We start from the raw sequence: 113,639 nt of genomic DNA on the forward strand, positions 1-113,639 counted from the left end.
CCGGCTGCGAAGAAGCCGCCGCCCCAAAAGGCTGCGCGTGCGCCTGCGGCGCCGGTTCCGCTCGCGCCGCCGCCGGCCTCGACCGCCGCTCCCGCGCCTGCGGATAACGAGTAGATCGGCATTCCAAATGCTGGGTTGCCCGGCTAATGCTTGGGCATGCCACTCCATCTGATCAAGCTCGCCGTCGGCTGCGACTCCGTCAAGGAATTGAAGGAGTGGGTGGCCGAACGGATGCAGACCGCCAAGAAGAAGGGTCTGCCGCAACATCACATCCACATCACGCGCATGGTGCCCAAGCGCGACGCCGAGATCCTCGCCGGCGGCTCGCTCTACTGGGTGATCAAGGGCGAGATCGCCGCGCGCGAAAAGATCATCGGCATCGAGCCGTTCCGCGACAAGGACGGCATCGGGCGCTGCCGGATCGTGATGCAGCCGAAAGTGATCTCGGTCTCGCCGCGGCCGATGCGCCCGTTCCAGGGCTGGCGCTATCTGACCGACGATTCCGTGCCGGCCGATCTCGGCAAGTCAGCGGCCGGCTCGATTGCGGCGATGCCGGAGCCGATGCGGCGCGAGCTGCGTGACCTCGGACTGCTCTAAACAGCCATATTGTCGATCAGCCGGGTGGTGCCGAGCTTGGCTGCGACCAGGATCCGCAAGGGGCCGTCCTTGCGCGAGGTGACCGGTGCCAGCGTCTCGGCATGGCGGACCTCGTAATAGTCGAGCACCAAGCCGGCCGCCTTGACCATGTCCGCACCGCCGGCCATGGCCGGCGCGATCGAATCGCCGGCACGGATGCGCCCGGCGCTCTCTCTCATGGCGTGGTAGAGGACAATGGCGGTCTGGCGCTCCTCGGGCGAGAGGTAGACGTTGCGCGAGGACATCGCGAGTCCGTCGCGCTCGCGCACGGTGCGGGAGCCGATCACCTTGACACCGAGGTCGAGGTCGCGCGCCATCTGCGTCACCACGCGCAATTGCTGGAAATCCTTTTCGCCGAAGATCGCGACATCCGGCCGGACTTGCGTGAACAGCTTGCCGACGACCGTGGCGACACCGCCGAAGAAGTGCGGGCGGAAGCGGTCCTCGAGGCCGGCGAGCGCCGGCCCCTCCGGCGCGATGCGGGTGGCAAACCCCTCCGGATACATGGCCGCGACGCCCGGGTGCCAGACGATATCGACGTCCTCGGCCGCGAGCTTGGCGATGTCGGCCTTCCAGGTGCGCGGATAGGCGCCGAAATCCTCGGTCGGAGCGAACTGGGTCGGGTTGACGAAGATCGACACCACGACGCGGCTGGCGCGCCGCTTGGCGAGGCGAACCAGCGACACATGCCCGTCATGGAGTGCCCCCATGGTCGGGACCAGTGCGATCGTGGCCTTTCGCTTGCGGAGATTGTCGACGGCGCGTCGCAGGGCGGGGACCGTGCGGGCGATCAATGGGCTTGCTGACATTGGGACTCGACGATTGGGAAGCGGCGCAGGTGCGGGGCGTCGCGCCCGGCGGCTAACCTTAACAAGCGGAGATCGTGGACGCCATGCATCCGGATGCGGCACAGCATCCCGCGCAAGGCGGCGTAGAACGTCGCGACATTGTGGGCTGGATCACAGACGAAAGACGGCGCCGCGACACATCGTGAGAACGGCGCGTTGCAATTTGCATTTCCTGTCACGCATTTCACTTGACCGCTGACGCGGTCAACTCGAAGATATTCGCAAGGGGTGTTGAGGATCGCCATGCTTGTGCAGGCTAGCCAAGGCCAATCCGGCTCGGCGCACGTGGTCGTGCTCGGCAACGAGAAGGGCGGCTCCGGCAAATCGACCACGGCCTTGCACATCGCCGTTGCACTTCTGAAGGCCGGCCAGCGCGTCGCCACCATCGACCTCGATTGTCGCCAGCAGAGCTTCACGCGCTACATCGGCAACCGGTCCGCCTGGGCGCAACGTACCAAGCTCGACCTCGAGCTTCCGGTGCATCGCTGCATCAAGCTCGGCGAGACCATGCAGATTGCCGAGAACGAGAATTCCGAGTTCCAGCAGTTCATGGAAGCCGTCTCCGCGGTCGAGAGCAGCTTCGACTTCATCGTCATCGATACGCCCGGCACCGACAGCTATCTGATGCGGCTCGCGCATTCGATGGCCGACACCCTGGTCACGCCGATCAACGACAGCTTCCTCGATTTCGACGTGCTCGGCACCGTCGATCCCGCGACTTACGCAGTGACGGGCGAGAGCCACTACGCCGAGATGGTGCGTGACGTCAGGCGCAAGCGACGCCAGCTCGACGGCGCGACCACCGACTGGATCGTCGTGCGCAATCGCCTGTCCATGCTCGGCTCGCGCAACAAGCAGCTCGTCGCCGAGGGCCTGAAGGATTTGTCGCTGCGGCTCGGCTTCCGCTACGTCGACGGCTTCGCCGAGCGCGTCGTGTACCGCGAATTCTTCCCACGCGGCCTGACCGCCCTGGACGATATCGACGAGGCCACGCTCGGCATGCGGCCCAATCTCGGCCATCTCACTGCGCGGGAGGAGGTGACGAGCCTGCTCCGCCAGCTCAAGCTCCCGCTCGACGAGCGCGGCCGCCGCCGCGCGGCTAACCGGGCCGAGTGGTTCAGCCAGGTCGACAAGCCGCTCGAGGTCCACGATATCCTCGGCGCCTGACCTCGCGGTATAGCGCTACTCCCGGCCGATCCGGGCCTTCGGCTGGCGCGGGAACCGGGACTGCGCCGCGCGCGTTTTCACCCTGCATTTACCGCGAGTCGAACCCGATCAAGACCGGTTGCGTCGAATAGGGACCTGCACCCTCACGTAGCGGTATGAGAATGGGGTGCTCACCGAACGAGTGCAACGCACAATGAAAGGGCTGCCGATTCACAACATTTAGCCTTCCTGTCACGCTGCTGTGACATATATTAGGGAATAGGCGACAAGGGGACGAAGAGCCCCGGAGAACACGATTTTCAACAGGGATTCAGGCCGCTTAGGCCTGAGGCTGAGGACGAAAATGAAGCGTGGAATTGCCGTTCTGGTTTCGGTCAGTGCCCTCTGCGGCATCGCCTATTTCACGGCGAGCAAGTGGGCGATCAAGCACGAGACCATCACATTCTACGATGCCTCGCGCGATAACCGTCCGGTGCCTGTTTCCATCGCGGTGCGCCGCGACAAGGAAATGCAGGCCAATGCCGGCATGATCAAGCTGCCCGTCGCGGTGATCAATCACGGCAACACCGTCAAGAACACCGAATACGGCTTCCTCGCCAACATCTTCGCTGCGCGCGGCTACATGGTCATGAGCCCGCAGCACGATCTGCCGACTGATCCTCCGATGGTCACCAAGCCCGGCGAGCTCTATGTTGGCCGGCTGCCGCAGATCCTGCGCGGCGTCGCCAACATCCATCTCGCCGTGCACGAGATGAAGAAGGTTCAGCCCAACGCCGATTACGACAAGGTTACGATGGTCGGCCATTCCATGGGCGGCGACATCACCATGTACTTCGCCAAGCAGTATCCGGATGAGGTCAAGAAGGTCGTCACCCTCGACAATCTGCGCGTGCCCTTCGTTACCGCGGGCAAGTTCAAGATCCTGTCGTTCCGCTCCCAGGATCCGCAGTTCAAGGCCGACGCCGGCGTGATTCCAACCGACGAGGAATGCGAGCAGGCAGGCATTCAGGTCGTGAAGACCGAGTTCCAGCACAACGACATGCGCGATACCGGTCCGGATGTGGCGAAAAGCTCGATCCAGAGCATGCTCGACAAGTTCCTGAGCGCGACCGACAGCGAGATCGCACCGGTCGACACGCAGTCCGCCCCGCCCAAGATCCTGGAGCCGGGCCCGGTCGCCCTGATGGCTCCTGCCAAGAGCTGACGTCCAAGAGCTTACCGAGCTGACGTCGTCGCAAGGCTGCACCAATCGTCGAAGCCTCCGCCGGCGCCCGCCCGCGGAGGCTTTGCGCATTGACCGGGCCGCATGCGCTGACCACATTAGCTGCTGACGCAAGGTGTAGCTGCGATGTCGGGCGAACCCATCAAACCGCGCGGCCGCGATGCCGTCTCGGCGCGAGCAGACGGCGTGCTGCCGCAAGCGCAAACCTCGACCTCGGAAGACATCGCCGCGTTCGTTGCCAAGGCGCGGACCCTCTCGCCGCATGCCCCGGGCGCAAGGGGGCGGCTGATCTTCGCGCTGGATGCGACCATGAGCCGGCAGCCGACCTGGGACTTGGCCTGCGCGCTCCAGGCCGACATGTTTCGCGAGACCGCAGCGCTCGGCAGTCTCGACATCCGGCTGGTCTATTATCGCGGCCTCAACGAGTGCCGAGCCACGGCTTGGATTTCCGACAGCGCCAGGCTGGCGACGCTGATGAGCAAGATCGATTGCCGCGGCGGCGATACCCAGATCGGCAAGGTCCTGAGCGAGGCCAGGCGCGAGGCAGTCGCATCCGGCGTGCGGGCCGTGGTCTTCGTCGGCGATGCCATGGAGGAAGACAGCGACGAGCTCTGCGCCAAGGCCGGCGAGCTCGGCATGCTCAAGGTGCCCGTATTCGTCTTTCAGGAGGGCCATGACGCGGTCGCCGAACAGGCCTTCCGCGAGATGGCGCGGCTGACTGGCGGTGCCTGGTGCCGGTTCGATCCCGGTGCGGCAGCGCAGCTGCGCGAGCTGTTGCGGGCAGCTGCGGCCTATGCCGCGGGTGGACGTGAGGCGCTGTTGAAGCTGGCTGGAAGCGTGAGTGGCGCGGCGAAGCTGATCAGCCAGATGAAATAGGGCCCGGCCGGTGCGGCTTGCGGCGCTGGGCGCCATGCTTTTTGACAACAGCACGACTATATTCCGGCCATGACCCTGATCGCCGGCGCTGTCGCCGTTATCACGCTGTACCTGCTGCTCCAGATGTTCCGCTCCGCCAATCCAGCGGTGCTGGCGCGCACCCTCAAGTTCGGCGGCGGCGTGCTGGCGCTGGTGGTTGCGGCCTTCACCGGCTTGCGCGGCGAGCTGGCGGTTGCGATCCCGCTCGGAATTTTCGGCGCGGGCCTGCTCGGCTGGACACCACTCGCGAATGCCGGCTTCGGCAATGTCGGCGGGCTGTTCGGCGGCGGTGCGACGCGCCCGTCCGGGCAGGCCTCGCGGGTGCGCTCGCAATTCCTGGACATGCGGCTCGACCACGATTCCGGCCAGCTTTCTGGCCAGATCGTTGCGGGGCCTCATGCCGGGCGCAATCTCGACGAATTCGATCTCGCCGGCTTGCTCGCGATGGTCCCGACGTTCGACGCCGAGAGCGTGGCCCTACTTGAAAGCTATCTGGACCGCCGGTTTCCCGCTTGGCGTCAGAACGCGCAGGGCGATACGGCAGGGCGGCAGCGCCGCACGGCGGCGAGCAGCAAAATGACGGCGGAGGAAGCCTATCAGATCCTTGGCTTGCAGCCGGGAGCGGGGCGCGACGACATCAGCCGGGCCCACAAATCCCTGATGAAGAAACTCCATCCCGACCAGGGGGGCTCGACGTATCTCGCTGCCCGGGTAAACGAGGCCAAGGATACTCTGCTTCGCACGCATAACGGCTAACTCCGGCACCAACGCTACAAACGCCCGTACCGCGTGAGCTCCGTTCGCTCTGTCTGCCGTCGCCCGCCCTTGTCGGCGTGGTCGATCCCCTTGAGCAAAGTTTTAACCGTAAATCCTTGACGAGAGGTTGTCGTGGAACAGCCTTGTCCGGAACAGCCTGCGCATCACCGCCTCACCAAAACGAAAATGCCCGCGCAAGGCGCGGGCATTTGGTCTGGAGCGGAGAAGGAAATCAGTTGCGAACGGTGATGCAGGAGATCTCGGCACGTTTCAAGGTGCGGCAGACGGCTTCGGCCTGATCGCGCTCGAGCCCGGCGAAGCGGGCGCGGTAAAGCTTGCGATTATCCTTGGCGACGACGGGCTCGGTGAACGGGTCCGCCTTGCTGAGCAGGCCGCGGGCCGAGTTGCGGGCCGCGTCGATGCGCTGCTGAGCTTCGTTCTCGCTCTCGAGCGCACCGACCTGGACGATCCAGCCGCTGTGGATGACGGCGGGCTTGGTGGTGGCGCTCATCTGGATCGGCTGCGGCGCCGGGTCGGCCGAGGCGAGCTTGGGTGCGGCGGGAGCCGGTGCGGCGGCGGTTGGGGCCGGCAGCACGCCAAGGATGCCGTTGCCGGTACCGAAGCCCGCCGGCTGCCGCGGCAGTTCGGTGCGGGCCATCTCGGCCTTCGGCGCTTCGGGCTGGCTCACCGCCTCCGGCTTGTTGATGAGATCTGCCCTGGCGACGACGGCACCGGAGGTTTCCGCGACGTCGGAGCGGTGCGGGACGGTGCTGGTGACCGGCGGCGCAACGACCTGGACACCACCTTGGGCCGGAGCCGCGGAGGCGACCTTCACGGCGCCGGCCTTGACCTGAACGGTCTTGACCCGAACCGGCTTCATCGGCTCGGACGAGCCGGGGATGATGGAGAGCGGCTGGCTCGAGATCACGCCATTGGTGAGCGGCGCCGGTTCCACCTTGGACTCCGTCGGCCGAGCTTCGGGTTTGGAGTGAGCGGGAGGCATCGCCGCAGTCGCTGCGGCCAGCGTCGACAGACGCGCGGCGAGGCGCGAAGGGGCGGCTTCAGGAGCAGGGGCCGCCGCGGCCTGGACCGGCAGGGCGGGCCGTGCCGGCATATCCGAGGCATCGGCGACATCGGTGTTGGCTTCAGTGCCGTTGCGCTCCGTAACCGCAGCGACGGTGCGGACGGTCGCACCCTTGTCGAGGTTCTCCGCGAGCAGGTTGCGCATGATGGCGTCGCGCGAGCCACCGCTGCGGCCGCCGAGCACCACGCCGATCAGGTGGCGGTTGCCGCGGCGGATCGAGCTGACGAGGTTGAAGCCGGAGGCGCGGGTGTAGCCCGTCTTGATGCCGTCCACGCCTTCGACACTGCCGAGCAGGCGATTGTGGTTGCGGATCGACTGTCCGCGCCAATTGAACGTCGAGGTCGCGAAATAGCGATAGTAGCGGGGGAAGCGCTCCTGAATGGCGCGACCCAGCGTGGCCTGGTCGCGCGCGGTCGTGACCTGCTCGTCGTTGGGCAGGCCGTTGGCATTGCGGTAAACCGTCCTGGACATGCCGAGCGAGCGCGCCTTGCGCGTCATCATCCGGGCGAAGTCGTCCTCGTCACCGGCGATCGCTTCCGCGATTACCACGGCTGCGTCGTTGGCCGAACGGGTGACGAGGCCCTTGATCGCGTCCTCGACGCGAATGGTCTGGCCGGCACGCAGATTCAGCTTGGTCGGATCCTGGTCGGCGGCGTGCTTGGACACCGGCATCTCGGTGTCGAGCTTCATCTTGCCGGATTCGAGGCGCTCGAACAGCAGATAGAGCGTCATGATCTTGGTCAGCGAGGCCGGGTGGCGGATCGCGTCAGGGCTCGTCGCCTGGAGCACTGCGCCGGAATTGCCGTCGATGATGATGGACGCGAATTTCGAGCTGGAGCTCTCGGACACGTCGTGCTGCACCCGGTGGTGCGCATAATGTCGACGATGGCGCCGCGCCTCGGCCGCGTCGACGGTGAAGATGACTGCGGTGGTGACCGTAAGAAGCCCGAAAACGCCAACCCGCGCCCAGCGCGAGGCAGACAAGTTTTTACGAAGCATGGAACCCCGTCCCCGTTTCTGACTTGATCACCGGCTCGTGAGGCGAAATTGTGCCCGACGGACCCGGGATCATTACCTGCTCAGGCTGTCCCTCCGCTGGTTGTTGGCCGCGGGGGACGTTGGACCCGAGCCGCTGTTCTGGCTAAGGTGATGTTCTCAAACGGCTTTTGGCCGCTCGCGGAAGTGACCACGTCCAGGGAATCAAAGTAGGGTGGCCCGGTTTCCAAAAGCTTAAGGAACCCTTGCGGGAAACCCCGGGAATCTCTGCGATTTGCGCCGGATTTGTGCGTCGCACAAGATTCTTGACTTTGTTGTGCGTTGCACTAATTTTGGGCGGAGTCAGAGCCAGGGAAAAGGATTCCGAAATGTTCAAGGTTGAAGACTTCCAGAGCTACGGGAAAGAGCAGTTCGAGCAGTGCGTTGCCTCCGCGACCTCGGTGCAGCACGGCCTCCAGGCGATCGCCAGCGCCTATGGCGACTACACGAAGAAGTCGTTCGAAGACACCAAGTCCTTCGTCGAGAAGCTTTCCGGCGTGAAGTCGCTGGACAAGGCGATGGAAGCGCAGACCGATTTTGCCCGTTCCGCCTACGAAACCTTCGTCGCGGAATCGCAGAAGATTGCCGGCCTCTACAGCGACCTCGCCAAGCAGGCGTTCAAGCCGGTCGAGACCATCGTGTCGAAGTTCACCCCGGCCGCGAACTGACGCACTGGTACGAGCCTGAAAGCAAAAGCCCGGCCGAGTTGGCCGGGCTTTTCATTTGCGGATGTTTGATCGGACTACTTCGCGACGCGCAGCTTGGAAATCTGCGTCAGGATGTTCTTGAACGCGTCCGAAGTTTGAGAGGAACTCGTGATCATTTGGAAGTTCCCGTCGGTTGCGCATTTCTCCAGTACCTGAGATTTCGCGTCGGCATTGTTGATGTTGACCTGAATTGTAAAGATCGTGATCGGGTTTGCCTTGTCCGCCTTGATATTGTCGCAGAGGATCGCCTGGCGGGCGTCGATCGCGGACTGCGAGGTGCTCCAGCGGTTCTGGGTATTCAAGCCGTCAGACAGCAGCACGATATAATCCTTGTAAACGTAGTTGCTGGCCTTGGCCGGTGCCGCAATCGGCGGGTTGGTCGTGCTGAGGGATTGCCAACCCCAGGCAAGACCAATGGCCTGGTTGGTGTTGCCGCTCGGCGACATCGACGTGATCTGATCCTTGAGCGTCTGCCACTGATTGCTCATCGGGAACACGGTGGCCGGAAGGCAACCCGACCACTGCTCGGCATAGAACTGCGAGGAGGGGCTCCCGCTGCCCGAACCGGGTGCGGAGTTCTTCGTGTCGTAATCCTGATCGCGGTCGTTCACGCAGCCGGTCCAGGTGTTGTGACCCGGTGCTGCCGCAGCCGTTGCTGTGGTACCGTCGCCGCGCCAGAGATGGCAGATCTTGCCCGAGCCGCTCCCTGTGCAGGTGCAACTCGTGCTCGATCCGCAGCTTGCGCTCGCCCCTGTGGCAGTAGTGTAGCAGCCGTTGTAGTAGATGCCGGACTTGCCTGAGATCTTGCTGCCATTGTCTCTGCTCGGGCAGATGTAACCGGCATAGGTGCCGGTCGACGGTATCTTGCTGGTGGTGTTGGCGCCGCTCAACGTGGCCGGCCGGTCCATACAGACAAAGCCGTGGGTAGAGTACGAAAAGGGGCAGTTCGATCCGCCGATGGCCGAATTGAAGGCGCTGGACTTGTTGTTGACGAGGATCGGAGGCTCGGCCTCCCATTCAGTCCAGTTGATCCATGAGGCATTGACATTGGTCGTGCCGACGTTGACGTCTTTCGAGAATGGAATGATCGAGATGTAAACGTCGCCCGTCTGCTTGTTGTAGTTGGACAAGGTGGTGATCATGTCCTTGGCCGCGGCTTGCATGGCCGTCATTTTGCCGTTCTGGGCCATCGATCCCGTGTTATCCAGGACCATTGCCACCCGCATGCGCGTATTTCCCCACGCCGCAGTCGAACTGCCATTGTATCCAAGCGTCGGAAAGCCCGCGATCTTCATGAAATCGGTCGGCATGGCGCCCGATCCGGTGACCACGACGTTCGAAATTCCATTGGAATCCTTCGGGGTGTAGGTGGCATGGATGTCTGCGGTCGAGACCAAACCGGGGCGACCCGTATAGAGACCGCTAAAATAGGATTTTGCCTTGGCCTCAACTTCGGACTCCGAGATGATGCCGTTGGTGAGGTCTTTGGAGACCATCAATGCTGCGGAATCGAGCGCAGACTGCAGCGAGGTGCGTGCGTGGACGGCCCGGCTGTAGTCCAGCGCGGCGCCGACAAAACCCAGCACTGGAACGAGCGCAATGGCGAAGATCACTGCGATATTGCCTTGCTTGGCCGCTGCGAAACGGGCGAGTTGTCGACCAAGGCGGCTGACGAGGGGCAGACCAGACATGACGATCCCGAAATCTGTGTTTTGCCCGATTTCGCCCCATGCCATTGAATGGCAGGTAAATTGGACCGTAGAAAAACGGAGCGTTTTGCGGAAAACCGTCGCGGCCGGGTTAACGGCCGGGTTCCTGGTCAACACGTTCTAAACGTGCCGAGCGGAAATTTTTGTCAAATCGCTCCGGATTGATTAACCTGATCAGGATCGCCCCGACCGGGAATCGGGACTGCTGCGACCGCATGGGCTGAACCCCGGCGTGCTTGCGGCGGGCCGGGGGCAGGGCCATATTGCTGGCGAGCGATCCGGCCTCGACCGCATTTGCCGGGAGCGGCGATCCAAGGCGGTGCGCCTGCGCCAGGCTCCGAAGGGCGGGGTCGCGCGGTGACCGCCATTCGCTTCCGTGGGGAATTTGAACGCCTGTGCCATGCTGCAATTGACTTCCAGCCTCGATCTGTCCGCGCCAGCCGCTGCCGACGCGCCTCGCATGAGCAATGACGACAACCGTTCGGGTACTCCCTCGGGTCCGAGCACGTCGGTCATCACCAAGGTCAAGCCCAAGACCAAGCGGCCCAACCTGTATCGCGTGCTGATCCTCAACGACGACTACACGCCGATGGAGTTCGTCGTTCACGTGCTGGAGAAGTTCTTCAACAAGGACATCGAAGCCGCGACCAAGATCATGCTGCACGTCCATCATCACGGGATCGGCGAGTGCGGCGTGTTCACCTATGAGATCGCCGAGACCAAGGTGACGCAGGTGATGGATTTCGCCCGCAAGCACCAGCACCCGCTGCAATGCGTGATGGAAAAGAAGTAAGACGGCTTGCGGCGCATTTGAGGCCGGCTCTTGTACAAGCCGCAGTGTGATTGTCGCGTAGCGGCTGCGCGCGGTGGGCTGCAGCCGGCAGAACTACGGAATTCTGCGCCGGCGCCGATCCCGCCCAAATCGGAACGGGTTTTGCATCGAAAATGCCGCAAGTGTGTCGCCGCCGAGTCGCGGAACCGGTCTTTCGCCGCGGTCTTGTATAACTATATGTGACAAAGGTTGTTGTTGCCTGACCGGGCGATGACGATCATGATGGTGGGGGCCATAGAGGACGCGAATGCCGACTTTTTCCCAAAGCCTTGAACAATCCCTGCATCGTGCGCTGGCGATCGCAAATGAGCGTCATCACCAATACGCGACGCTTGAGCATCTCTTGCTCTCCTTGATCGACGACTCCGATGCAGCCGCCGTCATGCGCGCCTGTAGCGTCGATCTCGACAAGCTCCGTACGAGCCTCGTCAACTACCTTGAGACCGAATTCGAGAACCTGGTGACGGATGGCGCCGACGACGCCAAGCCGACCGCCGGTTTCCAGCGCGTGATCCAGCGCGCGGTGATCCATGTGCAGTCGTCCGGTCGCGAAGAGGTGACCGGCGCCAACGTGTTGATCGCGATCTTCGCCGAACGCGAGAGCCATGCCGCGTATTTCCTGCAGGAGCAGGACATGACGCGTTACGACGCCGTCAACTACATCAGCCACGGCATTGCCAAGCGGCCGGGCGTCTCCGAGGCGCGGCCGGTGCGCGGCGTCGACGAGGAGACCGAGACCAAGGGTAACGAGGACGCCAAGAAGAAGGGCGAGGCGCTCGAGACCTATTGCGTCAACCTCAACAAGAAGGCGCGCGACGGCAAGATCGATCCGGTGATTGGACGCAATTCCGAAATCAATCGCGCGATCCAGGTGCTGTGCCGCCGGCAGAAGAACAACCCGCTGTTCGTCGGTGAAGCCGGCGTCGGCAAGACCGCGATCGCAGAAGGGCTCGCCAAGCGCATCGTCGACAGCGAAGTGCCGGAGGTGCTGGCGGCGGCCACCGTGTTCTCGCTGGACATGGGCACGCTGCTTGCCGGCACGCGCTATCGGGGCGACTTCGAGGAGCGCCTGAAGCAGGTGCTCAAGGAGCTCGAGGCGCATCCCAACGCCATCCTGTTCATCGACGAGATCCACACCGTGATCGGTGCGGGCGCGACGTCGGGCGGGGCGATGGATGCCTCGAACCTGCTCAAGCCCGCGCTGGCCTCGGGCACGATCCGTTGCATGGGCTCGACCACCTACAAGGAATATCGCCAGCACTTCGAGAAGGACCGCGCGCTGGTGCGGCGCTTCCAGAAGATCGACATCAACGAGCCGACGGTCGAGGATGCCATCGCGATCCTCAAGGGCCTCAAGCCGTACTTCGAGGACTATCACCGGCTGAAGTACACCAATGAGGCGATCGAGGCGGCGGTGCAGCTCTCATCGCGCTACATCCACGACCGCAAGCTGCCCGACAAGGCGATCGACGTGATCGACGAGTCCGGCGCGGCGCAGATGCTGGTCGCCGAGAACAAGCGCAAGAAGACCATCGGCATCAAGGAGATCGAGACCACGATCGCCTCGATGGCTCGGATCCCGCCGAAGAGCGTGTCGAAGGACGACGCCGAGGTGCTCAAGCATCTCGAGCAGACCTTGAAGCGCACCGTGTTCGGGCAGGACAAGGCGATCGAATCGCTCGCCGCCTCGATCAAGCTGGCGCGTGCCGGCCTGCGCGAGCCGGAGAAGCCGATCGGCTGTTATCTGTTCTCTGGCCCCACCGGCGTCGGCAAGACCGAGGTCGCCAAGCAACTCGCGGCGACGCTCGGCGTCGAGCTGCTGCGGTTCGACATGTCCGAGTACATGGAGCGGCACACCGTGTCGCGCCTGATCGGCGCGCCTCCCGGCTATGTCGGCTTCGACCAGGGCGGCCTGCTCACCGACGGCGTCGACCAGCATCCGCATTGCGTGGTGCTGCTCGACGAAATCGAGAAGGCGCATCCCGACCTCTACAACGTGCTCCTCCAGATCATGGACCACGGCCGGCTCACCGACCACAACGGCAAGCAGGTCAACTTCCGCAACGTGATCCTGATCATGACCACGAATGCCGGCGCGGCGGATCTCGCCAAGCAGGCGTTCGGCTTCACCCGGTCGAAGCGGGAAGGCGACGATCACGAGGCGATCAACCGGCAGTTCGCGCCGGAATTCCGCAACCGTCTCGATGCCATCGTCTCGTTCGGCCATCTCAGCGTCGAGGTGATCGGCACCGTGGTCGAGAAGTTCGTGCTTCAGCTCGAGGCGCAGCTCGGCGACCGCGATGTGACCATCGAGCTGTCCGAGCCGGCGAAGGCCTGGCTGGTCCAGCACGGCTACGACGAGCAGATGGGCGCACGTCCCATGGCGCGCGTGATCCAGGAGCACATCAAGAAGCCGCTGGCCGACGAGGTGCTGTTCGGCAAGCTCAAGGGTGGCGGCCACGTTCGCGTCGTCCTTGTCAAGGACGAGGCCGACGAGACCAAGGAGAAGATCGGCTTCGAATTCGTCGAGGGCCCGGTCACGCCGAAGCAGGAGAAGCTGCCCGGCACCCGCAAGCGCCCGCCGGGCAAATCCAAGCCGGGTGGCCCCGGCGGCTCAAAGGGGCCGACCTCCAAGGGGCCGCTGGTCAAGGTTTGATCGGCACGTGATGAAATCGAAAAGGCCGGCTGCAAAGCCGGCCTTTTTGTTTGCACCGATGTCTGCGCGAGGAGGCCTTACGTTCCGGCCTGCGGTTCGCGCGGTGGCCGCGGCTTTCTCGGTGCGCGCGGTGCTGCGTGCGGGACCGACGGCTGCATCGTCACGATGACCGGATTCGGCTTGTGATCGGTCGCGGCTCCGGTCGCTGCGTCGACGCCCATGCCGACGATACCGCCCAACAGGAGATTGCCCGCAAAACCCGCGGCTCCGCCCGTCTGGACGTCCCGGCTGAGCGGAACGATTTGCGGCTGATAGCCTTCCTTCTGGAAGGTGATCGAGATGTCGGCGTTCCGCTTGACGACCACGGAGCAAGGGGTCGTGCAGGTGGTCGGAACGTCCATTCCGCTGACGACGGCTTCCACGCCTGATGGTGTCGATGAAATGCTGATATTCTCCGTCGTACCGCGCGTGACCGACGCGCAGCCGCCCAGCATGACGCTGAGCGCCACAATTCCAAATGAACGCATGAAATGCCCCTTGTCCCACCGCCACTATGCGCAACCGGGGCGGGAGGGCAATAGGCCATTGCTCCGAATAGTTAAGCCACGCGGAGGTTGTGCACGACTACGCGCGAACCGGGTCGGGTCCGGCTATTCACCCCGCAGGCGCTGATCGTCCTGCACGCGGACGTGCTCGGCACCGCGCGCGCCGGCTGTGGAGAGCCGCAGCATGCTCAGCATCGCGCCGCACAGCGCAAATCCAACGCCGACAAGGAGCGCCAGCCTGGTCCCCTCAAGCGGATACCGTCCGAGCAACAGCGCCACCAGCGCCGCTCCGGTGGTCTGGCCGAGCAGGCGCGCCGTCCCCAGCATGCCGCTGGCGCCGCCGGCGCGCTCGCGCGGGGCGGCTGCGATCATGGTGCGGTTATTGGGGGTCTGGAACAGACCGAAGCCGGCGCCGGCGAGCGCCATCCGCCAGATCACGTCGAGCGGCGTTGGCGTCGCCGGCAGGAAGGCGAGCGCGCCAAGGCCGCAGGCGAATAGCGTGAGCCCAATACCGCCGAGCAGGCCGGCCGGATAATGCTCGACCAGGCGGCCGGCGAGAGGGGCCGCAAACGCCAATGCGATCGGCCATGGCGTGATCAACAGGCCCATATGCACGGCCGAATAGCCGAAGCGGCTCTGGAGATAGAAGGGGATCGCGACGAAGGCCAGCATCTGCCCGCAGAACGATGCGATCGAGGTCGCAATCGACAGCGCGAACACGGGGATGCGCAGCAGGTCGATTGGCAAGAGTGGCGAGGTCATGTGAGTCTCGCGATAGATCAGCAGCGCACCCGCGGCGATCGCGATGGCAAACTGCACGAGACAGGTGATCGCGGCCTCGCCATGACCGACGTTGTCGACCGCCGCGATGCCGACGCCGAACGTGATCGCCGACAGCCCCGCACTCTGCCAGTCGAACGAGCGGCTCGCGGGCTTGGTGTGCGGCAGGCTGCGCAGGCCCAGCACCAGTGTCACCACGCCGAGCGGCACGTTGATCGCGAACAACCAGGGCCAGCTTCCGACCGCGAGGATGCCGGCGGCGAGCGTCGGGCCGATCGCAGCCGAGAAGGCGACGACGAGCGCGTTGAGCCCGATGCCGCGGCCGAGCAGGCTGCGCGGATAGGTGAAGCGCACCAGCGCGGCGTTGACGCTCATGATGCCGGCCGCGCCAAAGCCCTGGAGGATGCGCGCGATCGTCAGCAGCGGCAGCGTGTGGGCCAGCGCACAGAAGGCCGAGGCCAGCGTGAACAGCGCCAACCCGACCAGATAGACGCGGCGATAGCCGACGATCTCGCCGAGCGAAGCCAGCGGCAGCAGCGAGATCGTGATCGCGAGCTGGTAGCCGCTGACGATCCAGATCGACAAGGCCGGGGTCGCATCGAGATCGGCCGCGATCGTCGGCAGCGCCACATTGACGATGGTGCTGTCGACCACCGCCATGACGATGCCGAGCGCAATGGTCAGCACCGCCTGATTGCGTTGCGGCTGCGGCAGGCCGTCGGCATGCTCAATGGTGACTGTCGACATCGTGAGCGGCGTATCGTTGGCGAATCGGACTCGGCCACATGCCGAGTATTGCGCCAACAGGGCAGGGCCGCGATAGTTCCGGAACCGGCCGCCAGCGCGCCGGCTTACCCAAGCGCGCTTGATGCAGCTGTCCTACACCGCCGGTGGATTGCGGTCGCTGAAGGTCACGCGCTGGTGCCAGTAGGGATAGGGCAGCGTCACCGTGCTCGCGGCATCGAGCTTTGCGACCTGGTCCTTGGTCAAGGACCAGCCAACCGCGCCGAGATTTTCGCGCAGCTGGGTCTCGTTGCGTGCGCCGATGATCAGCGTCGAGACCGTCGGACGCTGCAGCAGCCAGTTCAGCGCGATCTGCGAGACGCTCTTGCCGGTCTCCTTCGCGATCTCGTCGATCGCATCGACGACACGGTAGACGTGCTCGTCCGAGACGGGCGGTCCGAATTCGGCCGTCTTGGGCAGGCGGCTGACTTCCGGTTTCGGCTGACCGCGGCGGATCTTTCCGGTGAGGCGCCCCCAGCCGAGCGGCGACCAGACCACGGCGCCCAACCCCTGGTCGAGGCCGAGCGGCATCAACTCCCATTCGTAGTCGCGCCCGATCAGGGAATAGTAGGTCTGGTTGGCGACGTAACGCGGAAAACCGTGCTTGTCGGCGACGCCGAGCGACTTCATCAGGTGCCAGCCCGAGAAATTCGAGACGCCGACATAGCGGATCTTGCCGGCGCGCACGAGCACGTCGAGAGTCGAGAGCACCTCTTCGGACGGCGTGAAGGCGTCGAAGCCGTGGAGCTGGAAAAGATCGATATAATCGGTGCCGAGCCGGCTCAACGAACCGTCGATGGCTTTGAGCAGGTGCTCACGCGACGAGCCGATATCGTTGGGACCGTCGCCAAAGCGGAAGGTCGCCTTGGTCGAGATCAGGACCTTGTCCCGGCGACCCTTGATGGCCTCACCGAGCACCCGCTCGGACTCGCCGAGCGAATAGACATTCGCGGTGTCGAACATCGACACGCCGGCCTCGAGGCAGATGTCCAGAAGACGCCGCGCCTCGGTCGCGTCCGTCGTGCCCCATGCCGCAAGGCGGCCGACGCCGCCGAACGTGCCCGTTCCCAGGCTCAAGGCAGGCACCATAAGGCCGGACCGGCCCAAGCGTCGGTATTCCATCGATCTGCTCCTTGGCTGGCCGCTGATGATCGTGGCGGCCTTGGCGGCGGAAGATACTGCAAGCAGGCGCCGTGTCCTATCACCTGCTCACATACCGGCCCTGCTCGGCATGACCTGATCGTGCAGATGACAGCCGACTGGAATGCACCTCAATGCCGCAACTGGCTCTGCCGGAAGTCGCGCGGCGACATCCCGAAATGCTCGCGGAAGACGCGGCCGAAATGCGAGAGGTCGTTGAAGCCCCAGGCGAAGGCGATCTCGCTGATGTGGCGATGGGCGAGCAGAGGCGAGGCGAGATCCCTCCGACATCGGGCGAGGCGTTCGGCAAGGACATGACGCTGGAAGGAGGTGTCCTCGTCTGCGAGAAGATCGTTGACATAGCGCGGCGAGATGCCGAGCGCGGCTGCGGTCTCAGCGACCGAGAGATCGGGATCGGCGAGGTGCGCGCGGATGTGCGCCTTCACTCGGTAGAGCAGGGCCGAGCGGTGGGTCGAGGACGGCAGCGATGACTTGCCGAGCCGCTCGCTCAATGCCATCGCAAGCAGATCAACTGCCTGCTCCGACAGCGCCGTGGCCGTATCCAGAGCCAAGCTATCCGCATTTTGGCAGAGCCGGACAATGAAATCATAGGCGAGCCGCTCGAGCGGTGCGTCGGCGCCAAATGACATTGCTGTCAGCGTCTCGGTGCCGCCGAGCCGCCGCTGCAGCATCTCGCGTGGGACCTTGAAGATGGTCTGCGTAAAACTGTCGTTGAACTTCAGCTCGTACGGGCGCGTTGTGTCGTAGAGCGCGAACTCGCCAGGGTGGATCACGGTCTCGCGGCCGTCCTGTACAACGCCACCGTTGCCGCGATTGCCGAGTGCGACTAGGACGAAACCCTGATCCGAGCGCGCGATGCGCGACGGTGTGCGGAAGACGTGCTGGCGGTCCGAGCAGACCTCGGAGCACACGGCCTTGCCGAGCGAGGCCTGCGTGACCGAGCCATGAAAGGCGCTGCCGAGGTCGGACTTGCAGTCGAGCCCGACGAAGACGTCGCAGACGATGTCCTGCCAGAGCGCGAGCCGCCGGTAGCCGGGACTGCCGTCTGTCGTGAACTGGATTGGCATCAGGACAGCCTCCCTTTCACATCCTGCAAAACCGCATGTTGGCGCAGATCGAGCCTGACCGGAGGCAAATTCCGTACCGGGCGATCCCTTCCAGTCGAGTTTTTGTTCCGCCGTGGTCGAGCGCCTGGCCGCCCAGCTTGGCCAAATAGACTGCATCGGACGTGGCTTGCGATCAACCGGCAATGGAGGCGGCAATGGGCATCGAACATCCGAAATACAAGGTTGCGGTGGTGCAGGCGGCACCGGCCTGGCTCGATCTCGACGCCTCGATCGACAAGTCGATCGCGCTGATCGGGGAGGCCGCGGAAAAGGGCGCCAAGCTGATCGCCTTTCCTGAAGCTTTCATCCCCGGCTACCCCTGGCACATCTGGCTGGATTCCCCGGCCTGGGCGATCGGGCGGGGCTTCGTGCAGCGCTATTTCGACAACTCGCTGTCCTATGACAGCCCGCAGGCCGAGCGCCTGCGCGAGGCCGTGCGCAAGGCAAGGCTCACCGCCGTGATCGGCTTGTCCGAGCGCGACGGCGGCAGCCTTTACCTCGCGCAATGGCTGATCGGCCCTGATGGCGAGACCATTGCAAAGCGCCGCAAGCTGCGGCCGACCCATGCCGAGCGCACGGTCTATGGCGAAGGCGACGGCAGCGACCTCGCCGTGCATGCGCGGCCCGACATCGGCCGGCTCGGCGCATTGTGCTGCTGGGAGCATCTGCAGCCGCTGTCGAAATACGCGATGTACGCTCAGAACGAGCAGGTCCATGTCGCGGCCTGGCCGAGCTTCTCGCTCTACGATCCCTTCGCGCCGGCATTAGGGGCCGAGGTCAACAACGCGGCTTCGCGCGTCTATGCGGTGGAAGGCTCCTGCTTCGTGCTCGCGCCTTGCGCCACCGTCTCGCAGGCCATGATCGACGAGCTCTGCGACCGGCCGGACAAGAATGCGCTGTTGCATGCGGGCGGCGGCTTTGCGGCCATCTACGGCCCCGACGGCAGTCAGATCGGGGAGAAGCTGGCGCCCGATCAGGAGGGCCTGCTGATCGCCGAGATCGATCTCGGCGCCATTGGCGTTGCCAAGAATGCTGCCGATCCCGCCGGACATTATTCGCGGCCCGACGTCACACGGCTGCTGCTCAACAAGAAGCGGTACCAGCGGGTCGAGCAGTTCGCGCTGCCGGTCGACACTGTCGAGCCTATGGACATTGCGGCGGCGGCAAGCTGAACGCGGCGATCACGGGGAGGGCATCGCTATGGAATCCGCAATTCCTGCGCATCTCGAAACGCCACGCACGCGCCACAAGCGCGTGCCGGACGATTACCAGCCGCCATATCCGTCCTTCGTGGCGCGCTACAAGCCTTCGGTCAGCCGGGTCGTGATGGCCTATTTCGGTGTTCAGTATGGCGGTGCGGCACCGGCGGCAGCAATTGACGCGTTGAAAGAACTCGCAGGACTGTTCGCAATGGATGGCGGTCCGTCACATTGGGACCGGGCAAGCTATAGAGATCAGTCCGGCAGCGAGAATGTTGTCACGGTCGCTTATTGGGACGATCTCGCGCGCTTTGATGCCTGGTTCGCGGGGGCTCGCGAGATGTGGACCGGGCGGCAACGCGACGGCATCGGTACCTTCATCGAGGTGCTGCGTCCCGTTGTGGCCCGTCACGAGACGCTGTTCTCCTCGCCCGATCGGCCAGAAGGTATCGCCGTCGTTGCGGAAGGCATGAGCGGCGAGGTGCAGGAGCACGCCTATTGGGGCGGGATGCGCGACCGTATCCCGCTGTCGCAGACTGATGCGATGGCGCCTGGTGGCGCGCCTGAGCTGATTTGCGACGGCCCGCGGCTGAGAGTCGTGGCGCACGATAATCTCTGCCTGATCCGCTCCGGGCAGGACTGGAGCGATACCGCAGCATCCGAGCGAAAGCTCTATCTCGACGACGTCGAACCGGTGCTACGCGAGGGCATGGATTTTCTGCGCGATGATGGCCTCGCGATTGGCTGCTATGCCAACCGCTACATGCAGGTGCTGACGGCCGACGGCAGCGTCAACGAGAAATCCTACGGGCAGAGCTGGTGGAAGAGCCTCGCCGCGCTCGAACGCTGGGCGGAGTCGCATCCGACCCATGTCAGGATCTTCGGCGCGGCCATGAAATATCTGTCGACGCTCGGGCCGTCAGCCAAGCTGCGGCTCTATCACGAAGTGACGGTGGCGGCCGCCGACGAACAGTTCTTCGAATATCTGAACTGTCACCCGAAGACAGGCATGCTAGCGGCGGTCGAAACTGTCAGCACCTAAGCGACACAATGGCCGAGCAGCTCGGGATGTGCCGCGCAGATGTGATGCGCGCCGGCCTCCCGCAGCTCGGCCTCGCTGCCGTAGCCGTAGAGCACGCCGATGGCGGTCATCCCGTTGGTCCTGGCGCCGACCACGTCGTGGCTGCGGTCGCCGATCATGATCGCGCTGTTCGCATCGACGCTGGTCTCGTCGAGCGCGTAGCGAAGCAAGTCGCGCTTGTCGACACGCGTGCCGTCGAGCTCGGAGCCGAACACGCGTTCGAAATACGGCTTCAAGCCGAAATGATCGACGATGCGGCTGGCGTAGACGGCGGGCTTGCTGGTCGCCACGAACATGCGCTGACGTGTCGCTGCGAGCGAAGATAACGTGTCCGTAATTCCGCTGTAAGCCTCGTTCTCGAACAGGCCGATATCGCTAAAGCGCTCGCGATAGAGCAGCAGTGCTCGGTCGGCGAGCTCATCGGCTCCGGTGAGCTTGCGAAGGCTGGCAAGCAGCGGAGGGCCGATGCACCAGGTCAGTTCGTCCTCGCTCGGCACGGCAACGCCGAGCCGTTCCAGCGCATATTGGATCGAGCGGGTGATCCCGGGCTTCGGGTTCGTCAGCGTGCCGTCGAGATCAAAAAAGATTGTCACCATCGGGCATGACCGGTGTTGATACTGCCGTCTGTTGCTAGTTGGCTCTGGTTCCAAGTCAAGGTCCGATTTGTCCGATAGCGTCAATGCCATGCGAATAGCTCGGGTCATTACTGTGTTGTGCCAGGCTTTGCTGCTGGCACCGGCGCTCGCGGAGGAGGCACCCTCCACCGATGCGCCTCCGAAGGCCGAGGAACCCGAGAAGCCAGCGGAGAAACCGAAAGATGCCCGCGAGAGCGACACGCGGGAGTCGATCTGCCTGATCGTGGAGGCGGCCGCGCGCGACAATAACCTGCCGCTGGAATTCTTCGCGCGCGTGATCTGGCAGGAAAGCCGCTTCCAGGCCGATGCGGTCGGGCCCATGACGCGCAGCGGCCAGCATGCGCAGGGGATCGCGCAGTTCATGCCGGGCACTGCCAGCGAGCGCGGGCTGCTCGATCCGTTCAATCCGGTGCAGGCTTTGCCGAAGTCGGCCGAATTCCTGAATGAGCTGCGCAACCAGTTCGGCAATCTCGGCCTTGCCGCGGCCGCCTACAATGCCGGCCCCCGGCGCGTGCAGGAATGGCTCGCCGGCACCGGGCCGATGCCGGAGCAGACCCGCAATTACGTCTATGCCATCACCGGCACCAGCGTCGATGCCTGGGCCAAGGCGGGGAGCACCGGCAAGGGACCACCGAGCTCGCCGACGACGAGCTGCCGTGATCTGATCGCGCTGCTCAAGCGTGCTCCCAATCCATTCGTCGCCGAGCTCGAGCAGCATGTCGAGCTTGCAGCCGCAAAGATCTGGGGCGTGCAGCTCGCGGCCGGCTTCGACCGCAACAGGGCGCTCGCGATGTATTCCCGGGCCGTGACGAAACTGAGCACCGTGATCGGCGAGCGTGATCCGAGCCTGCTCTCCTCGGTGATGCGCAGCCGTGGCACGCGCGCGTTCTATCAGGTCCGCATCGGCGCGGATACGCGCGCCGAGGCTGATGATCTGTGCAACCGCATCCGCAAGGCGGGCGGGGCGTGTTTCGTGCTGAGGAACAGGGGTGTGGCGGGGTAGGATGAGCCGTCATTCCGGGTTCGCGCCAAGTGCAGCGCCCCCGAATGACGGCGGTGAGCCTGGCTGTCATGCATGCCAGCCCCGCCGCGCCTTTCCTTGACGCGCGCACCCGTCTCGCTCGTTATGCGGGCACGATTCCTCACCGGCCAAAGCTCCCGTGGCGCTTCCTCCGCTCGATTCACCGCAATGGAATAGTCCCTGGCGCGCCTTCGCGTGGGGACTGCGCTCGATCACGCAGACGATCCTCACCATCGTGCTGTTCGTGACCTATCTCGGCATCGGTGCGCTCGCTCACGACACCCATTTCAGCCTGCTCTGGGCATTGTGCTCGACGCTGTTCGTCTGGGCAGGTCCGGCGCAGATCATCCTGATCACCACGCTCGGCTCGGGCGCCACCATCATCCAGTCGGCGATCGCGGTGACCGTCAGCGCCATCCGCCTGTTTCCAATGGTGGTCTCGGTGCTGCCGCTGATGCGCATACCCACGACCAAGCGGCGCGAGCTGATTTTCGCCGCGCATCTCACCGCAGTGACGCTGTGGGTCGAATGCCACCGCTTCCTGCCGCAGGTGCCGCGCGAACGGCGGATCGCCTTCGTCCACGGGCTCGGCTGCGGGCTCGTCTCCGTGTGCCTTGTCGCCAATATCGTCGGCTATTTCCTCGCCGCCAACCTGACGCAGACGCTTGGTGCGGCGATCCTGTTGCTGACGCCGCTGTCGTTCCTGTTCTCGACGGCGCGCAACAGCCGCGAGGTCGCCGACGTCGTCGCGCTTGTGCTGGGCATCGTGCTCTATCCGCTGGCGGCGAAGATGAACTCCGGCCTCGATATCCTCGTCAGCGGCGTGGTCGCCGGGACGATCGCTTATGGCGTGCACTGGTGGCGGGAGGTACGCGCATGAGCTTTGCGCAAGCGATCGGCGACTGGCACGCGCTGGCCGTCCTGTTCGTCGCCGGCGTCGTTCCCAACCAGATCTGGCGCATGCTGGGCCTGTGGTTCGGCGGCGGCATCGACGAGGGCTCGGAGCTGCTGGTCTGGGTCAGAGCGGTCGCCACCGCGATCCTGGCCGGCGTCATCGCCCAGATCGTGGTCCAGCCACCGGGCGCGCTGGCCAGGGTGCCTGATGTCCTGCGCTATGGCGCGGTCGGTGCCGGGCTCGTCGTTTTCCTGCTGACCCGCCGTTCGATCTTCGCGGGCGTGGTCACGGGCGAAGTCTTCATGCTGGCCGGCAAGTGGTGGTTGGGCTAAAACCGCCAGCGAACAGCCAGGGAACAGGACATATGGTTCGCGAACAGGAGCTCCGCGAGGGCGAGGTCGCCATCGAGCTGCCGCCGACGCAAGATGCCGGCCTCGTCTTCATCGGCCGGATCCGCACGCCCTGGTCGTCGCGGCTGGAGACGCCGCGGCAGGGACGTCAGGACGGTCCGATCTGCCGCCTCGAGATCTTCGAGCCGTTCGTGCCGGCCATCAAGGGCGTCGACTTCTACAGCAACCTCGAAGTGCTCTATTGGCTCGACCGCTCGCGCCGCGACATCGTCCTGCAGAGCCCGAAGAACAACGAGAAGACCCGCGGCACCTTTTCGCTGCGCTCGCCGGTGCGGCCCAATCCGATCGGCACCTCGATCGTCAAGCTGGTCGGCATCGAGGGCAATGCCATCCTGGTGCGCGGCCTCGATTGCATCGACAACACGCCGCTGATCGACATCAAGCCCGACCGCTGCGAGTTCACGCCGCTGGCCGCGCCGCAAAAGGGTGATTTCGAGACGGGGTAATCCGTCATTCCGGGGCGACGCGAAGCGTCGAGCTACGGTGCGCAATTGCGCACCTGAGAATCCATCGGGCAGCAATGACGATGGTGAGATGGATTCCGGGTTCGCGCCAAGAGGCGCGCCCCGGAATGACGAGTTGATAGAGCTACCCCTTCAACGCCGCCATCAGCTTCGCCGCGTGCGCCTGCAGCACCTTATCGTCTTCCTTGCGGCTCGCGGGCGGCAGCATGGCGACGCCATCGTGGCGGGGCATCACGTGCATGTGCAGGTGAAACACCACCTGTCCGCCGGCGGGCTCGTTGAATTGCTGCACGGTGATGCCATCGGCGTCGAACGCCTTCATTGCGGCGGCGGCGATCTTGTGCGCGCCGCGGGCGACATGGGCGTAATCGTCGGGCTTGATGTCGAGGATGTTGCGGGCAGGAGCCTTCGGGATCACCAGCGTGTGACCGGGCACGCGCGGCATGATGTCGAGGAAGGCGAAGACGTGCTCATCCTCGTAGACCTTGTAGCAGGGCAGCTCGCCGCGCAGGATTTTCGCGAAGATGTTGTTAGTGTCGTAGGCGGTCATGGCGGCGGCTCCTCGGAAGATTTGCGCTTACTGTCACCAGCCGTGGCGAGGCGTCAAGGCGCCTCGTCGGCCGCTTTGCGGAACGGGCCGAGCTCGGCGAGCTCTCGTCCGGCTTCCGCGACATAGGCGCGCTCGCGCTTGAGGTAATCGTCGATGGCGCGGCGCAGGCCGGGATCGGCGATGAAGTGGGCGGAATGAGTGGTGCGCGGCAGGTAGCCGCGCGCGATCTTGTGCTCGCCCTGTGCGCCGGCCTCGACGTGTTTGAGGCCGCGCTTGATCGCGAAATCGATCGCCTGGTAGTAGCAGACCTCGAAATGCAGGAACGGGTGATGCTCGACCGCGCCCCAGTTGCGGCCGAACAGCGTGTCCGAGCCGATGAAGTTGATCGCGCCCGCGATCCAGCGGCCGTTTCGGCGGGCCATCACCAGCAGCACGTCCTCGCTCATGGACTCGCCGATCAGCGAGAAGAACTCGCGCGTCAGGTACGGCCGGCCCCATTTGCGCGAGCCGGTCTCCATGTAGAATGCGAAGAAGGCATCCCAGGCATCCTCGGTGATGTCCTTGCCGGTGAGCCAGTGAATGGTGACGCCGGCGGCCAGTGCATCGCGCCGCTCGCGCTTGATCGACTTGCGGTGGCGCGAGTTCAGCGTCGCCAGGAAGTCGTCGAAGCTCGTAAAGCCCTCATTGTGCCAGTGGAACTGCTGGTCGGTGCGCTGAAGGAAGCCGTGCTCGGCGAGCAGCTTCCATTCGCTTTCCTGCGCGAAGGTGACGTGGACGGAGGAGGCCTTGGTGACGCCGCACAGCGCGATGAGCCCACTCGCCAGCGCCTCGGTGATGCGCTCGCGATCGACGCCATCACGCACCAGCAGCCGCGGCCCCGTTGCCGGCGTGAAGGGAACCGAGACCTGGAGCTTCGGGTAGTAGCGTCCCCCGGCACGCTCATAGGCATCCGCCCAGCCGCGATCGAAGACGTACTCGCCCTGGCTGTGCGATTTCAGATAGCAGGGGACGATTCCGGCGACGCGGCCGCCGAGCTTGGCGACCAGATGCCGGGGTCCCCAGCCAGTCCGGACCGTGGCCGAACCCGATTTCTCGACCGCAGAGAGAAAGGCGTGGGAGACGAACGGGTTATAGGCGGGTCTTGAGAGGTCGAGGGAATCGCTTGGAAGAGCGGATGAGGTTCTGGTGCCAGCCCCATTGCACCGTCCGCCGGGATTGGCGCAGGCGTCCCAATCCTCCGGTGACACGTCGCCAATCGAAGGTACGGCCTCGAGCGTGATTTCCGATGATGCCATCGTGCCCAAGATCGTGCATTGCAGCAGCGACTTCAAGAGGGCGGGGGAACACAGGTCTCGTGCCCCGGACGCGGCGCAGCACTCCCGGCGATGCGAAGCATCGTCCGGTGTGGTGCGCCGCTGAGCCGGGTCCACGTGGCCGCGCGCTTGCGGAGAGATGGGTCCCGGCTCAGCGCTGCGATGCTCACGCGTCGCAGCTTGTCCGGGACACGGGCAAGCCCTACGGCACGAACCCCTCGAAGATCATCTGGTCCGCATACCGCCCGACCCGGCTCCGCTGCTCCGGGGTGCGGACGGTCCAGCCGAGCAGGGCGCAGCCGAAGACGTTGCGGGCGATCCAGGGGGCGGGGGCCGGCAGGTGGTCGACCTTGAAGGCGACGAAATGCGGCCGGGTTTGCAAGCCGTGGCGCAAGTACAGCATGCTGTCACGCTGCTCTTGGGTGAGGTTGGCCCAGTACTCGTCCTCATAGCTCCGCTGCGCGACGATGCCGCGCGGACGATTGGGCAACAGGTCACGTAGCGCCAGCACCTGGTCGGGATCGAAGGACATGCCGACGGCGGGGCCGTCATACGAGGCCAACACCTCGGCCATCCGCTTCACCAGCTTGCGATCGCCGCCGAAATGGCTCTTCACCTCGATTACCAGGGGCACACGTCCGGCGACCATGGCGCAGAGGTCGGCGAGCGACATCATCCGCTCGTCGGTGTCCTTGAACCTGACGGCCTTCAGCTCGGCTGCGGTCTTTGCGATCAGCTCGCCGGTGACCTCGGTGAGCCGGCCCAGGGCATGGTCGTGATGGACCATGGCCTCGCCGTCGGCCGAGAGCTGGATATCGACCTCGATCGCAAAACTACCAGCAATCGCAGCCTGCACCGCGCCCGGCATGTTCTCGACGATGCCGCGCGAAATGTCATGCAGGCCGCGATGGGCGACCGGCCGCGCTGTCAGCCAATCCGGAGCGCGCATTTGGCGTCAGGCGACCTCGAACACGCCTTCGACCTCGACCGCCGCATCCGCGGGCAGCGAGGCGACGCCGACGGTGGTGCGGGCGTGGCGGCCCTTGTCCCCGAAGGCGGCAACCATCAGGTCGGAGGCGCCGTTGAGCACCTTCGGCCCATCCAGGAAATCCGGGGCCGAGTTGATGAAGCCGCCGAGGCGCACCACGCGTACGACCTTGTCGAGATCGCCGAGCGCCGCCTTGACCTGGGCCAACAGGTTGACGGCGCAGCCGCGCGCGGCTGCGGCGCCGTCCTCGATCGAGACGCCGGCGCCCAGCTTGCCCTTGGCGATCAGCTTGCCGGCGGGGTCGAAGCAGACCTGGCCGGAGACGAAAAGGAGGTTGCCCGTGCGCACAAAGGGCACGTAGTTGGCGACGGGGGAGGGGGCCTCGTGCAGCTTGATGCCTTGCTCCGCCAGTTTCTGCTCGACCGTGCCCGCCATGTCCGACCTCGTTGTCCAAAGATCCTTCGCTCCGGCGCGTCCCCTGGATGGCCGGGCGCGCCCTGTTTCGCCCATCGTGCCGCCACATGCAAGCAACCGGAGGGGCTGCATTTTGTTGAGGCTGGCCGGCAGGTTCAACGTGGAGGGGCAATTTTACGTGGACGGCCTCAGTTGCGGCGCAATGGAACGGTCATTAAAATGTCGAATCTGCGCTTTCCTCAGGGAACAGACATGGTGCATCTTTTCCGGACTTCGCTCGGTGTGATGGCGCTTGCCGCGGCCAGTGTCGGCCTTGGCGGCGTAGCCGAGGCCGCCAACGGTCCGTTTCTCGCGCACCAGGCGCTGTATGATCTCCGCCTCGTCAAATCGCGCACCAATTCGGTCAATAGCGCCCGCGGCCGGATCCTCTACAATTTCACGGGGAACGCCTGCGAGGGCTATACCTCGGAATTCCGCCAGGTCTCCGAGCTCGACAGCGGCGAGGGCAAGGTCACGCTCAGCGACCTCCGCTCCAATTCCTGGGAGGATGCCGCCGGCAAGAGCTACCGTTTCAAGATCGAGACGCGCATGAACGAGGCGGATGCCGGCCGCGTCGACGGCTCGGCCGAGCGCGACGGCGACCACATCAACGTCAAGCTCAGGCTGCCGGCGCCGAAGACGTTCACGCTCGACGGCAAGATCGTGTTCCCGACCGAGCAGATCCAGCGCATCATCGCCGCCGCGAAGGAAGGCAAATCGCTGCTGGAGCTCTCCGTCTATGACGGCTCCGATGACGGCCAGAAGGTCTACAACACGCTGACCGTGATCGGTCAGCCGATCCCCGCCGACCGCGCCACCTCGTCCGATCCGTCGACTGCGGACGAGCACATGAAGTCGCTCAAGCGCTGGCCAGTCACCGTCAGCTATTTCGACCGCGACGCCCAGCAGAAGGAGGGCGAGCAGACGCCGGTCTATGCGATGGCGTTCGAGCTCTACGAGAACGGCGTCTCGCGCCAGCTCGTGCTCGACTACAACGATTTCGTCATCTCCGGCGCCATGGGCAAGTTCGACGTGAAGGACAGCAAGCCCTGTAATTGAGGGCTAGGTCTCTCGTCGCGAGCAGCGTCGTAGGGTGGGCAAAGCGGATCGTGCCCACGCATTCTCTCGATAATCGTTGATAGATGGAGGGCACGGCGCAAGTGCGCCTTTGCCCACCCTACGAGATCTCTCTTGGTCGCTTCGCTTCTCGCAATGACGGGGCTAGCTCTCGTCACACTCTCCCGCTACGCTCCCTCCCAACCACAAATTCGGGGAGCCAGCCCATGCCGAAGCTCGACCATCTCCGCCCCAGCGGCCTGCATCACAATCCAGCCTATTCCCACGTCGTCACCGCGACGGGGGCGCGCACGATCTACATTTCCGGCCAGGTCTCGACCGACGAGGAGGGCCGGATCGTCGGCGAGGGCGATATCGCCGCGCAGACCACCCAGGTGATGCAGAATCTCGGCCTCGCGCTGAAGGCGGCGGGGGCAAGCTATTCCAACATCGTCAAGATCACGACCTTCGTGGTGAACTACAAGCCGGAGCTGCGGCCCATCATCGGCAAGGCCCGCTCGGCCTTCTTCGAAGGCATGGAGCCGCCGGCCTCGACGCTCGTCGGCGTTTCCGCGCTCGCCGCGCCGGAATGGCTGATCGAGATCGAAGCGGTCGCGGTTGCGGATTGAGGTTTTCCTGTAGCCCGGATGAAGCGCAAGCGTAATCCGGGAAGCCTGTCGCCACGGAGCACTGTCCCGGATTGCGCTCCGCTCCATCCGGGCTACAGCTGCTATGAGTGCTTCGCCTCTGACAGCTCTTGTAGAGCCGCCATCGCTTCGTCGGCTCTGTCGGACGGTACGAAGAGATGGTCGTGGTGGAACGCCGACACGGCATTCACGCTGATGCCGGCGTCGGCGAGGCGCGCCGTGATTGCCGCCAGGAAGCCGACCGCATCGAGCGCGGAGTGAACAGTGAGCGTGATCAGGCGTGAGGCGAATTCGTAGCGCAGTCCTGCGCGTTCGGCATCCTCCAGCGGTGCTACGACCGTTGTGCCCTCCGGCTCGCGGAAGATCAGGAGCGGATCGACTGCTGCGGGAATAGTCTCGTCTGCCGCGATCGTGCAAAATACGAAGGTGCCCGGTCGCAGCTCCGGCTTCATCAGTCTCAGCAGCGCATTGAGATCGCGTTCACCCGTCATCACTCCTGCGCCTTCTCCGGGCCCTCATAGGCAATGCCGCGGATCACCGCGGCGCTGCCGAACTTCTTGCGCAGGCTGTCGACCGCGCGTTCGGCGTGGGCGGCGCGGCGGTCGAGCATGTCGGTGTCATCGATCGCCGAGCCCTCGCGCAGCGCGCTGACGCCGGCGCCCATCAGGCGGAAGGCGGTGCCGTCGATTTCCTTGGCCAGCATCTCGCGGCAGATCGAGAAGATCTTCGCGGCCAGCTGCGTCGGGGCGGCGATCGATTGCGAGCGCGTGCGCTGGCGGAAATCGGCGGTCTTCAACTTCAGCGTCACGGTGGAGCCGGCGAGTTCGCTGCTCTTCAGGCGCGACGACGTCTTCTCGCAGAGTCGCCACAGGATCTTCTCCAGCGTCGCGAAATCGCGGATGTCGGTCTCGAACGTCGTCTCGCTTGAAATGGTCTTGGCGCCGCGGTCAGGCTCGACGCGGCGGTCGTCGATGCCGCGTGCGAGCCGCCACAGCCTGCGGCCCTCGCTCGGAAACTGCCGCATCATCTCGATCTCGTCGGCCTTCTGCAGATCGGCGATGATGCGGAAGCCGCGCTGCACCAGGCGTTCCTGCGTCGCGGGACCGACGCCGAAGATGAAGCCGACCGGCTTTTCCGCCAGCATCAACCGCGCTTCCTCCTGGTCGAGCGCGGCAAAGCCTCTGGGCTTGTCGAGGTCGGAGGCGATCTTGGCCAGGAACTTGTTGCAGGACAGGCCGACCGAGACGGTGATGCCGATGTCGCGCTCGACGTCGCGGGCAAAGCGCGCCAGCACCTTGGCGGGGATCATGCCGTGCACCCGCTCGGTGCCGGAGAGATCGAGGAAGGCCTCGTCGATCGAGAGCGGCTCGACCAGCGGCGTCAGCGCCTGCATGGCCTGGCGGACCTCGCGGCCGACCCGGACGTACTTTGCCATGTCCGGGCGGATCACGGTCGCATGCGGGCAGGCTTCCAGTGCCTTGAACATCGGCATCGCCGAGCGAACGCCATAGGTGCGCGCGATGTAGCAGGCCGCCGACACCACGCCGCGCTTGCCCCCGCCGATGATGACGGGCTTGTCGGCGATGTCAGGGTTGTCGCGCTTCTCGACCGTCGCATAGAAGGCGTCGCAGTCGATATGGGCGATGGTCAGGCCGGCGAGCGAGCGGTGGCGGACGAGGCGGGGGGAACCGCAGGCCGAGCAGCGCCGCAGGCCCATATCCAGATCGGCCAGACAATCCCGGCAGAAGCAGCGGGGCCCGGCCGGCTCTGGGACGCTCACGGCACGTCGCGCTCCCAGGAGGGGTCACCGAGCGCATCGCCGAGGACCTGCCGCGCCGCGGCAACGTTGGTCGGGTGCAGTTCCGCCACCTTGGCAAAGGCCTTCACCGTGGCATCGTCCCGCATCACGAAATCGAGCACGCTGAGGAGGAAATTCGGGTCCGCGGCGGCGTTGCGCAGGGTCTCCGGACCGACCCCCGTCTCGGCCAGGAACAGGCCCAGCCGCTCAGGCTCGCCCGCGACGAAGGACAGGGCCTGAATCGCAACGATTTCAGCGACTTCGCGGGGGTTGTGAACAGGCTTTTTCACGGGGACGGTTTGCCTTTCCGTTAACTTTCGGTCTCTAATTTGGAATCATCATGCCCGAGTCTCGTGCTCAAGTCTTCCGGCCCCGGACAAGCAACTGGAAACCACATCGCAGAAAGTGGACCCTCGGGTTTAACGAAACTCAAGCGAATCTGAGGCTAGTTTGAATCCAGTTTTCGAAACGCCGGGAAGCGGCGTCTGAGGCGTCACATGTACCGGTCCTTCGGACCAATCAGGAGGGCGGGATGGCTAAGACCGTCCTGATCGTGGAAGACAACGAGCTCAACATGAAGCTCTTCCGCGACCTGTTGGAGGCGCACGGGTACCAGACCTCCGGCACCAGCAACGGCTACGAGGCGCTCGACCTCGTGCGCAAGATGCGGCCCGACCTCGTGCTGATGGACATCCAGCTGCCGCAGGTCTCCGGCCTCGAGGTGACGCGCTGGATCAAGGACGATCCGGAGCTGCGCGCCATTCCAGTCGTCGCGGTCACGGCGTTCGCGATGAAGGGCGACGAAGAGCGCATCCGCGAGGGCGGCTGCGAAGCCTATTTGTCCAAGCCGATCTCGGTCGGCAAATTCATTGAGACGGTCCGGCGTTTTATCGGATAGGAAGTGAGTTCACAGTGTCCGCGCGTATCCTGGTCGTCGACGACGTCCCCGCCAACGTCAAGCTGTTAGAGGCCCGCCTTTCCGCCGAATATTTCGACGTGATGACCGCCGCGAACGGCACCGAGGCGCTCGCGATCTCAAGGCGCGCCGAATGCGACATCATCCTGCTCGACGTGATGATGCCCGACATGGACGGCTTCGAGGTCTGCCGCCGCCTCAAGACCGATCCGGCGACGCACCACATTCCCGTCGTGATGGTCACCGCGCTCGACAGCCCCGCCGACCGCAACCGCGGGCTCGAGGCCGGTGCCGACGACTTCCTGACCAAACCCGTCTCCGACGTCGTGCTGATCGCGCGGGTGCGTTCGCTGACGCGGCTGAAGATGATGACGGATGAGCTGCGCATGCGCGCCATCACCTCGCTCGAGATCGGCATGCAGGCGCCCGAGCGCAGTGCGATCGCCGACACCGGCAAGGGCGGCCGCATCCTCCTGGTCGACGACCGCCAGTCCTCCTACGAGCGGCTGGCGACGATCCTCGCTGCCGAGCACACCATCGACGTCGAGCCGAACCCGACGGAGGCGCTGTTCCACGCCGCCGAAGGCAATTACGACCTCCTGATCGTCTCGCTCGACCTCAACAATTTCGACGGCCTGCGCCTGTGCAGCCAGGCGCGATCGCTGGAGCGCACGCGGCACGTGCCGATCCTGGCCATCGCCGATCCCGAGAATTCGACGCGGCTGCTGCGCGGCCTCGAGATCGGCGTCAACGACTACCTGCTGCGCCCGATCGACAAGACCGAGCTCTTGGCGCGCGCCCGCACCCAGATCCGCCGCCGCCGCTACACCGATCATTTGCGCGACAATGTGCAGAACTCGATCGAGATGGCGATCACCGACGCGCTCACCGGCCTGCACAATCGCCGCTACATGGAGAGCCATCTGGCAACGCTCGCCGAACAGGCTGCGACCCGCGGCAAGCCGCTGGCGCTGATGATCCTGGACATCGACTATTTCAAGTCGATCAACGACAATTACGGCCACGATGCCGGCGACGACGTGCTGCGCGAGTTCGCGGTGCGCGTGCGCAAATCGATCCGCGGCATTGATCTCGCCTGCCGCTACGGCGGCGAGGAATTCGTCATCGTGATGCCGGAGACGGATCTCCACGTCGCCGGCATGGTCGCCGAGCGCCTGCGCCGCTCGATCGCGGGCGAGCCCTTCGCGATTCACAAGGGTGCGAAGCGCATCGAGGTCACGATCTCGATCGGGCTGACCACGCTGGAGCGAAAGGGCGAGGCGGTGGCCGACGTCCTCAAGCGCGCCGACACCGCGCTCTACCGCGCCAAGCACGACGGCCGCAATCGCGTGGTGTCGCAGGCGGCGTGAGGGCCGTCCGCGCAAAGTTGCGAAAACAACCCCATGCACAGTAGCCGGCGCGAGCGGGATCAATGGGTTATGCGGGTGGCGAGATAATTTGCGCCGGCAGCGGCGTCGTTTGACCCGTCGGGCAAAACAGGAGCATATTGGTAGGGTCGCGAAATGGTCCTGACGGGTAGGCAGGCGCCCGCGCTTTCTCCACAAATCCCGGTGTCATTCCCCGCCTTGTGCGCAGTCGCGCACTGGAGCGGGGAATCCAGTACGCCGCAGCGTCTCGGGTCTAGCTTCACTGTCTCTGGAATACTGGATCACCCGCTTTCGCGGGTGATGACAGCGAGCGATCAGGCGACAGCGGTTAGTCTGGAGCGCGCTTGCTCCGTTTCTCCGCCGGGTTCGCATCCTCGCCCACATCCACCCCCGCATTCCGCAGCAACACCTTCGCCGCTTCCTTCGCGGCTCTGGCCATCGCCGGATCATCGCGCACGAGGTCCTGCGCGATGGAGCCGTCGACCAGCAGCACGAGCTGCGTCGCGAGCGCGTCCGCTTCGGCAACGCCGAGCTCGGTCAGGCGGTCGCGAAACCAGAGGCGGCGGCTTTCCTTGAAGGCGATCGCGATCTTCTTCACGGCGCGGTCGCCGGGGCCGAGCTCGGCGACCGCATTGACGAATGGGCAGCCGCGAAAGTCTTTCGCCGCGAAGCGCCGCTCCAGCGAATCGAACGTCGCGAGGATCTGCTCGGCGGGCGGCTTGTCGGAGGGGCGTGCGCTGACGAAGCGGCGCTCGAGATAGGCCGCGATCAGCGCGTCCTTGGACGGGAAGTGATTGTAGAGCGTGCGCTTACTGATGCCGACCTCGGCCGCGATGGTATCGACGCCGATGGCGCGAATGCCTTGCAGATAGAACAGCTTGTCGGCGGTCTGAAGGATCCGCTCTTTCATCGTCTGTGGGGCAGGCGGGGGAGCCATGCGGAGCTAAGCGTCCTGTTCGCTTGACAGCCGCTTCCATCTATAGCCTAAGTGCACAGGTCTGTGTACCCAAAAACATCGGCAAAAGCAGACGACGGCACGCGTGCCGCGCCCAAAAGGGAGAAGAAAAATGCCCCTGCTGCAGGTTCTGCGTCCCACCTTGCCGATCCTGATCGGCGCCTCGATCATGCTGACCTTGAGCATGGGGCTGCGGCAGTCGCTCGGTATCTTCATGCAGCCGCTGACGCGCGACATCCACATTTCGATCTCGGATTTCACGCTTGCACTGGCCGTGCAAAACCTCGCCTGGGGCTTCCTGCAGCCGCCCGCCGGTGCACTCACCGTGCGCTACGGCTTCCGACCGATCATGATCGCGGGCGCGCTGATGTACATCGCGGGCCTCGCGCTGATGGCAACGGCGAATGGGCTTCTCAGCATCATGATCGGCGCCGGCGTGCTGATCGGGACCTCGCTCGCCTGCACCGCGGCGGCGATCGCGATGTCGGTGGCGGCACGTGCGGTGCCGGAGACGGTGCGCTCGACCGTGCTCGGCATCGTCTCCGGCGCGGGCTCGCTCGGCGCGCTACTTTCGGCGCCGATCGGACAGATGCTCAACGAGGGCTTTGGCTGGCGCGTCGGGCTCGCGGGCTTCGTCATCATGTCGGTGCTGATGATCCCTGCGGCCTGGTATGCCGGGCGCGTCGACAAGATTCCGTTGCCGAAGCCGGCGGCCGACGAGATCGATGATGCCACGGCTGCAGCCGCGGCGAGGACCGCGTTCGGCAATGCCTCCTTCGTGGTGATGACCTGCGCCTATCTCGTCTGCGGCATGCAGCTCGTGTTCCTCACCACGCACCTGCCGTCATATCTCGCGATCTGCGGCCTCGATCCGATGTTGAGCGCACAGACGCTCGGCATGATCGGCGGCTTCAACGTGCTGGGCTCGCTGTTCTTCGGCTGGGCCGGCCAACGCTGGAACAAGCTGGCGCTCTTGGGCGGGATCTACATCCTGCGCTCGCTCGCACTCGCCTGGTACTTCATGCTGCCGGCAAGCCCGCTCTCGACGCTGCTGTTCGGCGCGATCATGGGCTTTCTGTGGATGGGCGTCGGCCCGCTGGTCGCGGGCGCGGTCGCCGAGATGTTCGGCCTGCGCTGGCAGGCGATGATCCAGGGCCTCGCCTTCATGAGCCACCAGATCGGCAGCTTCCTCGGCGCTTACGGAGGCGGGCTGCTCTACGACGCGCTCGGCTCCTACACCATGGCCTGGCGCATCGGTGTCGCGCTCGGCCTTGCCGGCGGCATCGTGCAGGTCGCGTTCGCGCTGATCAGGCCGTCGCAGCCGCCCACGCCAGTGCTGCGGACAGCGTAGGGCGGGGCGGGTGGTCGTTTTCCTTGGCCTTGCACCGCTGCCGTTCTCACAAATTTGCATTTGCCTCAAAGCGCTCGGTTGCTGACGTGCGAGAGAACCTTTCGTCGACTCGGCAGGCGGTCGTTCATGGGCTTGCCAATTTCGCGTTTGGGTCGTGTCAGGCTGTGGTCAGCCTTCTCAGATTGAAAATGGGCTTGAGTTGCAGAGTGTTAGCCAGTTCATAATCCTAATCGCGCCGGCCAGCTTAAGCTTTCGAGACAACCGCTCGGGAGGCAACGATGACGCCCGGCTGGCTCATTTTCCCTGCGACTATCGCCTGTGTCTACTTCCTGGTCATTGTGAGTTTGATCGTGCTTGGCGCTTGGTAGGCGGCTGAGGGAAGAGAATCTTGAAAGAGCGCGCTCTCAAGATTCGCCCATAGACCGACGCGAACTCATGTCGGTCGGAATTCGATCGGGTGCGGCCATGGATTGCGCGAATTGCGGCAGAGTCAACCCGGAGGGAACGAAGGTCTGCGGCGATTGCGGCGCGCCGCTGTTCTTTCGCTGCCCTGCGTGCGGGGGCGACAATCCGACAGGCAAGAACTTCTGTGGCGACTGCGGTGCCGCGCTCACGCCGACCGTACCGCCGCAAATGACGAGAGGGGCCGGCGCAGCGACGTCCATCGTGCCACCGGTCACGGAGCGCGCAGGCTTGTTGGCCGCACCAAGTTCTTCCGCCGAGCGTCGTCAGCTCACAGTGATGTTCTGCGATCTCGTCGGCTCGACGGCACTTGCGACAAAGCTCGATCCGGAAGATCTACGGGACATAATTGCTGAGTACCGCGATAGCGTAGCGGCGGTCGTCCGCAAATACGGTGGCACCGTCAGCCGTTACATCGGCGATGGCATGCTCATACTATTCGGTCATCCTTCAGCGCATGAGGACGATGCCGAACGCGCAGTGCGCGCTGCGCTTGAGATCGCCGCGACCAGGCACGCGCCGGGAGCCCCAGCCGAGTTCGAGCTGCGGGTTCGTCTTGGGCTCGCGACTGGCCTCGTCGTCGTAGGTGACCTTATCGGCAGCGAAGCGGCGGAGGCGCAGGCCGTGCTTGGCGAGACGCCGAACCTTGCCGCTCGACTGCAAGCGCTCGCCGAACCGGATGGGGTAGTCATCCCTGAGGACACGCGGCGGCTCATCGGCGGGCTCTTTGACTACGAGAATCTCGGCGCCGTGACGCTGAAGGGCTTCGCCGCTCCGGTGCAAGCCTGGCGGGTGCTTCGTGAGGGAACAGCGGAGAGCCGGTTCGAGGCGTTGCACCCTTCGGTCCTCGCCCCGCTGGTTGGGCGTGAGGAAGACCTCGCGCGGTTGGAGCGGAGCTGGCGCCATGCGCGGGCGGGTACCGGTCAAGTCATGCTGCTTGTCGGCGAGGCGGGGATCGGCAAGTCGCGCCTCGTTGCGGCTCTTCAGGAGCGTATCGAGCGAGAGCCGCACACCTGCTTGCGCTACTTCTGCTCGCCTCATCATCAGGAAAGCGCGCTTTACCCCTTCATCGCACAACTCCAGCGAGCGGCTGGCTTCGATCGTGAGGACACACCGACGACCAAGCTCGACAAACTTCGAGCGCTCCTGTCGCCTGCATTGTCGCCCAACGAGGACCCGGCGATCCTGGCCGAGTTTCTGTCGATCCCCAACGATAATCTATACTTACCGGTTACGAGTACGCCGCAACAAAAGAAGGAGAGAAGCTTCGCCGCTCTGGTTCGCCAGCTTGAAGCTCTCGCGCAAAGACGTCCAATCATGATCGTGTTCGAGGACATGCAATGGATCGATCCAAGCTCGCGCGAGCTGCTGGACCGAACCGTCGATCGCGTAGCAAGCCTGCCGGTTTTGGTCTTGATCACCTACCGCCCCGAGTTCCAGTTAGTATGGACCGGAAAGCCGCATGTCAGCTTGCTCGTGCTGAACCGGCTCGACCAGAATGCGGGCGCTGCGCTGATCCGGAGCGTGGCAGGTGGCCAGACGCTGCCGACCGAAATCGTCAATGAAATTGCTGAACGTACGGATGGTGTGCCGCTGTTCGTTGAGGAGTTGACCAAAGCGGTGCTCGAAACAAGCCCCCAGAGTATCGCGCGAGCGATCTCCTTCGCGCCGCTGCCCGGACTTGCCGTACCGGCCACGCTACATGCTTCGTTGATGGCGCGGCTCGACCGGATAGGGCCGATCGCCAAGGAGGTGGCACAAATCGGCGCAGCTATTGGCCGCGAGTTCTCCTATGATCTGCTGGCCTCGGTCGCACAGCGGTGCGACAACGAGTTGCGGGCGGCGCTTGACCGGCTGATCAATACCGGCCTCGTGTTTGGGAGTGTCGAGCCGCCCGACGCCAATTTCTTGTTCAAACATGCACTGGTCCAGGATGCGGCATACGGCACAATGTTGCGCGGCCAACGCCGCGAGCTGCACGCCCGGATCGCTGGCGCACTCGAGGAGAGGCTCGCTAGAGGCATCCAAGAGCAGCCGGAAATCCTCGCCCACCACTGCGGACATGCGGGTTTGGCCGAAAAGGCGGTTTCCTATTGGCAGGAGGCTGGTGAGCGTTCAAAGGCTCGATCGGCAATGACAGAAGCAATCGCGCAGATGCGAAAGGCGCTTGATTTGCTATCTCAACTGCCGGATGCTCCCGGGCGCCAGCGCACCGAAACTGAACTTCAACTCGCGCTCGGCGGTGCACTGATCGCCGCGAAGGGCCACGCGGCCGAAGAGACCGGCAGGGCCTACGCCCGGGCGCGTTGCCTCTGCGAGGCACTAAACGACACGCCGAATCTGCTCAAGGCACTCTGGGGCGAGTTCGTGCATTATCACGTCCGTGGTGAAACGGACCGATCGCATCGCATCGCCGAGAATCTGCTCGATTTGGCCGGGCGACAGAACGATGCGGCCATTCTTGTCGCCGGTCATCGGGCAGTCGGCGATAGCTGGCTTCATCGCGGACAATTGGCCTTGGCGCGCACCCATCTCGAGCGGGGGCTCGCCCTTTACGATCCGGCGCAGCAGCGCTCTCTGACGGCCCTGTTCGCAGAAAACGCTCGCGTGGCGATGCTTTCGTTCCTTTCGCTTACGTGTGGCCTTCTTGGCTTCGCCGATCAGGCGCGCGTGCAGAGCAGTGACGCCCTGGCAGAGGCCCGCGATTCGTCGCACCCGATCAGCCTCGCATTCGCGCTGAGCGTTGCCTGCCGGTTGCATTTCGTGCTCGAAGACGCGGGCATGGTTGGGCAACGGGCGGACGAGCTGGTTGCGCTCACCACCGAGCAGCGCTTTGCCTTCTTTCTCGCGATGGGGACGGCATATCGCGGCTGGACGCTGGCCGAAGCCGGCGACCCCGAGGCCGGGGTGGACTTACTGCGGCGCGGCATCGAGGGATTCCAGGCGTCCGGCGCAGCATGGACTCTTCCGTTCTACCTTGCGCAGCTCGCAGCAGCCGAGGCAAAGAGAGCACGATATGAAACGGGGCTCGGCCAACTCTCCGACGCCTTGGCACTAACCCAGAAATCGGGGGTGCGGTGGTTCGAGGCCGAGCTGCATCGGCGCCGAGGCGAGTTGATGCTAAGGGCTCGGCCAGGCGCGGAGGCCGATGCGGAGACCGAGTTTCGCCACGCCATTGCGATCGCTCATCAGCAGGAGGCGAAACTCTGGGAACTTCGCTCCGCCGTCAGTCTCGCCCGGCTCTGGCGTGATCAGGACAGGGGTGATGAAGCACGCGGTCTTCTCGCGCCGGTCTACGGTTGGTTCAACGAGGGCTTCGACGTTCGCGACTTGAAGGAAAGCAAGGCGCTGCTGGAAGAACTCTGAGTGTAACGTGGAGCTTGTCGTAAGCGCGCTCCATTGGAGCTCCGTAACGTTCTCGGGTTTCGCGACTCCGCTGCACCCTAAAGACACGTAAGGGCAACGGTGACCTGCTCGGCGCCGTCAATTCTCGGGTCGGCCCCGTCGCTCCGGTTCGCAGCTGGAGTTGGTCCGCGCTGCTGGTCGCGCTTCGGGTTATTCGCATGACCTCTCCCGGCTTCGCACTTTGTGCTGACCCTTTCCGGTCCGGATCAGGTACTCGACCGCAACCACTGCGAAAAGACCCGAATGGTCCGCGCGCGCGGGTGGCTTGGCCTGCTGACCACATAAAAGCTGTAGCCGGGTAGGTTCAACGAGAATGCCTTCACGAGCGTGCCGGCGGCGAGGTCGTGTGCCACGAGCACATCACTGAAGATCCCGACGCCCTGCCCACTGATCACCGCCTCGATGGCGTGCAGTTCTTCCCGGAAACTCAAGTGCTGCAGGTCCTTGTATTGCGGCACCTCGCGCCACCGGCGCTGGGCCAAACCGAGCCATCTCTGCCACGTCGGTGGCTCACGATCGGCCGGCGACCAATAGGAGTGGATCAGAACGTGCTTTGCGAGGTCGACTGGTCTCTTCAGCCGTCCGGTTGAAAGCAAATCCGGATTGCAGATCGGCCAGAACGTATCGCTGAAGAGTTCATCGACGATTCCGTCTGTCGGCGGTACGCGGCTGGTCGCATAACGGATGGCAACGTCACTGTCTCCGGCCTGCAGATCGAGCACCGTGTCAGTGCCGATCACTTCCAATGGCACGTCAGGATGCAACTTCCGCCACAGGGGCAGGCGGGGCACGAGCCAGCGGCTAGCGAAGGCGTTGGTCGTCGTAACCCGGAGCGGCTGCTCGTCACCTTCCTGCTTGAGGGACGCAATGGCAGCGGCAAACGCCTCGAGTCCGCCGCGAATGGCGGGAAACAGCCGCGCGCCGGCATCGGTCAACGAAAGAGGGCGTGGTCTGCGCCGGAATAGGGCGCGGCCGCAATACTGCTCGAGCAATCCGATCTGGTGGCTGATCGCGGTCGGCGTGACGCCGAGTTCTGCCGCGGCTTTCTTGAAGCTCAGATGACGCGCGGCAGCCTCAAAAGCGCGGAGCTCGATCAGGGGCGGCAGCTTGTGCATGCGGCGAGTGTAGGTGAAATCAGTTCATCGTCACCTGAATTCTTCGGATTTGCTCTGAGACAGCCCGCGATCGAGGATGTGGGGGCCAAGCTAGGGAGCTCGTGTCATGTCCATCGCATCTGTTGCCAGCGCTGCCGCCGAACTTAGCGCCTCCTTCGGAGGAGAACTGCTCAAGCCAGCGGACGAGGGCTACGACGAGGCGCGCAAGGTTCACAATGGGCTGGTCGACAAACGGCCAGCATTGATTGCCAGATGTCGCAGTGCGGCTGATGTCGTGGATGCCGTGGCACTTGCGACCAAGCTCGGCCTCGAGGTCGCGGTTCGCGGCGGTGGCCACAATGTGGCCGGGCGCGCAACCATCGACGGCGGGATCATGATCGACCTCTCACCCATGAAGGGGGTCCGGGTCGACGCGATCGGCAAGACCGTATGGGCGCAGGGCGGGGTCACCTGGGGCGAGCTCAATCGAGAAACGCAGCTTCACGGACTTGCGGTGACCGGCGGCGTGGTCTCGACCACCGGCATCGCGGGCCTGACGCTCGGCGGAGGACTGGGCTGGCTGATGGGCAAGTACGGCCTCGCGTTGGATAATCTGCGGGCTGTCGAACTCGTCACCGCCGATGGCAAGGTTGTGCGGGCCAGCAAGCAAGAGCAGCCCGATCTATTTTGGGCCGTGCGCGGCGGCGGCGGAAACTTCGGGATTGCCACCAGTCTTGAATTCGACCTCCATACGGTAGGGCCGATCATCACCGGCGGCCCGATCGTTCACCCTATCGAGCGTTCCCGCGACGTGCTGGAATTTTTCCGGACCAGCACGCGATCGCTCACGGACGAGCACATGCTGTTCGCATCCCTGACCCATGCGCCCGACGGGTCCGGCAGGGAGGTCGCGGCCCTGGTTACCAGCCACTGCGGTCCAGTCGCCGAGGCCGAACGAGCGATGCAGCCGCTGAAACAGTTCGGGCCTCCCATTCTGGATGCGGTCGGACCGATGACCTATTGCGAGCTCAACCGCATGCTCGACGCCAACTATCCGAAAGGCGCGTTCAACTATTGGAAGTCGAACTTCCTCACGGAGCTGAGCGATGGTGCGATCGCGACGATGATCGAATGCTTCGCCCGCTGCCCGACTCAGATGGGGCAGCTGCTGCTCGAGCACATCCACGGTGCCGCGGCCCGCGTGGGTGCCGGGGATACGGCATTTGTGCATCGGCAGGAGGGCTACAATTTCCTGATCCTCGCGCAATGGACGCAGGCCAGCGATACCAGCCGCAGCATCTCGTGGGCACGCGCAACCTATGAAAGGATGCGGCCCTTCTTTGCCTCAGGACGCTATGTCAATTATCTCGACGACGATGAGACAGGCGATCCGGTTGCCGCTGCTTATGGGCGGAACTACAGGCGCCTGCAGCAGATCAAAGCGAAATACGACCCTACGAACTTCTTCCGGATGAACCAGAACATCCGGCCGCTCGCCTGATTGCCGGCTGACGATTTCTCGCTCTCATCAAGATGTGAGTAGAAACTAAGCCGCGACCCGATGCATCGTGGGCGGGGGCGAGCTGACGCCCGGGAGGGACTAGAGAATGGCGGTCGTGTGCAGGCCCGCTCGCATCGACGACTTGAAGCAGGCCGATGACATCGTGGTCGCCAGCATCAATGAGCTAACCGAACGGCGGGGGTTCGGGAAGATGGCATCCTCTCGTTCGCCGAATTTTCAGGCCTTCTCGCTCGCGGATGATCCCGAGGGCTTATGGGTGGCCGATGACGACGGAGAAATAGTCGGCTTCGCGTGGAGTTGGGTCTGTGGCGAGCTTTGGTTCCTGGCCCAATTGTTCGTCGCGCCTGATTGTCAGAGCGACGGCATCGGCAATCAACTCATCAACAAGGCATTCGCGCATGCAGAAATGCGCGGAGCACCCATCAAGGCACTGATCACCTTCACGTTCAACAACGTATCTCAAGGCCTCTACATCCGCCACGGACTGTTCCCGCGCTTTCCGATCTACATGGTCAGCGTCCCTCGTGACCGCCTGGCGCCACGGTTGGCTGCGCCGCGGCTCCGTCTTGAATCTCTCACGGCCGACGCGATCCCATACGACAGGCTGGCGCAGATCGATGTCAGCGCAGTCGGCGTTTCCAGGGAGAAGCATCATCGATTTCTCCTTGGCGACAGCACGACGCGCGGATTCACCATCCACGCCGGCAATGAGTGCGTCGGGTACGTCTACATTTCGGGTGGACACATTGGTCCGCTTGCAGTCCACAGGCCAGATCTGGTTGAGTCCGCTTTCGCCGCTGCGTTGTCGTTCGCGGCACAGAGCGATTGTCCGGCCATTTCGGCTTTTGTGCCGGGCGCGAGCGAGCCGGCGCTCAAGGCGGCAATCGACCACGGGATGCGGCTGACGTTCCCGATGCTGCTGATGTCAAATCGACCATTCGGAGATTGGGGTAGCTATTTCCCGCGCAATCCGGGTTTCATGTAGGGGATTCAACCGAGAAGGTCGACGTTGCGGGGCAGGCCGGAAGGCACGGAATGATGGCTGGATCGGCGCTCGTCACGGGCCGATCATGCTCTAGCCCTACCGGGGACGCGGGCTGCGGCCTGGAGGGGACGGCCGCTGCACATATGGGTTTTCCAGGCACATCGCCGAACGGCCCGCCGCGCTGGCTCTGCATTCGTCAAATGAACGATACTGGCAAGAGATGTAGGTGCCGCCGCCCCATTCCCACTCCTGCAGACATACCGGAAAATTGCCGCCGAACCGCTGCGCTGCCGCTGGACCGGGCGCGGACATGGTGATCAGGACGAAGAGCAGACAGGCAAGCGCGCGCATCATGATCAGCGCGGCCGCTGCGGAGCGTGCTGCTTGAACCTCACGCGCGGGTTCACATCGCAATAGGTGTTCGATCGCCCGGATGCCGAGGCCAGGCACTGTTCCCGCGTCGAATACATGCAGTCTCCGGAAGCGCCGAGCCCTCCGCCAAAAACGCACCAGGGATAGTCATACTGAGCGTTTGCTGCGGAAGAAAATCCGATGACCATAACGACAATGAGCAGAGCGATGCGCATGCGATTCTCCCATCAAGTCAGTTGAGCGGCAACGCAAGAGGTTCGCTCCGAAAGATAGCCGCTTGACGATGCTGGCTCAACAACCACGACTCAAGCGAGTTCCTCTCGTCACGCCGGAGTGTCCCACGTGTGATCTCGCAGAGCCGGTCCGGATTTGCTTCGCTGCGCTAAGCAGCGCAGCGCTGGGTAGCAGGGTACATGAGCAGGGACATGCGAGCCGAAACGACAACGGGGCCCGCAAGGGCCCCGCAAAAAAACCTTAGCGCGCTACGCCGCGATCTTACTTGATCTTGGCTTCGCGGAATTCGACGTGCTTGCGCGCGACCGGGTCGTACTTCTTCTTGACCAGCTTGTCGGTCATGGTGCGCGAATTCTTCTTGGCAACGTAGTAGAAGCCGGTGTCGGCCGAGGACACGAGCTTGACCTTGATGGTGACCGCTTTGGCCATGTTCTGAACCTCAGAATATCAGGGGAATCTGGAGCCGGCCAAACGGCCCGCGTTGGCCGGCAACCTAGTCAGAAACGGCGGGAAGTCAAGGTTTCAGGCGGCGGAAACCGCTCAAATCGGGCCCATTAGGCCGCAAAGAACCGGTTTTTCGGCCGCGGTAGGCCCAGATTCTCCCTCAAAGTGGGCCCTTCATACTCTTTGCGGAAAATCCCGCGCTTCTGCAGCTCCGGGACCACCTTGTCGACGAAATCGTCGAGGCCGGCAGGCAGGAACGGGAACATGATGTTGAAGCCGTCGGAGCCGCGACCGACCAGCCATTCCTCCATCTGGTCGGCGATGGTCTTGGCGGTGCCGACGAAGGACAGGCCGCCATAGCCGCCGACGCGCTGGGCGAGCTGGCGCACGGTGAGCTTCTCGCGGGCGGCGAGATCGACCAGGCGCTGCCGGCCGCTCTTGCTGGCATTGGTCTCGGGAATCTCGGGAAGCGGCCCATCGGGATCGAAGCCGGAGGCATCGGTGCCGAGGATGACGGAGAGCGAGGCAATGGCGCTGTCGTAATGCACGCGGCTGTCGAGCAAAGCGCGCTTCTCCTTGGCCTCGTCGACGCTGTCGCCCACGACGACGAAGGCGCCGGGGAGGATCTTCAGGTGCTCGGGGTCGCGGCCGATCTTCTCCATGCGGCCCTTGATGTCGGCATAGAGTTTCTGGCCGTCGGCGAGGCTGCCGCCGCCGGTGAACACCGCTTCCGCGGTCTCGGCGGCGAGCTGCTTGCCGTCTTCGGAGGCGCCGGCCTGCACGATCAGGGGCCAGCCTTGCACCGGGCGGGCGATGTTGAGGGGGCCGCGCACTTTGAAGTATTTGCCCTTGTGGTCGAGGGTGTGCATCCTGGCGGGATCGAAGAACAGGCCGCTCTCGACGTCGCGCATGAAGGCATCGTCGGCGAAGGAGTCCCAGAGGCCGGTGACGACGTCGTAGAACTCGCGGGCGCGCTTGTAGCGCTCGGCGTGCTCCATGTGATCGTCGAGGCCGAAATTCAGCGCCGCGTCCGGGTTGGAGGTGGTGACGATGTTCCAGCCGGCGCGGCCGCCGCTGAGATGGTCGAGCGAGGCGAAGCGGCGCGCGACGTGATAGGGCTCGTCGAACGTGGTCGAGCCGGTCGCGATCAGGCCGATGCGCTCGGTCACGGCTGACAAAGCCGACAGCAGCGTGAACGGCTCGAACGAGGTTACGGTGTGGCTGCGCTTCAGCGCGTTGATCGGCATGTTCAGGACGGCGAGGTGATCGGCCATGAAGAAGGCGTCGAACTTGCCGGCCTCGAGCTTTCGGATCAGCGTCTTGATGTGCGAGAAGTTGAAATTGGCGTCGGGCCAGGCCCCGGGATAGCGCCAGGCGCCGGTGTGGATGCTGATCGGGCGCATGAACGCGCCAAGCTTGAGTTGCCTTTGTGCCATCGCCCGGTGTCCGTTCTTGGTGACGCTCGCAAAGACATAGGCATGAGTGGGAACTCCGCCATTGGGGGAGGCGGGAAGAATTTTTTGTTTTTCGTAGCTCTCTCAGCACGTCATTCCGGGGCGACGCGGAGCGGCGAGCCCGGAATCCATAACCACCATCCGGAGTATGGATTCCGGGCTCGCGCCAAGAGGCGCACCCCGGAATGACGGAGGATAGACTTGATCGAACTACGCCCCAGCGCGCCAACTAGCTCAAAACGTCCTTCTGCATCTTGCCGGCGTAGAAGTGGAAGAACGGCACCGGCGCGTCGTGACGGAGCGGGCCGGTGGCGAGGCGGGTGTCGAGCTCGTTGAGCACGTTGCGCGTCATCGGATGCAGATCGGCGAGCGGTTTTGAGCCGAGCTCGACCCAGACCAATTCGACCAGCTCCGCATCGGCATGGATCACGCCTTCGACGCGGTGGGTGATCGCAGAGGCATCGGCGGTGAAGAAACGCGTGTCGAAGCGCTTGACGCGGCCGGGCGGGGTGATCGCGCGCGCGATCAGGAACAGGCTGGAGGGATCAGGCAGCAGGCCCGCATCCGCGAACGGCTGCCAGGGACCTTCGAGCTTCGGCACTTTGCCTTCGGCCTTGCGGCCGAGGCAGAGGCCGGTCTCCTCGCAGGCTTCGCGGATGGCGGCAATGGCGAGCGATTTCGCGCGCGAGGCCGGCGTCTTCGGGCTGCCCTTGGCGAGATTGGCTTCCAGTTCGGCGGTGATGGGCGCGGCGCAGGGCACGCGATAATCGGCCTTGTCGACCCGCCCGCCCGGGAAGACGAATTTTCCCGGCATGAACACCACCTTGTCGTGGCGCTTGCCGACCAGCACTTTCGGAATGGCGCCGCTGCGGTCGACCAGGATCAGCGTCGCCGCATCCTTCGGGCGGAAGTAAGGATGATGATCGGCTTCCTTCTCCTCGTGAACCCTGGTCTTCTCCTCGGCCTGCGAAATATCGGTCATGTCCTCACCCGAACTGTTCTTTTACGTGTTTACACAGGCGGAATACCATCGGGAGGGTTGTCGTCAAACCCGTGCATGCGCAGAGCCCATTGCAAGCCGACCACAGCTCCCTTCACGGGCTGCAGCAGCGCGAGCGAGGCGACGAAGGTGAAGGGCAGATAGGCTGCGAAGCTGAGCCAGACCGGCGTCGAATAATTGGTCTCGATCCAGAGGATGGCCGGCACCACGATGTGGCCGACGATGACGATGACGAGATAGGCAGGCAGATCGTCGGCGCGATGCGGGGTGAAGTCGAGGCCGCATTTGGCGCAATGGTCGGCGGTCTTCAGGAAGGCGCGGAACAGCTTGCCTTCGCCGCAGCGCGGGCAGCGGCCGCGGAAGCCGCGCTTCATTGCTGACCAGACGTCGCGCTTCTCGACGAGACCGTTCTCGCGCGTCCAGATCTTTGGTGCCGTGCTCATCGTCACCATGCCTTGCCCTTCTTGCCCTTACCCTTGTTCTTTCCTTTGGCCTTCCTTCCCTTGCCGGACTTTTTCTTCTCCGGCTTGCGTTTTCGCTCCGGGCTGCGTCCGGGCTGCGGCTTGGACGATTTGCGCTGCGGACGGAGCGGCCTGCGCTGGCGCGGGCCGCTGTCGGTCTCGGACGACAGCAGCTCGAAACGCAGCGCGCCCGCGATGGGAGCGGCCTCGATCAGGCGGACGTCGACGACGTCGCCGAGCTGGTACATGGTGCCGCTGCGCGTGCCGACGAGGGCATGGCGGCTTTCGTCATAGTTGAAATATTCCGTGCCGAGGGATCGGATCGGGATCAGCCCGTCAGCGCCGGTCTCGCTGAGCTTCACGAACAGGCCGGCGCGGGTGACGCCGGAGACGCGGGCCTGGAAGCTGGCGCCGATGCGGTCGGCGAGGTGATGGGCGATCAGGCGGTCGACGGTCTCGCGCTCCGCCTTCATGGCGCGCCGCTCGGTCAGCGAGATATGCGCGGCGACTTCGCTCAGGCTTTCCGGCGTCTCGCTGTCGGGCAGGGCGCCTTCGCCAAGGCCAAGCGCACGTACCAGCGCGCGGTGCACAACGAGGTCGGCATAGCGGCGGATCGGCGAGGTGAAATGCGCATAGCGGCGCAGGTTCAGGCCGAAGTGACCGTAATTCTCTGAGGAATATTCGGCCTGCGCCTGCGCGCGCAGCACGACCTCGCTCACCAGCGGGTAATAGTCGTGGCCTTCAAGCTGAGCCAGCACACGGTTGAACGTGGTCGGGCGGAGCGCGCCGGACTTGGCGAAGGGAACGTCCAGCGTCTCCAGGAATTCCGCGAGCGCGTGAACCTTCTCCAAGGTCGGCTCGTCGTGCACGCGGTAGATCAGCGGCAGAGATTTCTTCTCCAATGTCTCCGCTGCGGCGACGTTGGCGAGGATCATGAACTCCTCGATCAGCTTGTGCGCATCGAGACGCTCGGGGACCACGACGCGATCCACGGTGCCGTCGCTCTTCAGGAGGATCTTGCGCTCGGGCAGATCGAGATTGAGCGGATCACGCTCGTCACGCGCGCGCTTGGCGCAGGCATAGGCGGCATAGAGCGGCCTCAGGATCGGATCGAGCAGGGGGCCGGTGGTGTCATCAGGCCGGCCGTCGATCGCGGCCTGCGCTTGCGCGTAAGCGAGCTTGGCGGCCGACCGCATCAGGATGCGATGAAAACTGTGCGAGCGCTTGCGGCCGTCGGGGCCGAGCACCATGCGCACCGCCAGCGCGCCGCGCGGCTCGCCGGGCACCAGCGAGCAGAGATTGTTGGAGATGCGCTCGGGCAGCATCGGCACGACGCGGTCCGGGAAATAGACCGAGTTGCCGCGGTCGAGCGCGTCGCGGTCGAGCGCCGTGCCCGGCCGCACGTAGAAGCTGACATCGGCGATGGCGACGTTGACGATGAAGCCGCCCTTGTTGTTGGGGTCCGGATCGGGCTCGGCATGCACCGCGTCGTCGTGATCCTTGGCGTCGGGCGGATCGATGGTGACGAGCGGGACGTCGCGCCAGTCCTCGCGGCCCTTCAGATTGGCGGGCTCTGCCGCTTCCGCCTCGCGCTCGGCGGCGGAGGAGAATTGCAAGGGGATGTCGTGGGCGTAGATCGCGATCAGGCTGATCGCCTTTTCCGACTTGACCGAGCCGAGCTTCTCTTTCACCCGGCCGGAGGCGAGGCCAAAGCCGCGGGTGCGGACGATGTCGACGCTGACGAGGTCGCCATCCTCAGCGCCGCCCGTATCGGTCCTCGCGATGTTCAGCTCGCGGTCGGCGAACTTCTTGTCGACGGGGACGAGCCGTCCGCCGCCCTCGGGCAGGCTGCGGAAGACGCCGAGGATGCGGCTCTTGGCCTTGTCGATGACCTTGATGATGCGGCCGCGATAGGCGGGACCTTCATCGTCATCGCTGCGCTCGACGCGCAGCAGCGCGCGGTCGCCGACGCCGGCGGCGGTGCCGGGCTTGGGCCGGCGCGGCATGTCGATGAGGATCTTTGGCGGCTCGCCGTTCTCGACCTCGTCCCATTCGGCGGGGGAGGCGATCAGCTCGCCATCGGAGTCGCGGCCGGTGATGTCGGCGAGCAGCGTCGGCGGCAGCGCGTCCGGCTCGGAGACCTTGTGGCGCTTCTTCTTGATGATGCCGTCGTCGGCGAGCTCGCGCAGCATGCGCCTGAGTTCGGCGCGATCGGCATTCTTCAAGCCGAACTCGCGCGCGATGTCGCGAGTCCCGACCTTTCCTGGATTTGCCTTGATGAAGGCGACGATGGCTTGCCTGTCGGGAAAGCCACGGTCTGTCTTTGGTTTCACTTAACCTCTAATTCTTGATCTCAGGTCTTGCCGGCACTCTTCTTGGCGGGAGCCTTGGTGGCGGCTGCCTTGGTCGGTGACGTCTTTGCGGTCGACGGCACGGCGGCGCGCGCCTTGCTGGTGGATTCGGATTTGGATTTGGCCGCGGCTTTCTTCGCAGCCGGCTTCTTCGGCTTCGGTGCGGCGTCCTCGCCGTCCGCAGCCTTCTCTGACGCTTTCTTGGCCTTGGCCGGCTTAGCCGCCTTCTTGGCCTTGCCGCCGCCCTTGCCGGCACCCTTGGCGGCGCGCTCATCGATCAGCGCGATCGCCTGCGGCAGCGTGATGGTGTCCTTCTCGAACTCGGCCGGGATGGTCGCGTTGACGCCGCCCGCGGTGACATAGGCGCCGTAACGGCCGCTCTTCACGGTGACGGTGCCAAGCGTCGGATGATCGCCGAGCGCCTTGCCGGGATCGGCGCCGAAGCGGCGGCTCGGGCCCTTGGCAACCTTCTCCGCGATCAGCGTCACCGCACGATTGAGGCCGATGTCGAACACCTCGTCGCCGGCCTCTAAGCTCGCATAGGTCTTCTCGTGCTTCACGAACGGTCCGAAGCGGCCGAGGCCCGCGGTGATCGGCTGGCCGGTCTCCGGATGCTTGCCGATCTCGCGCGGCAGCGACAGCAGCTTCAGCGCAAGCTCGAGATCGACGTCGCTGGCCGAGGTGCCCTTCGGAATGCCGGCGCGCTTGGGCTTCTCGCCTTCCTCATAATCCTTCTGCTCGCCGAGCTGGATATAGGGGCCGAAGCGGCCGGCCTTGACCCAGACATCACGACCCGTGTCGGGATCCTGGCCGAGCGAACGGTCAGCAGTCGCCTCGCCATCGGCGGCGAGCTGACGGGTGTAGCGGCATTCCGGATAGTTCGAGCAGCCGACGAAGGCGCCGAACTTGCCGGCCTTGAGGTTCAGCCGGCCGGTGCCGCAGTTCGGGCACTGCCTGATATCGCCGCCATCGGCGCGGGGCGGATAGATGTGCTGGCCCAGCATGTCGTCGAGCACGTCGAGCACCTGGGCGACGCGCAGCTCCTTGATGTCGTCGACGGCGCCGATGAAGCCGGTCCAAAAGTCCTTCAGAACCTGCTGCCAGGAGATCTCGTTGTTGGAGATGCGGTCGAGTTGCTCTTCGAGGCTCGCCGTAAAGTCGTACTCGACATAGCGGGCAAAGAAGCTTTCGAGGAAGGCGACCACGACGCGGCCCTTGTCCTCGCCGTGCAGACGCTTCTTCTCCAGCTTGACGTAGCCGCGGTCCTTCAGGACCTGGAGGATCGAGGCATAGGTCGAGGGCCGGCCGATGCCGAGCTCCTCCATGCGCTTGACGAGCGATGCTTCCGAGAATCGCGGCGGCGGCTCGGTGAAATGCTGGGTGACGGACAGGCTCTGCCGTTTCACGGCCTCGCCCTGGCTCATCGCGGGCAGGCGGCGGGAATCCTCGTCCTCCTCGTCGTCGCGGCCTTCCTGGTAGAGCGCGAGGAAGCCGTCGAACTTGACGACCTGGCCGGTGGCGCGCAGCTCCAGCGTACGAGAGCCCGCCTTCGCCGTGATGTCGACGGTGGTCCGCTCGAGCTCGGCGGATTCCATCTGGCTCGCGATGGTGCGCTTCCAGATCAGCTCATACAGCTTGGCCTGATCGGCATCGAGCTTGCGGCTCATGCTGTCGGGGCGGCGGGAGAGGTCGGTCGGGCGGATCGCCTCGTGCGCTTCCTGGGCGTTCTTGGCCTTGGCCTGGTACTGGCGCGGGCTATCCGGCACGTAGGCGTTGCCGTAATCCTCGCCGATCACCTTGCGAGCCTGGGTGATCGCCTCGGGAGCGATCTGCACGCCGTCGGTACGCATATAAGTAATGAGTCCGGTGGTCTCGCCGCCGATGTCGATACCCTCGTAAAGACGCTGGGCGATGCGCATCGTGTGCGCCGGGGCAAAGCCGTATTTGCGGCTGGCTTCCTGCTGCAGCGTCGAGGTGGTGAAGGGCGCCTGCGGATTGCGCCGGGCCGGCTTGGCGTCGACCGCGGTGACGGCGTAAGTCGCCAGTTCCAGCGCCTTCTTAAAGTCTTCGGCTTCCGCGCCGGTGCCGATGTCGAGGCGCTGGATCTTCTTGCCGTCGGCGCCGACGAGGCGGGCCTCGAAGGCATCGCCCCGCGGGGTGAGCAGGGTCGCGATCAGCGACCAATATTCGCGGGCTACGAACTTCTCGATCTCGAGCTCGCGGTCGCAGACGAGGCGCAGCGCCACCGACTGCACGCGGCCGGCCGAGCGGGCGCCCGGCAGCTTGCGCCACAGCACGGGGGAGAGGGTGAAGCCGACCAGATAGTCGAGTGCGCGGCGCGCCATGTAGGCGTCGACCAGGGCGCCGTCGATCTCGCGCGGATGCTTCATCGCTTCCGAGACGGCCTGCTTGGTGATGGCGTTGAACACCACGCGCTCGATCTTCTGATCCTTCAGCGCGCGCTTCTCCTTCATCACCTCGAGCACGTGCCAGGAGATGGCCTCGCCCTCGCGATCGGGGTCGGTGGCGAGAATCAGGCGGTCGGCGCCCTTCAGCGACTTCGCGATATCGTTGAGCCGGCCGGCCGCCTTGGGGTCGACCTCCCAGATCATCTTGAAATTGGCGTCGGGATCGACGGAACCGTTCTTCGCCGGGAGATCGCGGACATGGCCGAACGAGGCCAGAACCTCATAGGACGAGCCCAGATATTTGTTGATCGTCTTGGCTTTCGCCGGCGACTCCACAATGACGATATTCATTTAGTTCCAGCGGCTTACGGGAAAATCTTGGGCCGAAAACGAAAGGACTCGGGTCGGCCGTTTCGACCCGAACATGGGTGGTGAGCGGCCCCCTGTCAAATCGTGGGGTGTTGAAAGGCGCCGCAATGGGAAAAGTTTCATATCGAAAAAGTTGCAGAATACCACCTTGGAGTTGCGGTTGATGTGGGCGTAATGTCCTGTCGGGGCATGGATTCGGGTGGGGTTCTGGTGACCAGGCCAGGAAAGAAACGGGCGCGCGCCGGATCCGGCGCGCCGGGGGGCACGCGTCACGAGGAACCGGGGGAGGACGGTGCGGACGAGGCCGTGGCCTTCATCGCCGAGCAGACGGGGGCCTTACGCAAGCTGGCCGAGCGCCACAAGCTGGACGTGCTGCATTATCTCTTGGGCATGACCAAGCTCGAGGCCGACGAGCACCTGCGGCTACGGACCAAGCGCAAGCTGTCGTGAGAGTGGGCTCCCCGGTGATCGTGAGAGACTTGAGCGCCGCTCTCTCCCCCGTCATTGCGAGCGAAGCGAAGCAATCCAGAGTCTTGCCGCGGTGGGATTCTGGATTGCTTCGTCGCAAGGGCTCCTCGCAATGACGTCGTGGGGGCGGTGCCACAATCACGCCGACCGACGTCGCGACGACGGTCGTGGCTTCAGCGTGGTCTCCGCCGGCGTGAGCAGCCGCCCATCATCGGCGCGCATTTCCAGCTTCTTCACCGGACGGCCCTTCTCGCGATCGACCAGCATCGTCGCAATCTCCTCAGGGCGGTCGTCGAACTCCTCGCTCCACTGCCGCAGCGCGACCAGGATCGGGAAGGTGCCGCGGCCCTTCGGCGTCAGCACATATTCCTGATAGGCACTGCCGTCGGAGGCGGGGGCGGTTTCGAGAATGCCGTGGTCGACCAGCGATCGCAGCCGCGCCGCCAGGATGTTCTTGGCCATGCCGAGCTTGTTCTGAAACTCGCCGAAGCGGCGGACGCCGAACAGCGCTTCGCGGATGATCAAGAGCGACCACCAGTCGCCGAGCGCCTCCAGCGACCGCGCGATCGGGCAGGCATCACCCTCGAAGCTCGTCCGTTTCACCATCGTTCGTCCCTTCGCATTCACACGCCGCCAGCGCCGATCACGCGCTTGTGTGGTTGCATCATAAAACCAAATGGCCTAGATGGCAACTTAGTTTCATTATGCAACTACTGGAGGCGAGCGTGAGACTGAAGGACAAGACGGCCCTGATCACCGGCGGCAATAGCGGCATCGGGCTGGCGACGGCAAAACTGTTCGTGGCCGAGGGCGCCAAGGTGGTGATCACCGGGCGCAACAAGGAGACGCTGGCGGCGGCCGCGAAGGAGCTCGGGCCGAACGCGCTCGCGCTGCCAGCCGACGCGACGGACATCGCGGCGACGGAAGCGGCGATCAAGCAGGGCGCCGAGAAGTTCGGCAAGTTCGACATCGTGTTCGCCAATGCCGGCATCGCCGGCGGCACGCCGCTGGGATCGGCGACACCAGAGGTGTTCGAGAAGGTGATCAGCACGAACCTCACCGGCGTGTTCTTCACCGTTCAATCCGCGCTGCCCCATCTCAACGACAACGCCTCGATCATCCTCAACGGCTCGGTGATCTCGGTGCTCGGCATTCCCGGCTACTCGGCCTATGGCGCGGCGAAGGCCGGCGTGCGGGCGATGGCGCGGATCATGGCTTCAGAACTGTCGCCGCGCGGCATCCGCGTCAACGTGGTCGCGCCGGGTGCGATCCGCACCCCGATCTGGGGGCCTGCGACCGCGACACCGGAAGCCGAGAAGGCGTTCGAGAAGCGGATCGCGCTGTCGACGCCGCTCGGCCGCCTCGGTGAAACCGATCACGTGGCGAAGACGGTGCTGTTCCTCGCCTCCGACGATTCCGCGCATGTGCAGGGCCAGGAAATCTTCGTCGACGGCGGCGCGGTGGCCTCGCCGAGCGGCGCGCCGATCTATCGCGGCTGATCAAATCAAGCGAACCTGCTCGGGCGCAACATTCGCGTTGCGCCCGAAGTGTTAGCTGCGGCTAGGCCGCGCTCAGGCTTGTTGCCGATTGGAGCGCACCAGCGATCGCCTTCTCGCGGTGCTCCGGCCCGAGTTGGATGCCGTCGGCCGGGATGAATTCGACGCTGGTGATACCCATGAAGCCGAACACCCAGCGCAGGTAGGTTTCGAGATGCTCGCCGGCTGCGTAAGGCGTCTCTGCTCCGTAGTGGCCGCCGCGCGAGATGGCCACGATCACCCGCTTGCCGCCGGCGAGCCCCTCCGGCCCGGCCGCGCCGTACTTGAAAGTTTTTCCCGCCACCAGGATGCGGTCGATCCAGGCCTTGAGCTGGCTCGGAATAGTGAAATTGTACATGGGCGCGCCGATCACGACGATGTCGGCGGCCAGGAACTCCTCCAGCGCCGCGGCGCTTGCGGCAAGGTCGGGCCCAAGCTCCGCCGGCGTGGCGGCGCCTTGCGCGGCGGCGAGGTGCGAGCCGGAGAGGTGGGCTAGCGGTGTCTGGGTCAGGTCGCGGTAGACGACTTGAAGCGAGGGCGTCGCCTGCCGGAGCCGGTCGACGATGGCGGCGGAAACCTGCCGGCTGACGGAGTGGGGGCCGAGCACGCTGGAGTCGACATGGAGGAGTTTCATGTGGGGTCACCCTGGTATAAGTTTGTAACCAGCGCTACATGTGTGACTATCGAAATCCCCGCAAGAACGCACTTTTTTGAGCCATGGGCACATCATTGAAACCTGCGCACACCGAATTGCCCGCACCGCCGCGGCCAAATCCGAGACTGGATACCAGGCCCATGCCGGATCCCAACCATGCGGACTGCCGTGGGGTCGCCTCCGTGCTGTCCCGCGTCGGCGACAAATGGAGCGTGTTCGTCATCATGATGCTGAGCGACGGGCCAAAGCGCTTCAACGAGCTCAAGCGCATGATCAACGGCATCTCGCAGCGGATGTTGACCCTGACGCTGCGCGGCCTCGAGCGCGACGGCCTCGTCACGCGCACGATCTTTCCGACCATCCCGCCGCGGGTGGATTATGAGCTGACCGATCTCGGCCGCGGCCTATCGCGCCCCGTCGAGGCGCTCGGCAAATGGGCGAAGGAGCATCTGGATCAGATCGAGGCCGCGCGCACGAAGTTCGACCAGCGTAACGACGGCTAGCGTTGCGCCTCGATAGTTCATCCCGTCATTCCGGGGCCTGAGCGAAGCGAGGGAGCCCGGAATCCATTTGGCCACAGATCAAGTGGATGAATGGATTCCGGGCTCGCGACTTCGTCGCGCCCCGGAATGACACCTGGGGAGGCTAAACCAGCGACACCATCCCGCCGCCGTGGCGTTCGAGCTTGCCGGCGAGCTCGAGCTCCAGCAGCACGGTGCGCACGATCGCAGGCGAGGCGCCGGACATCCGGACGAGGTCGTCGATTGTAACAGGGGCCGGGCCGAGCAGGGCGGTGATCTGGTCGCGATCATGGCTTTGCGGATCGCTCTCGAACCGCTCGCTGTCGGGCTCGCCCACGGGATGCATCAGCGGCCGCTCCATGATCGGCTGAACCGCGTTGACGATGTCGGCAGCTTCCGTGACGAGCGTTGCGCCCTGCTTGATCAGGTCGTTGGTGCCGGCGGCGCGCGGATCCAGCGGCGAGCCCGGGACGGCGAACACTTCGCGGCCCTGTTCGGCCGCCATGCGTGCTGTGATCAGCGAGCCCGAGCGGTGCGCCGCCTCGACCACGACGACGCCGAGCGAAGCGCCCGAGATCAATCGGTTGCGCCGGGGAAAGTCGCGGGCGCGCGGCTCATGGCCGAGCGGCATTTCGGAGATCGCAGCGCCGGCGTGGTCGAGGATCGCGGCGAGCAGGTCGCCATGCTCGGGCGGATAGATGCAGTCGTGGCCGCCGGCGAGCACCGCGATCGTGCCGCTCTCGACGCTGGTGCGATGCGCGGCCTGGTCGACGCCGCGGGCGAGCCCGGAGATGACCACGAAGCCGGCTTCGCCGAGCTCGCGCGCGAGCTGGCCGGCAAATTTGAGGCCGGCGCCGGAGGCGTTGCGTGAGCCGACGATCGCGATCATCGGCCGCATCAGGGATTTGGTGTCGCCGCGCACCGCGAGCAGCGGCGGCGCATCGTCGATCATCGCCAGCCGCTCCGGATAGCCGTCCTCGCCGGGCGCGCGCCAGGCGATGCCGAACTTGCGGCTCGCGGCGAGCTCGGCCTTTGCTTCATCCGCGCTGCAGATGCGCGCCGATCGCGCCGCGCCGCCGCGGCGGGCGAGATCGGGCAGCCGCTCCAGCGCGGCGCGCGGGCTGCCGAAATGATCGACCAGCGAGCGGAAGGTGCGCGGCCCGACATTGTCGGAACGGATCAGCCGCAGCCGGTCGATCCGCTCAGCCTCGGTCAGCTCCACGCTTGAATTGATGGCGTCCACGGCGTCTCCTTGCAGGGACAGCATGGAACAACCAGAGGGCGTTGCGCAACAGGGACGTGCGCTTGCACGACCTCGCTGCGATGCTAAAAGCGATGCCAATAAGAAGGATGTTGTCATGATCTCACTCGCCGACCTCCAGCGCCGCATTGAAGCGGGGGAGCTTTCGCCCGACGCCGCCATCGCTCAGTCGCATGCGGCGATCGAAGCCAAGGAGAAGGACGTTCAGGCTTTCGTCCGGCACGACAAATCCGCGAGAGCGCAAGCCTCGGGCCCGCTGCGCGGGATTGCCGTCGGCATCAAGGACATCATCGACACCGCTGACATGCCGACCGAGATGGGCTCGGAGATCTATCGCGGCTGGCAGCCGCGCGCCGATGCGCCGGTCGTGATGATGCTGAAGCGAGCCGGGGCCACCATCATCGGCAAGACCACCACGACCGCGTTCGCCTCGAGCGATCCGACGCCGACGCTCAATCCGCACAATACGGCGCATTCGCCCGGCGGCTCGTCCGCGGGTTCGGCGGCGGCCGTCGGCGCCGGCATGATCCCGCTGGCGCTGGGCACCCAGACCGGAGGCTCGGTGATCCGGCCGGCGGCCTATTGCGGCGCTGCCGCGATAAAACCATCGTTCCGGATGCTGCCGACCATCGGCGTGAAGTGCTATTCGTGGGCCCTCGACACGGTCGGCCTGTTCGGTAGCCGCGCGGAAGATCTCGCGCGCGGATTGCTGGCGATTACCGGCCGCACTGAATTCGACGGCATCGGTCCAGCCAAGGCGCCGCGCATCGGCGTGGTCAGGCAGGAATTTGCCGAAGCCGTGGAGCCGGCGGCAGAGGAGGGTTTGCTGGCTGCGATCAAGGCGGCCGAGAAGGCCGGCGCCCGCGTGCAGATCATCGATCTGCCCGAGGCGGTCAAGGAAGCCTGGCGCATCCATCCCATCATCCAGAACTTCGAGGCGCATCGCGCGCTGGCCTGGGAGTTTTCCGAGCGTCACGACGAGATCGCGCCGCTGCTGCGCGCCAGCCTCGATGAGACGGTCGGACTGACATCGAAGGAATACGACGATGCGCGCCGCATCGCCCGCCGCGGCCGCCGCGAGCTCGGCGAGCTGTTCGAAGGGTTCGACGTTTTGCTGACCTATTCGGCGCCGGGCATAGCGCCAGCCAAGGAGCTCGCCTCGACCGGCTCGCCCCGTTACAACCGGCTGTGGACGCTGATGGGCAATCCTTGCGTCAATGTGCCGGTGCTGAAGGTTGGCGGCCTGCCTGTTGGCGTGCAGGTGATCGCGCGCTTCGGCAATGATCCTGTCGCGCTGACCTCTGCCTGGTTCCTGGAGGACGCGCTGGCGAAATCACGCTAGCGCAGGTTCGGAGGGAGCACGAGCCTGAGCGGGCGCTGAGCCGGCTCTTGCACGTTGTCCAAGCCAACGTTCCGCGGCCTCGCGACCGCTCCGGTGCAGCAGGCGAATGAAGCCGCGGCCGAGATCGGTGGATGAGCGCTGCGCCAGGCCGTCAACGGAGTCTTCCGCCGCGATCCTGGTGAGCCGCAGCGGAGAGGCCATGTGCGACTGCGCCCATTCGATCGCGGAGATCTCGGCATTGAGCGCGGCGTTCGCCGCGATCTGGTCGAGCCGGCGGTCGATCGCGGCGAGCGTGATCGGCACATAGCTGTCGCGCGTCGGCGTGACCTGGACCAGCAGCAGATCCGTTGCCGCGGTGTCCTGCACCAGGCGCAGCAGCGGCGGATTGCCGCCGAAGCCGCCGTCCCAATAGGCCTCGCCATCGATCTCGACCGCACAATGGACCAGCGGAGGGCAGGTCGAGGCCAGCGCGACGTCGGCGGTGATGGCCTCGTTGCCGAAAATCTGCTGCTGCCCGTCGCGGATCCGCGTCGCCGCGATCAGCAGTCTTGGGCCCCGCGCATGGCGCAGGACGGAAAAATTGATGTCGCGGGAGACCGCCTGCCGCAGCGGATCGAGATCGAACGGATCGAACTGCCCGGAGCGCAGGGTCGGGCCGAACGCGACCGAGCTTCCCGCCGGCGAAAAGCCGCCGATCAGCATCAGTGAGCGGAACGAGGCCTCGTGCATCAGCCGGACCCAGAACCGGTTCAGCCGGGAGCGTGCGCCTTCACGGCCGCCTTCGGCCAGGCCGCAAGCGAGGAGCAGCGCATTGATGGCGCCGGCGCTGGCGCCGCTGACGGTGTCGATCTCGATGGAGGTCTCTTCGAGCAGGCGCTCCAGCACGCCCCAGGTGAAGGCCGCAAAGGTGCCGCCGCCCTGCAGCGCCAGCGAAAGCTTTCGCGGCGGCCATTGCTCGGAACGCGCCCGCGCGGGCGCGACCGGTGCAGCCTTGGCGACGGCGACATCGAGCGGAGCGTCAGGCTTGACTGCAGGCTCCGGCTGCGGCGCTGGCCGTGCAGCGGGCGCGGGCAGCGGCGCGTCGGACCAGATATTGGTCGCCGAGAGCAGCCGGCTTGCTGCAGTGCCGGAAGCACCGAGCGAGCCGATCCCGTCATTCACGCCGACAATCTTCTCGCTCATTCTGAGCAACCGCCTAACGCCGTTTCCCGTATCAGGATGACAGGCATGGAACCAGTTCGCTACAGCCTGCCGTGACTCGCAGAAGAATTGCGAACAGGATTTGGCATATAATGCGGAAGGGGTGCGGCGGTATCCGTACTTTTTCCGACCTCAAATTCTTGTTTGAGGCGTTGTCGCGACGCGAACCGGAATCCAATTCGCTCGAAAACGCTCTAAAGCGCGATGCGATTAGGAATCGTCATCACGCTTTAGGTTATTGTTTGAGCATGATCTTTTCGGAAGACCGCTACGCACTTTTCCGGATCATGCTCTAGGCCTTCTCGCCGATCCGGCTTTCCTTGCCCGCTTGCAGGCGCTTGATGTTCTCGCGATGCGCGTAGAACAACAGCAGGGTCAGCACGGCGGCGAGCGCCGACAATGCGAGATGACCGAACCACCAGAGGAACATCGGTGTGATGAACGCCGCCACCAGCGCCGAGAGCGAGGAATAGCGGGTGGTGAAGGCGGTCGCCAGCCAGAGCAGGCAGAACACGACGGCGCCCGGCCAGAACAGCCCCAGCAGGATGCCGATATACACCGCGACGCCCTTGCCGCCTTTGAACTTCAGCCAGACCGGGAAGAGGTGGCCGAGGAAAGCGCCGAGCCCGGCTACCATTGCGGCGTAGGGGCCTGCGATGTAGCCGGCGATCACCACCGCCACGGTGCCCTTGAGCGCGTCGAACAGCAGGGTTCCCGCGGCGAGGCTCTTGCGTCCGGTGCGCAGCACGTTGGTGGCGCCGATGCTGCCGGAGCCGATCGAGCGGATATCCTGGGTGCCCGCGAGCCTGGTCAGGATCAGCCCGAACGGAATCGAGCCGAGGAGATAGCCGATGACGAAAGCCACCGGCAGAAACGGTTCAAGCGCCATGGCGGCATCTCCAAAGGCCCATTCTCCACGTCGAACGAAGCCGCACGTCAGACATGCTCATATACCGTTCGTCCGCCGACAATGGTGCGCACCACCCGGCCTGTAAAGCGGGCCTCGTCGAACGGGGTGTTCTTGCAGGGCGACTTGAGGTCGGCGGGATCGACCACCCAGGGCACGTCGGGGTCGATCACGATGACATCCGCGGGGCTGCCGGCGCGAAGGGTTCCGCCCGACAGGCCGAGTAGCTCGGCCGGGCGGGTCGACATGGCGCGGATCAGCGTCTTCAGCTCGATCTCGCCATTGTGCACCAGCCGCAGGCCGGCCGGCAGCATGGTCTCGAGCCCGACGGCGCCGGGCGCGGCTTCCGCGAACGGCAGGCGCTTGCCCTCGACGTCCTGCGGATTGTGGTCGGACATGATGACATCGAGCAGACCGGAGCCGATCGCCGCCACCAGGGCGCGGCGGTCGTCCTCGGTGCGCAGCGGCGGCGACAGCTTCAGGAACGAACGGTAAGGACCGATGTCGTTCTCGTTCAGCGCCAGATGATTGATCGAGACCGAGGCGCTGACGGCGAGCCCGGCATCGCGCGCGCGCTGAAGGATGTCGAGGGAATCGATGCAGGTCAGCGACGCCGCGTGGTAGCGGCCGCCGGTGAGGGCGACGAGGCGCAGATCGCGCTCCAGCATCACGGCTTCGGCGGCATTCGGGATGCCCATCAGGCCGAGCCGCGAGGCAAACTCGCCCTCATTCATCACGCCTTCGCCGACAAGATCGGGGTCCTCGGTGTAATGCACGATCAGCGCGTCGAAATCGCGCGCATAGGTCAGCGCGCGGCGCATCACCTGCGCATTGGTCACGCTTCTGGCGCCATCGCTGAAGGCGACGGCGCCAGCGGCTTTGAGCAGGCCGAACTCGGTCATCTCCTGGCCGTGCATGCCCTTGGTGAGGGCGGCCATCGGCTGGATGTTGACGATCGCGGTGTCGCGGGCGCGGCGCATCACAAAGTCGACCGTTGCCGAATTGTCGATCACCGGCGAGGTGTCGGGCTGGCAGATGATGGTGGTGATGCCGCCGGTCGCGGCCGCCTGGCTCGCGGTGGCAAAGGTCTCGCGGTGGCTGAAGCCGGGTTCGCCGACGAAGGCGCGCATGTCGATCAGGCCGGGTGCGACGATCTTGCCGGAGCAATTGACGATGTCGGTGCCCTCGGGGACGCCGGCAGCGCCGATGCCGCGGCGGGTCTCGCGAATGCTGCCGTCGGCGATCAGGACGTCGCCTACCCCGTCGAAATCCCTGGAGGGATCGACGACGCGGGCATTGGCCAGCAGGATGGGGCGGCGATCGGTCAGCATCGGCATCACGCGTTCGGCAGGTTACGGGCGAGCGCTTCCAGCACCGCCATGCGCACGGCGACGCCCATCTCCACCTGCTCGCGGATCAGGGATTGCGCACCGTCGGCGACCGCGGTGTCGATTTCGACGCCGCGGTTCATGGGGCCGGGATGCATCACGAGCGCGTCCGGCTTGGCATAAGCGAGCTTCTTCTGGTCAAGCCCGAAATAGTGGAAGTATTCGCTCGACGAGGGCACGAAGGAGCCGTTCATGCGCTCGCGCTGCAGCCGCAGCATCATGACGATGTCGGCGCCGTTGAGACCCTCGCGCATGTCGCGCGCGACCTCGACGCCCATCCGCTCGATGCCCGGCGGCAGCAGCGTGGAGGGCCCGACGACGCGGACGCGGGCGCCCATGGTGTTGAGCAGGATGATGTTGGAGCGGGCGACGCGCGAATGCATCACGTCGCCGCAGATCGCGACCACGAGCCCCTCGATCCGACCCTTGTTGCGGCGGATGGTGAGCGCGTCGAGCAGCGCCTGGGTCGGATGCTCGTGCGCGCCGTCGCCGGCATTGATCACGGAACCGTCGACCTTGCGGGCCAGCAGTTCCACCGCGCCGGAGGCGTGATGGCGCATCACCAGGATGTCCGGGTGCATCGCATTGAGCGTCATCGCGGTGTCGATCAGTGTCTCGCCCTTCTTGATGGACGAGGAGGCGACCGACATGTTCATGACGTCGGCGCCCAGCCGCTTTCCCGCAAGCTCGAACGAGGACTGGGTCCGGGTGGAGGCCTCGAAGAACAGGTTCACCTGCGTCCGTCCGCGCAGGACGGTGCGCTTCTTGTCAACCTGGCGGTTGAGCTCGACATATTCTTCGGACAGGTCGAGGAGGCCGCTGATGTCGGCCGCGGAAAGGCCCTCGATGCCCAGCAAATGCCGGTGGCCGAGGACGAAGGTCGATTTCGATGTCATTAAAAGCAGAGCTATAGGGGCGGACGGCGGGGGGAGCAAGCTTCAAATCCCGCCGCCGGACTTATCCACGGCGCTTTGCGGCGGAGGCGGCGCCGCCAGCCGGTGTTCGGGGCAGCCGCTTTGCGCTAGACTCGCAACATTGGTTGCGTCACGGGCTGGATCATGACGGGCACGCGGTATTTTAATCGACTGGCGCGCAATGTTGCTGCGCTCGCGACCGCGTGCATGGCTGGCCTTGCGACCCCGGCTTGGGCCGAAAAACGCGTCGCACTCGTGATCGGCAACGATCTCTATCCGAACCTGCCGGCCGACCGGCAATTGAAGAAGGCCGCCAATGACGCAACGACCGTCGCCGACGCGCTGAGGTCGCTCGGGTTCGACATCGTGCTCGGGACCAATCTTGGCCGCCAGGGCATGATCGACCGGCTTGCGGATTTCACGTCGCGGCTCGAGCCGGGCGATACCGCCGCCGTTTTCTATGCCGGACACGGCGTTGCGATCGCAGGCGTGAACTACCTCGTGCCGAGCGACGTTCCCACCGTGAACGAGGGCGCCGAGGCGCGGGTGCGCGGGGCCTCGATCGCCGAGCCCGACGTGATCGCGGAGCTTCAGGCCAAGGCAGTGCGGGTCGCCTTCGTCGTCATCGATGCCTGCCGTGACAATCCGTTTCCGCGCGCCGCGGGACGTTCGATCGGGAACACGCGGGGGCTTGCTGACGCCCGGCCCGCGCGCGGGATCTTCACGCTCTATTCCGCAGGCATCGGCCAGACCGCGCTCGACCAGCTGGGCAGCAACGATACGGCGCACAATTCGGTGTTCACGCGGATATTCGTCGAGCAGCTCAAGCGGCCCGAGCTGCATCTCGGCGACCTCGCGGTCGAGGTGCGCGAGCGCGTGGCGGCGCTGGCGCTGACGGCGACGGATGCCGGAGGACAAGCAGCACCGCACGAGCAGACGCCCGCCTATTACGACCAGACGCTCGGCGGGCGCATCTTTCTCTGGAATGCGGAATCGTCGAACGGGGCGCCGAAAGTGGCGGGCATGCTGGTGAAGCCGCCGACAAGGCCTGCGGTCGCGGAGCGCGCCACCATGCGTCCGCCGCGTCCCTCCGCGGCAGGCGAAAGCTGCGCCCGCAGCGGCTTCGAGACCTATTGCGTCAGCTCGATGCTGAAGCCGCAATTCGGCAATTCATACGGCGCAGCGAATTTGTTCGACGCCTCGACGGGGACGGCCTGGGTCGAGGGCGCATCCGGCAACGGCGTCGGCGAGTGGATCACCATCGAGTTCGAAACCGTGCGGCGGGTCAGGTCGATCCACGTGCAGAACGGCTACCAAAAAAGCCGCGACATCTTCGCCAAGAACAACAGGGTCCGCCAGATCCGCGTGCTGTTCTCGGGCGGCGAGTCGCAGACCTTCGTTCTCGACGACAAGCTGTCGGCGCAATTGCTGATGTTGCGGCCACCGGTGTCGGCCCATTGGATGCAGTTCATCATCGACGATGTCTGGGCCGGCAACAAATATACGGACACCGCGATCACGAAACTTCTGGTCAACTCGGATCCGGTGCAATGACCGCAAGGACCGGAACCGCGGCGCGCGTCGCGCTTGTCGTGCTGCTCGCACTATCGTTTCTCGTTCCCGTGCGGGCGCAGAGCTTGCCCGGTGACTTCGTCTATCTGCGCGATATCGATCCCAGCATCATCCAGGATATCCGTTACGCCACGTCGAACAATTTCGTCGGCCGTCCGCTCGCCGGCTACCAAGCAGGCGAATGCGTGGTGAAGCGCGAGGTGGGGCTGCGGCTGAAAGCGGTGCAGCAGGAGCTGGCGGCGCAAAATCTCTCGCTCAAGATGTTCGACTGCTACCGGCCGGCGCGGGCCTCGCTCGACATGGTCAAGTGGTCGCAGAACGGCCGCGAGACGGCGTCGGAGCGGCGCTACAATCCGAAGATCCCCAAGACCGAGCTGTTCCGCCTCGGCTACATTGCGAGCCGCTCTCAACATTCGACCGGTGCGGCGCTCGATCTCACGCTGGTCGATCTCAGGGCGGACAATTCTGCCAAATATGATCCAGCCAAGACCTATGCGGATTGCACGGCGCCGGTCGAGGCGCGGGCGCCCGAGGGCAGCGTCGACATGGGCACAGGCTACGACTGTACCGACCCGAAGGGGCACACTGCGGCACCATCGATCACTCCGGAGCAGCGCGCCTGGCGCAAGCGGCTGGTGGCTGCGATGGCCAGGCAAGGCTTTGTGAACTATTCGAAGGAGTGGTGGCATTTTTCGCTGCCGGGGGCAGGCGGGGCGGCCTATGATTTCCCGATCCAGCCGCGACGGAACTGATTCCGCGCCGAGGACGCAAAATGACCCAGCCCACATTTGCGACCCACGAGGTCTTCAACCAGTCGCCGCCGTTCGAGGACGTCGATCTTTTCGCCGTGGACCGGCCGCTGGTCGAGGCGGTCAGGTCCAATGGCGGCGCAGCGGCGGAGCGGGAACTGTCGGAGTTCGGCCGGCATTGGGGCTCGGCAGCAATGGCCGATCGCGGGCGCCTTGCGAACGAGAACACGCCGAAGCTGCGCAGCTTCGATGCCAAAGGCAATCGCCGCGACCAGGTCGAGTTTCATCCCGCCTATCACGAGCTGATGGCGCACAGTGCGCATGCGGGCGTGCACAATTCTACCTGGACTGGGGATGGCAAGCCGGCGGGCGATGGTGCCGAGGTCATTCGCGCCGCAAAGTTCTACATGGCTGCGCAAGTCGAGACCGGCCACCTTTGTCCGATCACGATGACGCGCGCTTCCGTCGGGGCCCTGGCGCTACAGCCCGACTTGCTCGCGCGGGTGATGCCGGTGCTGTCGACCAAGAGCTACGATCCGAGCTTTGCGCCGTGGTGGGGCAAGCGCGGCATGACGCTCGGCATGGGCATGACCGAGAAGCAGGGCGGCACCGACGTGCGCGCCAACATGACGCGTGCGGTGCGCGACGGGGACGGCTATCGCATCACCGGCCACAAATGGTTCATGTCGGCGCCGATGTGCGATGCTTTCCTGGTGCTGGCGCAGGCCGAAGGCGGGCTGACCTGCTTCTTCATGCCGCGCTTCGCGCCGGACGGATCGGTCAACGCCATTCAGTTCCAGCGGCTGAAGGACAAGCTCGGCAACCGCTCCAATGCCTCGTCCGAGGTCGAATTCACAGGCGCCTATGCCGAAAGGGTCGGCGAGGAAGGCAAGGGCATCCGCACCATCATCCAGATGGTGCAGCTGACGCGCCAGGATTGCGCGATCGCCTCCGTCGGCCTGATGCGCTCGGGGCTTGCGCATGCGCTGCACCACGCCCGGCATCGCAGCGTGTTCCAGAAGCATCTGGCCGATCAGCCCCTGATGCAGGCCGTGCTGTCGGACATGGCGCTGCATGTGGAGGCGAGCACGGCGCTAGTGATGCGGCTCTGCCGCGCCTTCGACCGCACGCCGCACGATGCGGCGGAGGCGGCCTATATACGGCTGCTCACGCCCGCGATCAAATACTGGACCTGCAAGAGCGCGCCGCCGTTCCTGTTTGAGGCGATGGAGTGCCTCGGCGGCAACGGTTATGTCGAGGACGGCATTCTGGCGCGCCATTATCGGGAGTCGCCGGTCAACGCGATCTGGGAGGGCTCGGGCAACGTGATGTGCCTCGACGTGCTCCGCGCGCTCTCGCGCGAGGGCGAGGCGGCGACGGCGGTGCTGCAAGCGCTGGCGGCCGAGACCAAGGGGCTGCCGGGGGCGGGCGAGGCGGCCAGCTTCATCGGCAAGACGTTTCGGCGCGCCGACGGCGAGCGCGTCGCGCGGCTTGCGGTTGAGAAGCTGGCATTGCTGGCCGCGACCGCCGCGCTCAATGGCGTGTCGCCGCGCCAGGCCGAATTGTTTGCCGCGACCCGCCTCGCGACGAACCATGCCGGTATGTACGGCGCGGTCGAGCTCGACAGCGCCGCCGTGCGCGCGCTGCTGGAGCGGGCGCTGCCGTGAATCTCCAAAACGAAAGCCAGCTGATGGACTCCCTCAATCCCGATCATCCGACGCTGACCGCGACGCCGGCGGCGCCGCGTGTCTGGAAGTTCTGGGGCACGGCGGTGTGGGGCCTCTTCATCTTCGTTGCGATGTTCGTCGGGCAGATCGGCGCCGTCCTTCTGCTGGCGGCGCAGCGTGGTCTACCCATGGACCTCGCTTCGCTGCAGGTCGTCGGCCGCGAGCCCCAGACGCTTGCGCTCTCGGTCATCATGGGCTTGCCGGCGACACTGGCCGCGGTCTGGCTCGCCATTCGCATCAAGAAAGCTTCGTTCATCGATTATCTCGCGCTGCATTGGCCGTCCTGGAAGCAGCTGCTGTTCGGCGCCGTCGGCCTCATCCTGATCGTGCTGCTCTGGGAGACGATGTCGCGCGCCCTCGGCCGCGAGGCGACGCCGGGCTTCATGACCGATCTGTTGAAAACGGGCCGCGACAAGGGCGCCGCGCTGCTGCTGCTGGCCGCATTCGCGGTGGCGGCGCCGATGTCGGAAGAGGTTCTGGCGCGAGGCTTCCTCTATCGTGGCTGGTCGGCGAGCTTCCTGCGCGCACCCGGCGCGATCCTGATGTCGTCGCTGGTGTGGACAATCGTCCATCTGCAGTACGACATGTACTTCCTCGCCGAAGTTTTTGCCATCGGCCTGTGGTTCGGCTACATGCGCTACCGCTCCGGCTCGCTGTGGCTCACGATCGTGCTGCATGCGCTGAACAATCTCACCGCGGTGGTGCTGACGATGTGGCTGGGGAGCTAGGCCGCAACTTCGTCATTGCGAGCGCAGCGAAGCAATCCATAATCTCTCCGCCGCGGCAGTCTGGATTGCTTCGTCGCAAGAGCTCCTCGCAATGACGAGGTCAGAGAGGTGCGCTCGAATTGACGAGTGCTAAGCCGCCAGGGCGATCGCGATCGGCATCGTGATGGCTGCAAAGATCGTCTGCAGCGTGATGATCTGCGCCAGCAGCGGGGCGTCGCCGCCCATCTGGCGGGCGAGGACATAGGCGCTGGACGAGGTCGGCACCGCCGAGCAGATCGCCACGATCGCCAGGCTGTTGCCGGAAAGCCCGAACCAGAGACCGAGACCCATCGCGAGCGCGGGCATCAGCAAGAGCTTGAACACGACGCCGACAGCTGCGCCGAGGCTTGGACGGAAGAGCCCTTCGAGATGCAGTCCTGCGCCGGTGACGAGCAGTCCGATGGCGAGGGAGGAACTGCCGAGCGCGTCTGCAACCTCATGCCAGAGCCTTGGCAGCGGCAGATGGGTGACATTGACAGTAAGGCCGATGACGCAGGCCCAGATCAAGGGATTGCGCACCAACGTCATGAAGATGGCGCGGCCGGATTGCTTTTCCGGCGATGCGTAACGAGCGAGCACCGACACGCTGAACACGTTGACGAGCGGGATGATCGCCACCATCGCAACGGAGGCGAGCGCCAGCCCGACATCGCCGAACAGATTGGCGGCGATCGACAGCGCAACGAAGGTCTGCCAGCGCGTCGCCCCCTGGAAGATCGAGGTGAAGGCGGGGCCGTCGATGCCGAGCCGCGACAGGGCGGGGCGCAATGCGAGGCACAACAGCGACATCGCCAGTGCCGACAGCAGCAGCGCGCCGCCGACGCCGGCGACCGGCACCTTGGAGAGGTCGGCTTTTACCAGGGTCTGGATCAGCAGCATCGGAAACAACACGAAATAGGTCAGCTGCTCCAACCCGTGCCATTGCGTGTCGAGTCGCATCAGGCTGCGCTTCAGCACGATGCCGAGCACGATCAGGATGAAGACCGGCAGCAGCGCCGCGATGACGACGGCCATGGATCAGTCCGGTCCCGGGCTCGTGCGAAGATTGGCAAGGCGATCGAGCGCGCCTTGCAGGATGAAGATCGCGGCGTGCTCGTCGATCACCTCGGCGCGCTTGGCGCGGCTGACGTCCATGCCGATCAGCTCGCGCTCGACCGCCGCGGTCGAAAGACGTTCGTCCCAGAGACCGATGGGCAGCGCGGTCAATCCGGCCAGATTGCGCGCGAAGGCGCGGGTCGATTGTGCGCGCGGGCCTTCGCTGCCGTCCATGTTGATGGGCAGGCCGAGCACGAAGCCGACCACCTTGCGCTCGGTGGCGATGGCCAGCAGCCTGGCGGCATCCTGCTTGAACTGCTTGCGCTGGATCGTCTCGACTCCGGTCGCCAGCCGCCGGTCCGGGTCGGACACCGCAACGCCGATGGTCTTCGTGCCCAAATCGAGGCCGACCAGCGCGCCGCGCGCGGGCCAGTGGGTTGCAGCATCGATGAGAGGCAGGATAGGAGCCGGCATGGCTTTAGCGCATATCATGCGTCGCGCTGCGGGGTGAACTGATAACCATGGATGCACTGACACTATTCGGCCTGTTTGCCGTGACGGCGATGCTGGTCTGCTATGCCCTGGAGGATCGCAGCCACTGGTTCGTGCTGCTGTTCGCGGCGTCCTGCGCGCTGGGGTCGGCCTATGGCTTCCTGCAAGGCGCCTGGCCGTTCGGCCTGGTCGAGGCGATCTGGGCCATCGTGGCATTGCGGCGGTGGCAGGTGAGGCCGCGGTGACGGAGGGGTGGGCGAGGGGCCTGCCGCGCGGCAAGCGGCTCCTCGCCCGGTTTTCAGCTCAGCGGATCGCGATCGGGTTGATCATGGCCTGAACGGCGCCGGTCCAGCGCGGCTGGCCCAGCACGAACAGGAATTCATAGCCCTTGTCGCGCGCGAGCGCGGCGGTATCCATGTTCTCGAGGATGTAGGTCCCGTTCATCGCGAGCAGGATCTGATGCACCTCGAACACGGTCTTGCCTTCGAACGGCAACACCTCGAGCCCCCAGGTGTCGGCGCCGACCGCGACGACGCCCTTGCCGGCGAGGTACTTCGCGCCTTCGACGCCGAGGCCGGGCTCGCCGGCCGAGTAGCGTTTGTCGTCCTTGCCGATCAGGCTGAGCCAGCCGGTATGGAAGATGACGACATCGCCCTGGCGGATCTCGACGTTCTGCTGCTTGGCGGCTTCCTCGATCTCCTTGACGTTGAAGGCGGTGCCTTCCTTCACCACGTCGGTCTTGAAATAGGCGGCCATGTCGAGCAGCACGCCGCGGGCGACCATCGGCGGCACCTTCTCGATGCCGAGCTTCTTCAAGCCATTGGGATCGGCGAAATCGGCCAGCTTGTTGCCGTTGTAGTAGACGTGCTCGACGCCGAGATGGCCGAGCCCGTCGAGCTGACTGCCGATGCCGACCCAGCTGTCGAGGATGTCATCGTTGTAAGTGGCCTTGTTCGGACCGAGACCCGGGGTGCCGGCCTGTCCGGGCTGCACGATGGTGAGCTTGAAGGTGCGCGGCGGGTAGGCGGGCGTCTGCGGCGTGACGGGGATGCCGAGGGCGTAGGTCTTGCCGGTCTTCACCAGCGATGCCGCCTTCACAACGAGCTCGGGCGTCATGTAGTTGGCGGCGCCGATCTCGTCGTTCGGCCCCCATTTCGATTTGGTCCAGTCCTGTGCGCTTGCAGTTCCTGAAATCGCCGACAACGCAGCGACGCAGCACAACACGAGCGTATTGCGCATCAATAGTCCTCCCGATGTTTTCTGCCGGTGTTTGGCTTCGTTTATGGTTTCGCGCTGGCCAGTCACTTATCCTAACGTAGAAGAAGCGCGGGCTTCAAAGCTTTTCGAAGTGCTGCGCTGCGATGGCAGGGCGCAGCGCGAATCGATTCAAACGCGATGGATTTGTGACGAATTTCGTAGCGTGGAACGTTGGCGCTCCGTCATGCTGCGATGACGTCCTCGTCCTTCTTCAGGCAATCGGCAAAACCGCTCAGCGCACTGTATTGATGTCCGGCGCGGCGCTGGATGAAGAGTGTCTCGACACGTGCATGTGACGGGCTCAGCGTGTGGACGGCGACGGCGCCGTTCATCGCGCTGCGTTCCACAACGGCGCGCGGCAGCAGCGTCACGCCCATGTCGGCGGCGACGCAGCCGATCATGCCGTCGAGCGTGCCGAGCTCGAAGCGTGCCGCCGACGGCCAGCCGAATTCGACGAAGATCTGTTCGAGCCGCTGGCGATAGGTGCAGCCGGTGCGGAACACCAGCGCGGTCGGACCCGACTCGGGCGTGCCGGCGCGCAGCTCGGCGAGCGAGGCCCAGCGGCGCGCGCTGACCAGCACCAGCTCTTCGCCGAACAAGCTCGTCGCTGTGAGGTCGTCATGCGCGATGGGCCCGGCGATGAAGGCGCCGTCGAGCGTGCCGTCGAGCACGAGTGCGACGAGGTCGGCGGTCGGTGCGGTGCGCAAGGAAAGACGCACGGCAGGGAAGCGGCGGTGGAAATCAGCGAGCAGCGGCGGCAATCGCACGGCTGCCGTGGTCTCCATCGATCCGATCGCGAGCGGTCCTTTCGGCTCGCCATCGTCGCGCGCGGCGAGCAAGGCTTCGCGCGACAGCGCTGCCATCTTTTGCGCATAGGGGAGGAGGCGCTTGCCGGCGCCGGTCAGCGTCATGCCGCGCGAGTGCCGCTCGAACAGCGGCGTGCCGATCTCCGCCTCCAGCGCCTTCACGCGCTGGGTGACGTTCGACTGCACGGTGTTGAGCTCTTCGGCGGCGCGGGTGATGCCGCCGGTGCGGGCGACGGCGGCGAAGGTCTTGATATCGCTGAGTTCCATGGTGTCGTTTCGCTTTTGAGATGGCAGCGTTCGCAACAATTCAATTTTCGAGAATGCTAGTCGCGCCTAGTCTCGCTGTCCAGATCGGGGAGGAGCCGTATGCCGATGACGACGTCGCTGACCACGCTGCTGGGGATCGAGCATCCGATCCTGTTGGCGCCGATGGATGTCATTGCCGGCAGCCGCCTGGTCGCGGCGGTGAGCCGCGCCGGCGGGTTCGGCATTCTTGGCGGCGGCTATGGCGAGCGGGTCTGGCTGGAGCAGGAGACGGCGAAGCTCGCCGACCTCAGTGCACCGTTCGGGATCGGCTTCATCACCTGGAGCCTCGCCAAGCAGCCCGAGCTTCTCGATGTCGCGCTCGCTGCAAAACCAGTTGCGATCATGTTGTCGTTCGGCGATCCCGCGCCGTTCGCGCCCAAGATCAAGTCCGCCGGCGCGCGCCTGATTTGCCAGGTGCAGGACGAAGCGATGGCGCGGCAGGCGCTCGATGCCGGTGCTGACATCCTGATTGCGCAAGGCACGGAGGCGGGCGGTCATGGCGCTTCGCGCACCACTGTCGATCTCGTGCCCGCCATCGTCGATCTCGTCGCGGGGCACGTTCCAGTGGTGGCGGCTGGCGGCATCGCGGATGGGCGCGGCCTAGCGGCCATGATGATGCTGGGCGCGAGCGGCGTGCTGCTCGGCACGCGCTTCTATGCCAGCCAGGAGGCCGACGGTGCGGAGGAGGCCAAGCGCCGCATCTGCGCGGCGAACTCCGGTTCGACCGTGCGCGGCATCCTCTTCGATCTCTCCCGCAACAATGTCTGGCCGGCGCCGTTTACCGGGCGGTGCCTGGTCAACGATCATGCCAAGCGCTGGATCGGCCGCGAGGTCGAGCTGATGCAGAATGTTGCCGCAGTCGCTTCCGAGTATGCGGCAGCAAGGGCGGCGGGCAATTTCGATGTCGCGGCCGTGATCGCCGGCGAGGCGGTTGGGTTGATTCATGATATCCCACCGGCGGCGGAGATCGTCGAGCGGATTGCGGCGGAGGCGGAGCAGTTGCTGGCAGGACGCCGGAATTCAGCGAGAGGTGTTCTTCCTTCTCCCCTTGTGGGAGAAGGTGGCGCGCAGCGCCGGATGAGGGGTTCTTTCCGCGGAGAGTGAAGTCAAATCTGAGAGGTCTGCTTCCGCGGATGCAAACCCCTCACCCGTCTCGCCGCTATCGCGGCGATCCACCCCCTCCCACAAGGGGAGAGGGAAGAGCGAATGCGAGGCAAGCATCATGTGGCCTGACCGTCGACTGATCGATCTCTTCAAGACCGAATTTCCGATCGTGCTGGCGCCGATGGCTGGCGTGATGGATGCGGAGCTGGTGATTGCGGCTGCGCAGGGCGGGGCGCTGGGGTCGCTGCCGTGTGCGATGATCTCGCCGGAGAAGGCGCGCGAGCAGGTTGGTCTCATCCGCCAGCGCGTCAAGGCGCCGGTCAACATAAACTTCTTCTGCCATACGCCGGTCGATCTGACGCGCGAAGCCGAGGCGCGGTGGAAGCAGCGGCTCGCAGGGTACTATTCCGAGCACGGTCTCGATCCCTCCGCGCCGATCGCGGCTGCGAACCGCGCGCCGTTCGATGCAGCGTTCTGCGAAGTGGTCGAGGAGCTGAAGCCGGAGGTCGTCAGCTTCCATTTCGGCCTGCCGGAGCAAGCGCTGCTGCGGCGCGTCAAGGCGGCGGGTTGCCTCGTCATCTCGTCCGCGACGACGGTGAAGGAGGCGGTCTGGCTGGAAGAACACGGCGTCGATGCCGTGATTGCGCAAGGTGCCGAGGCGGGCGGCCATCGCGGCATGTTCCTGACCGACAAGATCGCCGAGCAGCCCGGCACCTTCGCGCTGGTGCCGCAGGTCGTCGATGCCGTGAAGGTGCCGGTGATCGCGGCGGGCGGCATCGCCGACGGACGCGGCATTGCCGCAGCCTTCGCCCTCGGTGCCGCCGGCGTGCAGATCGGCAGCGCCTATCTGCGCTGCCCGGAATCCAAGCTCAGCGCGGGCGGCCGCAAGGCGCTGGCCGAGGCGCGGGACGATTCCACCGTCATCACCAATGTCATGACCGGCCGGCCTGCGCGCGGGGTGCAGAACCGGCTGATGCGCGAGGCCGGTCCGATCTCGCCGGATGCGCCGCCGTTTCCCCACGCCGCGACGGCGCTGGGGCCGCTGAAAGCGGCTGCCGAAAAGCAGGGCAGGGTGGATTTCACCAATCTCTGGGCAGGGCAGGCCGTTGCGTTGGGCCGCGAGCTTCCCGCCGCCGAATTGACCCGGGACCTGGCCAAATCGGCGCTGGGGCGCATGAAGGCCCTCGCCGGATAGGGGGAAGCGCCGGTTGCGGCGCAAAACCGGCCTCTGCTATACGGCACATAGGTTTTGCCGTAAGAGGCCTTATATCATGTCCGTCGACGCCGCTACCGTCCGCCGCATCGCGCATCTGGCGCGCATTGCGGTTTCCGAGGACGAGGTTCCGCATCTGCAGGGCGAGCTCAACGCCATGCTCGCTTTCGTCGAGCAGCTCTCGGAGGTCAATGTCGAGGGCGTGGAGCCGATGACCTCGGTCACCCCGATGCAGATGAAGAAGCGGCAGGACGTGGTCGACGACGGCGGGATCGCCGACGATATCGTTGCCAACGCGCCCGCGACCGAAGGTCACTTCTTCCTGGTGCCGAAGGTCGTTGAATAAACAGGTTAGGTCCGATGTGCCTGCTTTGCGACGATGAGAAGGCCTATCAGGCCTACATGAACTACCTCGACAAGATGGAGCGGCAGGGCAAGGCTGCCGACCCCAATGTCGCCGTCAATGCCGTGCTCGACGAGCTCGAGGCGGCCGCGAAAGCCGCCGCCAAAAAGGACGACCCGGCCGACGACAAGACCCTGTCTCCGTTCTTCTGCAGCCCGATCAATAAATGACCGATTTGATATCGCTGACGCTCGCCGAGGCCCGCAAGGGTCTCGCGGCAAAAACTTTCACGTCGCTCGAGCTGACCGATGCGCATCTTTCCGCGATCGAGAAAGCGCGCGTGCTCAACGCCTTCGTGATGGAGACGCCGGATCAGGCGCGCGCCATGGCGCGCGAGGCGGACAGCAAGATCGCCAAGGGCGATGCGGGCCCGCTCGCCGGCATCCCGCTCGGCATCAAGGACCTGTTCGCGACCAAGGGCGTGCGCACCACGGCGTGCTCGAAGATCCTCGGCAATTTCGTGCCGACCTACGAGTCCACCGTCACCTCGCAGCTCTGGCGCGACGGCGCGGTGATGCTCGGCAAGCTCAACAATGACGAGTTCGCGATGGGCTCGGCGAACGAGACCTCGTGCTTCGGCCCCGTCGGCAATCCCTGGCGGCGCGAGGGCAGCAACACCACGCTGGTGCCGGGCGGCTCGTCCGGCGGCTCGGCCTCGGCCGTGGCGGCGCTGCTCTGCATGGGCGCGACCGCGACTGATACCGGCGGCTCGATCCGCCAGCCGGCCGCGTTCACCGCGACCGTCGGCATCAAGCCGACCTATGGCCGCTGCTCGCGTTGGGGCATCGTCGCCTTTGCCTCCTCGCTCGACCAGGCGGGCCCTATCGCGCGCAGCGTACGCGATGCCGCGATGCTGCTGCGCTCGATGGCCGGCCACGATCCCAAGGACACGACGTCGGTCGATATCCCCGTGCCGGACTACGAGGCGGCGATCGGCAAGTCCGTGAAGGGCATGAAGATCGGCATCCCCCGGGAGTATCGCCTCGACGGCATGCCGGCCGAGATCGAGAAACTGTGGAGTGAGGGCGCGGCGTGGCTGAAGGCGGCCGGTGCCGAGCTGGTCGAGGTGTCGCTGCCGCACACCAAGTACGCGCTGCCGGCCTATTACATCGTGGCGCCGGCAGAGGCCTCGTCCAACCTGGCGCGCTATGACGGCGTGCGCTACGGCCTGCGCGAGCAGGGTAAGAACATCATCGAGCTCTACGAGAACACCCGTGCGGAGGGATTTGGCGCCGAGGTGCGCCGCCGCGTCATGATCGGCACTTACGTGCTCTCGGCCGGCTATTACGATGCCTATTACCTGCGCGCGCAGAAGGTGCGCACGCTGATCAAGAAGGATTTTGAGGACTGCTTCGCCAAAGGCGTCGACGCCATCCTCACCCCGGCGACGCCGTCGGCGGCCTTCGGCATCGGCGAGAAGGGCGGCGCCGACCCGGTCGAGATGTATCTCAACGACATCTTCACGGTGACCGTGAACATGGCGGGCCTGCCCGGCATCGCGGTGCCCGCCGGCAAGGACGTGCAGGGCCTGCCGCTCGGGCTGCAATTGATCGGCCGTCCGTTCGATGAGGAGACGCTGTTCTCGCTCGGCGAGGTGATCGAGCAGGCCGCCGGCCGCTTCACGCCCGCGAGGTGGTGGTGAATGTCGCCGATTTCATCGCGAGTCTCGGCGGCGCGGCGCCCGCGCCGGACCTGAATGCGCCGCTCGCCGGCCTCTGGTGGGCGGCGAAGGGCGACTGGGACCGCGCGCACACGATCGTTCAGGACGAGAGCAGCCGCGAGGCCGCCTGGGTGCATGCCTATTTGCACCGCGTCGAGGCGATCTCGGCAATGCCGGCTATTGGTACCGCCAGGCGCGCCAGCCGGCGGCAAAGGATTCATTGGAAGCGGAGTGGGAGCGGATCGCTGCCACGCTGCTCGGGAGCAGGACATGAGCACGGCCACGCACAAGCTTCTCAAGGGCTCAACGGGTGACTGGGAGATGGTCATCGGCATGGAGATCCATGCCCAGGTGACCTCGAACGCCAAGCTGTTCTCGGGCGCGTCTACCGCTTTCGGCGGGGAGCCGAACAGCCACGTCTCGCTGGTCGACGTCGCGATGCCAGGCATGCTGCCGGTCATCAACGAGGAATGCGTCAGGCAGGCTGTCCGGACCGGGCTCGGCCTCAACGCGCAGATCAACCTGCGCTCGGTGTTCGACCGCAAGAACTATTTCTATCCGGACCTGCCGCAGGGCTACCAGATCAGCCAATACAAATCGCCCATCGTGGGCGAGGGTGAGGTAATCATCGATCTCGACGGCGGCAAGACGGCCACCATCGGTATCGAGCGGCTGCATCTGGAGCAGGATCCCGGCAAAATGCTGCACGACCGGTCGCCGTCGCTGTCCTACATCGATTTCAACCGATCTGGCGTGGCGCTGATGGAGATCGTCTCGAAGCCTGATATCCGCGATGCCGAGCAGGCCAAGGCCTATGTGACCAAGTTGCGCTCGATCATGCGCTACCTCGGCACCTGCGACGGTGACATGGAGAAGGGATCCTTGCGCGCCGACGTCAACGTCTCCGTGCGCAGGCCCGGCGCGCCGCTCGGCACCCGCTGCGAGATCAAGAACATGAACTCGATCGCCTTCATCGGCCAGGCGATCGAGTATGAAGCGCGGCGCCAGATTGAGATCCTGGAGGACGGGGGCGAGATCGAGCAGGAGACGCGCCGGTTCGATCCCAACAAGGGTGAGACGCGCTCGATGCGGTCGAAGGAGGAGGCGCACGACTATCGCTATTTCCCCGACCCCGACCTGTTGCCGCTGGAGTTCAGCCAGGAATTCGTCGACGCGCTGAAGGCGAAGCTGCCGGAGCTGCCGGACCAGAAGAAGGCGCGCTTCGTCGCCGATTTCGGCCTCTCGGCCTATGATGCGAGCGTGCTGGTCGCCGAGCGCGAGAGCGCGCTGTTCTACGAGACGGTGCTCGACAAGCTCGCCAACCGCGCCCGCGACGGCAAGATGGCGGCGAACTGGGTGATCAACGAGCTGTTCGGCCGTCTCAACAAAGAAGGCCGGGATATTACGGCCTCGCCCGTCAATGCCGGGCAACTGGCTGCGATCATCGACCTGATCGGCGAGGGTACGATCTCGGGCAAGATCGCCAAGGATCTGTTCGAAATCGTCTGGCAGGAGGGTGGCGATCCCCGCGCGCTGGTCGAAAGCCGTGGCATGAAGCAGGTCACGGATCTCTCAGCGATCGAAAAGGTGGTCGACGACATCATCGCGGCCAATCCCGACAAGGCGGCGCAGGTGAAGGACAAGCCGCAATCGCTCGGCTGGTTCGTCGGCCAGGTCATGAAGGCATCCGGCGGCAAGGCCAACCCGCAGAGCGTCAACGACCTGCTCAAGTCCAAGCTCGGCGTCTAAGCCTGACGCATTCGAACGAGGTGACGGACGCATTTCGTCACCTCGCTTTTGGTTCTCGCTGCGACGCTCGCGCGCATCCTCGACGGCAAACTTCATCCTGATCGACGGCGATGCGGCGGCCGAATCGCCGCCGCGCGATTCGCCCGAAACGGCGGCTTGAACGCGCTCCGGCGAGCGCCCGCGCCGTTAAGCATGAAAATATTTTCGTTGCCAAAAATCGCGACTCAGAGTCCGCGAAACGCCTTTGCGAGGCGACCGAACGATTGTCGATGCGCATCGCTGCGTTGGTCGCGCGCGATACGCGCGTGCGAAAAAATACTTGCTGCATAGTGTTTTCGTGCAATCGCATCGTTCGCGAACGTCGGCGATGCGAGCGCTCTGCATGATCGCAAGTGCACGTCGTACGAAGCGCCTGCGTCGCGCCCGCCAAGCGCAGGCGCCTTGCTGCGTCAACACTTCTTTAAGCGAGAAGCTGTTTTTTTCTTCGTGTTGGTGTATTCGGGATGAAGTGCATTCGATCCCCGAGTGCACGCAGCGATTAAAGCCATCTCACACATCGGAGGGCAACATGGCCAAGAAAGCGAAGAAGGCGAAGAAGGCGAAGAGCGCAGTGAAGAAGACTGCGAAGAAGACCCGCAAGGTCGCGAAGAAGAAGAAGTAACTTCGCTTCTGAAGTTGCCGGCTCCAGATAGCCGGCACGTCATCAGCGCCTCCTAGAGGTTCTGGTCGACGATAGAGGGTGTCGGCGAGACATCAGGTCAACGGTCGGACCGTTCTCTTTCGCGGTCCGGCAGAAGAAACGAGTTTTCTTCGTTCGGTGCGGTTCTCCTCAAACGGGCTCCGCAATTTCACGACAGGCCTTCGGGCCAAAGTGGAATCTGGTCCTGACGTGTTCGCCGACGCCCTCATTCCCTTGAAGCCGGGGCATTGCCGGCATTCCTCTCCCTCACATCGTTGATTTGACCGCGTCGCGTCCGAGCGCGCTTCTGTCATGCCGGCTTGGCTTGGAGAGGCAAGGCGGCCCGTGGCGTGATCGCGCGCCGTTTCGCCCAGCGGTGTCGCCGCCCGGCTCCGACGGGCCGATCCAGCACGCGCGGCTTGTCGTGGAACGATTGCGGCCGCTGGAATATTCGGTCACCCGCCTGCCACCTTCGCCGCTTCGGCGGCCCGAGACCGCATACCGTGGAAGCCTTGGCGTAGCGAGGGCGCGGGTGACGCCAGTTGAAGAAAAGCAACCACATGACCTGCGCCACCGCGCGCGATGGTTATCGATGTCCTGAAATCCCAGGGTAAACCGAATCTGACGAATGACAGAAGTCCCTGCGAATCATGGACTTCTTGAATTCTCGGCGCAGGAGGCGCGCGCCCGCGTTTACGTCTGCTTCATCGCGATGCTTAAACTGCCATTCAAATTTGCCCGCCATCATCGCCTCCAACAAGCCGGCAAACGGCGACGGGGAAGAGTTGAACAGTGCACGATCCCGTGACGGGTCATGCACATCAGAGGTTGGACGGGAGCCGCGCTCGGGGGACGAGGCGGCATAAGAACAAAGGGGATGCGTGATGTTTCAGGGTACTTTCGATCTGGAGACGGCGACGCCGGTCGATGCGAGCGCGCTGTCGGACGTGCTGTTCGAGCGCGGGATCTATTGGGCGAGCGGCCGCTCCGGCATCGTCGATCTCGTCGCCGCGCACAAATGGTTCAATCTCGCCGCGCTGAAGGGCCGCAAGGACGCCGTGGCGCTGCGCCAGGAAATCGCCGGGCAGATGTCGGAGGCCGAGATCTCCGTCGCGCAGCGTGAGGCGAGAGCCTGGGTCTGCGCGCACTGAGCGTCACTTCGCTTGGGAACCGGACCTTGACCGGGCGGCGCCACCGCGCCGAGGCGGCTTCAGGTCGAGGTTTGCACGGCAAACGAGGCCGGCGCTTCGCCCGCGCAATGCCTGCGCCAGATTTCGTCGAATGCCTTTTCGATATCCCGCGTCATGCGGACAGTATCGAAAAGCGGCCAAGTGGTCCGGCGCGCCGCCAGCTTGCTCCTGAGCGCAACGCGAAGCTCGGAATCGTGCGCGATCCGAAGCGCCAAAGCCTCATATTCCTCCAGCGATCGCGTCACCAGCTCGGGAAGGCCTACGGCGTTCAGGAGACTGGCTGCAACGCGTCCGGCAAAAGTGGTCCCAAGGCACGTCAGGACCGGCAAGCCGGCCCAGAGGGCGTCGCTGGCGCCGGTGTGGGCGTTGTAAGGCAATGTGTCCAGGAACAGATCGGCGACCTGATGGCGCGCCAAATGCTCGTCAGCAGGGACGTGCGGAGCGAACACGATTCTCTCGGCGGCAATCCCCCGCGCAACGGCTTCACGCTTCAGATTCTCCGTGGCGACCGGGTCACCATCCAGCAGCCAAAGGACGCTCCCGGGGGTCTTGTCGAGCAGCCGCATCCAGACGCCGAACAACGGGGGCGTGATCTTGGGGCTTCTGTTGAACGCGCAGTAGACGAACGCATCGTCCGCCAGTCCGAGCTGGCTCCGGCTCGGTGGATTTGACGGGAGCGGTCGCTTCGCGTCGGTCGCCTGGTAGCTATTGGAAAGATAGATCACCTTCTCGGCGTAATAAGGCTGCTCTGCTTCGGGGATGACGATCCGGTCGGCCATGAGATAGTCGACATAGGGGGCGCCCATCGTGCCGGGAAAGCCGAGATAGCTGACCTGGATAGGAGCCGGCCGGCGCGCAATGATTTTCGGCCGCGCACCGGCGGTGAAGCCGCCGAGATCGACGAGAACCTCGATCCCGAGCTGGCCGATCAGCTTGACGACGTCCTCGTCGGCGAGATCGCTGACATCTTCAAAACGTTCGAATGCGGCCCTCAGGCGGTTGCGCATCTGGCTGTCGTCGTCGGGCCCGTGGGAGATAGCGGTGACGTCGAAGCGCTCGCGGTCGTGCGCCTCGAAGATTCCGGCCATCAAATACGCGGTGGCATGACTGCGAAAATCGGCCGACATGTACGCGACCCGGAGCCGGGACGCCGGTCTCGGCGTTCCGGGCCTGGCGGCACCCCCGTCGGGGGTCACCTTGGCGACATAGGCCTTCGCGCAGGTCAATTGGCGTGCAGGCGATGAGGAGACATGAAAGAAGGTGAAGGGGTCGACCGGCACGCCTGCCTCGGCAGCGTCTTCCATGGTGGCCTGTTCACGTTCGAAGCTGCTCCAGTCGGCGCGCTTCCGCTTGCAAGCAACGAGGTTGCTCAGCGCAAACGGGAACGTCTTATCAAGTGCGACCGTTCGTTCCAGAGCCACGATCGCTTCGTCGTCTCGCCCCAGCTGGCCAAGAACCTCAGACAACGCGAAATGGTTCTGTGGGTCGGCCGGTGCAAGCTCGATGGCGCGGGCGTAGCTGTCACGCGCTTCCTCGAGTCGACCAAGCTGCTGCAACGCGCTGCCTCGGTTGGCGAACGCGGCGCTCGACGGTGCGATCGCAATGGCGCGATCAAACTCGGCTATGGCGTCGCGAACCTGCTGCCGTGCAATGAGGATCGCTCCGCGATTGAGATGCGCGTCCGCGAAGTTCGGAGCCAGGGCGATTACTTTCGCAAGCCAGACGAGCGCATCGTCCGGCTTGTCCAGCGCGCGTAGCACGTTGGCATAGTTGAAAAGAACGTCGGGATTGCCGGGGTCGACGCGTGCAGCCTTCTTCAGCAAAGGCTCGGCATCCGCAAAATGGCCGCGCTGGGCGTGCAACAGCCCCAGCATATGGAGCGCGACGGCATGCGTTCTGCTTCCCTTCAGAATGGTCGTGTAGGCCCGTTCCGCTTCCGACAGATTGCCCGAACGGTGCGCCGCAATTGCCTGGTCCAGAATAGCTGACGGATGGAGTGAGGAGGGGGCCGAGGCTCCCTTGTTGCGGCCTTGTTGCGACATGCGATGGGTTCTCGACCCGACGTAGGGGGTCTGTGCTCGGGCGAAATGGTGCAAAACTCTAGTCACCTTTGCCGGCGAGAACAACGGCCGCGCCGCCTGCGCTCATTCGCACGGGCGGACGCGCTTGCGCTGGAGCAAGTTTCTTCTTCATGGCGTCGCCTAGAATCCGACGGCATGAGCAACCAGGCTACGAATGGACGATGGCTGCCGATTCAGATCGCTCCCGACGAGTGCGACCTGGAACTCGGGCGTCTGCACAAAACAGGTATTGTGCCATGGTCCTTTCCATGCCGGCGTAAGGGCGGCATCTGGTTCAATGTTTGGGCCGATGAGGCCGTGCTGATAGCGCCCTCGCATTGGCGGGTCTGGCGATCCGGCATTTAGGTGGGGGCTCACATATATAAGGAGCGCGCGAATCGCGCGGGCTCGCCGCCCTCATCCTTGTGCGGAACTTTCGTACCGGCGTCGCCCATCGCCTTCCGCTGGACGCGCGCAGCGACCTTGATTCTGCTTCCGGGATTCTGGGGTGGCGGAGAGGGAGGGATTCGAACCCTCGATACAGCTTGAGACCGTATGACGCTTTAGCAAAGCGTTGCCTTCAGCCACTCGGCCACCTCTCCGGTGCGAGCCTTATGCATCTATTTGCTCGGGCTGGTCAATTTGGAAGCGCGTGTTTTCGCTCGAATATTCCCAGTGATTTGCGAAACCAGACGGGTTTGCGCTCGGATCAGGGCGTGGCGCTGAATTTTCGAGGAAATTCAAAGGTGCAAAGAAGGACTAGCACCTCTGCGTCCTCGCTCGCCGAGCTGTCCGGCCCGATTATCCCGCCAGCCGTGACTTCCATATAGAGAGTGATGGCGAGCCCCGGCCGGCGGAGGTATTTGCAGGCTGCCTGGGTCAGTTTGCGCGGCGGGGAGGCGGGTCGATGCCTGCCCACTGAGTCTCCTTCTGATTCCACGATTCGAGCGCCTCAAAGCTGGCTCAAGCCGAGCTCTCGCGCGCGGCGCCTCATGTGCGGAACTTTGAGGGCATTTGGAACCGCTCCGAAAACTTCAATGTAAACAATGCGTTACGAGAGCGGTTTGATCACATCTGCGTGTTATTTGTGCAACACCCGTTGGAAAACACGCTGCACCGGCCCGTTTCGGAGCGTTCTCTTGTTGTGTGTGCAAGGACGTTCGGTAATTGTGACTGAGCGACGGAGGGGGGCATCCCGAGGTCGTCCCGTTTAGGTCATTCGCTTAAGTCCCTCGCGTTCATGCGGGTGTGTCCGAAGACGCGAAGGGGCCGAAAGCGGTGATTTAGAGGGGGTTGGGGAATTGGCCGTCCGGTCAGTGACCTTCCCTGAAGAGCAACTTGGAGGTTTAACATGAAGTTGGTTAAGAGCCTTTTGCTCGGCTCAGCGGCGGGTCTGATCGCCGTGGGCGGAGCTCAGGCAGCCGATCTCCCCGTGAAGGCCAAGGCGGTCGAGTACGTGAAGATCTGCTCCCTGTACGGTGCTGGATTCTACTACATCCCGGGCACCGACACCTGCATCAAGTTCGGCGGTTATCTGCGTGCCGACATGCTGTTTAACACGAACAGCGACTACGGCATTGGCCAGGGTGCTCCCGGCGGCGCCAACAACCGTCTGGACAACTACTACCAGACCCGCGCTCGTTTGGACTTCACCATCGATACCCGTACGGCAACCGAGTACGGCGTGGTCCGCACCTATGCCGATACGGTCTTCAGCTGGGATTCGACTTCCACGACCTTCAGCAGTCCCTCGACCATCTCGACCGGTTCGGCTTCGCTCGGCCTCTACCATGCGTTCATCCAGTTCGCTGGTTTCACCTTCGGCCGCACCGTCTCGATCTTCGACGCACCGTGGCAGAGCTATCCGGCTGGCGGTCCCGACTTCCTTCCGGGCGGCAGCAACAACGTCACCGGTGTGAACCAGGTCGCCTACACGGCTGATTTCGGCCAGGGCATCACGGGTTCGGTCGCGTTGCAGGATATGACGACCGCCGCTGGCGGCCAGTCCAACCTCTGGAACGCGAGCGTGACGGGCGTTGCCGGTGCAGTGGGTGGCTTCGCCACGACTGCAGCTGCGGGCGCTGCCTTCATCCAGGGCATCTACGGTGTCAACGATTGGGGTGGCACGCGCATGCCCGACATCGTCGGTCAGGTTCGTGTCGATCAGGCTTGGGGTCTGTTCCAGATCTCGGCGGCGGCGCACGAACTCCACTCGGCTTATTACGGTACGACGGAGCTCACGGGTCATCCGTCTGACAAGTGGGGCTGGGCGGTGCAGGGTGCCTTGTCGATCAAGAACATCCCGACCGGCGCGGGTGACTCGATCAACTTGCAGGCGGTCTACACCGACGGTGCTTCGCGGTACAACTTCCAGAGCCTGTTCCCGCAGACCATCTTCATCTACGGCGGCAGCGGCATCGCTTATCAGAGCATCGGCTTTGCCGGTATCGCTGATGGCGTGTTCGGTTCCGGTCTCGGTATCGAGACCGTCAAGACCTGGGGCTTCCGCGGTGGTTATACCCACAACTGGTCCCCGAACTGGGCGTCGGGCATCTATGGTGCTTATGCTTCGCTCCGCTACGGCGATCAAAGCAAGGCTCTGATCTGCGCCAGCTTCGCTGCTGCTCTGGCCCCCGCCGCTGGCTCGACCTGTAACCCCGACTTCAACCTTGCGGTTATCGGCGGCAACTTGGTCTGGACTCCGGTCAAGGGTCTCGCCTTCACGGCTGACGTGAGCTACGTCTGGCTCGACCAGAAGCACTCTGGCGTTGTCACGGGCGCCAACACGGCCAACCTGGCTGTTGCCAAGCCCGCAGCCACCTACGAGCTGAAGGATCAGGGCAACCTGCAGATGCTCCTGCGCGCTCAGCGCAACTTCTAAGATCGACCCTAGGTTGATCCATGAACCCCGGCAGGAAACTGCCGGGGTTTTTCTTTGGAGCGTAGCGCTTCGCCTAACGTGCGGACCTTGTTGGCTCGCAAGCTGGAATGTCGGCAAAGTGCTATCAAACTACCATCTCAGGCCCTTCCACTCCTTGAAGGCATAGGTCGGGTTGAGACCGCAGGCATCGATTGTGCCCGACGCGGTCGCCATGCACTGGCTGTAATTGGACAACTGGCAGTTGCCAGGATTCTCCCAACGCCGTTCTTGCAGGCAATAGCGATCCTGGATGCCGGTTACCTGTGGCTGGGCAGGATGGCGGTTCTTGCCGAAGGGGGGAGCCGCCGGTCGCGAGGCCCGACGAGATCACGGCTGCGAACAGGAACGCACCGACCACGCGCAGCGTGACACGTTCCCAGCCTTGTGAGGCATAAGCTAACCGGCGCGTGGAAACGCTTGGCGCAATTCTATCGTCAGGTCGCTGGTGCCGTCGACGAATCCTGCCGAGCCCTGCCCAGCAACCAGGCTCTGATTCTAACGGACCATCGACGCCCGTTACTGCACGCTGACCGCGCCGCGGCGCAGATCGGCTTCGATCTGCAAGCGGGTGCCGCCGCCGAAGCGGGCGCGGTAGACCTGAAGGTTCTCCATGATCCGCTGCACATAGTTGCGCGTCTCGGAGAACGGAATCAGCTCGACCCAGTCGACCGCGTCGACCTTGGGGTCGCGCGGATCGCCGTAACGCTCGACCCACTTCTTCACGCTGCCGCGGCCGGCATTGTAGGCGGCGAACGTCATGATGTAGGAGCCGCGATAATCCTCGAGCAGTCCGCCGAGCTCGGCCGAGCCGAGCGTGGCGTTGTAGACGGAGTCGTTCTTCAGCCGCGCGAGGTCGTAGGTTGCGCCGTGGCGCTTGCAGACGTAGCGGGCGGCATCCGGCGTCACCTGCATCAGCCCGTAGGCCTGCGCCGGCGAGACCACCGACGGGTTGAACGCGCTCTCCTGCCGCGCAATCGCATAGATGATGCTGCGTTCGACCTCGGGGCCGATCGGCGTGAACTGAGGGATGCCGTTGACGGGGTAGGCGTAGAAGTCGAACGGGAGGCCGCGGTTGAGCGCGGCCTTGCCGAGCAGCAGCATGCCGCGCGCGTCGCTGTAGCGCTGGGTGAGCTCGCCGAGGCCCGCGAGCGCCTCGGGATCGCCGTTCTCGCCCATGTCGGCGAGCAGCGGTATCGCGAACTCGCGCTCGTCCAGCTCGTAGAGCAGTCGCGCGGCGCGCACGATCTCGAGCCGCTCGGCGCCGCGACCGCGCGGCTGGCTGTTGAGCTCGATCTGCGGCAGGCCGAGCTTTGCGCGCGCGAGCTGGCCGTAATAGCTGGTCGATTGCTCGGCCGCCCGCGCATAGGCATTGCGTGCCTCCTGCTGGCGGCCCATCGCCTCGGCAGCGCGGCCCTGCCAATAGCCGGCACGCGCCAGCGCGGTGGGATTGACGCTGCCGACGCCGATGCGAGCAAAATGCTGGGCGGCGGTCGCGGGATCGTTGAGGAAGCGCAGCGCGATCCAGCCGGCGGTGAACTCCTGCTCGGTCTTGTAGATGTCGCGCGAGGGCAGGGCGGCGTCGCGCGCGATCAGATAGGCGCTGCGGAATTCCTCGGTGTCGATCATCTTGCGGGCCAGGAGGCGCCGCTCGATCCACCATTCATCGAGATTGTGGAGGCGACCCGGATCCTTCGGCGCCGACAGCATCAGCTGGGCGGCTTCAGTGAACTTCTCCTCGCGGCGCAGCAGCTGGATCTTGCTGAAGATGAAGCCGGGATCGCCGTGCAGCTCGCGCGGCACGGCATCGAGCAGCGCCCGCGCGTTCGGCGCTTTCTTGACCGCGGCGATGCGGGCCTTGGCGAGCGCGACATAGCCGGCGCCGAGACGCTTGGCGGCGCGTAGCGCCGCCTCGTTCTCGCTGCCGTAGAGCAGGTTGTCCATCCGCGCTTTCTGGTCGCCTGGCGTGAGCAGGGCGCCGAACTGGTCGAGCGCGTTGTTCTCGGTGTCCTCCGACATCGGATCGGCGCGCCAGGCGTCGCGCACCAGCCGCTCGGCATTGGCGCGGTCGCCGCGCGCCAGCATCGCCCTGGCCAGCGTGAAGCGTCCCTTGGCGGAGATCGGCGATTCGTTCTCGAACCACGACCACGCGACCGACTCGTCGCGCCTGTCGTCCCACATCGCGGCCTCGAGGCGCCGGCGCAGGAAGGTCTGCGATGGCCAGCTCGGATTGGCTGAGAGGAAGGCGCGATAGCGTTCCACGGTCGCGCCGTTGTCCTCGCTGCGTAGGATGATCCATTCGGCGAGCTTTCGCGCGACCGGATCGGAGATGCCGGCCGCGGCATTGGTGGCGTCGCCGGCCTTGCGCTTACGCACGAGCTCGATGACGCTCTCCAGGGTGTCCTTGTCAGCCTGCGACGTCGACGATGTCGCAGCGACGGCGGCCGGGATGACCGGCTTGCGCGGCGCTGCATGCTGGCGTGTTGCAGGCGCCAGTATGGGAGCTGCGGCCGGTCTGGCCGGGGCCGGCGCAGTTGGTTTGACGGTGGCAGTCACGGCCGGGGCGGGGGCTGCCTTGGGCGGCGCGCCGCTCGCAGTCGGCGCTGCCTTTGGCGCGGAAGCAGGTGCCGTGGCAACGGGAGCGGTGGCCGCAGGCTTGGGTTTGTCTTTGGGCTTGTCCTTCGCCGGTTCCTTGCTGGCGTTCTTGCCGGCGTCCGGCTTCTTCGCGGCGTCCTTGGCGGGGGTGCCAGGCGTACCCTTGCTTGCGGCCTTCGCGGCGTCCTTGCCGGTTCCCTTGGCCGTATCCTTCGCCGTTTCCTTGGTTGATCCTTTGGCCGAGCCATTCGCGGCGTCCTTGGCTGCTGGCTTGGCGGGATCCTTGGTCTCCGCGGCCGTCTCGTTGGACTTGGCGAATGCGGCACAGTCCATCGACAGCCCGGCCATCAGGCACAATGCCATACCCAGGGATCGCCACGCGGCAGATGCAAAGGAGGTCACGGCGTTTCGTCGCCCCGAATCAGTGAAGTGGCTCAAGACCTAGCTGAATTTGCTTGAATATGCGGAGAAAATACCAACAGCCGCTTACCTCGGGCCGATTTGCACCAGCACCGCGGCAAAATCGCGGCCTAAACCCAGCCTGGCACCGACCCCGGGTCTTTTACCGGCCGGATAGACCCGATATGAAGGGGGCTTGCTCAAGAGATCGCCGCGTACGGAGGAAGTCCATGGCAGCCAAGACGAAATTCCGAGGGTCGTTCACCGCCTTGGTCACCCCGTTCAAGAACGGCTCGCTCGACGAGGCGGCGTTTCGCTCCCTGGTCAACTGGCAGATTTCCGAGGGCACCAACGGCCTCGTTCCGGTCGGCACCACCGGCGAGAGCCCGACGCTCAGCCATGACGAGCACAAGAAGGTCGTGGAATGGTGCATCGCTGAAGCCAAGGGCCGCGTGCCCGTCATCGCCGGCGCCGGCTCCAACTCGACCAAGGAGGCGATCGAGCTCTCCCAGCACGCCGAAAAGGCGGGCGCGGACGCCGTGCTGATCGTCACGCCCTATTACAACAAGCCGACGCAAGAAGGCATGTACCAGCACTTCAAGGCGATCAACGATGCGATCGGCATTCCGATCATCATCTACAACATCCCGCCGCGCTCGGTGATCGACATGTCGGTCGACACCATGAAGCGGCTGTGGGAGCTGAAGAACATCGCCGGGGTCAAGGACGCCACCGCCAGCATGGTCCGCGTGTCGCAGCAGCGCGCGGCGATGGGCGAGGACTTCAACCAGCTCTCGGGCGAGGACGCCACCATCATCGGCTACATGGCCCATGGCGGCCATGGCTGCATCTCGGTGACCTCGAACGTCGCGCCGCGCCTGTGCTCGGAGTTCCACGCCGCCTGGCAGAAGGGCGACACCAAGGCGGCGCTCGCGATCCACGACAAGCTGATGCCGCTGCACAACAACCTCTTCATCGAGAGCAATCCGGCGCCGATCAAGTACGCGATGTCGCTGCTCGGCAAGCTGGACGAGACGCTGCGGCTGCCGATGGTTCCGGTGTCCGAGCCGACGCGGGTTGCCGTGCGCAGCGCGATGGTTCACGCCGGTCTGGTCAACTGACGCATTAGCCGTTCGGGGGAGCCTTTCATGAGCGTGGAGGAAAAGGGCGCGCGGATGCTCAAGGAGTTCCGCGAGTTCGCCATGAAGGGCAACGTCGTCGATCTCGCGGTCGGCGTCATCATCGGCGCGGCCTTCGGCGGGATCGTCACCTCGCTGGTCGGTGACGTCATCATGCCGATCGTCGGCGCCGTTACCGGTGGCCTCGACTTCTCGAACTACTTCATTCCCTTGTCGAAGGCGGTCACCGCCACCAACTTGGCGGATGCGAAAAAGCAAGGCGCCGTCCTTGCTTACGGCAGCTTCCTGACACTGACGATCAACTTCATCATCGTCGCCTTCGTGCTGTTCCTGGTAATCCGCGCCATGAATACGCTGAAGCGCAAGGAGGAGGCGGCACCCGCTGCTCCGCCCAAGCCGACGGCCGAGGTCGAGCTGCTGACGGAGATCCGCGATCTCCTCAAGAAGTGACGCGTCCACTTCATCCGAACTGTTAGAATCCGAGCGCATCTCGATCAGGTTTGCCCGTCATGGCCGATAAGAACGAACGTCCGATCAAGGTGATGGCGGAAAATCGCAAGGCGCGTTTCAACTACGCCATCGAGGACACGATCGAGGCGGGCATTGCGCTGACCGGCACCGAGGTCAAGTCGATCCGCAACGGCAAGAGCACGATCGCGGAATCATATGCCGATTCGAAGAACGGCGAGATCTGGCTGATCAACGCCACCATTCCCGAATACCTGCAAGGCAACCGCTTCAACCACGAGCCCAAGCGGCCGCGAAAGCTGCTGCTCCACCGCCGCCAGATCAACAAGCTGATCGGCGCGGTCGACCGCGAGGGCATGACGCTGATCCCGCTCAAGCTTTACTTCAACGAGCGCGGCCGGGCCAAGCTGCAGCTGGCGGTTGCGAAGGGCAAGAAGCTGCACGACAAGCGCGAGTCCGAGAAGAAGCGCGACTGGAGCCGGGAGAAGGGCCGGCTGCTGCGGGCGAGGGGATGACGAGATGAATCAACGGAACCTGCTCGAGGTCGACTGGAGCCAGATTCCCGCGCCTTCGGACGATGGCGCCGCCGCGCATCTCGAAGGCATGACGTTGCCGCCGATCGGCCTGCTCGCGACCGACGACACATCGGTCACCCTGTCGGCGCTGCGCGGCCGCACCGTGGTGTTCGCCTATCCCCGCACCGGCGAGCCCGGCAAGATCGCGCTGGTCGATGATTGGGACATGATCCCCGGAGCGCGCGGCTGCACGCCCCAGACCTGCGCCTTTCGCGATCTCTACGCCGAGCTGAAGGCCGCCGGCGCCGCGCACGTGTTCGGCCTCTCGACCCAGAGCAACGACTATCAGATCGAGATGGCGTCGCGCCTGCATCTGCCGTTCCCGGTGCTTTCGGACGAGAAGCTGGCGCTGACGCGCGCCTTGAACTTGCCGACCATGGAGGTCGCGGGCCTGACGCTGATCAAGCGCCTCGCGCTTGTTATCGACGACGCCAGGATCACGCACGTGTTCTATCCGGTGTTTCCGCCCGACCGGAACGCCGGCGACGTGCTGGCCTGGCTCAAGGCAAATCCCGTCAATAAGGCGCGATGCGATTAGGATGAATCGTCATCGCGCTTTAGCTTATTGTTTGAGCATGATCTTTTCGGAAAACCGCTACGCACTTTTCCGGATCATGCTCTAGCTAATCGAGATCCGCCTTCACCTTCGCGAACACGGATCTGAACATGTCTGGCGTCAGCACGCCGGTGTTCGTGTTGTAGCGGGAGCAGTGATAGCTGTCGTAGAGCCTGAACGCGCCGGCCTGATGCACCGCGCCGTGGCCGAAGGGGGCTTGCGAGGCCTTCAAATTCAGCGGCTTGAGCACGCTGTCGTGCGCAATTCGCCCGAGCGCGACGATCGCGCGCAGCTTCGGCATCGTCGCCAGATTGGCCACGAGAAACTGGCGGCAGGTGTTGATCTCGATCGGCAGCGGCTTGTTCTGCGGCGGCACGCAATGCACGGCATTGGCGATCCGGCAGTCGACGAGTTTCAGGCCGTCGTCGGGACGCGCCTGATAGGTGCCCCTCGCAAAGCCGTATTCGATCAGCGTGGCATAGAGCAGGTCGCCGGCATAATCGCCCGTGAACGGCCGCCCCGTGCGGTTGGCGCCCTGCATTCCCGGGGCGAGGCCCACGATCAGGAGGCGGGCCTTGATGTCGCCGAAGGGCGCAACCGGCGCATTGTGCCACGAGGGCTCGCGCGCGCGGTTCGCCTCGCGGAAGGCGACCAGGCGCGGGCAGAGCGGGCAGTCACGGTCGGGAACGATTGTGAGAGGCTGGCGGCTTGACCGGGCCGCCTCACTCCTCGAAGTCGTCATCGCCCCTCGGCGCCGTCGTGGTCGCGCGCTGGAGGAATTGCGGGGCGTGGTGGCGTTCACCACGCTCGCCGCGGTCACGCGGGGCGGGGCGCTCGGACGGATCGCGGCCGAGCTTGGATTGCAGCTCGACGAGGTCGGTGAAGACGTCGGCCTGGCGGCGCAGCTCGTCGGCGATCATCGGCGGCTGGCTGGCGATGGTGGAGACCACCGTGACCCGCACGCCGCGGCGCTGGACGGCCTCGACCAGGGAGCGGAAGTCGCCGTCACCCGAGAACAGCACCATCTGGTCGATGTGCTCGGCGAGCTCCATGGCGTCGACGGCGAGCTCGATGTCCATGTTGCCCTTCACCTTGCGGCGCCCGGAGGCGTCGATGAATTCCTTGGTCGCCTTGGTGACGACCGTGTAGCCGTTGTAGTCCAGCCAGTCGATCAGCGGGCGGATCGAGGAGTATTCCTGGTCCTCGATGATGGCGGTGTAATAGAACGCCCGCAATAACGTCCCGCGGCTCTGAAACTCCTTCAGCAGGCGCTTGTAGTCGATGTCGAAGCCGAGGGTTTTCGCCGTCGCGTAGAGATTGGCCCCGTCGATGAAGAGCGCGATCTTGTTGGTAGGAGAAGGTGACATTCAGTTTGCTCGCGTAGCGTTCGTGATTGATCGTTTTTTGTTGGCGCGGCGACAACAGGCCGCGCAGTTCTAGAGTGCCGCAGAAACCCGTCGAAACCGCAAATCCGGAGAAGTCGGGGCAATCAAGGTATAGTTATGGCGGACTTGCATACACCCCGGGGCCGCCCCCAACGGCAGCCCGGAAAACCACCCGTCCCAGCCCCAATGTGGGGGTAGCAGAGCGGTTTGGCGAGGCCAAATCACAAAATGGTCTTGCGAAACCGTCCCGGCCCCTATAACTAGCCCCAATCATCCACATATTTCGTCCCACCCACAACGGAGCGACAGTCCATGGCTCGCGTCACCGTAGAAGATTGTATCGACAAGGTCGACAACCGGTTTGACTTGGTCCTGCTGGCCGCCCACCGTGCCCGCATGATTTCATCCGGTTCACAACTAACGGTTGACCGCGATAACGACAAGAACCCTGTTGTGTCTTTGCGTGAAATTGCCGAGACGACGATCTCGCCGGAGGACCTCCGCGAGGAGCTGGTCCACTCGTTGCAGAAGTTCGTCGAGGTGGACGAGCCCGAGCCGGATACAGTGCCGCTGATCGGTTCCGCGGGGGCAAGCGTCGATGCCGACGACACCGAGGTCGCCGTGGAGCGCATGACCGAGGAGGAGCTGCTGAAGGGCCTGGAAGGCCTCGCGCCTCCCGAGGAGCAGCCCGAGGAAGACGAGTAATTCCTCCATCGCGATCATCTTCTTCTTGTGATCATATCAAAGGCCCGAACGATCGTTCGGGCCTTTGCTTTTGTTGACCTTTTCGTGGTTACCATAGCGCTGCGGTCGGTGCTTGGCCCTGTCACTGAATTGATCGGACACGAGCGCGATCGGAGTTAGGATGTATGCAGCGGGCCGGCTCAAGCCCGTTTGAAGGCAGGACGGCATGGTATATCGGCGCCGCAGATCCACGCAGATGCAGGCCGCAACCGAATCGGTTGCCGTGGCCCCGACTGCGCCGGTCGCGCGCCCCGCCAGGCCTCGCGCCCGGATGATGCGTCAATATGACCTCGTCGAGCGCGTCAGGTCCTACAATCCCAACACCAATGAAGACCTGCTGAACCGTGCCTACGTCTACGCCATGAAGGCCCACGGCTCGCAGACCCGCGCCTCGGGCGATCCGTATTTCTCGCATCCGCTCGAGGTGGCGGCGATTCTCACCGACCTCAAGCTCGACGACGCCACCATCGTGGCCGCGCTGCTGCACGACACGATCGAGGACACCGAGGCGACGCGGGCCGAGATCGACCAGATCTTCGGCTCGGAGATCGGCGCGCTGGTCGATGGCCTGACCAAGCTGAAGCGGCTCGAGCTGGTCTCGCGGGAGGCCAAGCAGGCCGAGAATCTGCGCAAATTGTTGCTGGCCATTGCCGACGATGTCCGCGTGCTTCTGGTCAAGCTCGCCGACCGCCTGCACAACATGCGCACGCTGGACTTCGTGCCGACGGAATCGCGCCGGCGCATCGCCGAGGAGACGCTCGACATCTACGCGCCGCTGGCGGGGCGCATGGGCATGCAGGAAATGCGCGAGGAGCTGGAGGATCTGTCCTTCCGGACCCTCGATCCCGAAGCCTATTCGGTGGTGATGCAGCGGCTCGACGCGTTGGCTGAGCGCAACCGCAACCTGATCGGCGAGATCGAGGACCAGCTCTCCAACAATCTGCGCCACAGGGGCTTGGGGGCGCGGGTCTATGGCCGGCGCAAGAAGCCGTTCTCGATCTGGACCAAGATGGAGCGCAAGTCGGTCGGCTTCGAGCAATTGTCCGACATCTTCGGCTTCCGCCTCGTCGTCAGCGACGTCGAGGCCTGCTATCGCGCGCTCGGGATCGTCCACACCACCTGGCCGGTCGTGCCCGGACGCTTCAAGGACTATATCTCGACGCCGAAGCAGAACGACTACCGCTCGATCCACACCACGGTGATCGGCCCCGGCAACCAGCGCGTCGAGCTGCAGATCCGCACCGAGGCGATGGACCAGATCGCCGAGCGCGGCATCGCCGCGCACGTTTTCTACAAGGAGGGCGTGGGTTCGCCGACCGAATTCCTCAAGCGCGAGTCCAACGCGTTCGCCTGGCTGCGCCACACCATCGGCATCCTCTCGGAAAGCGCGAACCCGGAGGAATTCCTCGAGCACACCAAGCTCGAGCTGTTCCACGACCAGGTGTTCTGCTTCACCCCGAAGGGCAAGCTGATCGCGCTGCCGCGCCATGCCAACGTGATCGACTTCGCCTATGCGGTGCATACCGACGTCGGCAACAGCGCGGTGGGCTGCAAGATCAACGGCAAATTCGCGCCGCTGTCCTCGGAGCTTCAGAACGGCGACGAGGTCGAGGTGCTGACCTCGGAGGCGCAGTCCGCGCCGCCCTCGGCCTGGGAAACGCTCGCCGTCACCGGCAAGGCGCGTGCCGCGATCCGCCGCGCCACGCGCACCGCGGTGCGCGACCAATATGTCGGGCTCGGCCGGCGCATCGTCGAGCGCCTGTTCGAGCGCGCCAAGATTGAATACGCCGACGACAAGCTCAAGGGCGCGCTGCCGCGGCTCGCGCGCACATCGATCGAGGACGTCATGGCGGCGGTCGGGCGCGGCGAGATCAAGGCCTCCCATGTCGCGCGTGCGATGTACCCGGATTACAAGGAGGAGCGCATCGCGCGCTACGGCGTCAAGAAGGGCCTTGCCGCCAAGCTCAAGGAGAAGGGGGTCTCCGAACAGTCGCGCAGCCCGGTCGCGATCCCGATCCGCGGCATCAATTCCGACCTTCCGGTGAAGTTCGCGCCGAACGGCGGCGCCGTCCCCGGCGATCGCATTGTCGGCATCGTCACGCCGGGCGAGGGCATCACGATCTATCCGATCCAGGCGCCGGCCCTGAAGGATTTCGAGGAGGAGCCGGAGCGCTGGCTCGACGTCCGCTGGGACATCGAGGATTCCGCGCCGCAGCGCTTCCCGGCCCGCATCAAGGTCGAGAACGTCAATGAGCCCGGCGCGCTGGCGCAGATCGCGACCGTGATCGCCGAGCACGACGGCAACATCGACAACATCAGCATGCAGCGCCGCTCGCCCGATTTCACGGAGACGACGATCGATCTCGAAGTCTACGACTTGAAGCACCTCAGCGCGATCCTGGCCCAGCTGCGCGCGAAGGCGGTCGTCGCCAAAGTCGAACGTGTTAATGGATAGGCGCGTCTCGCATGCGCCGTTCCCTCTGATTTCGCGAGTTCTGAAATGCCCGCACCTCCGCTCCGCCTCGGCGTCAATATCGATCACGTCGCAACCGTGCGTAACGCGCGCGGCGGCCGCCATCCCGATCCGGTGCGCGCCGCGCTGCTCGCGATCGAGGCCGGCGCCGACGGCATCACCGCACATTTGCGCGAGGACCGCCGGCACATCCGCGACGAGGACATGGCGCGCCTGAAGGCGGAGATCTCCAAGCCGCTCAATTTCGAGATGGCCGCGACGGACGACATGATGCGGATCTCGCTCGCCACCAAGCCGCACGCGGTGTGCCTGGTGCCGGAGCGGCGCCAGGAGGTAACGACCGAAGGCGGGTTGGACGTGGTCGGCCAGCGCAGCGCGCTCGCGCCCTATATCGCGCGGCTGAGCGAGGCCGGCATCCGCGTCTCGCTGTTCATTGCGGCCGATCCCGCCCAGATCGAGATGGCGGCACGGCTGCGCGCCCCTGTGATCGAGATCCACACCGGTGCCTGGTGCGATGCCGTCGTCGATGGCCACACCGACAAGGCCGAGGCTGAATGGCAGCGGATCGTGGCCGGGGTGAAGCTGGCGAAGGACGCGGGACTCGAGGTTCACGCCGGCCACGGGCTGGACTATGCGACGGCGGAGAAGATCGCGAGCTTGCCCGAAATCATGGAGCTGAACATCGGCTATTACATGATCGGCGAGGCGCTGTTCGTGGGGCTGGCCGAGACCGTGCGCAGCATGCGCGCGGCGATGGATCGTGGCCGGAGCCGGGCATGATCATCGGCATCGGCTCCGACCTGATCGACATCACCCGCGTCGCCAAGGTGATCGAGCGCCACGGCGAGCGTTTTCTCGACCGCATCTTCACCGCGGCCGAGCGGGCCAAGGCGGAACGGCGCGCCAAGAACGAGAAGATGGTGGTGGCGACCTACGCCAAGCGCTTCGCCGCCAAGGAGGCCTGCTCCAAGGCACTCGGCACCGGCATCAGGCGCGGCGTCTGGTGGCGCGACATGGGGGTGGTCAACCTGCCGGGCGGGCGGCCGACCATGCAGCTGACCGGCGGCGCGCTGGCCCGGCTCCAGGCCCTGACACCGGAGGGGTTCGAGGCGCGGATCGACCTTTCGATCACCGACGACTGGCCGCTGGCGCAGGCTTTTGTCGTCATTTCCGCCGTCCCGCTGCCGAAACCTTGATCGCGGCTCGGGCGTTTTGTGATTTTCTTTATAAATCAATATCTTAATCAGTTTTGATGCGATCCTTGATTGCGTGGCCTCCGACAACCGTCTAAAAGTCCGCGAACGCAAATCAGCCTGGGCGAATTCGGCTTTACGCCGGAATTGGCCCTCACTATCAGAATCAGGACAATCTCCTTGCGCCGCGAACCGGTGGGCCGTTCGCGGGAGGAGGGCGCTCTATGATCGCCGGCCGGAATTGAGAGAGCAATGAGCGTGACTTCGGGAACGAAAACTGAGAGCGGCGTCGGCGAAACGATCCGAGTCGTCATTCATGCTCTCCTGATCGCGCTCGTGATCCGCACCTTCCTGTTTCAGCCCTTCAACATCCCGTCCGGCTCGATGAAGGCGACGCTGCTGGTCGGCGACTATCTGTTCGTCTCGAAATATTCCTACGGCTACAGCCATTACTCGATTCCATTCTCGCCGCCGCTGTTCTCGGGACGGATCTGGGGCTCGGACCCCGCTCGTGGCGACATCGTCGTGTTTCGCCTGCCGAAGGACGATTCCACCGACTACATCAAGCGCGTGATCGGCCTTCCCGGCGACCGTGTCCAGATGCGGGACGGGCTGCTCTACATCAACGATACGCCCGTCGAGCGGCAGCGCATGAGCGAATATGTCGGCGAGGACCCTTGCGGCTCGGAAGGCGGCGGCATCTCCCGGGTGAAGCGCTGGAAGGAGACGCTGCCGAACGGCGTGTCCTATGAGACGCTGGACTGCGCCGACAACGGCTACATGGACAACACCAACGTCTACACCGTCCCGGCCGGCCACTTCTTCATGATGGGTGACAACCGCGACAACTCCACCGATAGCCGCTTTCTCGGCCAGGTCGGCTACGTCCCGCAGGAGCACTTGATCGGCCGCGCCCAGATGATCTTCTTCTCCATCGCTGAAGGCGAGCACGCCTGGATGCTCTGGCGCTGGCCGTGGGCGGTGCGCTGGAATCGGTTCTTCAAAATCGTCCGATGAAAGACGAAGCCAAGGACATCGCGATCCAACCGACCGAGGTGCAAGCCGCTCCCGAGGGCGATGCTGCGGCGAAGGCGCCTGCCAAGAAGAAACGGCCGCGGAGCAGCAAGGCCAAGGGCACGAATGCCAACGCGGCGCTCGAGGCGCGGATCGGCCACAGCTTCGCCGATCCAAATATGCTGATGCAGGCGATCACGCATGTCTCGGCCCTGAAGTCCGGGCGCAAGCGAGGCGACAGCTATCAGCGGCTGGAATTCCTCGGCGACCACGTGCTTGGGCTCGTCGTCTCCGACATGCTCTATCACGCCTTCCCGAACGCCGATGAGGGCGAGCTGTCCAAGCGGCTTGCCGAGCTCGTGCGCAAGGAGAGCTGCGCGGACGTCGCCAAGTCGCTCGGTCTCGTCGACGACATCAAGCTGGGCTCGGTCGGCTCCAGTGCCGATGCCCGCCTGCGCAAATCCATCCTCGGCGACATCTGCGAGGCCGTGATCGGCGCCATCTACCTCGACGGCGGCCATGCGGCGGCAGCCGAATTCGTCAAGCGCAACTGGACCGAGCGGATGCACAAGCCGCGCCGGCCCTTGCGCGATCCCAAGACCGTGCTGCAGGAATGGGCGCAAGGCAAGGGACTGCCGACGCCTGTCTATCGCGAGGTCGAGCGCACCGGCCCGCATCACGATCCGCAGTTCCGTGTCGCCGTCGATCTGCCGGGCCTGGCCCCCGCCGAGGGTATCGGCGGCAGCAAGCGCGCGGCAGAGAAAGTGGCAGCGTCAGTGATGATCGAACGCGAAGGCGTCGGCGGCAGCAATGACGGTTGAAGCAAGCGGCGGGGCACCCGGCGCGACGCGCTGCGGCTTCGTCGCGCTGATCGGCGCGCCGAATGTCGGCAAGTCGACGCTGGTCAACGCGCTGGTCGGCGCCAAGGTCACGATCGTCTCGCGCAAGGTGCAAACCACGCGCGCGCTGATCCGCGGTATCGTCATCGAGAACAACGCGCAAATTATCCTTGTCGACACGCCCGGCATCTTCTCGCCCAAGCGCCGGCTCGACCGCGCCATGGTCTCGACCGCCTGGAGCGGGGCGCATGATGCCGATCTGGTCTGCGTGCTGCTCGATGCCAAAACGGGCATCGACGAGGAGGCGGAGGCGATCCTCGCCAAGGCCGCCAGCGTCAATCACGACAAGATCCTCGTCATCAACAAGGTCGACCTGGTCCAACGCGAGAAGCTGCTGGCGCTGGCGCAGGCGGCCAACGAGCGCATGACTTTCGTGCGGACGTTCATGATTTCGGCGATCTCGGGCGATGGCGTCGACGACATCCGCACGACGCTCGCGGACATGGTGCCGCCGGGTCCGTTCCTCTACCCCGAGGACCAGATGTCGGACGCGCCGATGCGGCAGCTGGCGGCCGAGATCACCCGCGAGAAGATCTATCAGAAGCTGCACCAGGAATTGCCCTACCAGTCCACGGTCGAGACCGACAAGTGGGAGGAACGCAAGGACAAGTCTGTGCGGATCGAGCAGACGATCTATGTCGAGCGCGAAAGCCAGCGCAAGATCGTGCTCGGCAAGGGCGGCGCCACCATCAAGTCGATCGGCGCCGACTCGCGGAAAGAGCTGATGCAGATCCTGGACGTGCCGGTGCACCTGTTCCTGTTCGTCAAGGTGCGCGAGAACTGGGGCGACGATCCCGATCGCTATCGCGAGATGGGCCTGGACTTCCCAAAAGAATAACCAAGAAAAGATCGGCATTCGATGAGCCTACCCACCAACGTCCAGCGCTTCGAAGCGCTGCTCTATGCATCGTTGATGCTGGACGCCGTCTCGGTCGCCGTGCAGGACCGCACGCCCAATGCCGCGGTGACCGAGCAGATGATCATGACCGCGACGCTGCTCGCCGGCGGCATGATCCTCCTGCTGCTCTATTTCGTCCGGCTGGCCGCGCATCATCGCAAGAACTGGCCACGCTGGGTGCTGGCGGCGGCCCTCGTGTTGTCGGTGATCTCGCTCGGCCAGATCATCGGCGAGAAGGGCCTGGAGCTCGACAGCGCCATCGAGATCGTCTCCTGCGCGCTGACGACGATGGGCCTGTATTTCTCCTTCAGCGGCGACGCGCGGGACTGGTTCAACGCGTGAGGCGCCGTAGGGTGGATTAGCGAAGCGTAATCCACCTTTGACGTGCACGGGCGATTGGCGGATTACGCCTTCGGCTAATCCGCCCTACGATTGAACGCCGGAATCCGCTACACTTCCCCTATGGAATGGACCGACGAAGGCATCGTGCTGGGGGTGCGGCGGCATGGCGAGTCCAGCGCCATTGTCGAGCTGTTGACGCGCGCGCATGGCCGGCATCTCGGGCTCGTCCGCGGCGGGGCCGGTTCGCGGATGCGGCCGCTGCTGCAGCCGGGGAACAGCGTCAGTGCGGTGTGGCGGGCGCGGCTCGACGAGCATCTGGGCACCTACGCTATCGAGGGATTGAAGCTGCGCGCGGCAACGCTGCTGGCATCGTCCCACGGCGTCTATGGCGTCACCCATCTGGCCTCGATCGCGCGGCTGTTGCCGGAGCGCGATCCGCATGAGGACATCTTTGCGCTGCTCGAGCATTCGCTCGACGATTTCGACGATATCGGCAGCGCGGCCGTGCACCTGATCCATTTCGAGCTGGCGATGCTCGCCGAGCTGGGTTTCGGCCTGGCGCTGGACAATTGCGCGGTGACCGGCGAGACCACGGACCTGATCTATGTCTCGCCGAAATCAGGCGGCGCGGTATCGCGCGGCGCGGGCGAGCCGTGGCGCGACCGGCTGTTGCGGCTGCCGCCGTTCCTGCGCCAGGGCGAAACCGCGGGCGATCTCACCGAGCAGGATCTCCAGGACGGTTTTCGGCTCACCGGCCTGTTCCTGCTCCGCCACGTGCTGGAGCCGCGCGGCCAAGGCCATTCCGATGCGCGGGCCGGCTTCATCAACGCCCTGATGCGGCAGCAGGCGAGGGCGGCGATCCCGGCGCCATGACGTAATAGCTGCCCAGCCTTGCCCAGCAGCATGCAGTTCCCTGGAACGAAATCGGCCCGCGCGGACTTGGGGCTTGAGGTTCCACACCGGGGGACAGCCCAAATGTTGATCAGGGGATTCGCCTTGTCCGCGACGCTGCTTGCGTTCGCGCCCGACGCCATGGCTGGCGAGCCGCAGCCCGGGGCGTTTCGCCGGGCCTCGTGCACGGTGGTGCGGTACTATGTGGCGAAATATTCCGCTGCCGCTGCAGAGACATGGGCGCGGTCGCGGGGCGCGACCGACGCCGAGATCGAGGCCGCCCGCCGTTGCCTGACCAATGCGCCGGCGCCTGCGCAAACACCTGGTCCAGCCCCAACCCAGACCGTCACAGCCGGCTGGGCAGGTTAGTACGTCGCCCACAGGGAACCATTCGATCCTTGCCCGATTCGCTTCCACGGTTTAACCGGGCGGCATGGGAAAACGAATCGTTCCGCCGGAAGAACCGGCTGAAATCCACGAGGTGCCGCTGCGTGAGGCGCTGGAAGAGCGCTATCTCGCTTATGCCCTCTCCACCATCATGCACCGTGCGCTGCCGGACGCGCGCGACGGCCTGAAGCCGGTGCACCGGCGCATCCTCTACGGCATGCGCCTGCTCAGGCTCGACCCCGGCACGGCCTTCAAGAAGTCGGCCAAGATCGTCGGCGACGTGATGGGCTCGTTCCATCCGCACGGCGACCAGGCGATCTACGACGCCATGGTCCGCCTCGCGCAGGATTTCTCCTCACGATATCCGCTGGTCGACGGCCAAGGCAATTTCGGCAATATCGACGGCGATAACCCCGCCGCCTACCGCTACACCGAAGCGCGCATGACCGACGTCGCGCGGCTTCTGCTCGAGGGCATCGACGAGGACGGGGTCGAATTCCGCGCCAACTACGACGGCCAGTCGAAAGAGCCCATCGTGCTGCCGGGCGGCTTCCCGAACCTGCTCGCCAACGGCGCGCAGGGCATCGCGGTCGGCATGGCGACCTCGATCCCGCCGCACAACGCCGCCGAGCTGTGCGATGCCGCGCTGCACCTGATCGAGAAGCCCGACGCAAAGTCGAAGGCACTGCTCAAGTGGGTCAAGGGCCCGGATTTCCCGACCGGCGGCATCATCGTCGATTCCAAGCAGGCGATTGCGGACGCCTACACCACCGGCCGCGGCTCGTTCCGCGTCCGAGCGCGGTGGACGCAGGAGGAGGGCGCACGCGGCACCTGGGCCGTCGTCGTCACAGAGATTCCGTTCCTGGTGCAGAAGTCGCGTCTGATCGAGAAGGTCGCCGAGCTGCTGGACCAGAAGAAGCTGCCGCTGGTCGGCGACATCAGGGACGAATCGGCCGAAGACGTCCGCATCGTGATCGAGCCGAAGTCGAAGAACGTCGATCCGGCGCTGATGATGGAATCGCTGTTCCGCCTCACCGAGCTCGAAAACAAGATTCCGCTGAACCTCAACGTCCTGATCAAGGGGCGCATCCCCAAGGTCGTGGGGCTCGCGGAGTGCTTGCGCGAATGGCTCGACCATCTGCGCGACGTGCTGATCCGCCGCAGCAACTACCGCAAGGCGCAGATCGAGCACCGGCTGGAAGTGCTCGGCGGCTTCCTGATCGCATACCTGAACATCGACAAGGTGATCAGGATCATCCGCACCGAGGACGAGCCGAAGCCTGAGCTGATGAAGGCGTTCAAGCTCACCGAGGTGCAGGCGGAAGCCATCCTCAACATGCGCCTGCGCTCCTTGCGCAAGCTCGAGGAGATGGAGATCCGCACCGAGGACAAGAACCTCCGCGCCGAGCTCAAGGGCATCAATGCGGTGCTCGCCTCCGAAGCCGAGCAGTGGAAGAAGGTCGGCGAGCAGGTCGGCAAGGTCCGCGACATGTTCGGACCGAAGACACCGCTCGGCAAGCGCCGCACCACCTTCGCGGATGCGCCCGAGCACGATCTCGCCGCGATCGAGGAGGCCTTCGTCGAGCGCGAGCCGGTGACGGTGGTCGTCTCCGACAAGGGCTGGATCCGCACCATGAAGGGGCATGTCGAGGATCTCTCGGGCCTTGCCTTCAAGCAGGACGACAAGCTCGGCTTCGCCTTCTTCGCCGAGACGACCTCGAAGCTGCTGCTGTTCGCCACCAACGGCAAGTTCTACTCGCTCGACGTCGCCAAGCTGCCGGGCGGCCGCGGCCATGGCGAGCCGATCCGATTGTTCATCGACCTCGAGCAGGAGGCCGCGCCCGTCGCGCTGTTCGTCAACAAGGGCGGCCGCAAATTCCTGGTCGCCAGCCACGAGGGCCAGGGTTTTGTGGTCAACGAGGACGATTGCGTTGGCACCACCAAGAAGGGCAAGCAGGTCCTCAACGTGGACATGCCGAACGAGGCCCGCGCGATCACCGAGGTGACGGGCGACACCGTCGCCGTCATCGGCGAGAACCGCAAGATGCTGGTCTTCCCGCTCGACCAGGTGCCGGAGATGGCCCGCGGCCGCGGCGTGCGCCTGCAGAAATACAAGGACGGCGGCCTGTCCGACGTTGCGGTATTCGACGCCAAGGCGGGCCTGACCTGGAAGGATTCCGCAGGACGCGAATTCTCCGCGACCATGAAGGAGCTGGCGGAGTGGCAGGGCACGCGCGCCGACGCCGGCCGCCTGCCGCCGAAGGGTTTCCCGAAGTCGAACAAGTTCGGTCGAGTGATCGGGTAGGGCACTGGCCCCAACTGTCGCCGCAACGACGCTGTCATCCCCCGCCTAGTGCGCAATTGCGCACGGGGGCGGGGCATCCAGTACGCCGCGGCTTCTCCGTATCCATCAGCTGTCTCTGGAATACTGGGTCGCCCGGTCAGGCCGGGCGGCGACAGCCCGTGTTGTGCTCTCTGCTCCACCGTCATTGCGAGCGCAGCGAAGCAATCCAGACCCCACCGCGGAAAGACTCTGGATTGCTTCGCTGCGCTCGCAATGACGAGCTGCGCCAGCCTCGCTCTCCAACTCTAAGTATGTGCATCCTGCAAACGCGTGGCAGCTAGCTATGAGCGCATACGTGGGGGCACGAACATTGCTTTTTCCTGCTGAACGCAAACGGCTGGTCAAAAGGCAAAAACACCCCAATGCTCAAACTGAAGACTTTCATTCCCGCGCTGTTCGGCCTTGCGCTGGTGGCGGCGCCCGCGCATGCGGCGGGCAATCTCGTCGCGGTGCTCGAGGCGGAGATCGTCACGCTCGATCCGCATTTCTCCACGGCCTATATTTCGCGGACGTTCGGCTACATGGTGTTCGATACGCTGTTTGCGAAGGATGCCAAGGGCGATATCAAGCCGCAAATGGTGCAGGACTGGAAGGTCTCGCCCGATGGCTTGACCTATACGTTCACGCTGCGCGACGGCCTGAAATGGCACGACGGCCAGCCCGTCACGGCAGCCGATTGCGTGGCCTCGCTGCGTCGCTGGGGCACCCGCAGCGCACTCGGCCGCCGCATTTTCGCGATCACGGCTTCGCTCGAGCCGGTCGATGCGAAAACCTTCGTGCTGACGCTGAAGGAGCCGTCCGGCCTCGTCATCGACGCGCTCGGCAATCCCGTCAGCCCGGTCGCTTTCATGATGCCCGAGCGCATCGCGAAGACGCCCGGCGACCAGCGCATCACCGAGATCGTCGGCTCCGGCCCGTTCGTCTACAGCAAGGCCGACCACCGCACCGGCGACCGCATGATCCTGAAGAAGTTCGGCGACTATGTGCCGCGTCCCGAGCCCGCGGACTTCCTGGCCGGCGGCAAGCGCGTCAATGTCGACACGCTCGAGGTCCGCGTCATTCCCGATGGTGCGACTGCCGCCTCTGCGCTGCAGGCCGGCGAAATCGATTTCCTGCAGTACGCGCCGTTCGATCTGCTGCCGCAGCTGGAGAAGAACACGCGCGTCAAGCTCGTCAACTTCACCGGCGGCAACATGTTCGCCGGCGCCTACCGTCTCAACGCGGCCTCGAAGCCGTTCGATGATCCGGAAATCCGCCGCGTGCTGTGGAAGCTGGTCGACCAGCGCGAAGTGCTGGATGCGCTCGGGCTCGACGCCAAATACGCCACGCCTTGCGCGACCTACTTCACCTGCGGCACCACATACGAGAGCAAGGCCGGCACGGAAGCGGCGGCCAAGCCCTCGATCGAAGCGGCGAAGGCTGCGCTGAAGGCGACCAAATATGCCGGCGAGCCCGTCGTCGTGATGCAGGCCAACGACCTCGAAGCCCCGCGCGTTTCGGCGCAGGTGCTCGCCGAGCGGCTGAAGGCTGCAGGTTTCAACGTCGATCTGCAGGTGATGGACTGGGCGAGCGTGCTGGCGCGCCGCGCCAAGAAGGAGGGCTGGAGCGTCTATGGCGTCCACGCCGGCGGCTTCGACCTCGGCTCGCCGCTGACCAATGTCATGGTTGCCTTCAACTGTGCCGACTTCACCGGCTGGCAATGCGATGCGCGTATCACCCCTCTGATGGAAGCCTTCGCCAAGGCGCCGGCCGAGGCGGACCGGAAGAAGATCGCGGGCGAGATCCAGGCCGTCATGTACGATCAGGCGCCCGGAATCCCGTGGGGCCAGTTCGCGCAGCCGGCCGCCTATCGCGCGACTTTGCGCGGTCTGATACCGTCCGCCATCCCGGTGTTCTGGAACGTTGAGAAGTAGCGCGATGTACGATGTCATTGTTGTCGGCGGCGGCTCCGCCGGCGCCGCCGTGGCCGCAAGGCTCTCCGAAGATCCCGCACGGCGCGTCCTGCTGCTCGAGGCGGGGCTCGACTGGCGCGCCGACGAGGCGCCCTGGGAGGTGCGGACGCCGAATCCGATCCCGATCATCCACAAGCGCGAGTACCAGGAGAAATGGCAATGGCCCGATCTTCTGACGCGCCGCGTCGCTGGGCAGGAGCCGCGCTTCTACTGGCGCGGCAAGGGGCTCGGCGGCTCGTCGATGATGAACGGCCAGATCGCGATCCGCGGCGTTGCCGATGCCTTCGACGAATGGGCGGCCAATGGCTGCACCGGCTGGTCGGCGAAAGATGTGATGCCGCTGTTTTCGGTGATCGAGGACGATCTGGAATTCGGCGATGTCGAGGGCCACGGCCGCGGCGGGCCACTGCCGGTCTACCGCGCGCCTTTGCAAAAGTGGGGTCCGATCGACCGCGGCTTGCGCGATGCGGCACTTGCGAGCGGCTATCCCTGGTGCGCCGACGTCAATGGCCCGGACGCCGAGGGCGTTGCGTGCTACCCCATCAACAGCCGCGACTTGCGCCGCATCACCACCAACGAGGGCTATCTCGAGCCCGCGCGCGGGCGCGCCAATCTGGAGATCCGCGGGCATGCGCTGGTCGATCGTGTGCTGATCAGCGACGGACGGGCAACGGGTGTCCGCGTCCATATCCAGGGGCAGGGCACCGACGAGATCAGCGCACGTCAGATCGTGCTGTGCGCCGGCGCCATCCACAGTCCGGCGATCCTGCTGCGCTCAGGCATCGGGCCGGCTGAGGAGTTGAAGGCGATGGGGATCGCGGTCGAGCGCGATCTGCCGGTCGGCCGCCATTTCTTCGATCACCCGCTGTTTCGCGCCACCATACAGCTCCGGGAGGAGCTTCGCCCTACTGATCCCGATACGCGCCACACCAATTGCTGCGTGACCTATTCCTCGGGCCTCGCCAATGGCGGCAAGCGCGACATGATCCTGATCGCCTTCAATCATCGCGGCATCGGGAACCCCGGAGCGATCGGCGCGGGGCTGTTCAACGCCTATTCGCGCGGGACGCTCAAGCTGGCCTCGACCGATCCTGCAATCGATCCGGTCGTCGAGGAGAACATGCTGGCAGATCCGCGCGACATGCTGCGCATGATCGATGCGGTGAAACGCCTCGCGGTCATCACGTTGCAGCCGGCGCTGTCAGGCATCGCCGACTGGATCAGGCTCGCTGACACGGATTTGACGCTGCCGCAGGCCGCCAGCCTGCCCGATCACGAGCTCGAAGCGGTGCTGCGCCGCGAGACGGGCGACATCCAGCATGCCGCCGGCAGCTGCCGTATGAGCGGCTTGGACGACCCGGATGGCGTGGTCAACCCCGACGGCACCGTGAAAGGAATCGGCGGCCTGCGTGTAGCCGACGCCTCGATCATGCCGTCCGATTGCCGCGCCAACACGCATTTCACGACGGTGGTGATCGGGGAAGCGATCTCGCGGATGATGATGCGGTAGCCGGCAGCCGGGATTCAAGGCGCATTGTGTTGAGTCACGCGCGCGTCGCGGAAGATGGGCGAGTGGCGGGACCAGATTCAATTCAACGTTGCGCGACATCGTTCCTACCAATGTTGAAAGCCTCCGATGAATATCATCAGGAACGTTTGCGCGCGGCTTCGATTGGCATGTCATCGTCAATCGGAGTTTGAACAATGCGAAAGACAATCTTCTCAGTCGCCATGTGTGCGTTGCTTGCCGGCGCGTCGATCGGGTTCGCCCATGCGCAGGCGGGCGGAGGTGCCGGAGGCGGGGCCGGCGCAGGTGGAGCGGGCGGCGCGGGTGCGGGCGCTAGCGCCGGGGCCGGAGGAACCAGCGGCGGAACGAGCGGCGCGGCGGGTGGAACGGGAGCGGGCGATGCAGGTACCGGCAGTTCGACGGGATCCAGCGTAGGCGCCGGCGGCGGCAGTGGCGCGGGTTCCGGCCAGGGCGGTCCTCAGACCATCCGTCCGGGCGGCACAAACGATCCAACCCGACGCTAACAAAGGTCGGCGCTTATTGACGTGAATAAGGGAAGGCTGCGGGATTCAACTCAGCAGCTTTCCCACGCCCTCGCCGCGACAGCGCAAGGCCTAGGGGTGGCACGGGCCCTACGGACTGAACAAACTGCGAAGAAACCGCTCCTTTTCGCCGGGCGCATAACCTTGAGAAGCGCCGAAATAAGGTTCAGTGGCGCCAGGATAAGCTGAGGTTTCCGGCGGCGGCGCATAGGCGAAGCCCGAAGCTGGACCGGACGGGACCATACCCTGACCGGAATGGACAATCGCGTGCCGCCGGTGTGGATGACGCGCCTGTGCGGCGTCGGCAGCGCCGACCAAGGTGATCAGAAAACTGAAAACCAGAAGGAAACGCATCGCTGTTTCTCCAAACGCCCCCTGCCTAGGTGGCGTTCGGCCGCGGCGTTCCAACTCATCCTGGACTCACGATTAGTCACGTCCCTGGCATCAGATCACCCCGGCCATCCGCAACGCCACGCCCGCCGCGCAGCTGCCCGCCAGCACCGTCAGCATGCCGAGCTTGAACCGGAAGATCGCGGTGGCCGCCGCGATCGCCAGCACCAGCGCCGGCACGTCGACGCTCCTCAGCACCGGCATGTCGAAGTTCAGCGGAAACGCATGCACCGGCACGGTCTCGCGGAACAGGATGTGCAGCGCGAACCAAATCGACAGGTTGAGGATCACGCCGACCACGGCGGCGGTGATCGCGCCGAGCGCGCCGGCGAGGCCCGCGTTGCCGCGCAGCCGCTCGATGTAGGGCGCGCCGACGAAGATCCAGAGGAAGCAGGGCGTGAAGGTGACCCAGGTCGCGAGCAGGCCGCCGAGCGTGGCCGCGAGCATCGGCGACAGGCCGCTAGGGTCGCGATAGGCCGCCATGAAGCCCACGAATTGCAGCACCATGATCAGCGGGCCCGGCGTGGTCTCGGCCATGCCGAGACCGTCGAGCATCTCATGCGGCTTGAGCCAATGATAATGCTCGACCGCCTGCTGGGCGACATAGGCCAGCACCGCATAGGCGCCGCCGAACGTGACCAGCGCCATCTTCGAGAAGAACAGCGCGATCTGGCTGAATACGTTGGCCTGGCCGAAGGCGATCAGCAGCGCTATCACCGGCACCAGCCAAAGCGCCAGCCACAATGCACCGACGCGGATCGCGCGCGCCGTGTCGGGGCGGACGTGATCCGGTACGGCCTCGCCGAGCATGCTGTCGATCGCTGCGCCGCCGGCATGGCCGTGACCGGCCGGCGCGAATTCCGGACGGCCGCTTCGGGCGCCGGCATAACCGATGAGGCCGGCGGCGATGATGATGATCGGGAAGGGGACCGCGAAGAAGAAGATGGCGACGAAGGCCGCGGCCGCGAGCGCGATCATGATGCGGTTCTTCAGCGCGCGCTTGCCGACGCGCACTACCGCCTCGACGACGATGGCGAGCACGGCCGCCTTGAGCCCGAAGAACAGCGCCTCGACGAAGCTGACATTGCCGAAGGCGGCATAGATGTAGCTGAGGCCCATGATGGCGATGATGCCGGGCAGGATGAACAGCCCGCCCGCCATCAGCCCGCCGGCGGTGCGATGCATCAGCCAGCCGACATAGGTCGCGAGCTGCTGCGCCTCAGGTCCCGGCAGCAGCATGCAATAGTTCAGTGCGTGCAGGAAACGGCCTTCGGAGATCCACTTCTTCTCCTCGACCAGGATGCGGTGCATCACCGCGATCTGGCCCGCGGGGCCGCCAAAGCTCAGGCAGGCGACACGGAGCCAGACGCGAAAAGCTTCGTTGAAGCTGATGCCGTGACCGGCACCAGCTCCCGTTTGATCGGCGCGAAAGTCCATTACGCCTTCACCTTGTTGGTCGGCCAGTTGTGAGTCTCGGTGGTGGCGTCGCGGCACCAGCGGTAGAAGGCATCATAGAGCAGCATGCCGGCCTCGAGCTGCTCGAGGTCGTCGTCATACATGCGCGACAGCCCGAGCGAGGCCGCGAGCAGGCCGGGCGCCTCGGGCGCGAGGTCGGGTCGCGCGGTGTCGGCGCCCCGCACCAGCGTCGCGAGACGCAGCAGGGGCGGAGTCGCGATGCCGAACTCCTCGATCATCACGTCGAAGGTGCAGAGCTCGCCGCGGTGGCTCCAGAACACGTTCTCGATGTCGAAGGGCGCTGCGCCGAACCGCTCGCCGACGGCGACCACCTCGGACGGCGCGACATAGAGGAACACTGCGCCCGGATCGACGAAGCGGCGGATCAGCCACGGGCAGGCGATGCGGTCGACCTTCGGCCGCGCCCGCGTCACCCAGACGGTGCGCCCCTTGGCATCGCGCGGCGGCAACTTGCGGGCGTCGACCAGCGGCAGCTGGGCCGCCTTCCAGCCCTCGAAGCCGCCCTCCAGCGTTTCGGCCTGCGCGCCGAGCTGGCGTAACCAGGCCGCGGTGCCTTGCGCGAGCTTCTCGCCGCGGAGGCAGGAGACTACGGCGCGGCGGCCGGCGAAGGCGCTGCCCCAGTCCGCCACGTTGTCGTGGCCGAGCTTGATGGAGCCGGGAATCAGCCGCCGGTCGGCGGCGAAATCCTGCTCGGTGCGCACATCGATCAGAACAGGCGCATTCGCCGTGCCGATCAGCCGTGCCATTTTGTCGGATGAGATGGTCGTGAATGTAGACATGATGCGTCCTCGAGAACCAAACGGGACGCGATGCTTGGGCCTGTCGCCTCGTGGGGAGATCGCTCAAATCCCCATGGCGCAGATTACAGCGAAACTAAGAAGCACTGTCAATCCGCGGGACGATTGGTCCTTAGAAAATTGGTGCCTGCCGTCTATATTGGAGGCCAACAGAGCTGAATCTTCTGGAGAATTCGATGCATTCCCATTCCATCGAACAATGGACCCATGACCACGCCTTCCTGGGCGAGAAGCACGACGACAACGAGCGCCGCACCTGGTTCGTGGTCGTGCTGACGCTGGTCATGATGGTCGGCGAGATCGTCGCCGGCTCGCTGTTCGGTTCGATGGCGCTGCTCGCGGACGGCTGGCACATGGGCACCCATGCGGCGGCGCTCGGCATTGCCGCCTTCGCCTATCGCTTCGCGCGGCGGCATCTGGGGAATGCGCATTTCACCTTCGGCACCGGCAAGTTCGGCGATCTTGCCGCCTTCGCCAGCGCGATCATCCTCGGCCTGATCGCGGTCGAGATCGCCTATGAGAGCGTCCTGCGCTTGATCAATCCGGTGCCGATCGTCTACGGCGAGGCCATGGCCGTGGCTGCTCTCGGCTTGGGCGTCAATCTCGCCAGCGTGTGGCTGCTGCGCGACAGCCATGATCATCACCACGGCCATGGCCATGCGCATGATGACCACGCCGAGCATGACCACGAGCGCGATCATCACCACCATCAGCACGACAACAACCTCCGCGCGGCCTATGTCCATGTCATGACCGATGCCGCAACCTCGGTGCTGGCGATCGCAGCGCTCGGCCTTGCCATGTATTCCGGCTGGGTCTGGGCCGACCCGGCGGTGGGTCTGATCGGCAGCGCCGTGATCGCGAGCTGGGCATTCGGCCTGATCAAATCATCGGGTGCGGTGCTGCTCGACGTGCGCGCCGACGAGAAGCTGGAGCGGGTGATCCGCGCCCGCATGGAGGTCGGTGAGGATCGCGTCACCGACCTGCATCTCTGGCAGGTCGGCCCCGGCCATTGTGCCGTGCTGCTCTCGGTGGTGTCGGACAAGCCGAAGCAGCCGGCCGTCTACAAGCGGCGGCTCGCCGGGCTGAAGGGCCTCAGCCACGTCACGGTCGAGGTCGAGACCTGCCCGCATTAGCGGTGAGTGAACGTGACTTCGCGCATGACGAGAAGAAGTTTGCGTTTTCATTTTGAGTTGTCGCGATTGCGACCCACCCGGGCGTTTCGCAAATCGTGATCTGGTTCATAACCGAGCGGCCAGCTGCGCAGTATGGATTGACGTGCGCTCGATGAGGACGTGCGTGCGCTGAGTTCGCAACTGCCGGGCAAGGTCCGGTCAACATCAAGGTAGTGAAGCAGTACCGGCCGTAAGGGCCATTCACCTGAGAGCCCGGTCAGCGGAGGCCGGGCTTCGGAGAGACGAGCAATGGGCCTCGTGCAGCAGGACACCGTGGTCCTCTTGGTCGACCTCGTCGAGTCCGTGCGTCTGATGAGGGAGCATGAGGCGTCCGCGGTGCGTCGATGGACCGACTTCGTCCAACTTGCCACCGGCCAAATTCTGCCGCGTTATCGCGGCGGCCTCGTGAAGAGCCTCGGAGACGGGCTCATGGCCCGCTTCGAATCCGTGCGTGATGCCGTCAATGCCGCCGCCGAAATGCACCGGAGTATCGCCGTTCAGAACACCGGGCGGCCTGAAGATCAACACTTCCAGCTTCGTGCGGGGATCAACTCCTCCACCGCCTGGAGTGACGGCACTGACATCTATGGCACCGGCATCAACCTCGCAGCCCGGCTCGCAACTCTTGCCGGTCCCGGTGAAACCATCGCCAGCGAGGCCGCGCATGAGCAACTGGCGACAGCTCTTGCCAGCCTGGCCAGTCCGGGGGAGACGATTGGCAGCGCTGCGGCGCGCGACGAGCTGACGCACGGAGTGGATGCGCTGTGCGAAGATTTGGGCGACTGTATCCTCAAGCACTTTGACAAGCCGGTTCGCGCCTACCGCGTTGGTCCGGCCAGTCCACACCCAAGCCTCGCAGCTCGGCGAGACTATGGAACTCCCATGGAGCCGACGATCGCCGTCATCCCCTTCGACGCGCGCAAGGACGCGGAGGAGCATCTCGACGTTGGTAACCTGATCGCGGACAGCGTGATCTGGTGCCTCTCCAGATCGGCGAACCTCAAGGTGATCTCGCGTCTGTCGACCAACATATTTCGCGGCAGGGTCAGCGATGTGGCGGAAGTATCGGCGCATCTCGGTGCCACCTACATTCTCAGCGGCAGCTATGTGGTCGATGCGGACCGGATTCTGGTGACGGCGGAGCTGTCCGCGGCGCGAACCAATCAAGTCGTCTGGACCGACCGCCTGAGCGGCAATATCGGCGATCTGCTGCAGCCGGAGAGCGAACTGGCTCACCGCATCGCCGCTGCAGTGCATCTGTCGGTCTTCGATGCCGAGGTCGAGCATATCCTGACCCAGCCGTTACCGACGCTAGAAAGCTACTCGCTGCTGCTTGGCAGCATCCGCCTGATGCACCGGTCGAGCAGGGAGGAGTTTCTCCAGACCCGGACGGTGCTGGAGGAACTGATCAATCGCCACGGCCGAATAGCTGCCCCGCGCGCCTGGCTCGCCAACTGGTACATCCTGCGCATGACGCGCGGCTGGTCCGAGGACCGCAAACGCGAGGCCGCCGAGGCCTTGAGCGCCACTCGCGCCGCGCTCGACCGTGACCCGTCCGACGCGCTTGCGCTTGCGACCGAAGGCTTCGTCTATTGTCACATGTTGAAGGACCTGGACGCTGCCCGAAAGCGGTGCGAGCAGGCCGTCGATGCCAACCCCAGCCACGCGTTGGGCTGGCTCTACCGTGGCACCGTCGACGCCTTCAAAGGCGACGGCGAGGCAGCCGTGGACGCAACGCGGCGCGCTCTGAAACTCTCCCCGCTCGATCCGCAGCGGTATTATTTCGAGTCCCTGGGCGCCACGGCGCTTCTATCGGCGCATCGATACGACGAGGCGGAAGAGCTCGCGCGCTCATCTCTCATTCTCAATCGCATGCATCCGTCCACGTGGCGGGTCCTCGCTATCGCACTCGTTTCGCAGGGACGGGTCGCGGAGGCCCGCGAAGCCTTGGGCAAGATGCGCGAGCTCGAGCCGCATTTGACCCTAGATCGATACATCGGGCGCCTCCCCAATGCGCATCTCGAAACAGGCAGGCACTGGGCTCGCTGCCTCGAAGTGGCAGGACTACCGACGACAGGCTGACTAACCTCATACCGACTTGTTTTCATAAGGAGGCAGGCAATGGCTCAACTAGGCGGGGCGGGAGGAGCAGGCGGTGCAGGTGGTGCTGGCGGAGCCGGCGGCGCAGGGGGGGCAGGAGGTGCAGGCGGAGCGGGCGGCGCTGGAGGGGCCGGTGGGGCGATAATTGGCACGCTCGGCGACGTCTGGGCCAATCCCATCATGGTGGATGCACTCATCCACGCTCGCGAAGGGACAATCGTTGTTCCGGAGCGACCGACCTCTCCGTATTTTTACTACTACGCGCCGGCCTTGCCGGCGATCGAAGACCCAGCCCAATTGGATCGCTGGGAGCCGTGGGTGCGCGCCTACACAGCGGTCGGGGAGATGCTGCAGGGCATCACCCTTCAGGTGTCGGGCGCCGATCCGAACGCATTCCTGGTTCGCTCGTCCGCATACGTGATTGCGGAGATAGGGCGTCCGGTCCAATCGACGTTTCAAGACCAGATTGAGATGGTCGTGAGCTGGGCCGAGCTGCGCAACGAACGCGCCACAGAAATCATGGCGCAGATCGATCCCCAGTATGCCTTCTGGTCCTCGATCGTCTACCTGCATCCCGAGAGGACCAGGCGGACATTCGAGCTCATCAACATGGTCCTGCAATTCTGCGTTTACGTGGAAATGCGCTTCAAGCATGCGCTGGGGTGCTCGCGTCCCGTGGAATACAACGCCCAGGTTCAGCCGATGATCACGACGCCGGGACACGGAAGTTTCCCGAGCGGACATGCGACGCAGGCTTACGCGGTAGCCTACGTGCTGAAACGGCTATTGAGCCTGCACAAGACGACATCCGGATTCCCGGAGATCGTCGAGCAGCTCGACCGGCAGGCCGCACGAATCGCAACCAATCGGGTCGTGGCCGGAGTCCATTTTCCAGTCGACAGCATGGCAGGGCGGATGCTGGGTATCGCCTTGGGCGAGTACTTCGTCGGCCGTTGTCTCGGGAGCACGGCAACCAAGAGCCGCAAATTCAACGCCAGCCACGCCGACAGTAACTCTCGCACGGATTTCAATCCCTTCCATGCTGACCAGGCGCTCAATGCCAACAAGTTCTATTCGGAAACCACAGGAGGGACTGTTACGCAGTCCCTCCTGATGAAGGAACTATGGGACAAGGCCTACTACGAAGTTTCGACAAGATTTCCGTAGGAAACACGTCCCTGCAACCGAAGTGGAGAGCATTCCATGGCCGAGGAATTGCCGAGATGCTTCGACCCGTACCTCCGGTACGCAATCGCGAGCGAATTTAAGAACTTCGATTTTTTCGACAAGCAGGAGTCCAAGCTATTCCTGTTCGTGGAGCTTAAGCACGCCGGGCTGGCCGATAATTTTGTGAGAGCCATGAGTCCTAGTGACTTCGGCGCCGAATTCGGGCTGACCAGCCCGAACTCGCGATATCTGACCATGCGGGCTTACATAAGGGCTGTCGAGAAGGACAGTTTCCGGGCGTGGGACGACAACGTATCCCGGGTCGAGCTGTCCCTCCCGTTGAAGCCGACGGCCATACAAAAGGGTGCGCAGCGCAACAGGTCCGCGAGCGAACAACCACCGACACCTCTCCTCATCGGCGTGATCGACGATGGCTGTCCGTTCGCGGCCGCTCAGTTTGTCAAAAGGATCGCGGGTGTCGCATCCGGGACACGCGTGCGCGGTGTCTGGGATCAGAACGAGCACGCAGGCCGAGTCCCGATCCCGGTAGGTGCCGACGTCTTTGGCGAGAAGCCGTTCGATTTCAATTACGGCCTCGAGTTCCTTCGAGACTCCATATCCGGCGTGGTTGGGCTCAACGACTGGATCCAGTTGCACAAGAGGGCAAACACGATCGACGAGGATGGCTGCTACGCGCGTGGAGGTTTCAAGACCCTCAAGCATCAGGCCTC

General features: G+C 64.7%; 104 protein-coding genes, 1 tRNA gene and 1 pseudogene (1 of these 106 cut by a window edge). 61 read left to right on the top strand and 45 right to left on the bottom strand.

Annotated elements, in window-relative coordinates:
• Window positions 1-156 precede the first annotated feature (156 nt).
• Window positions 157-597, top strand: coding sequence for a DUF1489 family protein (locus tag XF30_RS18330; protein WP_036015220.1), 441 nt, complete (start codon window positions 157-159; stop codon window positions 595-597).
• Here the strand turns inward: XF30_RS18330 and panC are convergent.
• Window positions 594-1,445, bottom strand: coding sequence for a pantoate--beta-alanine ligase (gene panC / locus XF30_RS18335; RefSeq protein ID WP_109143482.1), 852 nt, complete (start codon window positions 1,443-1,445; stop codon window positions 594-596). The two genes, XF30_RS18330 and panC, sit on opposite strands and share 4 nt — an antisense overlap.
• A gap of 282 nt (window positions 1,446-1,727) precedes the next feature.
• Between panC and XF30_RS18340 the strand changes: the two genes are divergently transcribed.
• The 4 genes from XF30_RS18340 to XF30_RS18355 all read left to right on the top strand — a co-directional run bounded on the left by XF30_RS18340 (window position 1,728) and on the right by XF30_RS18355 (window position 5,544).
• Entirely contained in the window at window positions 1,728-2,651 is a 924-nt protein-coding gene (locus XF30_RS18340; protein ID WP_036015216.1) for a division plane positioning ATPase MipZ, read from the top strand.
• Between the two features lie 343 nt (window positions 2,652-2,994).
• Entirely contained in the window at window positions 2,995-3,855 is an 861-nt protein-coding gene (locus XF30_RS18345) for an alpha/beta fold hydrolase (protein ID WP_036015213.1), read from the top strand.
• Between the two features lie 144 nt (window positions 3,856-3,999).
• Window positions 4,000-4,749, top strand: coding sequence for a hypothetical protein (locus tag XF30_RS18350; protein ID WP_109143483.1), 750 nt, complete (start codon window positions 4,000-4,002; stop codon window positions 4,747-4,749).
• Between the two features lie 69 nt (window positions 4,750-4,818).
• Window positions 4,819-5,544 carry a DnaJ domain-containing protein gene (locus tag XF30_RS18355; RefSeq protein ID WP_109143484.1) on the top strand — a complete coding sequence of 242 codons (726 nt, stop codon included), beginning with the start codon at window positions 4,819-4,821 and terminating at the stop codon, window positions 5,542-5,544.
• Window positions 5,545-5,776: 232 nt separating this feature from the next.
• Here XF30_RS18355 and XF30_RS18360 read toward each other — a convergent pair whose 3' ends face one another.
• Window positions 5,777-7,627, bottom strand: coding sequence for a D-alanyl-D-alanine carboxypeptidase (locus XF30_RS18360; RefSeq protein ID WP_109143485.1), 1,851 nt, complete (start codon window positions 7,625-7,627; stop codon window positions 5,777-5,779).
• A gap of 365 nt (window positions 7,628-7,992) precedes the next feature.
• Between XF30_RS18360 and XF30_RS18365 the strand changes: the two genes are divergently transcribed.
• Window positions 7,993-8,331 carry a phasin family protein gene (locus XF30_RS18365; RefSeq protein WP_011087913.1) on the top strand — a complete coding sequence of 113 codons (339 nt, stop codon included), beginning with the start codon at window positions 7,993-7,995 and terminating at the stop codon, window positions 8,329-8,331.
• A 74-nt stretch (window positions 8,332-8,405) separates the two neighbouring features.
• On the opposite strand, the gene XF30_RS18370 is transcribed toward XF30_RS18365, so the two are convergent.
• Entirely contained in the window at window positions 8,406-10,061 is a 1,656-nt protein-coding gene (locus tag XF30_RS18370) for a TadE/TadG family type IV pilus assembly protein (protein ID WP_109145770.1), read from the bottom strand.
• Window positions 10,062-10,539: 478 nt separating this feature from the next.
• Between XF30_RS18370 and clpS the strand changes: the two genes are divergently transcribed.
• Together clpS and clpA are read left to right on the top strand one after the other, a co-directional pair.
• Window positions 10,540-10,872: an ATP-dependent Clp protease adapter ClpS gene (gene clpS / locus XF30_RS18375; protein ID WP_036015195.1), complete on the top strand. Its 333-nt coding sequence runs from the start codon at window positions 10,540-10,542 to the stop codon at window positions 10,870-10,872.
• A 286-nt stretch (window positions 10,873-11,158) separates the two neighbouring features.
• On the top strand, window positions 11,159-13,567 hold the full coding sequence (clpA, locus tag XF30_RS18380; RefSeq protein WP_036015184.1) for an ATP-dependent Clp protease ATP-binding subunit ClpA: 2,409 nt from the start codon (window positions 11,159-11,161) through the stop codon (window positions 13,565-13,567).
• A gap of 77 nt (window positions 13,568-13,644) precedes the next feature.
• Here the strand turns inward: clpA and XF30_RS18385 are convergent, their stop codons facing one another.
• From XF30_RS18385 to XF30_RS18400, 4 genes are all read right to left on the bottom strand, one after another.
• A complete protein-coding gene (locus tag XF30_RS18385) occupies window positions 13,645-14,094 on the bottom strand; it encodes a PEGA domain-containing protein (RefSeq protein WP_036025610.1) in 450 nt (149 codons plus the stop codon).
• Window positions 14,095-14,217: 123 nt separating this feature from the next.
• Window positions 14,218-15,639 carry an MFS transporter gene (locus XF30_RS18390; protein WP_051057186.1) on the bottom strand — a complete coding sequence of 474 codons (1,422 nt, stop codon included), beginning with the start codon at window positions 15,637-15,639 and terminating at the stop codon, window positions 14,218-14,220.
• A 132-nt stretch (window positions 15,640-15,771) separates the two neighbouring features.
• Complete coding sequence (locus tag XF30_RS18395; RefSeq protein ID WP_036015181.1) at window positions 15,772-16,797, bottom strand: aldo/keto reductase; 1,026 nt, start codon at window positions 16,795-16,797, stop codon at window positions 15,772-15,774.
• A 149-nt stretch (window positions 16,798-16,946) separates the two neighbouring features.
• Window positions 16,947-17,903, bottom strand: a complete 957-nt coding sequence (locus tag XF30_RS18400; RefSeq protein WP_109143486.1) for an AraC-like ligand-binding domain-containing protein — start codon at window positions 17,901-17,903, stop codon at window positions 16,947-16,949.
• Between the two features lie 194 nt (window positions 17,904-18,097).
• On the opposite strand from XF30_RS18400, the gene XF30_RS18405 reads away from it, so the two are divergent.
• Together XF30_RS18405 and XF30_RS18410 are read left to right on the top strand one after the other, a co-directional pair.
• Window positions 18,098-19,114, top strand: a complete 1,017-nt coding sequence (locus XF30_RS18405; protein ID WP_109145771.1) for a carbon-nitrogen hydrolase family protein — start codon at window positions 18,098-18,100, stop codon at window positions 19,112-19,114.
• A 28-nt stretch (window positions 19,115-19,142) separates the two neighbouring features.
• Complete coding sequence (locus XF30_RS18410; RefSeq protein WP_109143487.1) at window positions 19,143-20,183, top strand: phenylacetaldoxime dehydratase family protein; 1,041 nt, start codon at window positions 19,143-19,145, stop codon at window positions 20,181-20,183.
• Here XF30_RS18410 and XF30_RS18415 read toward each other — a convergent pair.
• Window positions 20,180-20,818: an HAD family hydrolase gene (locus tag XF30_RS18415; RefSeq protein WP_109143488.1), complete on the bottom strand. Its 639-nt coding sequence runs from the start codon at window positions 20,816-20,818 to the stop codon at window positions 20,180-20,182. The genes XF30_RS18410 and XF30_RS18415 overlap by 4 nt on opposite strands.
• Before the next feature lie 88 nt (window positions 20,819-20,906).
• Between XF30_RS18415 and XF30_RS18420 the strand changes: the two genes are divergently transcribed.
• The 4 genes from XF30_RS18420 to tsaA all read left to right on the top strand — a co-directional run bounded on the left by XF30_RS18420 (window position 20,907) and on the right by tsaA (window position 23,629).
• On the top strand, window positions 20,907-21,860 hold the full coding sequence (locus XF30_RS18420) for a lytic transglycosylase domain-containing protein (protein WP_109143489.1): 954 nt from the start codon (window positions 20,907-20,909) through the stop codon (window positions 21,858-21,860).
• A gap of 157 nt (window positions 21,861-22,017) precedes the next feature.
• The gene (locus tag XF30_RS18425; RefSeq protein WP_109143490.1) at window positions 22,018-22,758 is read left to right on the top strand and encodes an AzlC family ABC transporter permease; all 741 of its coding nucleotides are present in this window, start codon (window positions 22,018-22,020) and stop codon (window positions 22,756-22,758) included.
• Window positions 22,755-23,105: an AzlD domain-containing protein gene (locus XF30_RS18430; protein WP_109143491.1), complete on the top strand. Its 351-nt coding sequence runs from the start codon at window positions 22,755-22,757 to the stop codon at window positions 23,103-23,105. Before XF30_RS18425 ends, XF30_RS18430 begins: the two co-directional genes overlap by 4 nt.
• A 32-nt stretch (window positions 23,106-23,137) precedes the next feature.
• Window positions 23,138-23,629: a tRNA (N6-threonylcarbamoyladenosine(37)-N6)-methyltransferase TrmO gene (gene tsaA / locus XF30_RS18435; RefSeq protein WP_036015171.1), complete on the top strand. Its 492-nt coding sequence runs from the start codon at window positions 23,138-23,140 to the stop codon at window positions 23,627-23,629.
• Window positions 23,630-23,771: 142 nt separating this feature from the next.
• On the opposite strand, the gene XF30_RS18440 is transcribed toward tsaA, so the two are convergent.
• The 4 genes from XF30_RS18440 to XF30_RS18455 all read right to left on the bottom strand — a co-directional run bounded on the left by XF30_RS18440 (window position 23,772) and on the right by XF30_RS18455 (window position 26,933).
• On the bottom strand, window positions 23,772-24,197 hold the full coding sequence (locus XF30_RS18440; RefSeq protein ID WP_109143492.1) for an HIT family protein: 426 nt from the start codon (window positions 24,195-24,197) through the stop codon (window positions 23,772-23,774).
• Window positions 24,198-24,250: 53 nt separating this feature from the next.
• A complete protein-coding gene (locus XF30_RS18445) occupies window positions 24,251-25,492 on the bottom strand; it encodes a GNAT family N-acetyltransferase (protein WP_109145772.1) in 1,242 nt (413 codons plus the stop codon).
• Window positions 25,493-25,712: 220 nt separating this feature from the next.
• Window positions 25,713-26,459 (bottom strand): glycerophosphodiester phosphodiesterase, encoded by a 747-nt coding sequence (locus XF30_RS18450; RefSeq protein WP_109143493.1) that lies wholly within the window; start codon window positions 26,457-26,459, stop codon window positions 25,713-25,715.
• Between the two features lie 6 nt (window positions 26,460-26,465).
• Window positions 26,466-26,933: a RidA family protein gene (locus XF30_RS18455; protein ID WP_036015166.1), complete on the bottom strand. Its 468-nt coding sequence runs from the start codon at window positions 26,931-26,933 to the stop codon at window positions 26,466-26,468.
• 231 nt (window positions 26,934-27,164) lie between these two features.
• Here XF30_RS18455 and XF30_RS18460 point away from each other — a divergent pair, with 231 nt between their 5' ends.
• Together XF30_RS18460 and XF30_RS18465 are read left to right on the top strand one after the other, a co-directional pair.
• Entirely contained in the window at window positions 27,165-28,010 is an 846-nt protein-coding gene (locus XF30_RS18460; protein WP_158284391.1) for a cell envelope integrity EipB family protein, read from the top strand.
• Window positions 28,011-28,234: 224 nt separating this feature from the next.
• The gene (locus XF30_RS18465; protein ID WP_018646938.1) at window positions 28,235-28,636 is read left to right on the top strand and encodes a RidA family protein; all 402 of its coding nucleotides are present in this window, start codon (window positions 28,235-28,237) and stop codon (window positions 28,634-28,636) included.
• 101 nt (window positions 28,637-28,737) lie between these two features.
• Here the strand turns inward: XF30_RS18465 and XF30_RS18470 are convergent, their stop codons facing one another.
• From XF30_RS18470 to XF30_RS18480, 3 genes are read right to left on the bottom strand one after another with little or no spacing between them, the layout of a single operon-like run.
• Window positions 28,738-29,145 carry an ACT domain-containing protein gene (locus XF30_RS18470; protein ID WP_036015159.1) on the bottom strand — a complete coding sequence of 136 codons (408 nt, stop codon included), beginning with the start codon at window positions 29,143-29,145 and terminating at the stop codon, window positions 28,738-28,740.
• On the bottom strand, window positions 29,145-30,434 hold the full coding sequence (locus XF30_RS18475) for a DNA polymerase IV (protein ID WP_109143495.1): 1,290 nt from the start codon (window positions 30,432-30,434) through the stop codon (window positions 29,145-29,147). Before XF30_RS18475 ends, XF30_RS18470 begins: the two co-directional genes overlap by 1 nt.
• Window positions 30,431-30,742, bottom strand: coding sequence for a DUF3572 domain-containing protein (locus XF30_RS18480; RefSeq protein ID WP_036015155.1), 312 nt, complete (start codon window positions 30,740-30,742; stop codon window positions 30,431-30,433). The genes XF30_RS18475 and XF30_RS18480 overlap by 4 nt, the downstream gene beginning before the upstream one ends.
• A gap of 242 nt (window positions 30,743-30,984) precedes the next feature.
• On the opposite strand from XF30_RS18480, the gene XF30_RS18485 reads away from it, so the two are divergent.
• Both XF30_RS18485 and XF30_RS18490 read left to right on the top strand, forming a co-directional pair.
• A complete protein-coding gene (locus tag XF30_RS18485) occupies window positions 30,985-31,350 on the top strand; it encodes a response regulator (RefSeq protein ID WP_008566616.1) in 366 nt (121 codons plus the stop codon).
• Window positions 31,351-31,364: 14 nt separating this feature from the next.
• The gene (locus XF30_RS18490; protein ID WP_036025582.1) at window positions 31,365-32,738 is read left to right on the top strand and encodes a PleD family two-component system response regulator; all 1,374 of its coding nucleotides are present in this window, start codon (window positions 31,365-31,367) and stop codon (window positions 32,736-32,738) included.
• 346 nt (window positions 32,739-33,084) lie between these two features.
• Here XF30_RS18490 and XF30_RS18495 read toward each other — a convergent pair whose 3' ends face one another.
• Window positions 33,085-33,693 (bottom strand): TetR/AcrR family transcriptional regulator, encoded by a 609-nt coding sequence (locus tag XF30_RS18495; RefSeq protein ID WP_109143496.1) that lies wholly within the window; start codon window positions 33,691-33,693, stop codon window positions 33,085-33,087.
• Window positions 33,694-33,823: 130 nt separating this feature from the next.
• Between XF30_RS18495 and XF30_RS18500 the strand changes: the two genes are divergently transcribed.
• A complete protein-coding gene (locus XF30_RS18500) occupies window positions 33,824-35,062 on the top strand; it encodes an MFS transporter (RefSeq protein WP_109143497.1) in 1,239 nt (412 codons plus the stop codon).
• Between the two features lie 435 nt (window positions 35,063-35,497).
• Window positions 35,498-38,890, top strand: coding sequence for an adenylate/guanylate cyclase domain-containing protein (locus XF30_RS18505; RefSeq protein WP_109143498.1), 3,393 nt, complete (start codon window positions 35,498-35,500; stop codon window positions 38,888-38,890).
• A gap of 245 nt (window positions 38,891-39,135) precedes the next feature.
• On the opposite strand, the gene XF30_RS18510 is transcribed toward XF30_RS18505, so the two are convergent.
• On the bottom strand, window positions 39,136-40,044 hold the full coding sequence (locus XF30_RS18510) for a LysR substrate-binding domain-containing protein (protein WP_057029787.1): 909 nt from the start codon (window positions 40,042-40,044) through the stop codon (window positions 39,136-39,138).
• A 106-nt stretch (window positions 40,045-40,150) separates the two neighbouring features.
• On the opposite strand from XF30_RS18510, the gene XF30_RS18515 reads away from it, so the two are divergent.
• Complete coding sequence (locus tag XF30_RS18515; protein ID WP_109143499.1) at window positions 40,151-41,524, top strand: FAD-binding oxidoreductase; 1,374 nt, start codon at window positions 40,151-40,153, stop codon at window positions 41,522-41,524.
• Between the two features lie 106 nt (window positions 41,525-41,630).
• Complete coding sequence (locus tag XF30_RS18520) at window positions 41,631-42,530, top strand: GNAT family N-acetyltransferase (protein WP_192893184.1); 900 nt, start codon at window positions 41,631-41,633, stop codon at window positions 42,528-42,530.
• 96 nt (window positions 42,531-42,626) lie between these two features.
• Here the strand turns inward: XF30_RS18520 and XF30_RS18525 are convergent, their stop codons facing one another.
• The 8 genes from XF30_RS18525 to topA all read right to left on the bottom strand — a co-directional run bounded on the left by XF30_RS18525 (window position 42,627) and on the right by topA (window position 51,605).
• Window positions 42,627-42,884 carry a DUF3551 domain-containing protein gene (locus tag XF30_RS18525; protein ID WP_225186525.1) on the bottom strand — a complete coding sequence of 86 codons (258 nt, stop codon included), beginning with the start codon at window positions 42,882-42,884 and terminating at the stop codon, window positions 42,627-42,629.
• 2 nt (window positions 42,885-42,886) lie between these two features.
• Window positions 42,887-43,117 carry a DUF3551 domain-containing protein gene (locus XF30_RS18530; RefSeq protein ID WP_074448008.1) on the bottom strand — a complete coding sequence of 77 codons (231 nt, stop codon included), beginning with the start codon at window positions 43,115-43,117 and terminating at the stop codon, window positions 42,887-42,889.
• A gap of 280 nt (window positions 43,118-43,397) precedes the next feature.
• The gene (gene rpmG, locus XF30_RS18535; protein WP_007603295.1) at window positions 43,398-43,565 is read right to left on the bottom strand and encodes a 50S ribosomal protein L33; all 168 of its coding nucleotides are present in this window, start codon (window positions 43,563-43,565) and stop codon (window positions 43,398-43,400) included.
• Window positions 43,566-43,690: 125 nt separating this feature from the next.
• Entirely contained in the window at window positions 43,691-45,016 is a 1,326-nt protein-coding gene (locus tag XF30_RS18540; protein WP_109143500.1) for an LLM class flavin-dependent oxidoreductase, read from the bottom strand.
• 247 nt (window positions 45,017-45,263) lie between these two features.
• Window positions 45,264-46,016: an NUDIX hydrolase gene (locus XF30_RS18545; RefSeq protein WP_036015119.1), complete on the bottom strand. Its 753-nt coding sequence runs from the start codon at window positions 46,014-46,016 to the stop codon at window positions 45,264-45,266.
• Window positions 46,017-46,045: 29 nt separating this feature from the next.
• Window positions 46,046-46,486 carry a DUF983 domain-containing protein gene (locus XF30_RS18550; protein WP_036015117.1) on the bottom strand — a complete coding sequence of 147 codons (441 nt, stop codon included), beginning with the start codon at window positions 46,484-46,486 and terminating at the stop codon, window positions 46,046-46,048.
• Window positions 46,480-48,828, bottom strand: coding sequence for a ribonuclease R (rnr, locus tag XF30_RS18555; protein ID WP_109143501.1), 2,349 nt, complete (start codon window positions 48,826-48,828; stop codon window positions 46,480-46,482). The genes XF30_RS18550 and rnr overlap by 7 nt, the downstream gene beginning before the upstream one ends.
• Window positions 48,829-48,848: 20 nt before the next feature.
• Complete coding sequence (gene topA / locus XF30_RS18560) at window positions 48,849-51,605, bottom strand: type I DNA topoisomerase (RefSeq protein ID WP_109143502.1); 2,757 nt, start codon at window positions 51,603-51,605, stop codon at window positions 48,849-48,851.
• Between the two features lie 228 nt (window positions 51,606-51,833).
• Here topA and XF30_RS18565 point away from each other — a divergent pair, with 228 nt between their 5' ends.
• Window positions 51,834-52,073 carry a hypothetical protein gene (locus XF30_RS18565; protein ID WP_192893185.1) on the top strand — a complete coding sequence of 80 codons (240 nt, stop codon included), beginning with the start codon at window positions 51,834-51,836 and terminating at the stop codon, window positions 52,071-52,073.
• A 156-nt stretch (window positions 52,074-52,229) separates the two neighbouring features.
• On the opposite strand, the gene XF30_RS18570 is transcribed toward XF30_RS18565, so the two are convergent.
• Window positions 52,230-52,697 (bottom strand): winged helix-turn-helix transcriptional regulator, encoded by a 468-nt coding sequence (locus XF30_RS18570; protein WP_109143504.1) that lies wholly within the window; start codon window positions 52,695-52,697, stop codon window positions 52,230-52,232.
• 119 nt (window positions 52,698-52,816) lie between these two features.
• Between XF30_RS18570 and XF30_RS18575 the strand changes: the two genes are divergently transcribed.
• Complete coding sequence (locus XF30_RS18575; protein WP_192893186.1) at window positions 52,817-53,590, top strand: SDR family oxidoreductase; 774 nt, start codon at window positions 52,817-52,819, stop codon at window positions 53,588-53,590.
• Window positions 53,591-53,651: 61 nt separating this feature from the next.
• Here XF30_RS18575 and XF30_RS18580 read toward each other — a convergent pair whose 3' ends face one another.
• On the bottom strand, window positions 53,652-54,260 hold the full coding sequence (locus tag XF30_RS18580; protein ID WP_109143506.1) for an FMN-dependent NADH-azoreductase: 609 nt from the start codon (window positions 54,258-54,260) through the stop codon (window positions 53,652-53,654).
• Window positions 54,261-54,343: 83 nt separating this feature from the next.
• Between XF30_RS18580 and XF30_RS18585 the strand changes: the two genes are divergently transcribed.
• On the top strand, window positions 54,344-54,784 hold the full coding sequence (locus XF30_RS18585; RefSeq protein WP_109143507.1) for a winged helix-turn-helix transcriptional regulator: 441 nt from the start codon (window positions 54,344-54,346) through the stop codon (window positions 54,782-54,784).
• Between the two features lie 142 nt (window positions 54,785-54,926).
• On the opposite strand, the gene dprA is transcribed toward XF30_RS18585, so the two are convergent.
• Window positions 54,927-56,069 (bottom strand): DNA-processing protein DprA, encoded by a 1,143-nt coding sequence (gene dprA / locus XF30_RS18590; RefSeq protein ID WP_109143508.1) that lies wholly within the window; start codon window positions 56,067-56,069, stop codon window positions 54,927-54,929.
• A gap of 91 nt (window positions 56,070-56,160) precedes the next feature.
• On the opposite strand from dprA, the gene XF30_RS18595 reads away from it, so the two are divergent.
• Entirely contained in the window at window positions 56,161-57,405 is a 1,245-nt protein-coding gene (locus tag XF30_RS18595; RefSeq protein ID WP_036025548.1) for an amidase, read from the top strand.
• On the opposite strand, the gene XF30_RS18600 is transcribed toward XF30_RS18595, so the two are convergent.
• The 4 genes from XF30_RS18600 to XF30_RS18620 form a co-directional block, all read right to left on the bottom strand.
• Complete coding sequence (locus tag XF30_RS18600; protein ID WP_192893187.1) at window positions 57,397-58,587, bottom strand: patatin-like phospholipase family protein; 1,191 nt, start codon at window positions 58,585-58,587, stop codon at window positions 57,397-57,399. The genes XF30_RS18595 and XF30_RS18600 overlap by 9 nt on opposite strands.
• A gap of 310 nt (window positions 58,588-58,897) precedes the next feature.
• Entirely contained in the window at window positions 58,898-59,494 is a 597-nt protein-coding gene (gene plsY, locus XF30_RS18610) for a glycerol-3-phosphate 1-O-acyltransferase PlsY (protein WP_036015094.1), read from the bottom strand.
• A gap of 47 nt (window positions 59,495-59,541) precedes the next feature.
• Window positions 59,542-60,843: a dihydroorotase gene (locus tag XF30_RS18615; protein ID WP_036015131.1), complete on the bottom strand. Its 1,302-nt coding sequence runs from the start codon at window positions 60,841-60,843 to the stop codon at window positions 59,542-59,544.
• A 5-nt stretch (window positions 60,844-60,848) separates the two neighbouring features.
• Complete coding sequence (locus XF30_RS18620; RefSeq protein WP_036015092.1) at window positions 60,849-61,796, bottom strand: aspartate carbamoyltransferase catalytic subunit; 948 nt, start codon at window positions 61,794-61,796, stop codon at window positions 60,849-60,851.
• A 225-nt stretch (window positions 61,797-62,021) separates the two neighbouring features.
• Between XF30_RS18620 and XF30_RS18625 the strand changes: the two genes are divergently transcribed.
• Genes XF30_RS18625 through XF30_RS18640 form a run of 4 tightly spaced genes read left to right on the top strand, consistent with a single transcriptional unit; the run spans window position 62,022 to window position 66,590 of the window.
• Window positions 62,022-63,368 carry an NADase-type glycan-binding domain-containing protein gene (locus XF30_RS18625; RefSeq protein ID WP_158284392.1) on the top strand — a complete coding sequence of 449 codons (1,347 nt, stop codon included), beginning with the start codon at window positions 62,022-62,024 and terminating at the stop codon, window positions 63,366-63,368.
• The gene (locus tag XF30_RS18630; protein ID WP_109143512.1) at window positions 63,365-64,138 is read left to right on the top strand and encodes a M15 family metallopeptidase; all 774 of its coding nucleotides are present in this window, start codon (window positions 63,365-63,367) and stop codon (window positions 64,136-64,138) included. The genes XF30_RS18625 and XF30_RS18630 overlap by 4 nt, the downstream gene beginning before the upstream one ends.
• Window positions 64,139-64,158: 20 nt before the next feature.
• The gene (locus XF30_RS18635; RefSeq protein ID WP_109143513.1) at window positions 64,159-65,802 is read left to right on the top strand and encodes an acyl-CoA dehydrogenase family protein; all 1,644 of its coding nucleotides are present in this window, start codon (window positions 64,159-64,161) and stop codon (window positions 65,800-65,802) included.
• Window positions 65,803-65,825: 23 nt separating this feature from the next.
• Window positions 65,826-66,590: a CPBP family intramembrane glutamic endopeptidase gene (locus XF30_RS18640; protein ID WP_109143514.1), complete on the top strand. Its 765-nt coding sequence runs from the start codon at window positions 65,826-65,828 to the stop codon at window positions 66,588-66,590.
• 129 nt (window positions 66,591-66,719) lie between these two features.
• Here the strand turns inward: XF30_RS18640 and XF30_RS18645 are convergent, their stop codons facing one another.
• Entirely contained in the window at window positions 66,720-67,643 is a 924-nt protein-coding gene (locus XF30_RS18645) for an AEC family transporter (protein ID WP_109143515.1), read from the bottom strand.
• 3 nt (window positions 67,644-67,646) lie between these two features.
• Entirely contained in the window at window positions 67,647-68,138 is a 492-nt protein-coding gene (gene ruvX, locus XF30_RS18650) for a Holliday junction resolvase RuvX (protein ID WP_036025537.1), read from the bottom strand.
• Between the two features lie 47 nt (window positions 68,139-68,185).
• Between ruvX and XF30_RS18655 the strand changes: the two genes are divergently transcribed.
• Window positions 68,186-68,401: a hypothetical protein gene (locus XF30_RS18655; protein ID WP_036039246.1), complete on the top strand. Its 216-nt coding sequence runs from the start codon at window positions 68,186-68,188 to the stop codon at window positions 68,399-68,401.
• A gap of 58 nt (window positions 68,402-68,459) precedes the next feature.
• Here XF30_RS18655 and XF30_RS18660 read toward each other — a convergent pair whose 3' ends face one another.
• Both XF30_RS18660 and XF30_RS18665 read right to left on the bottom strand, forming a co-directional pair.
• Window positions 68,460-69,395, bottom strand: a complete 936-nt coding sequence (locus XF30_RS18660; protein ID WP_036025535.1) for a cyclase family protein — start codon at window positions 69,393-69,395, stop codon at window positions 68,460-68,462.
• A 200-nt stretch (window positions 69,396-69,595) separates the two neighbouring features.
• The gene (locus XF30_RS18665; RefSeq protein WP_109143516.1) at window positions 69,596-70,486 is read right to left on the bottom strand and encodes a LysR family transcriptional regulator; all 891 of its coding nucleotides are present in this window, start codon (window positions 70,484-70,486) and stop codon (window positions 69,596-69,598) included.
• Window positions 70,487-70,585: 99 nt separating this feature from the next.
• On the opposite strand from XF30_RS18665, the gene XF30_RS18670 reads away from it, so the two are divergent.
• From XF30_RS18670 to XF30_RS18710, 8 genes and pseudogenes are all read left to right on the top strand, one after another.
• Window positions 70,586-71,629 (top strand): NAD(P)H-dependent flavin oxidoreductase, encoded by a 1,044-nt coding sequence (locus XF30_RS18670; protein ID WP_109143517.1) that lies wholly within the window; start codon window positions 70,586-70,588, stop codon window positions 71,627-71,629.
• Between the two features lie 118 nt (window positions 71,630-71,747).
• Window positions 71,748-72,824, top strand: coding sequence for an NAD(P)H-dependent flavin oxidoreductase (locus XF30_RS18675; RefSeq protein ID WP_109143518.1), 1,077 nt, complete (start codon window positions 71,748-71,750; stop codon window positions 72,822-72,824).
• A 76-nt stretch (window positions 72,825-72,900) separates the two neighbouring features.
• Window positions 72,901-73,188, top strand: a complete 288-nt coding sequence (gatC, locus tag XF30_RS18680) for an Asp-tRNA(Asn)/Glu-tRNA(Gln) amidotransferase subunit GatC (RefSeq protein WP_025036738.1) — start codon at window positions 72,901-72,903, stop codon at window positions 73,186-73,188.
• 14 nt (window positions 73,189-73,202) lie between these two features.
• A complete protein-coding gene (locus XF30_RS18685; protein WP_109143519.1) occupies window positions 73,203-73,415 on the top strand; it encodes a hypothetical protein in 213 nt (70 codons plus the stop codon).
• Window positions 73,412-74,887 (top strand): Asp-tRNA(Asn)/Glu-tRNA(Gln) amidotransferase subunit GatA, encoded by a 1,476-nt coding sequence (gene gatA, locus XF30_RS18690; protein WP_109143520.1) that lies wholly within the window; start codon window positions 73,412-73,414, stop codon window positions 74,885-74,887. The genes XF30_RS18685 and gatA overlap by 4 nt, the downstream gene beginning before the upstream one ends.
• A pseudogene (locus tag XF30_RS18695) lies at window positions 74,878-75,179 on the top strand (hypothetical protein). The gene gatA and the pseudogene XF30_RS18695 overlap by 10 nt, the downstream one beginning before the upstream one ends.
• A complete protein-coding gene (gene gatB, locus XF30_RS18700; protein WP_109143521.1) occupies window positions 75,176-76,654 on the top strand; it encodes an Asp-tRNA(Asn)/Glu-tRNA(Gln) amidotransferase subunit GatB in 1,479 nt (492 codons plus the stop codon). The pseudogene XF30_RS18695 and the gene gatB overlap by 4 nt, the downstream one beginning before the upstream one ends.
• Window positions 76,655-78,217: 1,563 nt before the next feature.
• Entirely contained in the window at window positions 78,218-78,484 is a 267-nt protein-coding gene (locus XF30_RS18710; RefSeq protein WP_036025525.1) for a hypothetical protein, read from the top strand.
• A gap of 59 nt (window positions 78,485-78,543) precedes the next feature.
• Here XF30_RS18710 and XF30_RS18715 read toward each other — a convergent pair whose 3' ends face one another.
• Both XF30_RS18715 and XF30_RS18725 read right to left on the bottom strand, forming a co-directional pair.
• Entirely contained in the window at window positions 78,544-80,565 is a 2,022-nt protein-coding gene (locus XF30_RS18715) for an O-linked N-acetylglucosamine transferase, SPINDLY family protein (protein WP_109143522.1), read from the bottom strand.
• A gap of 527 nt (window positions 80,566-81,092) precedes the next feature.
• A tRNA-Ser gene (locus tag XF30_RS18725) sits at window positions 81,093-81,185 on the bottom strand.
• A 749-nt stretch (window positions 81,186-81,934) separates the two neighbouring features.
• Here XF30_RS18725 and XF30_RS18735 point away from each other — a divergent pair.
• Entirely contained in the window at window positions 81,935-83,464 is a 1,530-nt protein-coding gene (locus tag XF30_RS18735; RefSeq protein WP_109143523.1) for a porin, read from the top strand.
• A gap of 129 nt (window positions 83,465-83,593) precedes the next feature.
• Here XF30_RS18735 and XF30_RS18740 read toward each other — a convergent pair whose 3' ends face one another.
• Together XF30_RS18740 and XF30_RS18745 are read right to left on the bottom strand one after the other, a co-directional pair.
• Entirely contained in the window at window positions 83,594-83,755 is a 162-nt protein-coding gene (locus tag XF30_RS18740) for a DUF3551 domain-containing protein (RefSeq protein WP_109143524.1), read from the bottom strand.
• 264 nt (window positions 83,756-84,019) lie between these two features.
• Window positions 84,020-86,443, bottom strand: a complete 2,424-nt coding sequence (locus XF30_RS18745; RefSeq protein ID WP_192893423.1) for a lytic transglycosylase domain-containing protein — start codon at window positions 86,441-86,443, stop codon at window positions 84,020-84,022.
• A 281-nt stretch (window positions 86,444-86,724) separates the two neighbouring features.
• Here XF30_RS18745 and dapA point away from each other — a divergent pair, with 281 nt between their 5' ends.
• From dapA to XF30_RS18765, 4 genes are read left to right on the top strand one after another with little or no spacing between them, the layout of a single operon-like run.
• Window positions 86,725-87,615, top strand: a complete 891-nt coding sequence (dapA, locus tag XF30_RS18750; protein ID WP_036015047.1) for a 4-hydroxy-tetrahydrodipicolinate synthase — start codon at window positions 86,725-86,727, stop codon at window positions 87,613-87,615.
• 54 nt (window positions 87,616-87,669) lie between these two features.
• The gene (gene mscL / locus XF30_RS18755; RefSeq protein WP_109145774.1) at window positions 87,670-88,083 is read left to right on the top strand and encodes a large conductance mechanosensitive channel protein MscL; all 414 of its coding nucleotides are present in this window, start codon (window positions 87,670-87,672) and stop codon (window positions 88,081-88,083) included.
• A 59-nt stretch (window positions 88,084-88,142) separates the two neighbouring features.
• Window positions 88,143-88,616 (top strand): SsrA-binding protein SmpB, encoded by a 474-nt coding sequence (gene smpB / locus XF30_RS18760; RefSeq protein WP_025036727.1) that lies wholly within the window; start codon window positions 88,143-88,145, stop codon window positions 88,614-88,616.
• A gap of 4 nt (window positions 88,617-88,620) precedes the next feature.
• On the top strand, window positions 88,621-89,214 hold the full coding sequence (locus tag XF30_RS18765; protein ID WP_036025520.1) for a peroxiredoxin: 594 nt from the start codon (window positions 88,621-88,623) through the stop codon (window positions 89,212-89,214).
• A gap of 85 nt (window positions 89,215-89,299) precedes the next feature.
• On the opposite strand, the gene XF30_RS18770 is transcribed toward XF30_RS18765, so the two are convergent.
• Both XF30_RS18770 and XF30_RS18775 read right to left on the bottom strand, forming a co-directional pair.
• Window positions 89,300-89,974 carry a uracil-DNA glycosylase gene (locus XF30_RS18770; protein WP_036025518.1) on the bottom strand — a complete coding sequence of 225 codons (675 nt, stop codon included), beginning with the start codon at window positions 89,972-89,974 and terminating at the stop codon, window positions 89,300-89,302.
• Window positions 89,955-90,599, bottom strand: a complete 645-nt coding sequence (locus XF30_RS18775; protein WP_036015038.1) for a LabA-like NYN domain-containing protein — start codon at window positions 90,597-90,599, stop codon at window positions 89,955-89,957. Before XF30_RS18775 ends, XF30_RS18770 begins: the two co-directional genes overlap by 20 nt.
• Window positions 90,600-90,929: 330 nt before the next feature.
• On the opposite strand from XF30_RS18775, the gene rpoZ reads away from it, so the two are divergent.
• The 13 genes from rpoZ to XF30_RS18845 all read left to right on the top strand — a co-directional run bounded on the left by rpoZ (window position 90,930) and on the right by XF30_RS18845 (window position 105,264).
• Entirely contained in the window at window positions 90,930-91,322 is a 393-nt protein-coding gene (rpoZ, locus tag XF30_RS18780) for a DNA-directed RNA polymerase subunit omega (RefSeq protein ID WP_007603391.1), read from the top strand.
• A gap of 205 nt (window positions 91,323-91,527) precedes the next feature.
• On the top strand, window positions 91,528-93,816 hold the full coding sequence (locus tag XF30_RS18785) for a RelA/SpoT family protein (protein ID WP_036015037.1): 2,289 nt from the start codon (window positions 91,528-91,530) through the stop codon (window positions 93,814-93,816).
• A 45-nt stretch (window positions 93,817-93,861) separates the two neighbouring features.
• Window positions 93,862-94,614 (top strand): pyridoxine 5'-phosphate synthase, encoded by a 753-nt coding sequence (locus tag XF30_RS18790; RefSeq protein WP_057029760.1) that lies wholly within the window; start codon window positions 93,862-93,864, stop codon window positions 94,612-94,614.
• Complete coding sequence (gene acpS, locus XF30_RS18795; protein ID WP_025036721.1) at window positions 94,611-95,030, top strand: holo-ACP synthase; 420 nt, start codon at window positions 94,611-94,613, stop codon at window positions 95,028-95,030. The genes XF30_RS18790 and acpS overlap by 4 nt, the downstream gene beginning before the upstream one ends.
• A gap of 249 nt (window positions 95,031-95,279) precedes the next feature.
• Window positions 95,280-96,044: a signal peptidase I gene (gene lepB / locus XF30_RS18800; RefSeq protein ID WP_036015031.1), complete on the top strand. Its 765-nt coding sequence runs from the start codon at window positions 95,280-95,282 to the stop codon at window positions 96,042-96,044.
• A complete protein-coding gene (gene rnc, locus XF30_RS18805) occupies window positions 96,041-96,862 on the top strand; it encodes a ribonuclease III (protein ID WP_109143526.1) in 822 nt (273 codons plus the stop codon). Before lepB ends, rnc begins: the two co-directional genes overlap by 4 nt.
• Window positions 96,852-97,778, top strand: a complete 927-nt coding sequence (gene era / locus XF30_RS18810; RefSeq protein WP_109143527.1) for a GTPase Era — start codon at window positions 96,852-96,854, stop codon at window positions 97,776-97,778. Before rnc ends, era begins: the two co-directional genes overlap by 11 nt.
• A 21-nt stretch (window positions 97,779-97,799) precedes the next feature.
• Window positions 97,800-98,180, top strand: a complete 381-nt coding sequence (locus tag XF30_RS18815) for a hypothetical protein (protein ID WP_036025515.1) — start codon at window positions 97,800-97,802, stop codon at window positions 98,178-98,180.
• 120 nt (window positions 98,181-98,300) lie between these two features.
• A complete protein-coding gene (recO, locus tag XF30_RS18820; protein WP_109143528.1) occupies window positions 98,301-99,053 on the top strand; it encodes a DNA repair protein RecO in 753 nt (250 codons plus the stop codon).
• A gap of 102 nt (window positions 99,054-99,155) precedes the next feature.
• The gene (locus XF30_RS18825) at window positions 99,156-99,440 is read left to right on the top strand and encodes a hypothetical protein (RefSeq protein WP_036015015.1); all 285 of its coding nucleotides are present in this window, start codon (window positions 99,156-99,158) and stop codon (window positions 99,438-99,440) included.
• Window positions 99,441-99,504: 64 nt separating this feature from the next.
• Complete coding sequence (parC, locus tag XF30_RS18830) at window positions 99,505-101,763, top strand: DNA topoisomerase IV subunit A (RefSeq protein ID WP_109143529.1); 2,259 nt, start codon at window positions 99,505-99,507, stop codon at window positions 101,761-101,763.
• Between the two features lie 401 nt (window positions 101,764-102,164).
• Window positions 102,165-103,715 (top strand): ABC transporter substrate-binding protein, encoded by a 1,551-nt coding sequence (locus tag XF30_RS18840; protein ID WP_109143531.1) that lies wholly within the window; start codon window positions 102,165-102,167, stop codon window positions 103,713-103,715.
• Between the two features lie 4 nt (window positions 103,716-103,719).
• Window positions 103,720-105,264, top strand: coding sequence for a GMC family oxidoreductase (locus XF30_RS18845; protein ID WP_109143532.1), 1,545 nt, complete (start codon window positions 103,720-103,722; stop codon window positions 105,262-105,264).
• 629 nt (window positions 105,265-105,893) lie between these two features.
• Here the strand turns inward: XF30_RS18845 and XF30_RS37815 are convergent.
• The 3 genes from XF30_RS37815 to XF30_RS18855 all read right to left on the bottom strand — a co-directional run bounded on the left by XF30_RS37815 (window position 105,894) and on the right by XF30_RS18855 (window position 108,448).
• A complete protein-coding gene (locus XF30_RS37815; RefSeq protein WP_146207726.1) occupies window positions 105,894-106,157 on the bottom strand; it encodes a hypothetical protein in 264 nt (87 codons plus the stop codon).
• Window positions 106,158-106,247: 90 nt separating this feature from the next.
• Window positions 106,248-107,630 carry a chromate efflux transporter gene (gene chrA / locus XF30_RS18850; protein WP_109143533.1) on the bottom strand — a complete coding sequence of 461 codons (1,383 nt, stop codon included), beginning with the start codon at window positions 107,628-107,630 and terminating at the stop codon, window positions 106,248-106,250.
• Entirely contained in the window at window positions 107,630-108,448 is an 819-nt protein-coding gene (locus XF30_RS18855; protein WP_109143534.1) for a chromate resistance protein ChrB domain-containing protein, read from the bottom strand. Before XF30_RS18855 ends, chrA begins: the two co-directional genes overlap by 1 nt.
• Before the next feature lie 194 nt (window positions 108,449-108,642).
• On the opposite strand from XF30_RS18855, the gene dmeF reads away from it, so the two are divergent.
• The 4 genes from dmeF to XF30_RS18875 form a co-directional block, all read left to right on the top strand.
• Window positions 108,643-109,602 carry a CDF family Co(II)/Ni(II) efflux transporter DmeF gene (dmeF, locus tag XF30_RS18860; RefSeq protein ID WP_036014991.1) on the top strand — a complete coding sequence of 320 codons (960 nt, stop codon included), beginning with the start codon at window positions 108,643-108,645 and terminating at the stop codon, window positions 109,600-109,602.
• Between the two features lie 288 nt (window positions 109,603-109,890).
• On the top strand, window positions 109,891-111,723 hold the full coding sequence (locus tag XF30_RS18865) for an adenylate/guanylate cyclase domain-containing protein (RefSeq protein ID WP_109143535.1): 1,833 nt from the start codon (window positions 109,891-109,893) through the stop codon (window positions 111,721-111,723).
• Window positions 111,724-111,762: 39 nt separating this feature from the next.
• Window positions 111,763-112,908 (top strand): phosphatase PAP2 family protein, encoded by a 1,146-nt coding sequence (locus tag XF30_RS18870; RefSeq protein ID WP_141697651.1) that lies wholly within the window; start codon window positions 111,763-111,765, stop codon window positions 112,906-112,908.
• A gap of 36 nt (window positions 112,909-112,944) precedes the next feature.
• Window positions 112,945-113,639 carry the 5' portion of a S8/S53 family peptidase gene (locus XF30_RS18875; RefSeq protein ID WP_109143536.1) on the top strand. The gene runs 1,306 nt beyond the window's last position, so the window shows 695 of its 2,001 coding nt (coding positions 1-695); the start codon lies at window positions 112,945-112,947; the stop codon falls past the right edge of the window.

The organism is Bradyrhizobium sp. SUTN9-2 (genome assembly GCF_003122645.1).
GTDB classification, from domain to species: domain Bacteria; phylum Pseudomonadota; class Alphaproteobacteria; order Rhizobiales; family Xanthobacteraceae; genus Bradyrhizobium; species Bradyrhizobium yuanmingense.

Coding starts and splice junctions, on each gene's coding strand:
- XF30_RS18550 (WP_036015117.1), bottom strand. CDS start 46,486: ATGGTGACGATGAGCACGGCACCAAAGATCTGGACGCGCGAGAACGGT.
- acpS (WP_025036721.1), top strand. CDS start 94,611: ATGATCATCGGCATCGGCTCCGACCTGATCGACATCACCCGCGTCGCC.
- mscL (WP_109145774.1), top strand. CDS start 87,670: ATGCTCAAGGAGTTCCGCGAGTTCGCCATGAAGGGCAACGTCGTCGAT.
- XF30_RS18775 (WP_036015038.1), bottom strand. CDS start 90,599: ATGTCACCTTCTCCTACCAACAAGATCGCGCTCTTCATCGACGGGGCC.
- XF30_RS18520 (WP_192893184.1), top strand. CDS start 41,631: ATGGCGGTCGTGTGCAGGCCCGCTCGCATCGACGACTTGAAGCAGGCC.
- XF30_RS18735 (WP_109143523.1), top strand. CDS start 81,935: ATGAAGTTGGTTAAGAGCCTTTTGCTCGGCTCAGCGGCGGGTCTGATC.
- XF30_RS18665 (WP_109143516.1), bottom strand. CDS start 70,486: ATGGAACTCAGCGATATCAAGACCTTCGCCGCCGTCGCCCGCACCGGC.
- XF30_RS18625 (WP_158284392.1), top strand. CDS start 62,022: ATGGCTGGCCTTGCGACCCCGGCTTGGGCCGAAAAACGCGTCGCACTC.
- panC (WP_109143482.1), bottom strand. CDS start 1,445: ATGTCAGCAAGCCCATTGATCGCCCGCACGGTCCCCGCCCTGCGACGC.
- XF30_RS18600 (WP_192893187.1), bottom strand. CDS start 58,587: ATGAGCGAGAAGATTGTCGGCGTGAATGACGGGATCGGCTCGCTCGGT.
- gatB (WP_109143521.1), top strand. CDS start 75,176: ATGAGCACGGCCACGCACAAGCTTCTCAAGGGCTCAACGGGTGACTGG.
- XF30_RS18655 (WP_036039246.1), top strand. CDS start 68,186: ATGGATGCACTGACACTATTCGGCCTGTTTGCCGTGACGGCGATGCTG.
- XF30_RS18710 (WP_036025525.1), top strand. CDS start 78,218: ATGTTTCAGGGTACTTTCGATCTGGAGACGGCGACGCCGGTCGATGCG.
- XF30_RS18505 (WP_109143498.1), top strand. CDS start 35,498: ATGTCGGTCGGAATTCGATCGGGTGCGGCCATGGATTGCGCGAATTGC.
- XF30_RS18645 (WP_109143515.1), bottom strand. CDS start 67,643: ATGGCCGTCGTCATCGCGGCGCTGCTGCCGGTCTTCATCCTGATCGTG.
- XF30_RS18630 (WP_109143512.1), top strand. CDS start 63,365: ATGACCGCAAGGACCGGAACCGCGGCGCGCGTCGCGCTTGTCGTGCTG.
- XF30_RS18365 (WP_011087913.1), top strand. CDS start 7,993: ATGTTCAAGGTTGAAGACTTCCAGAGCTACGGGAAAGAGCAGTTCGAG.
- XF30_RS18640 (WP_109143514.1), top strand. CDS start 65,826: ATGGACTCCCTCAATCCCGATCATCCGACGCTGACCGCGACGCCGGCG.
- XF30_RS18670 (WP_109143517.1), top strand. CDS start 70,586: ATGCCGATGACGACGTCGCTGACCACGCTGCTGGGGATCGAGCATCCG.
- XF30_RS18410 (WP_109143487.1), top strand. CDS start 19,143: ATGGAATCCGCAATTCCTGCGCATCTCGAAACGCCACGCACGCGCCAC.
- ruvX (WP_036025537.1), bottom strand. CDS start 68,138: ATGCCGGCTCCTATCCTGCCTCTCATCGATGCTGCAACCCACTGGCCC.
- XF30_RS18530 (WP_074448008.1), bottom strand. CDS start 43,117: ATGCGCATCGCTCTGCTCATTGTCGTTATGGTCATCGGATTTTCTTCC.
- XF30_RS18340 (WP_036015216.1), top strand. CDS start 1,728: ATGCTTGTGCAGGCTAGCCAAGGCCAATCCGGCTCGGCGCACGTGGTC.
- XF30_RS18350 (WP_109143483.1), top strand. CDS start 4,000: ATGTCGGGCGAACCCATCAAACCGCGCGGCCGCGATGCCGTCTCGGCG.
- XF30_RS18440 (WP_109143492.1), bottom strand. CDS start 24,197: ATGACCGCCTACGACACTAACAACATCTTCGCGAAAATCCTGCGCGGC.
- XF30_RS18465 (WP_018646938.1), top strand. CDS start 28,235: ATGCCGAAGCTCGACCATCTCCGCCCCAGCGGCCTGCATCACAATCCA.
- rpoZ (WP_007603391.1), top strand. CDS start 90,930: ATGGCTCGCGTCACCGTAGAAGATTGTATCGACAAGGTCGACAACCGG.
- XF30_RS18415 (WP_109143488.1), bottom strand. CDS start 20,818: ATGGTGACAATCTTTTTTGATCTCGACGGCACGCTGACGAACCCGAAG.
- parC (WP_109143529.1), top strand. CDS start 99,505: ATGGGAAAACGAATCGTTCCGCCGGAAGAACCGGCTGAAATCCACGAG.
- XF30_RS18420 (WP_109143489.1), top strand. CDS start 20,907: ATGCGAATAGCTCGGGTCATTACTGTGTTGTGCCAGGCTTTGCTGCTG.
- XF30_RS18370 (WP_109145770.1), bottom strand. CDS start 10,061: ATGTCTGGTCTGCCCCTCGTCAGCCGCCTTGGTCGACAACTCGCCCGT.
- XF30_RS18460 (WP_158284391.1), top strand. CDS start 27,165: ATGGTGCATCTTTTCCGGACTTCGCTCGGTGTGATGGCGCTTGCCGCG.
- rpmG (WP_007603295.1), bottom strand. CDS start 43,565: ATGGCCAAAGCGGTCACCATCAAGGTCAAGCTCGTGTCCTCGGCCGAC.
- XF30_RS18405 (WP_109145771.1), top strand. CDS start 18,098: ATGGGCATCGAACATCCGAAATACAAGGTTGCGGTGGTGCAGGCGGCA.
- dprA (WP_109143508.1), bottom strand. CDS start 56,069: ATGCTGTCCCTGCAAGGAGACGCCGTGGACGCCATCAATTCAAGCGTG.
- XF30_RS18615 (WP_036015131.1), bottom strand. CDS start 60,843: ATGCTGACCGATCGCCGCCCCATCCTGCTGGCCAATGCCCGCGTCGTC.
- XF30_RS18515 (WP_109143499.1), top strand. CDS start 40,151: ATGTCCATCGCATCTGTTGCCAGCGCTGCCGCCGAACTTAGCGCCTCC.
- XF30_RS18545 (WP_036015119.1), bottom strand. CDS start 46,016: ATGACCGATATTTCGCAGGCCGAGGAGAAGACCAGGGTTCACGAGGAG.
- XF30_RS18525 (WP_225186525.1), bottom strand. CDS start 42,884: ATGATGCGCGCGCTTGCCTGTCTGCTCTTCGTCCTGATCACCATGTCC.
- topA (WP_109143502.1), bottom strand. CDS start 51,605: ATGAATATCGTCATTGTGGAGTCGCCGGCGAAAGCCAAGACGATCAAC.
- XF30_RS18865 (WP_109143535.1), top strand. CDS start 109,891: ATGGGCCTCGTGCAGCAGGACACCGTGGTCCTCTTGGTCGACCTCGTC.
- XF30_RS18715 (WP_109143522.1), bottom strand. CDS start 80,565: ATGTCGCAACAAGGCCGCAACAAGGGAGCCTCGGCCCCCTCCTCACTC.
- plsY (WP_036015094.1), bottom strand. CDS start 59,494: ATGGCGCTTGAACCGTTTCTGCCGGTGGCTTTCGTCATCGGCTATCTC.
- XF30_RS18395 (WP_036015181.1), bottom strand. CDS start 16,797: ATGGAATACCGACGCTTGGGCCGGTCCGGCCTTATGGTGCCTGCCTTG.
- XF30_RS18430 (WP_109143491.1), top strand. CDS start 22,755: ATGAGCTTTGCGCAAGCGATCGGCGACTGGCACGCGCTGGCCGTCCTG.
- XF30_RS37815 (WP_146207726.1), bottom strand. CDS start 106,157: ATGCGTTTCCTTCTGGTTTTCAGTTTTCTGATCACCTTGGTCGGCGCT.
- XF30_RS18500 (WP_109143497.1), top strand. CDS start 33,824: ATGCCCCTGCTGCAGGTTCTGCGTCCCACCTTGCCGATCCTGATCGGC.
- XF30_RS18385 (WP_036025610.1), bottom strand. CDS start 14,094: ATGCGTTCATTTGGAATTGTGGCGCTCAGCGTCATGCTGGGCGGCTGC.
- XF30_RS18840 (WP_109143531.1), top strand. CDS start 102,165: ATGCTCAAACTGAAGACTTTCATTCCCGCGCTGTTCGGCCTTGCGCTG.
- XF30_RS18815 (WP_036025515.1), top strand. CDS start 97,800: ATGAGCCTACCCACCAACGTCCAGCGCTTCGAAGCGCTGCTCTATGCA.
- clpS (WP_036015195.1), top strand. CDS start 10,540: ATGAGCAATGACGACAACCGTTCGGGTACTCCCTCGGGTCCGAGCACG.
- XF30_RS18870 (WP_141697651.1), top strand. CDS start 111,763: ATGGCTCAACTAGGCGGGGCGGGAGGAGCAGGCGGTGCAGGTGGTGCT.
- gatA (WP_109143520.1), top strand. CDS start 73,412: ATGACCGATTTGATATCGCTGACGCTCGCCGAGGCCCGCAAGGGTCTC.
- XF30_RS18770 (WP_036025518.1), bottom strand. CDS start 89,974: ATGACGACTTCGAGGAGTGAGGCGGCCCGGTCAAGCCGCCAGCCTCTC.
- XF30_RS18345 (WP_036015213.1), top strand. CDS start 2,995: ATGAAGCGTGGAATTGCCGTTCTGGTTTCGGTCAGTGCCCTCTGCGGC.
- XF30_RS18585 (WP_109143507.1), top strand. CDS start 54,344: ATGGGCACATCATTGAAACCTGCGCACACCGAATTGCCCGCACCGCCG.
- XF30_RS18485 (WP_008566616.1), top strand. CDS start 30,985: ATGGCTAAGACCGTCCTGATCGTGGAAGACAACGAGCTCAACATGAAG.
- gatC (WP_025036738.1), top strand. CDS start 72,901: ATGTCCGTCGACGCCGCTACCGTCCGCCGCATCGCGCATCTGGCGCGC.
- XF30_RS18675 (WP_109143518.1), top strand. CDS start 71,748: ATGTGGCCTGACCGTCGACTGATCGATCTCTTCAAGACCGAATTTCCG.
- era (WP_109143527.1), top strand. CDS start 96,852: ATGACGGTTGAAGCAAGCGGCGGGGCACCCGGCGCGACGCGCTGCGGC.
- rnc (WP_109143526.1), top strand. CDS start 96,041: ATGAAAGACGAAGCCAAGGACATCGCGATCCAACCGACCGAGGTGCAA.
- XF30_RS18540 (WP_109143500.1), bottom strand. CDS start 45,016: ATGGCACAAAGGCAACTCAAGCTTGGCGCGTTCATGCGCCCGATCAGC.
- dmeF (WP_036014991.1), top strand. CDS start 108,643: ATGCATTCCCATTCCATCGAACAATGGACCCATGACCACGCCTTCCTG.
- XF30_RS18790 (WP_057029760.1), top strand. CDS start 93,862: ATGCCCGCACCTCCGCTCCGCCTCGGCGTCAATATCGATCACGTCGCA.
- XF30_RS18495 (WP_109143496.1), bottom strand. CDS start 33,693: ATGGCTCCCCCGCCTGCCCCACAGACGATGAAAGAGCGGATCCTTCAG.
- smpB (WP_025036727.1), top strand. CDS start 88,143: ATGGCCGATAAGAACGAACGTCCGATCAAGGTGATGGCGGAAAATCGC.
- XF30_RS18745 (WP_192893423.1), bottom strand. CDS start 86,443: ATGGCCGGGCTGTCGATGGACTGTGCCGCATTCGCCAAGTCCAACGAG.
- XF30_RS18595 (WP_036025548.1), top strand. CDS start 56,161: ATGATCTCACTCGCCGACCTCCAGCGCCGCATTGAAGCGGGGGAGCTT.
- chrA (WP_109143533.1), bottom strand. CDS start 107,630: ATGGACTTTCGCGCCGATCAAACGGGAGCTGGTGCCGGTCACGGCATC.
- XF30_RS18855 (WP_109143534.1), bottom strand. CDS start 108,448: ATGTCTACATTCACGACCATCTCATCCGACAAAATGGCACGGCTGATC.
- dapA (WP_036015047.1), top strand. CDS start 86,725: ATGGCAGCCAAGACGAAATTCCGAGGGTCGTTCACCGCCTTGGTCACC.
- XF30_RS18455 (WP_036015166.1), bottom strand. CDS start 26,933: ATGGCGGGCACGGTCGAGCAGAAACTGGCGGAGCAAGGCATCAAGCTG.
- XF30_RS18580 (WP_109143506.1), bottom strand. CDS start 54,260: ATGAAACTCCTCCATGTCGACTCCAGCGTGCTCGGCCCCCACTCCGTC.
- XF30_RS18660 (WP_036025535.1), bottom strand. CDS start 69,395: ATGCGCAATACGCTCGTGTTGTGCTGCGTCGCTGCGTTGTCGGCGATT.
- clpA (WP_036015184.1), top strand. CDS start 11,159: ATGCCGACTTTTTCCCAAAGCCTTGAACAATCCCTGCATCGTGCGCTG.
- XF30_RS18570 (WP_109143504.1), bottom strand. CDS start 52,697: ATGGTGAAACGGACGAGCTTCGAGGGTGATGCCTGCCCGATCGCGCGG.
- XF30_RS18360 (WP_109143485.1), bottom strand. CDS start 7,627: ATGCTTCGTAAAAACTTGTCTGCCTCGCGCTGGGCGCGGGTTGGCGTT.
- XF30_RS18825 (WP_036015015.1), top strand. CDS start 99,156: ATGTTGATCAGGGGATTCGCCTTGTCCGCGACGCTGCTTGCGTTCGCG.
- XF30_RS18620 (WP_036015092.1), bottom strand. CDS start 61,796: ATGACATCGAAATCGACCTTCGTCCTCGGCCACCGGCATTTGCTGGGC.
- lepB (WP_036015031.1), top strand. CDS start 95,280: ATGAGCGTGACTTCGGGAACGAAAACTGAGAGCGGCGTCGGCGAAACG.
- XF30_RS18330 (WP_036015220.1), top strand. CDS start 157: ATGCCACTCCATCTGATCAAGCTCGCCGTCGGCTGCGACTCCGTCAAG.
- tsaA (WP_036015171.1), top strand. CDS start 23,138: ATGGTTCGCGAACAGGAGCTCCGCGAGGGCGAGGTCGCCATCGAGCTG.
- XF30_RS18685 (WP_109143519.1), top strand. CDS start 73,203: ATGTGCCTGCTTTGCGACGATGAGAAGGCCTATCAGGCCTACATGAAC.
- XF30_RS18765 (WP_036025520.1), top strand. CDS start 88,621: ATGAATCAACGGAACCTGCTCGAGGTCGACTGGAGCCAGATTCCCGCG.
- XF30_RS18445 (WP_109145772.1), bottom strand. CDS start 25,492: ATGGCATCATCGGAAATCACGCTCGAGGCCGTACCTTCGATTGGCGAC.
- XF30_RS18845 (WP_109143532.1), top strand. CDS start 103,720: ATGTACGATGTCATTGTTGTCGGCGGCGGCTCCGCCGGCGCCGCCGTG.
- XF30_RS18635 (WP_109143513.1), top strand. CDS start 64,159: ATGACCCAGCCCACATTTGCGACCCACGAGGTCTTCAACCAGTCGCCG.
- XF30_RS18510 (WP_057029787.1), bottom strand. CDS start 40,044: ATGCACAAGCTGCCGCCCCTGATCGAGCTCCGCGCTTTTGAGGCTGCC.
- XF30_RS18390 (WP_051057186.1), bottom strand. CDS start 15,639: ATGTCGACAGTCACCATTGAGCATGCCGACGGCCTGCCGCAGCCGCAA.
- XF30_RS18785 (WP_036015037.1), top strand. CDS start 91,528: ATGGTATATCGGCGCCGCAGATCCACGCAGATGCAGGCCGCAACCGAA.
- XF30_RS18450 (WP_109143493.1), bottom strand. CDS start 26,459: ATGCGCGCTCCGGATTGGCTGACAGCGCGGCCGGTCGCCCATCGCGGC.
- XF30_RS18355 (WP_109143484.1), top strand. CDS start 4,819: ATGACCCTGATCGCCGGCGCTGTCGCCGTTATCACGCTGTACCTGCTG.
- XF30_RS18400 (WP_109143486.1), bottom strand. CDS start 17,903: ATGCCAATCCAGTTCACGACAGACGGCAGTCCCGGCTACCGGCGGCTC.
- XF30_RS18470 (WP_036015159.1), bottom strand. CDS start 29,145: ATGACGGGTGAACGCGATCTCAATGCGCTGCTGAGACTGATGAAGCCG.
- recO (WP_109143528.1), top strand. CDS start 98,301: ATGGAATGGACCGACGAAGGCATCGTGCTGGGGGTGCGGCGGCATGGC.